This window comes from Variovorax sp. GW821-FHT10D07, from assembly GCF_059415325.1.
Window position 1 is genome coordinate 226455 of record NZ_JBWKMZ010000008.1, and the last position, 110996, is coordinate 337450.

Sequence of the window (110996 nt, forward strand, 5' to 3'; positions counted from 1 at the left end):
TGCCCGCGCGCAACGGCTACCCCACGCAGGCGATCCGCTTCATCTCGCCGTTCCCGCCCGGCGGCGGCAACGACGCCACCGCGCGCCTGGTGACCACGCGCCTGGCCGAGATCACGGGCCAGCCGGCCGTGGTCGACAACCGCGGCGGCGCGGGCGGCAACATCGGCGCCAAGGCGGTGGCCGACGCCAAGGCCGACGGCTACACCGTGCTGACCTCGCAGGTCTCGATCATGGCGGTGAACCCCGCGCTGTACGCGGCGCCGGGCTTCGATCCGGTCAAGAACTTCGTGCCGATCACGCAGATCAACGCGGCGCCGCTCGCGCTGGTGGTGGAGGCGACCTCGCCGCTCAAGTCCTTCGCCGACCTGGCCGCGAAGGCCAAGGTCAGCCCCGGCAAGCTCACCTATGCCACGCCGGGCAACGGCACGCTCTCGCACCTGGTCGGCGTGGTGCTGCAGAAGGACAACGGCGTCGACATGACGCACGTGCCCTACAAGGGCGCCGGCCCCGCGCTCACCGACCTGCTCGGCGGCCAGGTCGACGTGCTCGTGACCTCCACCGCCTCGGTGGCGGGCATGGTGCAAAGCGGCAAGTTGCGCGTGCTGGCCGTGACCAGCCCGCGCCGCATCGGCGTGTTCGCGAAGGCGCCCACGCTCGAGGAGCTCGGCTATGCCAACGCGCGCTTCGAGGACTGGTACGGCTTCTTCGCGCCGGCCGGCACGCCGCCCGAGCGCGTGGCCTATCTCAACGAGGCGATCGTGCGCACCCTGCACCTGCCCGAGGTCAACAAACAGGTGACCGACGGCGGCAGCGAGGTGGTCGCGAACACGCCCGAGGCTTTCGCGGCGCAGCTCAGGCAGGACATCGAGCGCTGGTCGCGCATCGTGAAGCTGTCGGGCGCGCGCGCCGACTAGCATCGGCGACGCCACAACGAGACAAGACGCCCATGCCCGCCTCGCCCACCGATCCTTCCGGCCTGTCCCTCGAGACCCGCATCGCCCACCTGGGCAAGCACCCGGCCCATGCGGGCGGCGCGCCGGTCAACCCGCCGCTGGTGCGCGCGAGCACGGTGGTGTTCGACAGCGTGGCCGCGATGCGCGACGCCCGCGCGCGGCGCGGCGAGGAGCGCGTCTTCAGCTACGGCGCGCGCGGCACGCCCACCACCTTCGCGCTCGAGGATGCGGTCAGCGAACTCGAGGGCGGCTACCGCACGCGGCTCTTTCCCACCGGCCTCGCGGCCATCGGCATGGTGCTGCTGTCCTACCTCAAGCCCGGCGACCACGTGCTGATGTCCGACAGCGTCTACGAACCGGCGCGCCACCTGGTGCATTCCTTCCTCGATCCCTACGGCATCCGCTGCAGCTTCTTCGCGGCCGACGGCAGCGGCATCGAGCAGCTGTTCGAGCCCGCCACGCGGCTGGTCTACGCCGAGTGCCCGGGCTCGCTGGTCTACGAGATGTGCGACCTGCCGAAGCTGGCCGCGCTCGCGCATGCGCGCGGCGCGCTGCTGGCGGCCGACAACACCTGGGGCTCGGGCCTGCAGTACCGCCCGCTCGCGCTCGGCGCCGACATCTCGCTGATGGCCGCCACCAAGTACCTCTCGGGCCACTCCGACGTGATGATGGGCACGGTGGCCACCACGCGCGAGGCCTGGCGCGCGCTCAACGAACGCTGCGACGCCTTCGGCATGACGGTGAGCCCCGACGATGCCTGGCTGGTGCTGCGCGGCATCCGCACGCTGTCGGCGCGGCTGCGCCTGCACGAGCAGCATGCGCTCGAGGTCGCGCGCTGGCTGCAGGCCCGGCCCGAGGTCGCGACCGTGTTCTGCCCCGCGCTGCCCACGCACCCGGGCCACGATCTCTGGCGGCGCGACTGCAGCGGCACCAACGGGCTGCTGTCCTTCGAGCTGCGGCCGGAGATCGCGCCGGCCGCGGTCGAGCGGCTGGTCGACGCGCTCTCGCTGTTCGGGCGCGGCTCGTCCTGGGGCGGCTACGAGAGCCTGGTGGCCTGGGCCAACATGCGCGCGGCACGCAGCGTGAGCGACTGGAGCGCGCGCGGCGCGGTGGTGCGGCTGCACGTCGGGCTCGAGGCGCCGGCCGACCTGGTGGCCGATCTCGGGCGCGGCTTCGCGGCGCTGCACGCCGCCTGAGCCGCGTTCAGGCCGGCAGCGGCGCGGCCTGCGCGCGCCGGGCCGCGCGCCGCAACCGGCCACGCACCACGGCCGCGAGGCCGGCCGCCGCGAACACGCCCGCGGCGCCCACCCAGGGCAGCGAGCGCACCTTGTCGGCCGCCACCACCAGCGAGCCGATCCATGCGCCCAGCGCGATGCCGAAGTACATCGCCGAGGCATTGAGCGACAGCACCACCGACACCGCCTGCGGCGCTTGCTGCACCAAGGTGACCTGCTGCACCGGCGGGAACGACCAGCCCACCACGCCCCAGGCCATGATCAGCCCGAACACCAGGTAGACCGCGACCTGCGGCGACGCCGAATGCGCGACCCAGGCCAGGCCGGCCTGCACCAGGCCCAGCGCGGCCAGCGCCAGGCCGCCCACGCGCAGCGCGCCGAAGCGGTCGGCCATGTGGCCGCCGAGCAGGTTGCCGATGGCGCCGCAGACGCCGAACGAGAGCAGCGCCAGCGCCACGCCGTCGTCCGACAGCCCGGCCACCAGCCGCAGCAGCGGCGACAGGTAGGTGTAGACACCGAAGATGCCCGCGAAGCAGACCAGCGTGACGCCCAGCGTCATCAGCACGTCGGGTTGCGCGGCGATGCGCAGCCGCTCGCGCAGGCTGGGCACGGGCCAGGGCACGGTGAGCGGGCGCAGCCGGGTCAGGCCGAGCAGCGACACCAGCGACAGCAGGCCGATCATCCAGAAGGTGGCGCGCCAGCCGAAGCTGTTGCCGACCCAGGTGCCCAGCGGCACGCCGAGCACGGTCGCGGCCGTCATGCCCATGTAGAGCAGCGCCAGCGCCCGGCCGCGCCGCGACGGCTCGGACGAGGCGGCCGCGTACGAACCCGCCGCCGCCATGAACAGCCCCGCGAACAGCGCCAGCAGCACGCGCGCGATCAGCAGCGCCGTGAAGCCCGGCGCGAGCGCGGCGATCACGTTGGCAAGCGTGAAGCCGCCCATCGCCAGCCGCAGCTGCCGGCCGAACGGCCAGCTCGCCGTCAAGGTGGCCGTGACCGGCGCCGCGATCGCATAGGTGAAGGCGAAGGCCATCACCAGGTGGCCCGCCTGCGCGATGGTCACGTGCAGGTCGCGCGACACCGCGGGCAGGATGCCCGCGATCACGAAGCCCTCGGTGCCGATGGCGAACGCGCCCGCCATCAGCCAGATCAGTTTTGTCAGCATCCGTTACTTTCCGGTTGGTTCAACGACTGTTGAACAAGGGCCGCGAGCGTACTGCGAAGCCGGCCTTTGTTCAATAACCGTTGAACTTCGAGGCCCTTGGGGTCCTTCGGCTTAACGCCAAGGTGTCGCTGGGTTACCCTGCTGCGCCATGTCGACCCTCGAGCTCCCGCACCCGGCCACCGAAGACATCGACCTGTCGGCCGTCTACGACGCCCTGCGCGATGCCACGCGCCGCCGCATCCTGCTGCTGCTGGACGAGCACACCGAGCTCAACTGCTCGAGCTTCCTGGGGCTGGGATCGAAGTCGCGGCTGTCCTATCACCTCGCGCGGCTGCGCGAATCGGGCCTGACGCAGACCCGCGCCGAGGGCACCGCGCGCTACATGCGGCTGCGGCGCGACGACCTCGCGCGGCGCTTCCCGGGCCTGCTCGACGCCATGATCACGGCCGCCCGCCAGGAGCGGCAGGACGCCCCGGCACCGCCGCCGGCACCCGCGCCAAACACCGCCGGTCGCCGGGGCGTGAAAAAAGCCCCCGCACCGGGCAACAATTAGTGACCTTTTCTTAAGGCCAAAGGTTACATTCAGGCTCCAGCGCAGCGCATACCTGCCATGAACCGGATCGGCTTCTTCCAACGCACCACTTTCCCGCCGGGAAGCGCGCACTCGCGCCCGGCGAGCTTCATTCCCTGGCTGATCGCGGTCCAGCTCTTCGTGCTCGTGCCGATGCTGGTCTTCAGCGTCTACGTCACCACGCGCATGGGCGATCAGGCCGAAGCCCGCGAGCGCCAGCTGCTGCTCGACAAGGCCAACAGCACCGCCGCCGCGATGGCGCGCGAAGCCGACCGCCTGCGCGCCGATGTCCACCAGCTCGCCACCCTGCCCGGCGCGGGCCAGCGCTTCGAGGTGCTGGCCTCGGGCGAGACCTCGGTCGCGCTCCATGCCCTCTACCGCCAGTACAACCCGAACGCGCTGGCCGATGCCGCGATCGCGCGCGCCAGCCTGCGGCCCGAGGGCTTCGGCGTGGTGCTGCGCGAACAGATCTGGCCCGAGGGCTGGGTCGCCTCGCTGGTCGACGCCAGCGGCAAGGTGGTCGCGCGCTCGCGCGACGAGGACCGCTACCTCGGCCATCACGCCACGCCGCAGCTGCGGCAGAAGATCGCCGGCGCCGACCGCAGCGTCAGCAGCACGCTCACGCTCGACGGCCTGAAGGTGCTCTCCACCATCGCGCCGGTGCCCGGCACCGCCTGGTGGGTCGCGGTCGGCGTGCCCGAGGACACCCTGAACCGCAGCGCCCGCAACCCGCTGGCCTCGCTGCTCGGCATGGGCAGTTGCCTGATCGTGCTGGGCCTGGCCGCCTCGGCGCTGATCGCGCGCCGGCTCAACCGCGAATTCCGGCCCGCGTTCCTCAACGTGCCCGACGTGGTCGTTCCCAGCGCCACCGCGCGCGCGCTCACCGTGCCCGGCCCCGCGGCCGAGGCCATGCCCAAGCCCGGCGTGGCCGCCGAGGTGGCGCCCGCGCCCGAGGACATGGCACGCGACGACGCCACCGGCCTGCCGCTGCCCGAGGTCTTCCTCGCGCAGGTGCGGCAGGCGCGCAGCGTGGCCGAGAACAGCCCCGGCTTCCTCTGGTGCGCGATCAGCGTCGAGCTCGGCGGCCTCGCCGCGGCACGCGACCGCCTCGGCGAGGAAGCGGCCGAACGGCTGCTGCAGGCCTTCGTCGGCCGCATGCGCCGCTCGGTGCGGCCCGGCGACGCCTGCGGGCGCGTGGACGCCGACACCTTCGTCATCGTGCTGACCGGCCCGCGCGACGGGCTGGCACAGGCGGCCGAACGCGTCGGCTCCTCGCTGGTGCGCGGCGCGCGGGCGCTCGGCCACGGGCTGGACTGCAAGGTCGGCTTCGCCATCGGCGATCCGGCGCGGCCGGTCACGGCGGTGCTCGAACAGGCCGCCCATGCGCGGCAGGAAGCGCGCATCGACGGCGCCAGCGCCACGCGCTGGTTCAACGTCATCGCCTGAGCCTCCCGGCCTCCTACGCCGGCTCGCGGCCGCCTTCCGGACGGCCTGCCGCCGCCTCGTGCGATCATGCCCCGCCGCGCACGGCGGCTTTTGATCCAGGAGGTATCCGGTTTTGGTTTCGACAGGCAGGAACTGGCGCAGGCACGCCGCGCCGCTCGTGGCACTGACGATGGCGCTGGCCATCGCGGGCTGCTCCACCCCATCCCCGGGCAACGCGCCCGTCGAGAAGAGCGATGCACGCGGTCCCGGCAACTACGTGGTGCAGCCGGGCGACACCCTGTACCGCATCGCCTCGAAGACCGGCCGCCGGATGCAGGACATCTCGCGCTGGAACGGCATCGACGACCCCGACAAGCTCGAAGTCGGCCAGGTGCTGCGCATCGTGCCGCCGGGCGGCGCGTCGGAACCGCCGCCGCGCACCGCGGGCGGCGAGCGCGAACCCTCGAAGCGGCCCGTGCCGCCGGCCCCGCGCGAATCGGGCCCGCCGCCCTCGCGCGTCGGCACCGGCGACTGGGCCTGGCCCGCGCAGGGCCAGGTGATCGCCGGCTTCAACGGCGGCAGCAACAAGGGCGTCGACATCGCCGGCAAGCTCGGCGAGCCGGTGGTCGCCGCGACCAAGGGCGTGGTCACGGTCAGCGAAACCCTGCGCGGCTACGGCAACGTGCTGATGATCGACCACGGCAGCTCGCGCATGACGGTCTACACCCACCTGCGCACCGCGCTCGTGAAGAAGGGCCAGACCGTGCAGAAGGGCCAGCAGATCGCCGAGATGGGCAATACCGACGCGGACCGGGTCAAGCTGCATTTCGAGGTCCGCGTGGGCGGACGCGCGGTCGATCCGCGGTCCTTCCTGGCCGACGGGCGATAACCCCCGGCTGACGGCGGGTCCCGCGATCCCCACCGGAATTGGGTGGACTTTGCGAATTGGGATTTCCGATCGCGCACCGAACACGACGATCTGAATATTCCCGGCGGCGTTCTTTGTGCCCGCCCAATTGCGGACTCGAAGATCCGCGGCGAATGCCGCGCCGCACAATGCCGGGCCACTCGCGGCTGCGATGAAGTCGAATGCATTCATCGATCGGGGAAGCTATTGATGTGCAGTCCGCACCCGGCCACGACTGCCGCCGACCGGATTCCCAATGCGCCGGTCGATGCGTTGGCAAACTCCCCAATTCCCAAAATGGAATCCGAATTCCGGTTGCCAATCAGATAAAGTCGGCGGGCCGGATCCGAAAGCCGGCACGGATTGGCGATCGGCCAACGGATGCTTTTTTTGCAGACCACCTGTCGGCAACCTGTCCTGATTTCGATCTTGCGACAATTGCTGACAACGAAAAATGCGTTCGCGGCCTAATCTCGCCTGCTCTCCTCTCTCTTCACTCCAATACAAAGCATCTCCATGGCCAAGACATTCCAACAGGTCCAGAAGCAAATCGAACAACTCCAGAAAGAAGCGGATCAGCTTCGCAAGAAGGAAGCGGACGGCGTTCTCGAACGCATCCGCGAAGCCATCGAGGTGTATGGCTTCACGGCCGCCGAACTGGGTTTCGGTCGCTCGCCGGGCCGCCCGGCCGCCGCGGCGAAGCCCGCCGCGCGCAAGGGCCGCAAGGGTCGCAAGGCCACCGCGGGCAATGCGCCCAAGTTCCGGGACGACCAGGGCAATGTGTGGAGTGGCCGTGGTCCGCGTCCCGGCTGGTTCAAGGCCGCGCTCGAAGCGGGCAAGTCGCCCGACGAACTGCTCGCGAAATAAAGCGACGATCTTCGGGAAGCCCTGCTACCACCAGCGCGCCATCCCGAAGCCCGCTTCGGCGTTTTCGAATTGCACATGCGGCCCTTGCGGCCGCATGTCTTTTTTGGGAGCCATCCGAATTGCGCAGCGACACGGGCGGGCATCGATCGAGGGTCTGTCTTCTTGTCGGCACCGCGCCGGATACGAACCGGCGCTGGCCTCAATTGACCATCGCCCGAAGAGTCCCCGCGTCATCGGGAATTGCAAGATCGCTATGCCCCGGCGCGCGGCGTTGCCGACGGCAACTCGCCGAACAGTGCCTTGTAGCGCTGCGAGAAATGGCTCAATTGATGAAAGCCCTGCGCCTCGGCCGCCTGCGACACGCTCAGTTGCGCGGGCAATGTGGCCAGCAGGCGACCGCGCACCGCATTGAGCCGCAGGCTGCGCAGGTAATGCACCGGCGTCGTGTCGGCCATCTCCCGGAAGCCGTTCTGCAAGCTGCGCCGGCTGGTGCGCAGGCGCCGGCACAGCGCCTCGATGTCGGGCGGCGCGGCACCGCTGGCGGCCACGATGCGATGGCACTCCGAGACGATGAAGCTGGCCGAGCTGCCGGCCACGCCCGGTGGCGCGCCGGCCGCGCCCTCGAGCACGGCATGCAAGGCCTCGAAGGCGATGCGCGCGGCGGCTTCCTCGCCCGCGGCATCGCCGCCCTGCACCAGCCCCAGCAAGGCGTGCCGCAAGCACGCCACGGTTTCGGCCGGCGCGCGCAGCACCGGCTGCGACAGCAGGCGCAGCGCCTGCGGCGGCAACGGCCGCGCATCGAGCAGGCGGCGGAACTGCTCGGCCTCGAAGGTCACGGCCAGCAGTTCCATGCCGCGCGGGCGCTGCAAGGTGAAGTCGTCGCCCGCGCGCAGCAGGAACAGGCTGTGGTCCTCGAGCGCGCGGCCCTGCACGCGCGGAATGCCCGCGCCCTGACCGTTGCCGACCGCGAAGCACAGCCGCCCCGCGGGCAGGCAGCCCTGCTGCACCACGCGCTCGCTCATCCACTTGCGGAACACGTGCACCCCGCCCGAGACCGCCTCGGCCAGCGTGCTGCGCATCACGCCCTGCGACAGCTGCAGGTAGCGCTGCTGCCATTCGGGCGCGGAGGCGCCATGCAGATGGAAGTCGTCGAACAGGTCGAGGGTGAGGGCCATGCGTGGGCAAGGGGGCGGTGGGTTGCCAGCGTACGCCGGCCCGCGCATTTTGCCGATTTGGGTTAACGAGCGTTCGGCCTCCCGCCGCACACTGCCGGCCTCCCTGGAGTCCGACCATGGCTACAACGCTTGCATCGCACGGCCGCAAGGCCTTCACCACGGCGCTGGTCGCCTGCGCGGCAGCGCTTGCCGGCTGCGGCACGGCGCCGAACGCCCTTCCCTCTTTTCCCTCCTTTCCCTCTTCTTCTTCCAACCAGAGCAGACCCATGACCGAGGAACAGACCAAGCAAGCCATTCAAGGCGACTGGATCAGCATCGCGCCCGAAGTCCGGCCCAGTGCCGCGAAGAATGCCGACGGCACGCTCAAGCCCTTCTACCTGAAGCGTGCCTTCAAGGCCTTGCCCGGCGACCGCTTCGAGCTCGCCATCGTCAATTCGGCCGACCCGAATGGCGCGGTGCCGCTCGCACGCATCCTCATCAAGGGCCACATGCTGTGGCGCGGCGCGCACCCGATCGCGGCCGGCGCGCAGAAGGTGGACTTCGTGGCCGACGAGGCCTACGAGGTCACGCCGCTGATCCAGGGCTTCGCCGACCTGCTGAACCAGGTGGCCAGCCAGGGCTATGCGAAGTGGGAACTCAACGGCACGCAGAGCGTGTTCGGCAAGAGCTTCGCGCCCTTCGGCCTGGCCGCGGGCCGCCATTTCATGGAATACGACCTCGTCTACCTGCGCGGCGACATGCTGTTCTGGGGCGCGCGCCACATCGATGGCCGCGGCTTCGACACCGAGCAGAACCGGCCGACCAACCTGCAGATCCCGCTGGTGCGCCCCTGATCAGCGCGCGAGCGTGGCCTCGATGAAGGCCACGGCGCGCGCCAGCCCCTGCTCCGCGCGCATGCGTTCGCCGAGTTCGCGCGCCCGCGAGCGCACCGCCTCGTCGTCGGTCCACGCGATGCCGCGCGCCAGGTCCCGGGCCGTGAGCCGCGTGCCGGCCACCGCCGCGGGCGCCACGCCGGCGCGCGCGAGCTGGTGGGCCCAGAAGAACTGGTCGCCCGCGAACGGCACCACCACCGAGGGCACGCCCGCGCGCGCCGCCGAATGCGTGGTGCCCGAGCCGCCGTGGTGCACCACCGCCGCCATGCGCGCGAACAGCCAGTCGTGCGGCACGTCGCCCACCGCGTGGAAGTTGGCCGGCAGCCCCTGCACCGCCATGCCGCTCCAGCCCGGGTTGAACACCGTGCGCCGGCCTGCCATCGCCTCGATCAGGGTCGCGCGCATGCGCACCGCATCGAAGCCCGTCATGCTGCCGAAGCCCAGGTAGACCGGCGCTTCACCCGCGTCGAGAAAGGCCTGCAGCGCCGCGGGCACCTGCCACGCGCTGGCGGGCGGCATCCATTGCCCGAAGGCCACCGCGTTGCCGGGCCAGTCGGCCGGGCGCGGCAGCAGGCTCGGCGAGAAGCCGTAGAGCATCGGGTGCCCGTCCCACATCTTCCCGCGTGCCGGCAGGCCGCAGACCTCGGCGCGCGCCGCGTTGATCGCCGGGCGGAAGGCGCGCCACAGCATCGCGTTGACGAAGCGATGGCTGGTGCGGTGCAGCCAGCGCGGCACCTTCGCGGGCGGCAAGAAGGGCGTGGCGAAATCGCGCGTGGGCGTGAGCGGGAACATCCCCGCGCCGATCACCGGCACGCGCAGCGCATCGCCCGCCGAGAGCCCGACGAAGGCCGCGAGGCCCGCGGACACGATGGCGTCGCAGCCGCGCGCCGCCTCGACGGTCTGCCGCAGCCAGGTTGCGGCATTGGCATTGGCGATGGCCGCGAGCGCCTTCGCGGCCGCGCCCGGGTTGTGGCTCTGCGCGACCACGTTGGCGATCGCGCCGCTCGCGCCCAGCGCGCCCTGGATGTCGCCGGCCAGCACCTGCGAGCGCACGCCCAGGCGCTGCGCGGTGCCGAGCGTGGAGGCATCGGCCAGCAGCAAGGTCGAATGGCCGGCCGCGTCGAGCGCATGGCACAGCGCGGCGAGCGGACGCGCATCGCCCTCGGTGCCGTAGGTGACGACCGCGATCTTCATGCGCGCTTCCTCCTCGCGGGCCTGCCGGCGGCGCGCGTGCCGTCGACGAAGACCGCGACGATCGCCGCGAACTCCTCGCCCAGCACCAGGCCCGGCACGGTGAGCCAGCGCATCAGCGCGCCGAAGTACAGGTGGTGCAGCAGTTGCGCGAGATGCTCGGGCGCCAGGTCGGCGCGCAGGCTGCCCTCCTGCTGCGCCTCGCGGATCAGCAGCTCGAACAGCCCGATCAGGTCGCGCGGCCGGTCCTCGGGATCGCCGCCGCCGTCGATCTCGGACTCGATGTTGAGGAAGCGAAAGCGGAAGTAGTCGAGCAGGTAGGCGCGATGGCGCTGCGACCATGCGGCCGAGGCCTCGAGCAGGCGCGCGAGCCGCGCCTCGAAGCCGCCGGGCGCACCGACCAGCGCGGCGAGCCGCGCGGTATCGGCCGCGAGCGCCATGTGGACCCAGTGCGCGAGCACCGCCTCCTTGGTCGCGAAGTGGTTGTAGAGCGTGCCCTTGGCCACGTCGGACTGCAGCGCGATCTGCTCCATCGTGGTGGCGTCGTAGCCCTGGGTCTCGAACAGCCGCATGGCGGTGGTTGCCACGTGGTCGAGCGTCTGGACGCGCCGCCGCTCGCGGCGGCCGGGAGGTTCGGGGAGTTTGGGCGATGGCAAGGCTGACACCTTGATATTGAACGTCGTCCAAGTTTATACGACGTCTAAAAATTCTCCGATGCCGAACGGTCCGCGGACAGACCGGAGCGACCTGTCCTCCACGTACCGGCCGAGGAGCACACGAACTTTTTTACTTGTTTTCGGGGATTGAGCGGCCATGGGCTTGCACGCAGAGTACGCACGCTGTTTCGCAACCGTCTTTTTTTCACGACTCGATTCTGGGAGTTCGCATGTCCGGCCGTCTCACTGTTTCTTCTTTCTCCCGCCCGCCGCGGCGGCCGCGCTCGCACGGCATCGCGCTGTCGGCACTGAGCGCGGCCCTGCTGCTGCTGGCGGCCGCGCCATCGGCCGTGCTCGCGCAAGGCGTGCAACTGGGCAGCGGCGGCAATGGCGGTGCCGGTAGCAACGGCGCGGGCGGTGCGGGCGGCGCGCCGGGCGCGGCCGGCGGCAACGGCTACCTGAGCAACAACCTTGGCCAAGGCGGCGCGCCGGGCCAGGGCGCGGGTGGGGCCTGGCTGTCCGCGGGCGGCGGCGGCGGGAGCACCGCGGCGAACGGCGCCGTAGCCATCGGCATCGGCGCCAACGGCGCCAACGCGCCGAACATCGACTCCGCCGGTGCCGGCGGCGGCGGCGCGCTCGCCAGCGTCGGTGGCGCCACGGCCATCGGCGGCGGCGGTGGCGGCGGCAGCGGCTTCTTCACGGGTGGTGTCGGCGGCAACGGCGCCAGTGCCACGGCCACCGGTGCCACGGCCATCGGCAGCGGCGGCAGCGGTGTCAGCGACGACCTTCGCGGCGGCAACGGCGGCAATGGCGCCCAGGCCAGCGGCATCGCCAGCACGGCCATCGGCAGCGGCGCTTCGGGCACGGGACCCAGCCAGTCGGGTGCCAGCGGCGCCGTGGCCAGCGGCAACTACACGACGGCCATCGGCGGCTCGAACGCCGGCATGAACAGCGCACGCGCGACGGCCGACAACGCCACCGCGCTGGGCAACGGCGCACTGGCTTCGGGCAAGAACTCGGTGGCGCTGGGCCAGGGCTCGGTCGCGAGCGGCGACAACACGGTCTCGGTCGGCGGCAACGGCACCACGCGCGTGATCACCAATGTCGGCGCCGGCAACATCGCCGCCGGCAGCACGGACGCCGTGACCGGCGGCCAGGTCTACGGACTGGGCCAGAGCCTGAGCACCGCGGTGCTCGACACCTCGAGCCTGTCGACCGCCGTGGCGAACCTGTCGACCGGGGTCGGCACGCTGTCGACATCGACGTCCACCAGCATCGGCTCGCTGTCCACCGGCGTGGGCGCGCTGTCCACCAGCGTCGATGCGCTGTCGACGTCGACGTCCACCAGCATCGGCTCGCTCTCCACGAGCGTCGGCACACTGTCGACCTCGACCGCCACCAGCATCGGTTCGCTCTCCACGAGCGTCGGCGCACTGTCGATCTCGACCGCCACCAGCATCGGCTCTCTTTCCACGAGCGTCGGCGCGCTGTCGGCATCGACCTCCACCAGCATCGGTTCGCTCTCCACCGGCGTCTCGACACTGAACACCGGCCTGAACAACCTCTCGACCGGCGTGGCGACGCTGTCGACGTCCACCGCCAACTCGGTCGCCAGCCTGTCGACCTCGACCGCGCAGGCGCAGAGCACGGCCAACGCGGCCGGTGTCGCTGCCGCCTCGGCCCAGGGCACGGCCAACACCGCGCTCGGCGCGGCCAATGCGGCGCAGGCCAGCGCGAACAAGGCGCAGGGCACCGCCGACAACGCACTCGGCCTGGCGCAGAACTCGGTGCAGTACGACGCGGGCGGCGGCAGCGTCTCGCTCAATGCCAACGGCGGCGCCGGCACCCTCATCGGCAACGTGCGCGCGGGCCAGGCCGCCACCGACGCCGCCAACGTGGGCCAGGTGCAGCAGGCCCAGCAAGGCGCGATCAGCAGCGCGAACAACTTCACCAGCCAGCAGGTCATGGCACTGCAGACACTGATGAACCAAGCGTTTTCGAACGGGCTGTGCAGCTTCTCGGGCGGCAACGTCACCTGCGGCACGGGCGCGAGCGCCAGCGGCCAGGGCGCCACCGCTTTCGGCCCGAACGCGCAGGCCAACGGCAACGACACCGTGGCGGTCGGCAACGGCGCGCAGGCCAGCCATGCGGGCTCGGTCGCCATCGGCGCGGGCGCGCGCGCGCTGGCCGATCCGACCACCGCGGTCGGCAACAACGCCCAGGCCCTCGGCAACGATTCGGTCGCGCTCGGCGCCAACACGCTCGCCACCGGCCGCAATGCCGTGGCACTGGGCCAGGGGTCGGTCGCCACGCGCGACAACAGCGTGTCGGTGGGCAACCAGGCCACCGGGCTCGCACGCACCATCACCAACGTCGCGCCGGGCGTGCTGCCCGGCGATGCCGTCAACCTCGGCCAAATGCAGCAGGCCGTCGCCACCGCGACCAACGAAGTCCGCAGCTTCGCCGCGCAGGGCATCGCATCGGCACTGGCCATGCCCGGCATCCCCATGCTCGCGCCCGGACAGCGCTGGGTGGGCGCCGCGGTCGGCAACTACGCGGGGGCCTCCGCGCTGGGCATGGCCTTCGGCTACCAGGTCAGCGAGCGCCTGAACCTGGGGCTGGGCGTGTCGACCGGAACCAGCGGCAGCGCCAACCACGTGGCCACGCGGGTGCAGGTCGGCTACGCCTGGTAGCGAGGCCGGGGCGCGTCCTAGAATGCGGACCGGCGTCTTCCACGCCTCCCGTCCGCGGAAAGGGCTGCGCCCAGGTTTCATCTCCCATCGCATGCCCATGCGACTCCCGGCCAGACAGCGGACACGGCCGACACTGGAGTTCGTATGTCCAACACCCCTCGCGACACCCATCGCGCCTCGGCCCGCAGCGGCCACATCAACCTCGAGCAGCAGCGCAAGCGCGCCAAGGAACTGCTCGCACGGCTCGCCGATGGCAGCGCCGCTGCGCCACCGTCCCTTCCTTCGCGTCGGAGCGCTTCGGCACCACGGCTGGCCGACGCCCAATGGCTGATCGCGCGCGAGCTCGGCTTCGCGAGCTGGCCCCGGCTCAAGGCCCATGTCGACGCGGTCGACTTCGCCGCGGCCCATCCGGGCTTCGTGGCCGACGACGAGGCCGGCACCCGGCACTGGCGCTGCGGCAACGACATCGCCCACACCCTGCGGCTCGCCGGTTTCCGCGGCGCCTTCCACATGTTCGCGGACCCGCTGTGCATGGGCCCGGTGCCCGAGCAGCCCGAAGCCGCCTTCATCGAGACGCGCAGCGCCTTCGTCGCCCGGACCTTCGGCCTGCCGCCCGACGATGCACGCGGCCGCATGCGCGGCGAATACGAAGCGCTCGCGCGCCTGCCCGATGCAAGCCGCGCCGTGCTCTGGTGCGAGGCCGATGCCTACGACCAGCTGTTCCTGATCGCCGTGCTCGCGCGGCTCGAGCGCCTGCCCGCGAAGCTCGAGCTGATCGAGATCGATCGCGTGCCCGGCGTCGACCGCTTCATCGGCATCGGCCAGCTCGCACCCGCCGTGCTGGCCTGGCTGTGGCCGCGCCGCAGGCCCATCGATGCGCCTGCGCTCGAACTCGCGCGCAACGCATGGCGTGCCTACCGCGCGCCCTCGCCCGACGCCTGGGCCGACATCGCGCACGGCGAGACGCCCGCCCTGCCCTTCCTCGCGCCCGCGTTGCGGCGGCAATTGCAGGAGCTGCCCTCGCTACGCGACGGCCTCTCGCTGACCGAGCGCCTGGTGCTCCAGACCATCGACGAGCACGACCGGCTCGCGTTCGGCCAGGTCTACGCCGAACTCAATGAGCACCGCGAGCCGCTGCCCTTTCTCGGCGACCTGATGTTCCATGCGCTCGTGCGTCCCTTGATCGACGCGGCCGATCCGCTGATCGTGGAATCCGATGCACAGCGCGACTGGCCCCAGCGCCCGCTCGAACTCACGACACTGGGCCGGCGCGTGCTCGCGGGCGAGAGGTACTGGATCGACCATGCGAGCCACGAACGCTGGATCGGCGGCGTGCGCATCGAGCCCTGCAAAGCGCACTGGGCGATCGACGATGCACTGCGCCCCGTGTGGCGCGGCGAGCCTCGCTGAGTCCGCAGCGCGCGGGTGCTTTGCTACCCTGCGCGCTTCATCTCATCCCACCGCTCCATGACCACGATCTCCGTCCGCCAGGCCGTGATGGCCGACCTCGATGCACTGGCCGCGCTGTTCGACCAGTACCGCCAGTTCCAGGGCCAGCCCGGCGACCTGCCCGCCGCACGCGCCTTCCTGCGCGAGCGCCTCGACCATAGCGAATCGGTGCTCTTCCTCTGCCACGACGGCGCCGTGCCCGTGGGCTTCGCGCAGCTCTACCCGATCTTCTCGTCGGTCTCGCTCACGCGTGTGTTCATCCTCAACGACCTGTTCGTCGCCGCGGCCGGGCGCCGCCAGGGCGTCGCCTCGCGCCTGCTCGCGGCTGTCGAGTCGTATGCGTGGTCACTGGGTGCCGCGCGGATCTCGCTGAACGTCGCGCGCGAAAACGTGTCGGCGCAGCAGCTCTATGAAGGGCAGGGCTGGGAGCAGGACAGCAAGTACTTCATGTACCACCGCTTTCCTGCTGCTTCGTAGTGCCGCGCGAGGGCGGCGATAGGCAGGCCCTGTCCATTTGCGAGGCCCGGTGCCCTCACCCTAACCCTCTCCCAGAGGGAGAGGGGACAAGACAAACACAAGGCCGAGCGAAGCGATGGCCCGAGCCACCCCCTCTGGCTGCGCCGAGGAGCGCAGCGTTTCGCGGATAAGGGCTCGCAGCTGTTTGAGCGAAGCGAGTTCTGCGAGACCCCGCGAAACGCGAGCACCGCAGGTTGCCCGTAGCGAAGCGGAGGGTCGCAGACAGTGGGGTCGCCTTCTTTTGCTTACTTTTCTTGGCGAGACAAGAAAAGTGAGTCGCCCGCCGGGGCGAGACCCGGCCTGCAATCTCAACCCCCCTTCAACCCATCCACCATCAACGGCAACAAGACTTCCGAAGCCCCTCTCAGCACGACACGCGCCCTGTCGTCCAGATGCGCAATAGGCTCCATGTTCAACGTGATCAACGCAGCCCCATGCGCCATCGCAGCCACCGGCAAATCCGCCGCCGGATAAACCACAGCCGTACTCCCAACCAGCACGAACAGATCGCAGTCCACCGAAGCCTCCTGCGCATCCATCAACACCCCCGGATTCAACATCTCCCCAAACATCACCACATCCGGCCGCGCATGCCCCCCACACCGCAGACAGCGATGAAAGGGCCAGGGCCCATGCCGATTCCCGCACCGATCGCACCGCCACCGCCGCAAATTCCCATGCAGCTCCAGCACGTCCATGCATCCCGCCTGCGTCAGCAGCCCATCGACGTTCTGCGTGATCAGCCGCGTAGCCGGCCGCAACCGCTGCAGCGCAGCCAGCGCCCGATGCCCCGGATTCGGCGCCGCCTCCTCGATCACGGCCAGACGCTGCGCCCAGAACTTCGTGAAACCCGCGGGATCGCGCGCCAGGTCCTCCGCATGCGAGAACTGGATCGCGTTCTGCTGCATCCACAGCCCATCGGCGTCCCGGTAGGTCGGGATGCCCGAGGCGCGGGACAGCCCCGCGCCGGAAAAAACGACGACGCGCCGGCTTGCGTTCAGCAGGCCGATCGCCGTCTCCAACTCTTCTTGCATGAATGAAAAAACGCTTCCTTCGGAAGCGTGGTGATCGTCAGCGGACCATTCTCGCCCAGCTCAACAGCAGCGCCCCTTGCCCGCGCCGTAGCGCGCCTCGAGCCGCTCGCGGAAGAAGGCCTCGTAGCTCATCGGCGGCCGGTCGGGATGCGTGGCCGCCATGTGGCTCAGGTAGACGTCGTAGTCGGGCAGCCCGACCATCAGCCGCAGCGACTGCCGGATCGAGCGCGCGATGTAGCGCCCGGTGTCCGCGAGGCCGCGGCCTTCCGTGGTGGCGAGCGCTTCATCGATGGGCATCGTGCGTTCCCTTGCGGTTCGCGCACTCAGTGCGCACCGCGCGCCGCGACCGCGCCGCCCATCGGCTCGAACGGCGTCTCGTGCGCGGTCGGCCGGTTGGCCGCGCGCGCCGCGAGGCAGGCCTTGATGCTGTAGACCAGCACGCTGAGCACCACGAACATGAACAGCGCGCACAGCGCGGCATCGAGCCGGTCGTTGAAGACGATGCGCTCCATCGCCGCCGTGGTCTTGGCCGGGGCCACCAGCACGCCGTTGGCCAGGCCTTCGCTGTACTTCGCCGCATGCGAGAGGAAGCCGATCTTCGGATCGCTCGAGAAGATCTTCTGCCAGCCCGCGGTCAGCGTGCAGGCCAAAAGCCACACGGCCGGCGCCGCCGCCACCCAGGCATAGCGCTCGCGCTTCATGCGGAACAGCACCACCACGCCGAGCAGCAGCGCCACCGCGGCCAGCATCTGGTTCGAGATGCCGAACAACGGCCACAGCGTGTTGATGCCGCCCAGCGGATCGACCACGCCCTGGTAGAGGAAGTAGCCCCAGGCCGCCACGCACAGCGCGGTCGCGACCAGGTTGGCCGGCAGCGAGTCGGTGCGCTTGAGCGCGGGCACGAAGCTGCCCAGCAGGTCCTGCAGCATGAAGCGGCCCGCGCGCGTGCCGGCATCGACCGCCGTCAGGATGAAGAGCGCCTCGAACAGGATCGCGAAGTGGTACCAGAAGGCCATCATGGCCTGGCCGCCGATCACCTGGTGCAGGATGTGCGCCATGCCGACCGCGAGCGTGGGTGCGCCGCCGGCGCGGCCCAGGATGGTGGTCTCGCCCACGTCCTTGGCGGTCTGCAGCAGCATCTCGGGCGTGACCACGAAGCCCCAGCCCGAAATGGTCTGCGCCGCCTGCTGCACCGTGGTGCCGATCAGGGCACCGGGGCTGTTCATCGCGAAGTAGATGCCGGGCTCGATGCACGAGGCCGCCACCAGCGCCATCACGGCGACGAAGGACTCGGCCAGCATGCCGCCGTAGCCGATGAAGCGCGCATGGCGCTCGTTGTCGAGCATCTTGGGCGTGGTGCCCGAGGAGATCAGCGCATGGAAGCCCGACACCGCGCCGCAGGCGATGGTGATGAACAGGAACGGGAACAGGTTGCCCGACCACACCGGGCCGTTGCCCTGCGCGAACTGCGTCACCGCGGGCATCTGCAGCGTGGGCGCCACGACCACGATGCCGATCGCCAGCGCGATGATGGTGCCGATCTTCAGGAAGGTCGACAGGTAGTCGCGCGGCGCGAGCAGCAGCCACACCGGCAGGCTCGCGGCGACGAAGCCGTAGCCCACGAGCATCCAGGTCAGCGCCTTGCCGTCGAAGGTGAAGGCCGGGCCCCAGACCGGGTCCTGGCTCACCCACTGGCCGCCGAAGATCGCGAGCATCAGCAGCACGAAGCCGATGATCGACACCTCGCCGATGCGGCCCGGGCGGATGTAGCGCAGGTAGAGGCCCATGAAGACCGCGACCGGAATCGTCGCGGCCACCGTGAAGGTGCCCCACGGCGATTCGGCCAGCGCCTTCACCACGATCAGCGCCAGCACCGCGAGGATGATGATCATGATCATGAAGGTGCCGAACAGCGCGATCATGCCGGGCACCACGCCCATCTCCTGCTTGACCAGGTCGCCGAGCGAACGGCCGTCGCGACGCGTGGAGATGAACAGCACGATGAAGTCCTGCACCGCGCCCGCGAACACCACGCCCGCGAGCACCCACAGCAGTCCGGGCAGGTAGCCCATCTGCGCCGCCAGCACCGGGCCCACCAGCGGACCCGCGCCCGCGATGGCCGCGAAGTGGTGGCCGAACAGCACGTTCTTGTCGGTCGGCACGTAGTCCAGGCCGTCGTTGTGGCGGTGCGCCGGCGTCTTGCGGTTGCCGTCCAGGCCCAGCACCTTGTCGGCGATGAACAGGCTGTAGTAGCGGTAGGCGATCAGGTAGGTGCAGATCGCGGCGGCGACCACCCAGATCGCGTTGATCGTTTCCCCACGGCTCAGGGCCACGGTGCCCAGCGCGAAGGCGCCGAACACCGCGATGACGAGCCACACCAGGTGGCGGCGGATGCTCTGCATGCTTTGTCTCCTCGGATTTGTCGAACCCCGGGAGTCTTGCCGGATGCGCGCGCCCTGCCATCCGTCGCACCGCGCGGGCGGAGCGCGTGGCTTTGCGTAATGGAAAACCCGAGGGCCGCGCGATCGGGGGCGTTTACGGCTTCTTGATGCACCCCGCCGCGCATTCGACGCCGTTTTTATGCGCGGCTTTCCATACTCGGTGCATTTCCGATGCCAGCACTGCGAGCACGCGCATGAACACGAACAACGCCCTGTGGCGCCGCGCCGCGGCCTGGGCCGGCCAGGTGCGGGCCCGGCCCGACATGACGCTGCTGTGGACCTGCTGCGGCACGCCCGCGCTGGGCACGCAGGCGCTGCTCGGGCACGCCGGCAGGCACGAACTGCGGCTCGCGTCGTGCAGCCATTGCGGCGCGCAGTGGCTCCATCTCATGCAGGCGAACGACTGGCTGCCCCTGACCCGCGACGATGCCGCGGCCCTGCGCGCGACCCACGGCACGGCCCGTGCCGCGCTGCTCGCGCGCTGGGCCGAGGACGACGAACAGGCCGACTGGCGCCGGCGCAAGCAGCGCGCGAGACGCGAGGCCGAGGAGTGAGCGCGCGGCTCAGCCGGGCCGCCGCACCTGCACCGGCTGGCGCGACCAGTAGATGCCGTCGAGCCGGTCGAGCCTGACCTCGCCGCCGGTCGAGGGCGCATGCACGAAGCGGTTCGCACCCACGTAGATGCCCGCATGCGTCGGCGTGCCCGCGCCGAAGATCACGAGGTCGCCGGTGCGCATCTCGGAGGCCGGCACGCCCTGCCCGAACGAGGCCATGCGCGCCACCGTGCGCGGCGTCGACTGCCCCACGCTCTCGCGGTAGACGTAGCCGATCAGGCCGCTGCAATCGAAGCCGCCATCGGGCGTGTTGCCGCCGTAGCGGTACGGCGTGCCGACCAGCCCCAGCGCATGGATCGCGATGCTGTTCGACTGCTCGTCGCTCAGCGGCGAGCTGCGCACCGTGGGGATCGACGGCGAGGGCGGCGGCGTGGGCCGGCTCGCGCAGCCCGCGGCCAGGATCGCCACCACGCAGGCCCCGGCGGCAAGGAACCGATGCAGTTGCGTCGGGATGCGGTGGCCGGGGTCGTGCGCGCGTGCGTCGTGCATGTCGATGGACGGGTCTTGTGAACGTGCGCGCACTCTAGCGCGAATGCCCGCGCGCCAAAAGCAAACCCTCCGCGTTCCACGCGCATCGGATGCGCGGGCCCGCGGAGGGCTGGGGTGCAACGCGCGTGAACCGCGCGCCGCGAAGCACGGGATCAGGCCTGCTGCGCCACGCCGTTCACCACGTCCTTCAGCGCCTTGCCGGCGGTGAACTTGGGGGCCTTGCTGGCCTTGATCGTCAGGGGCTGGCCGGTCGACGGGTTGCGGCCCGTGCGCTCGGGACGGCTGGTCACCGCGAAGGTGCCGAAGCCGATCAGTTGCACCGTGTCGCCGCCGGCGAGCGCGCGCGAGAGGTTGTCGAGCGCCGCGTCGAGGGCGCGGGCGGCGTCGGCCTTGCTCAGGCTGGTGTCGTTGGCAATGGCGGCAATGAGGTCGGTCTTGTTCAAAACGAGTGATTCCTTGTGGATGGATGACAGTTCGGTGACGCCCCCGCGCAGCGAAGCGGCGGGAACGCACCGGCTCGAATTTAACGGGCGCTACGCCGGCCTTCGGCCGGCACGCACGCGAAAGCGAGGCAGCGTGAACGATGCACGGGTTCGGAGCGATCCGTCGCCGCGCGGCGAGGCTGCGGTTCTACCTCATGCGGAGGCAGGTTGTGCGCTCGGCGCGAGGCCGGCGCTCATTCGTTTACGTCCGTTTCGTTCGGAAACTCCGAAGTTCGCGCCAACTGCGTGCAGACGGGAACTTTTGCGGCGCATTCAGCGCCGCTCGAACTCCCTCGCATGCTCCACCGCATACTTGATCAGCTCGGCCTGCCCCTCGATCCCGAGCCGCCGCTTGATGCTCTGGCGGTGCGCCTCGACCGTGCGCACGCTCAGGCCGAGGTCGCGCGCGATCTGCTTGCTCGATTCGCCGCGGCCCAGCGCCGCGAGGATCTCGCTCTCGCGCGGCGTGAGCAGCGGGCGCGGGGTCTGGTTGCGGAACAGCTTCTTCGACACGGCCGGGCTCAGGAAGGTACCGCCCGCGGACACGGCCTCGATGGCCGCGACGATCTCCGACGCGGGCGCGTCCTTCAGCACGTAGCCGTGCGCGCCGGCCTGCAGCGCGCGCTGCACGTACTCGGGGTTGTCGTACATGCTGAGCATCACGACGTGCGGAGCCGGCTCGCGCTCGAGCAGCAGCGCGGCCAGCTCGATGCCGTTCATGTCCTTCATGCCGATGTCGACCAGCAGCAGGTCAGGCCGCACGCTGTCCATCTGCGCGAGCGCCTCGGCCGCGCTGCCGGCCTCGCCCGCGATCTCCAGGCCGGGCAGCGCGCCGAGCCGCGCGCGCAGGCCGTCGCGCACCAGCGGATGGTCGTCCACCAGGAAGATGCGGATCGGAGCCGGAGTGCGGGCCTTGGCGGTCGTCATCGTCGGGGCATTCGTTGGGGTGGATGAAGGAAGGGGTTGCGCGGACCGATCAGCCCGAGGCGCCGCCCACGGCCCGCGCGCCCGCCGCGGGCACGATCGCCACGATGCGCGTGCGCCCGCTGCCCGAGCGCACCACGAGCTGCCCGTCGATCGAGGCCACGCGCTCGCGCATGTTGCGCAGGCCGATGCCGCGCCGCGGGTCGAGCTGCACGGCATCGACGTCGAAGCCGATGCCGTCGTCGCCGACCTCGAGCCGCACCTCGCGCTCGCCGAAAGCCAGCGCGATGTGCACCTCGTGCGCGAGCGCATGCTTGCGCACGTTGGTCAGCGCCTCCTGCGTGGTGCGGAACAGCGCGGTCTTCACCTCCTGCGACAGCTCGAAGGGCTCGCCCTCGACCATCAGCGAGGCGGCGGTCGAGCCCTGGCCCTCCTCGCCGAATTCGTCGACCAGCCGCTCGAGCGCGGCCGGCAGGCCCAGCGTGTCGAGCAGCGCGGGGCGCAGCCGGTGCGAGATGCGGCGCACCTCGGTCAGCGAATCGTTGAGCCGCTGCAGCGCCTTGCCCAGCGCGGGCGGCGCGGGATGCTGCGCGCGGTCGAGCGCATCGACGGCCGACTCGATCAGCAGCTTGGCCGACACCAGGGTCTGGCTGGTGCCGTCGTGCAGCTCGCGCGCGAGATGGCCGCGCTCCTCCTCCTGCGACTGCACCACGCGGCGTGCGAGCAGGCGCAGCTTGGCCTCGGCCACGCGGTGCTCGCTGAGGTTGAGCAGCAGGCCGCCGGCGCTGACCACGCCCAGGCACAGCGCGGCGATGCCGGCGATCCACAGCAGGGTGGTCGTGACGTTGGCGCTGATCTGGCGGTCGAGCGACTGCACGGTGGCTTCCATGTCGTCGAGGTACAGGCCGGTGCCGACCATCCAGTTCCAGCGCGGCAGCGCGACCACGTAGCCGAGCTTGGGCGCGCGCTGCGTGCTCGAGGGCTTGCGCCATTCGTACTCGACGTAGCCGCCGCCCTCCTGCGCGCGCGCGATCAGGTCCTGGATCGTGAAGCGGCCGCTCGAATCCTTGAGCCCCCAGAGGTCCTGGCCCACGAGGTCGGGCTGGCGCGAGTGCATCAGCGAGCGGCCCTGCAGGTCGTAGACGAAGAAGTAGCCGTCGTCCCCGTAGTCGAGTGCGGCCAGCCGGCGCAGCGCCTCGGCGCGCGTGGCCTCGTCGTCCTGGCCGGCGTCGTACAGCGGCTTGACGATGCTGATCGCGAGGTCGACGTAGCTGCGCAGTTCGTTGCGCCGCTGGGTCATGTAGCTCTGCTCGATCAGCGCGCGCTCGCGCTGCGCGAGGTCGTGCTCCTGGTGCCGCACGGCGAGCGCGACCAGCACCAGCGCCACCAGCAGCGGTGCGACGGCCAGGGCCACGATCTTGGTGCGCAGGTTCATCTCGGGCGCGAAGACTACCACCGCCCCCGCCGGCGGCCCCGGCTCAGGCCTGGCCGGCGATCCGGGCGTTGCGCTCGAGCGCCCACAGCAGGTCCTCGGCCTCGCCGGCCAGCGCGCAGTCGTGGATCTGCCGCAGGCCGATGTGGAGCTGGTAGCAGCGCAGCCGCTCGGCCGTACCCGGGTCGGCCGGCAGGGCCTGCTCGAAGTGGCGTGCCTGCTGCTCCATGCAGGCGAGCCAGGGGCGCCAGAAGAAGATGTTGGCCACGTCGTAGAGCGGATCGCCGAACAGCGCCTCCGACCAGTCGATGACGCCGGTGATCTCGCGGCCGTCGGTCAGCACGTTGTTCGAGCCGAAGTCGCCGTGCACCAGCCGGCGGACCTCGGGGCAGGACGGCGCGAGGCCGCGCACGATCGCCAGTTGCCGCTCGACGCGCCACAGGGCCTGCGCATCGAGCCGCGCCGCGCTCCAGTCGCGCTCGGCGACCGCATCGAGGAAAGCGCGCCAGCTCGCATGCTCGCCGGTGCCGTTGGCGTCGAAGCGGCCGAAGCCGGTGGTGCCCGCGAGGTCGCTGGCGGCCAGGTGCTCGAGCGTGCGCGCCAGCGGCTCGGCCAGCAGCGACAGCATGTCGATCGGCAGCTCCTGCAGCGTGCTGCCCGGCAGGCGCCGCGACACGCAATAGAAGGGCTTGCCGAAGAAGGGCCCCTCGAAGCTCTGGTCGAACGACAGGTCCTCGATGCGCCCGATGGCCGTGACCGCGGGCACCGGCAGCCCCGGCCGCGCGAAGCGGCGCGCCGCGAAGTCGTCCTTGTCGAAGCCCTCGCGCGAACGGTGGATGCGCACCACGTGCTCGGCCTGGGCCGCGCTGCCCAGGCCCTCGGCGCGAAAGGCGAAGGCCTGCGATTCCTCGCCCTCGGCCAGCGGCACGAAGCCATGGACCGGGCCCAGCGCGTGCTCGAGCGCGGCGACGATGGAAGGCGCTGGCACGCGGGTCTTGGTCATGGCACGCGCCCGCCGCGCATCGGGGTCAGTGCGGCGAGGTCGGCCGGCCCGAGGCCACCCAGGCATCGAGCCCGCCGGTCAGCGGCAGCGCGCGCCGCGCACCGCGCGCCAGCAGCACGCGGGCGGCCTGCGCGGCCGACACCTCGTTGGGGCAGTTGCAGTACAGCACCACGTCGCGCCCGGCCGCGGCCGACAGGTCGAGGCCGCGCTGCTGCAGCGCCTTGAGCGTGTACGACAGCGCACCCGGGATGCGGCGCGGATCGACCTGCTGGCCGGCCGCGCCGCGCACGTCGATCACCAGCGGCGGCTCGTCGCCCGCGAGCATCTCGTGCAGTTCGTCGACCGAGATGCGCGGCATGCCGGTCAGCCGCATGAAGGCGCGGCGGCGCCACCAGCGCACCACCAGGAACACGACCAGCAACGCGCCCAGGGCCATGGTGGCGATGCCGCCGGCCTGCGCCATCACCGCGAGCACGTCCTGGATCTGGTTGCGGAAGCCCCAGCCCAGGCCGAGGAACAGGCCGGTCCAGATCAGCGCGGCGCCGATGTCGAAGCCGATGAAGCGCGGCACCGACATGCCGAGCGCGCCCGCCATCGGCGGCGCCACCACCGACACGCCCGGCACGAACTTGGCGGCCACCAGCGACAGGCCGCCCCAGTCGCCGATCAGCGATTCGCCGCGGCGCACGCAGGAGTCGGGCGCCAGCGAGATCCGGCACAAGAGGCGCATGAAGCGATAGCCGAAGCGCCGCCCGGCATAGAACCAGGCGCCGTCGCCCAGCAGGTTGGCCGCCACCGCCGCGAGCACCACGCCGGCCAGCGAGATGTCGCCGGCCGCGAGCAGCGCGCCGGTGACCACCAGCACCGCGGCCGCCGGCACCGGCAGGCCCAGGCGGGCGGCGAAGCTGGCGGCGAACACCACCAGGATCGCGTTCTGCACCAGCAGCGACATCAGCTGTGCCATGGCAACGGCTCCGTGATGGCGAAAGAGGGTGCGAACGTGGTCATGGGCGGCATGGATTCTGCGGCATGGCGCAAGGGCCTGTCGCCGGGAGGCCATTGGCCATGCGGGTTGCGGCGCGTTTCGGGGGTCATGGCCGGCCCCCGCGCGACGGGTTCAGGCCGCCGGCCGGGCGACGCTGAATTCGAAGGTATTCACGCCGTCCGCGCTGGCCGCGGCGACCTGCCCGCCGTGCATGCTGGCCACGGCCCGCACGATCGCCAGCCCGAGCCCGTGGCCATGGTGCTCGCCGCCGTCGTTGCGCGCGGCATCGACGCGGTAGAAGCGGTCGAACAGGTGCTGCAAGTGCGCCTCGGCGATCGGCGCGCCCGGGTTCGAGACGCCGATCCAGGTCGCCGCGGGCGTCTCGCGCAGCCGCACCGCGATGCGCGCGCCCGGCGGCGAATGCTCGATCGCGTTCTGCAGCAGGTTCGACATGGCGCGGCGGAACAGCGCGGTCTCGAGCTGGGCCTCGGCCAGCACGTCGCCCTCGATCTCGACCTGCGCGCCGCTCTCCTCGAGCACGAACTCGAAGAACTCGATGGTCTTGCGCACCTCCTGCGCCACCGGCGTCAGCACCAGCCCGGTGGCGACCTCGCCGCGGTCGGCGCGGGCGAGGAACAGCATGTCATTGACGATCGAGCGCAGCCGCTCCAGGTCCTCGAGGTTGGCCTGCAGCACCTCCTCGAACTGCGGCGCGCTGCGCTGGCGCGAGAGTGCGACCTGGGTGCTGCCGATCAGGTTGGCCAGCGGCGTGCGCAGCTCGTGCGCCACGTCGGCATTGAAGGCCTCGAGCTGGCCATAGGCTTCCTCGAGCCGCGCGAGCGCGCCGTTGAAGGCCTCGGCCAGCCCCGACAGCTCGACCGGCAGCGCGCCCGAGCGCAGCCGCTGCGAGCGCATCTTGGGCCGCAGCGCCTGCGCCTCGCGCGAGAGCTGGTCGAGCGGGCGCAGGCCGACGCGCGCGATCCAGTAGCCGGCGGCCGCCACCACCAGCACCGCGCCCAGGCCCAGCGACACCAGCGCCGTGAGGAAGGTGCGGCGCGTGCGCGCATAGGGCTCGGTGTTCTTGCCGACGATCAGCCGCACGGCCGGGCGCTGCTCGAACGGCGGGATGTGGGCCGACAGCGTGCGGTAGGGCTTCTCCTCGCCGGGCAGCAGCAGGCTGCGGCCGGTCTCGCGCGTGAGGGCGTCGATCTCGGCCATGCCCTTGCCGTACTGGAAGCGCGGATCGTCGCTGAGCACCCAGAAGCGGGTGCTGCCGTCCTCGGGCGTCAGCGCATCCATGCGCGCCTGCACGCGCGACCAGCGCTCGGGCGTGCCGATGGCCTGGATCCAGAACTGCAGGCTCTTGACCGTGGTGTCGAGCTCCTCGTACTGGTGGCGCTCGAGCTCGCGCAGCAGCACGCCCTGCAGCGCCGCGCCGATCAGCGCGAAGGTGGCGAGCGCCGCCGCCGCGAACATCAGCACCAGCCGCGCGGCGATCGAGCGCTTCATGGCGTGGCGCCGTCCTCGCGCAGCTCCATCACGTAGCCCATGCCGCGGATGGTGTGCAGCAGCTTGGGCGAGAAAGGCACGTCGATCTTGTCGCGCAGCCGCTTGATCGCGACCTCGACCACGTTGGTGTTGCTGTCGAAGTTCATGTCCCACACCAGCTCGGCGATGGCGGTCTTCGAGAGGATCTCGCCCTGGCGCCGCGCCAGCACCGCGAGCAGCGCGAACTCCTTGGCCGTGAGGTCGATGCGGGTGGCACCGCGGAAGGCCTTGCGCGCGAGCAGGTCGATCTGCAGGTCGGCGATGCGCAGCTGCATCGGCTCCTGCTTGCGGCCGCGCCGGTTCAGCGCCTGCAGCCGCGCCAGCAGCTCGAGGAACGAGAAGGGCTTGACCAGGTAGTCGTCGGCGCCCTCGTGCAGCCCCTTGACGCGGTCCTCCACGCGGTCGCGCGCGGTCAGCATGATCACCGGCGTCTGCTTCACGGCGCGCAGCCCGCGCAGCACCGAGAAGCCGTCCTGGCCCGGCAGCATCACGTCGAGCACGATCACGTCGTAGTCGTGCGTGAGCGCCAGGTGCTGGCCGTCGATGCCGTTGTGCGCCATGTCGACCGCGCAGCCCTGCTCCGTCAGCCCCTTCGAGAGGTAGTCGGCGGTTCTCAACTCGTCTTCGACGATCAGGATCTTCATGGCGTGGCGTGCTGCGGTGCGAAGCGGTGCGTTGTCTCCGGTGCTCAATGCGCCTCGGCCGCCGCCGGGGCCTGGCCGCCCTTGCGGATCCGGCGCGCTTCCTTGCGGCGCAGGTACCAGTAGTGGGCGCGGTCCAGGTAGAGATAGACCACCGGCGTGGTGAACAGCGTGAGCGCCTGCGAGAGTACCAGCCCGCCGACCATCGCGTAGCCCAGCGGCCGGCGCAGCTCGGAGCCCGAGCCGTGGCCCAGCATCAGCGGCAGGCCCGAGAGCAGCGCGCACATGGTGGTCATCATGATCGGGCGGAAGCGCAGCAGGCAGGCCTGGTAGATCGCTTCGTGCGGCTTCATGCCCTGCTCGCGCTCGGCCTTGAGCGCGAAGTCGATCATCATGATCCCGTTCTTCTTGACGATGCCGATCAGCAGGATGATGCCGATCAGCGCGATCACGCTGAGGTCGTAGCCGCCCGCCATCAGGATCAGCAGCGCCCCCACGCCGGCCGAGGGCAGGGTCGAGAGGATCGTCAGCGGATGGATGTAGCTCTCGTAGAGCAGGCCCAGCACGATGTAGACCGCCACCAGCGCCGCCGCGATCAGGTAGGGCTGCGAGGCCAGCGAATCCTGGAAGGCCTGGGCCGTGCCCTGGAAGGCGCCGGTCAGCGACTGCGGCATGCCCATCTCGGACTGCGCGGCCTTGATCGCGTCGACCGCCTGGCCCAGCGAGGCGCCGGGCGCGAGGTTGAACGAGATCGTCACGGCCGGGAACTGGCCCTGGTGGCTGATCGAGAGGTAGGCGGTCTTGCTGGTGTCGACCTTCACGAAGGTCGACAGCGGCACCTGCTGGCCGGTGATCGGCGAGCTCAGGTAGAGCTTGCTGAACAGCGCCGGGTCCTGCTGCAGCGCGGGCGTCACTTCCAGCACCACGTGGTAGCTGTTGAGCTGCGTGAAGTACTGCGCCACCTGGCGCTGGCCGATGGCGTCGTACAGGGTGGCGTCGATCGCGGCCGGCGAGATGCCGAAGCTCGAGGCGCGGTCGCGGTCGATGGTCAGCACGGCCGAGGCGGCGGCGTTCTGCTGGTCAGTCGCGAGGTCGGTCACCTCGGGCACCTGGCGCAGCTTGGCCAACAGGCGCGGCGCCCAGGTGTTGAGCTCGTCGAGGTTCGAGTCTGTCAGCGTGTACTGGTACTGGGTGCGCGAGGAGCGCCCGCCCACGCGGATGTCCTGCCCGGCCTGCAGGAACAGGTTCACACCCTGCACCTTCGCGAGCTGCGGGCGCAGCCGCGCGATGATCTCGTCGGCGTTGGCGGTGCGGCCCTCGTCCTTCGGTTTGAGGCTGATGAAGAAGTTGCCGGTGTTGTAGGTCGACGAGCTGCCGTTCATGCCGAAGCCGGTCACGTCGGGGTCCTTGCGCACCACGTCGGCCAGCTCGAGCATGCGCGCATTCATCGAGGCGAAGGAGGCATCCTGCGCCGACTCGGCGAAGCCCGAGATGAAGCCCGTGTCCTGCTGCGGGAAGAAGCCCTTCGGGATCACCACGAACAGCGCGCCCGTGGCCACCACGGTGGCGATGAACACCATCAAGGTGATGAACTGGTGGTCGAGCACCACGTGCAGCCCGCGCTTGTAGCCATTGAGCATGGCATCGAAGCCGCGCTCGAACAGCAGGTACAGCCGCCCATGGCGCCGCGCATGCTCGTTCTTGAGGAAGCGCGAGCACAGCATCGGCGTGAGCGTGAGCGAGATCACCACGCTCACCACGATGGTCAGCGTGACGGTGACCGCGAACTCGCGGAACAGCCGCCCGACGATGCCGCCCATCAGCAGCAGCGGGATGAACACCGCGATCAGCGAGACCGAGATCGACACGATGGTGAAGCCGATCTCGCCCGCGCCCTTGTACGCGGCCTCCAGCGGCGCCATGCCCTCCTCGACGTAGCGGTAGATGTTCTCTAGCATCACGATCGCGTCGTCGACCACGAAGCCGACCGCGATGGTCAGCGCCATCAGCGAGAGGTTGTCGAGGCTGTAGCCCAGCAGGTACATCACGGCCACCGTGCCCAGCAGCGCCAGCGGCACCGTCACGCTGGGGATCAGCGTGGCCGGCACGTTGCGCAGGAACACGAAGATCACGGCCACCACCAACGCGATGGTCAACAGCAGCGTGAACTCCACGTCCTTGACCGAGGCGCGGATGGTCTGGGTGCGGTCGATGATGGCGTTGACGTCCACCGTCGGCGGGATCGAGGCCTTGAGCCGCGGCAGCGCGGCATTGATGCGGTCCACCGTCTCGATCACGTTGGCGCCCGGCTGCTTGGTGATGGCCAGCACGATCGAGCGGCCGTTCTGCACCGTGCTGCCCTCGGGCGCGGCGGCGCCGGCATAGGCCCAGCCCGCGATCTTCGCGTTCTCGGGGCCGTCGACCGCCACGCCGAGGTCGCGCACGCGGATCGGCGCGCCGTTGCGGTAGGCCAGCACCACGTCGCTCCAGGGCTGGGCCTTGAGCAGCTGGTCGTTGGTGTAGACGGTGAAGCTCTGGTTCGGCCCGTCGATCGTGCCCTTGGGCGCGTTCACGGTGGCCGAGGACAGCACGGTGCGCACGTCCTCCAGGCTCAGGCCCAGCGCCGCGAGCTTGGCCGGGTCGACCTGGATGCGCACGGCCGGCTTCTGCGCGCCGCCGATGTTGACCAGGCCCACGCCCGAGATCTGCGAGATCTGCTGCGCGAGGATGTTGTCGGCGTAGTCGTTGACCTCGGTCAGCGGCAGCGTCTTCGACTGCACCGACAGGATCAGGATCGGCGAGTCGGCCGGGTTCACCTTGCGGAAGGTCGGCGGGCTCGGCAGGTTGGCCGGCAGCTGGCCGGTGGAGGCGTTGATGGCGGCCTGCACGTCGAGCGCGGCGGCATCGATGTTGCGGTCGAGGTCGAACTGCAGCGTGATCTGGGTGCTGCCCAGGCCGCTGGTCGAGGTCATCTGCGACAGGCCCGCGATCAGCGAGAACTGGCGCTCCAGCGGCTGCGCCACGTTCGAGGCCATGGTCTCGGGACTGGCGCCCGGCAGGTTGGCCGAGACCTGGATGGTCGGGAAGTCGACCTGCGGCAGCGGCGCCACCGGCAGCAGCGGGAACACCGCGGCGCCGACCAGCAGGATGGCCAGCGCGAGCAGCGTGGTGCCGATCGGGCGCTTGATGAAGGCGGCGGAAATGCTCAATTGCGCACCCCGCTCGCGTTGTTGCCGCCGGCCGCGGCGGCCGGGGGCGCGGCCTTGGCCGCGGTCTTGTTCTCGGCCACCGTGGCGCCGGGCCGCAGCTTGTACTGGCCGTCGACCACCACGCGCTGGCCGGCGGCCACGCCCTGGTCGAGCACGGCCGTGCCGTCGGCGATCTGCACCACGTGCACCGGCACCGAGTTGGCCTTGTTCTCGGCATCGACGGCCCAGACGTAGGTACCGTCCTGGCTGCGCTGCACCGCCGCGGCCGGCACGGTCAGCGCGCCCGCGCGGCGGTCGAGCTGCAGCCGCACGTTGACGTACTGGCCGGGCCACAGCGTGTGCTGCGGGTTGGCGAAGCTGCCCTTGAGCTGCACCGTGCCGCTGGTGGTGTCGATCTGGTTGTTGAGCAGGATCAGCTTGCCGGTGCCCAGCAGCTGGGTGCCGGCGCGGTCGTAGGCCACCACCGAGAGCGGCGCCGCGCCCTTGGGCTGCAGCCGGTTGATGTCCTGCACCGCGTCCTCGGGCAGCGTGAACTGCACCGCGATCGGGTCGATCTGGTTGATGACCACCAGCCCGCCGGTGTCGGCCGCATGCACGATGTTGCCCGGGTCGACCAGCCGCGCGCCCACGCGGCCGTCGATCGGCGCGTCGATGCGCGTGAAGCTCAGCTGCACCTGCGCGAACTGCACCTGCGCGGCATCGGTCTTGACGGTGGCCTCGAGCTGGCTGACCAGCGCCTTCTGGGTGTCGAGCTGCTGCTTGGTGGCCGCGTCCTGCGCGATCAGCGTGGTGTAGCGCGCGAGGTCGGCGCGCGCGTTCTCGAGCTGCGCCTGGTCGCGCGCCTGGGTGGCACGGGCCTGCGCGAGCTGGGCCTGCAAGGTGCGCGGATCGAGCTGCGCGAGCATCTGGCCAGCCTTCACGTCCTGGCCCTCGACGAAGCCGATCTTGTCGAGCTGGCCGTCGATGCGCGCCTTGACGGTGACGGTGGCCATCGAGGCCACGGTGCCGATGCCGCCGCGGTAGACCTGCACGTCCTGCGCCTGCACCGGCGCGGTGGTCACCAGCACCGGCGGCGCCTTGGCCTCGGGCGTGGCGGCCGAGGCCTTGTGGCCCAGGGTCCAGGCGCCGCCGCCGAGCACGGCGACGAGGGCGGCGATGGCGAACCAGGCGACGCTGCGTCGCGCGTGGGGACGGGCGGCGGCGTCGCCGGCGGGGGAAGGTGCGGGATTCGTCATGGCATCAGGTTCCGGAAGTCGTTGCAGCGGCGGCGGTGGTGGCGGCATCGGCGGCGTCGGCATGCCAGCCGCCGCCGGTGGCCGCGATCAGCGCCACGCTGGCGGCGAGCTGGCGCGCGAGCAGTTGCGCGGCCGTGCGCTGGTTGGTCAGCGAGAGCTGCTGCGCGGTCACCACGCTCAGGTAGGTGGCGGTGCCGGCGCGGTACTGGGCCAGCGCGAGGCGCTCGGCCGTCTGCGAGGCCTGCACGGCCTGCGCCTGCAGCTGCGATTCGTGGTCGAGCACGCGCAGGGTGGCGAGGTTGTCCTCGACCTGCTGGAAGCCGCCGAGCACGGTCTGCTTGTAGAGCGCGACCGAGGCGTCGTAGGCGGCCACGGCCTGCTCGCTGTGGGCCTTGCGCAGGCCGCCGTCGAACACGGTCTGCGCGAGCACCGCGCCCAGCGACCAGACGCGGCTCGGCGTATCGAACAGCGAAGCCAGCTTGCCGGCGCTGAAGCCGCCGCTCGCGCTCAGCACGATCTGCGGGAAGTACGCGGCCTTGGCCACGCCGATTTGCGCATTGGCGGCCTGCACGCGGCGCTCGGCCGCGGCGATGTCGGGACGGCGCTCGAGCAGTTCCGAAGGCAGGCCCGCGGGCGCGAGCGGCAGCTGGACGCCGAGCGTGCCGGCGTTGGCGAGCGCGGGGTTCTCGCTGGCCGGCAGCGCGGCCAGCGTGAAGCGCGCCGGCGCCTGGCCGGTCAGCACCGCGATCGCATGCTCGAGCTGGGCGCGCTGCGCCTCGAGGTCCACGCCCTGCGCCTGCGCGGTACGTAGCTGGCTCTCGGCCAGCGCCACGTCGGAGCGCAGCACGGTGCCGGCCGCGTACTGGTGCTGCGTGAGCTCGAGCGCGCGCGCATAGGCGGCGGTGGTGTTGGCGTAGAGCGCGCGCTGCAGGTCGATGGCGCGCAGCTGCAGGTAGTCCTGCGCCAGCGTGGTCTGGATGCTCAGGCGCGCGCCCGCGAGGTCGTCGGCGCTGGCCTGCGTGCTGGCGTCGCCGGCCTCGACCGAGCGGCGCACCGCGCCCCAGACATCGGGCTCCCAGCTCGCGGCGAGGCCCAGGGTGTCGGTGGTGCGGCGCTCGATGCTGCCGGTGCTGTTGGTCTGCGCGCGGTTGGCGCCGGCGTTCAGGCCGAGGGTGGGATAGAAGCCGGCGCGCGCGGCCGAGGCCAGTGCGCGCGCCTCGCGGTACTGGGCCTCGGCCTGGCGGATGTTCTGGTTGGCGGCATTGGCCTGCACCAGCAGCCCGTTCAGCGTGGCGTCGCCGTAGGCCTCCCACCAGGGGTGCGAGGGATCGATGGCCTGCGGCGTGGCGGTCTTCCACGCACCGTCTTCCTTGTAGGCCGCGGGCACCTCCATCGAGGGCCGCACGTAGTCGGGGCCGACCGCGCAGCCCGCGATCAGCAGCGCGGCCAGCGCGGCCGCGGCGGGCGCGCGCAGGGCGCGGCGCGGAAGGTCGGGGAAGGAGGATGCAGCGGAGCGAGCCATGGTGCGGCCACTCTAGGCCGCGCCTTCCAACCGCTCGCTGTCGACTTCCTGACAAAGCTGTCAGTTGGCACGCGCTAAGAAATCTTTACCGCCGCCGCGTCGGCTCGCGCACCGGCCGCGGCATTGAAGAAGCCGAAGCCTTCAACGACGCATTCTTCAGGAGCAACCCATGAAATTCGCAGCGATCGCCGCGGCCCTCGCCGCGGCGGCCAGTCTCAGTGCCTGCGTGGTGGCACCGGTGGGGCCGGTGCGCGGCGCGGCCGTGTATGCCGCGCCGATCGAACCGCCGGTGGGCGTGGCGATCATCGGACCGACCTATGTCTCGCCCGGCCCCGGCTGGGGCTGGCGCTACCACCCGCACTACGGCTGGGGCTGGTACAACCCGCACGCGGGCTGGCACCGCGGCTGGCGCTGAGGCGCAAGGCGCCTCGGGCCGCGTTCAGCGCGGCGCGTCGCCCTTGCGGTACTCGGCCGTCAGCTCGTCGAGCTTCTGCTTGAGCGCCGGGTCGAGCTTGTACTCGGCCGCCGCGAGCGTCGCGTCGAGCTGCTCGGGCCGGCTCGCGCCGAGCAGCGGCGCGGTGATCAGCGGGTTCGCCATCACCCAGGCCACGGCCAGCGTCGCGAGCGGCACGCCCGCCTCGTCGGCCAGCGCATGCAGCTGCGTCACGGTGTTGAAGCTGCGCTCGTTCCAGTAGCGGTCCTGGTACATGTTGCCGGCCGTGCCGAGCGTGAAGCGGGTGTTCGCCTCGGGGCTGGCGCCGGGCTTGTACTTGCCGGTGAGCAGGCCGCCGGCCAGCGGGTTGTAGGGGATCACGCCCAGGCCTTCCTCGCTCGCGAGCGGCAGCAGCTCGCGCTCGATCTCGCGGAACAGCAGGCTGTAGCGCGGCTGCACCGAGACGAAGCGCGTGAGCCGCAGCAGGTCGGCCTTGCCGAGCGCGCGCGCGAGCCGGTAGGCCAGGAAGTTCGACACGCCCACATAACGCGCGCGGCCCGACTTCACGATGGTGTCGAGCGCCTCGATGCTTTCCTCGAGCGGCGTCTCGCGGTCGTCCATGTGCAGCTGGTAGAGATCGACATGGTCGGTCTTCAGCCGCTTGAGCGAGAGGTCGATGGCATCGAGCAGGTGCTTGCGCGAGGCGCCCTGGTCCCAGGGATTGGGGCCGACCTTGTTGACCGCCTTGGTCGCGACCACGAAGCGCCGGCGGCCCGCGGGCCCTTGCTTCTCGAGCCAGTTGCCGATGATCTCCTCGGTACGGCCCGTGGTCTCGACCGTGCCGCCCAGCGGGTAGACGTCGGCGGTGTCGAGGAAGTTGATGCCGCCCTCGGCGGCCTTGTCGAGGATGCGGTGCGACACGGCCTCGTCGGTCTGCAGGCCGAAGGTCATGGTGCCGAGCGCGAGCCGGGAGACGGTCAGGCCGGTGCGGCCCAGGCGGGTGGTGGGAATGCTCATGGTGTGGATGGTTCCTGTGAAACGGCCGAACCGCGCAGTCGCGCGTGGCTGCACGACCATCATAGGCAGGCCGCCCGAGGCCTGCACGTCAGGGTGCAATCACCGTGACGCGCGCCGTCATGTAGGGATGCACCGAGCAGGCGTAGTCGTAGACACCGGGCTTGTCGAAGGTCTGCGTGAAGTCCTGGCCCGGCAGCATCAGGTCCATGCCCGCGGGGCCGCCCTTCCTGAACACCACGCCATGGGGCGCGCCGTCGTCGTTCTTCCAGCGCACGGGCTGGCCCACCTTCACGGTGATCTGCGCCGGCTCGAAGGCGAAGTTGCGGATCGCCACGTGCGCCGAACCGCCCGCATGCCCGGCCGGCGCGGCGCGCTGCACCGCCACCTTGCGCGGCGCATTGCCGACCGCCACGGTGTGCGACGGACCACCGGCCAGGTCGATCACGCTCACGTCGTTCGAGCCCTCGTTGCTGACCCACAGCTTCGCGCCGTCGGCCGAGATATCGAGCCAGTGCGGCTGCTTGCCCACCGCGATGCTGCGGCCCGGCGTGCGCGTCGCGGGGTCGAACAGCATCACCTCGCCCGGCCCTTGCACCACGACCACGCCGCTCGCCATGCCCGCGAAATGCTGCGCGATGTGGGGCGACACGCCGGTGGGGATCGGCGCCAACCACTGGTTGGTGGCCGCATCCAGCACCTGCACCGCGGGCACGCCCGCCAGCGTCAGGTAGAGCGCCTTGCCGTCGGGGCCGAACTCGAGGTCGCGCGGCGGCTTGTCGAGCGCGATCTCCGAGACCGCCTTGCGCGTCGCCAGGTCGAGCACCACGAGCGCGAAATGGCCCGGCGCCTGCGAGGCCACGTAGGCCTGCCGGCCATCGGGGCGTACGGCGATGGTGTGCGGCTTGGGCACGGCCACGCTCGCGCCCACGGCATGGGTCGCGGTATCGATGAAGGCCACGCGGTCGTCGCCGTTGACGGCCACCAGCACCCAGCGGCCATCGGCGGTGGTGGCCAGGCCCTGCGGGCCCTGGCCGACCTCGATGGTGTGCGTCACGCGGTCGGTCGCGGCGTCGATCTCGCTCACCGCCGAGGCGCTGGAGCCGCTGACGAACACGCGCTGGCCGTTCGGGGAGATCACGATGCCGTCGGGCCCCGCCGCCACCGGCACGGTGGCGAGCACGCGCTCGCTGCCGGTGTCGATCACGCTGAGCGTGCTGTCCTTGAAGTTGCCGACGTAGGCCTTGGGGCCGGCGGCCAGCGCCGGGAAGGCCAGGGCGCCCGAGGCCGCGAGAACGGCGAGCAGGCGTGCGAATCCTGGAAAGGCGGTCATGGGGAAAGACTCCTGAAAGAAGAGAGGAAGAGAATCGGCACAGGGCATGACGCGCGGTGCCCTTCGTCTATTCCCCCAAATTCCCCCGAAATTTTTTTGGGCAAGGTGGGAATAAAACGCGCGCCCGCCGCGTCATGCCCCCAAAGCACGTCCCTTGACCGACCGCACCCGCCAGTTCGAAGCCGCCGCCCTGCCGCATCTCGATGCGGCCTGGAATCTCGCGCGCTGGCTGCTGCGCGACGACCGCCTGGCCGAGGACGCGGTGCAGGAGGCCTACCTGCGGGCCTTCCGTTTCTTCGACGGGCTGCGCGGCGAGAACGCGCGGCCCTGGCTGCTGGGCATCGTGCGCAACGCCTGCTACGACTGGATGCGGCAGAACCGGCAGCTGGCCGACCAGGTGGAGTTCGACGAGCTGCGCGACAGCGAGTCGGCCGGCGCGACGGCACCGGAGGCCGGCGATCCCGCGCGGCTGTGGGAGCGGCGCGTGCAGGGCGAGCGCGTCAATGCCGCGATCGACGCCCTGCCCGCGGTCTACCGCGAAGCGATCGTGCTGCGCGAACTGGAGGAGCTGCGCTATGAAGACATCGCACGCATCGCCGGCGTGCCGCTGGGCACCGTGATGTCGCGGCTGTCGCGCGCGCGGGCCCTGCTGCGCGAAAGCCTGCGCGACGAGCGCCCGGGCCCGGCGCAGGAAAGGACACGGCATGCCAATTCCTGACGACGAGCTGGGAGCGCTGATGCGACAACACGCCACGCGCCATGCGCCGCCCGCCGGCCTGGCCGAGCGCATCGCGCTGTCGGTGCGCGCCGAGGCCGGCGCACCCGCAACGCCGGCGCCGCGCCGTCACGGCTGGTGGCAGGGCCTGCTCGGGTTCGGAACCGGCGCGGCCGCGGCCTGGGGCCTGGCGCTGGTGCTGCTGGCTTCGCCGGCGCCCCTGGAGCTGCTGGGCGCGCAGGTCACGGCCAACCACGTGCGCTCGCTGATGGCCTCGCACCTGGCCGACGTGGCCTCCACCGACCAGCACACGGTCAAGCCCTGGTTCGCCGGCAAGCTCGACTTCTCGCCGCCCGTGGTGGACCTCGCCGCCGAGGGCTTCGCGCTGACGGGCGGGCGGCTCGACTACCTCGACGGCCGCACGGTGGCGGCGCTGGTCTATCGCTCGGGTCCGCACGTCATCAATGTCTTCGTCTGGCCCGCGGCCGATGCGAAGCCGCAGGCTCCGGCCTTCTCGACACGCCAGGGCTACCAGCTCGCGCACTGGACCCAGGGCGGCATGCAGGCCTGGGCCGTGTCGGACCTCAACGCGGCCGAGCTGCGCCATTTCGCGGCGCTGCTGCACGCGAGGACGGCGGTGCGCCCTTAGCGGCTGAAGACGGGATCGGGCCGATCCCGTCTTCGTTGCGGCACACCGCGCGCGGTCGTGGTCGGCGCGCGGGACTGCGTTTAAGCTCGGCGGCGATCCACGCGTTTCTCGAATGAGCCCCTCCTCCCAAGCCATCACGCATCCCACCGCCGGGTTCCGGACCTTGCTGCGCATCGTTGGCCGCGTCGCGGCCTCGCTGGTGCTGCTGCTGTCGACGGGCTGGGCCTGCCTCGCGCTCTGGTACCAGTTGCCCGTGGGCGAGACGGGCAAGGTCCTCGCCGCCGTGCTGTGGAGCGGCTTCGGCCTCGCGGCCCTGGTGCTGCTGTGGCGCGGCCGGGCCGCGCGCGCCCTGCTGTCCTACGCGGTCGGCTTCGCGCTGCTGCTGGGCTGGTGGAACACCATCGTGCCGCTGCAGCAGCGCGACTGGGCCGACGACGTCGCGCGCCAGCTGGTGGCGCGCGTCGACGGCAACGTGGTCACGCTCGAGAACGTGCGCAACTTCGACTGGCGCAGCGACACCGACTACACGCCGCGCTGGGAAACGCGCCGCTACGACCTCGAGCGCCTGCGCTCGGTCGATGTCTCGGTCTCGTACTGGAGGGGCCCGGCGATCGCGCACACGCTGGTGTCCTTCGGCTTCGACGACGGCCGCTACCTCACCTTCTCGATCGAGATCCGCAAGGAGCGCGGCGAGAGCTTCTCGTCGATCGGCGGCTTCTTCCGGCGCTTCGAGCTGAGCCTGGTCGCGGCCGAGGAGCGCGACGTGCTGCGCGTGCGCACCAACGTGCGCGGCGAGGACGTCCACATGTACCGCGTGCGGCTGCCACAGGCCGAGATGCGCTCGCTGTTCCTGGCCTACCTCGACCAGAGTGCCGCGCTGCTGCGCACGCCGAGCTTCTACAACACGCTCACGGCCAACTGCACCACCATCGTCTACGACCTCGCCAGGCGCATCGTGCCGGGCCTGCCGATGGACTGGCGGCTGCTGGCCTCGGGCTACCTGCCCGACTACCTGTACGACGTGGGCGGGCTGACGCCGGGCTACAGCCTCGAGGCGCTGCGCACGGCCGGGCGCATCACGCAGCGCGCGATCGCGAGCGATGCCGTGCCGGGCGTCGATTTCTCGCGCGCGATCCGGCAGGGGCTGCCGGGCGCCGAGGCCCCGTGACGATGCGCGCGCGTCTTCCCGGCCTGGCGACCTTGCTGTGCGCCGCCGCGCTGCTCGCGGGCTGCGCGGGCGTGAAGGTGGGCTCGATCTCACCCGCCGAATACCTCGCGCAGCGCCGCGGCGACGTGCTCACCACCGGCAGGCTCAGCACCTCGGCCGAGGAGGTGCTGCGCGTGATCGGCTCCGATGCCGAGCTGTGCGGCAAGGACGGCCCGGCCTGCCGCAATGCGTTGGCCGACTCGCCGGGGCTGAGCGACGAGCAGCGGCTGTCGGCGCTGTCGGAGGTGTGGCTGCAAGTGGCGATCGCGGCCGAGAAGAGCGGCAGCGCGACGCCGCCGGGCTCGCGCGCCGACACCGCCGCCATCGAGGCCTGGCTCGAGAGCGCGCGCCATGCCTATGCCTACCTGTTCTTCACCGCGCGCAAGCCGCGCGACCGTGCCTTCGAGGACCGGCAGACGCAGGTGCGCGACTACTACAACTACGCGGTGCAGCAGGCCATCACGGGCCTGTACCGCGGCGTGCGGCGCAACGCAGCGGCACAGCCGCAGGTGCCGCGCGTGGGCGACTGGCGCATCGAGGCCGACGTGTCGGGCCTGCGCCTGCCCGCCGACGCGCCGCTGCCCGACGAGCTGATCCCCGCCGCCTCGCTGACCTTCTCGGGCCTGCGCAACACCTACCGGCGCGACGGCTTCGGCGCCGAGCTGGTGGCGGCCGACAGCCAGCGCACCGACGAGAAGGCGCCCGCGCTCGATCTCGCCGACCCGCGTCCGCCCTACCGCGAGATGCCCTTCCCCGCCGTCACCGCGCTGCTGCTGTTCGACGGCGGCAACCTCGCCGAGGTGCTGGCCACGCGCACGCTGCGCATCGCGGCCTACGACCCCTACCGCACCGCCAACGTGCAGCTGGCCGGGCAGGAGGTGCCGCTGGCCGCCAACTTCACCTCGGGCTACGGCCTGTGGCTGGCCCGCTCCGACTTCGCGCTGCAGGCGTTGCGCAGCCTGTTCGGCGGCCGCGACGGACTCACGCAGCCGCGCATCTACCTGATGCAGCCCTACGATCCCGAGCGCCGCACGATCATCATGCTGCACGGCCTCGCGAGCAGCCCCGAGGCCTGGATCAACGTGGCCAACGAGGTGCTCGGCGACGAGACCCTGCGCCGCCGCTACCAGATCTGGCAGGTCTACTACCCGACCAATGCGCCGCTGCCGCTCAACAACTTCGCGATCCGCGAGGCCGTGACGCAGACGCTGCAGCACTTCGACCCCACGGGCCAGGCCCCGGCCTCGAAGGACATCACGCTGATCGGCCACAGCATGGGCGGCGTGCTGTCGCGGCTGATGGTGTCGTCGTCGGAGGACAAGCTCTGGGACGCGCTGCTGGCCAGCTACCCGATGCAGGGCGCGCAGCAGCGGCGCATCGAGGAGAAGCTCGCGCCCTACCTGCGCTTCGAGCCGCTGCCGCAGGTCAGCGACGCGATCTTCATCGCCTCGCCGCACCGCGGCACCGACTTCGCCAACAACCGCATCTCGCGCTGGGTCGCCAACCTCATCACGCTGCCGGTGGCGATGCTGGGGCAGTTGAGCGACATCTCGCGCGAGCTGATCCGCATCGCGCCGGGCCGGCAGGACGCGGGGCCGCTGCGCATTCCCAACAGCATCGACAACCTCAGCGACCGCGATCCCTTCGTGCGGCTCTCCTCGGGCCTGCCGATGAATCCGCGCGTGCGCTTCCACTCGATCATCGGCAACGACACGCCGGGCCTGGCGCAGGCGCTGTCGAGCGACGGCATCGTGCCCTATGCCAGCGCGCACCTCGACGGCGCGGCCTCGGAGCTGGTGATCCCGTCGGCGCACAGCGTGCAGGAGAACCCGCTCGCGATCCTCGAGATCCGGCGCATCCTGCGCGAGCAGCTGAAGCCCCGGTAGGCGGAAACCTTCAGCTCGCCGAGCCTTCGCAGGCCGCCACGCGCGGCCGCCGCGCATCGGCGCGCGCGCTCGCCACGGCCCAGCAGAAGACGCCCATGCCCGCGAGCGCGAGCAGCGCGCCGACCCAGCCGGTCGAGGTCCAGCCCAGGCCCGCGGCGATCGCCACGCCGCCGAGCCAGGCACCGAGCGCATTGGCCATGTTGAAGGCCGAGTGGTTGAGCGCGGCCGCCAGGGTCTGCGCATCGCCGGCCACGTCCATCAGCCGGATCTGCAGCGCCGGGCCGATGGCCACGGTGGTGCCGATCAGGAACACGTTGAAGCCCGCGGTGTAGATGTTGTGCGCCGAGAAGGTGAACAGCGCCAGCACCAGCGCCGCATAGGCCATCAGGCCGCCGATGGTGCGCATCAGCGACTTGTCGGCCAGCCGCGCGCCGACCAGGTTGCCGACCACCATGCCGAGCCCGAACAGCGCGAGCACCAGCGGCACGCCGCCCAGCGGCATGCCGGCCACCTCGATCAGCGTGGGCTTGATGTAGCTGAACACCGAGAACATGCCGCCGAAGCCGATGGCGCCGATGCCCAGCGTGAACCAGACCTGCTTGCGTTTGAGCGCGCCGAGTTCGCGCCAGGGGCTGGCGCCCGCGGGCGCGGCGAGGTCGGGGATGTCGCGGCGCAGCAGCACCACGGCGATGAGCGCGATCACGCCCACGAACACGAAGGCCGCGCGCCAGCCGAACAGCTGGCCGAGCCAGGCCGCGATCGGCACGCCGACCAGCGTGGCGCCCGTGAGCCCCAGCATCACCAGCCCCACGGCGCGCGCGCGGCGCCCGGGCGGTGCGAGCGTGGCGGCCACCAGCGCGGCCACGCCGAAGTAGGTGCCGTGCGGCAGCCCGGTCGCGAAGCGCAGCAGGTTCAGCGAGGTGTAGCCGGGCGCCATGGCGCTCGCGAAATTGCCGGCCGCGAACACGGCCATCAGCGCGATCAGCAATGCGCGGCGGCGCCAGCCGGCCGCGAGCACCGCGAGCACGGGCGCGCCGATGACCACGCCCAGCGCATAGGCGCTGATCACGTGGCCGGCCTGCGGGATGCTGACGGCGATGTCGTTCGCGACCTCGGGCAACAGGCCCATGATCACGAACTCGCCGGTGCCGATGGCGAAGCCGCCGACACCGAGCGCGAGCACGGCGCGCAGGAAGCTGGCCGATGAGACGGGCGGAATGGCGGGGGTGTCCGCGCCTTCGAGGGCGGATGGTGGGGCGTTCAAGGCCGGAGCTCCTGGGGGGATGCCCGGCGAGCGCGGGCAAAGCCCGATTTTAGGGTAAACCCTTAACACGCGCTGATGAGGGTTTGCGCCCCGCCCGATACCTTTTTGCCCTCGCCGTTCAGCGGCGCAGGAAGCGCGGCTCGCGGCGTTCGGCCATGGCCTGCACGCCCTCCTTGAAGTCCTCGCTCGCGAACTGCACGCACTGCAATTCGCGCTCGTGCCGGTTCGCCGCGGCCACCGCCTCGGCCAGGCCGCGCCGCAAGGTCGCGCGCGTCGATTCCACCGCGAGCGGAGCCGACAGCGCGATCTCGGCCGCGAGCGCCAGCGCGCTGGTGCGCACTTCATCGGCCCGCACCAGCTGGTCGACCAGCCCGATACGCAGCGCCTCCTCGCCGCCGATGCGGCGCCCCGTGTAGAACAGTAGCGCGGCCTGCTGCGCACCGACCAGCCGCGGCAAGGTCAGGCTCAGGCCGAAGCCCGGATGGAAACCGAGGCGGTTGAAGTTGGCGCTGAAGCGCGCCTCGGCGCAGCCCACGCGGAAGTCGGCCGCCAGCGCGAGGCCGAGCCCGGCGCCGATGGCCGGGCCATGCACCGCGGCCACCAGCGGCTTGGCGTTGCCGAACAGGCGCATGGCCTGCTCGTAGAGCGGCGCGGGGTCGCGCGCATCGTCCTTGCCGCTGAAGTCGGCGCCCGCGCTGAAGGCCCGGCCTTCGGCCGCGAGCACGACGGCACGGCAATCGGGATCGGCATCGAGCTGCGCGAGCCGGTCGGCCAGTTCGCGCAGCAGCGCCACATCGAGGTAGTTGAACGGCGCGCGCCGCAGCTCGAGCAGCACCACGTGTTCATGGCCCGAGTCCACCGAAGCGACCGCGCTCATTGCACTTCCAGCTTCGCGATGTCGACGTAGCCCTTCCACTTCTCGCGCTCCTGGCGCTCGAAGCTCGCGAGCTCGGCCAGGCTGATCTTCGCGGGCGCGAAGGCGAAACCCTCGAGCCGCGCGCGGATCGGGTCGGTGGTCACGGCCTCGTTGATCCACTGGTTGAGCTGCTGCTGCAGCGCCGCCGGCGTGGCGGCCGGCACCGCGATGCCGAGGAAGCCGCCGCGAATGCTGAAGCCCGGATAGCTCTCGGCGATCAGCGGCAGCTCGGGGTAGCGCTTGAGCCGCGCGTCGCTGTGCACCACGAGCGCGCGCAACTGGCCCGAGGCCACGAAGGCATCGCCGGCCACGGTGTCGGTGAACACCACCTGGATCTGGCCCGCGATCAGCTCCGACATCGCCTGGCTCACCTGCTTGTACGGAATCGCCGCGAGCTCGATGCCGGCCTCGTGCGCGAACAGCGCCGCCGTGACCTTGGAGGTGGCATTGAAGTGGCCGTAGTTGATCGTGCCCGGCGCCTTCTTCGCGGCGGCGACGAAGTCCTGCAGCGTCCTGTAGGGCGCGTCGGGCCGCACCAGCATGTAGGTGGAGCCGGGCCCGAAGGAGCCGACCAGCCGGAAGTCGCGCCCGGGGTCGTAGGGCAGCTTGCGGAACAGGCTGGGGTTGGCCAGGTGCGTGGAGGTGGTGGCCAGCAGCAGCACCGAGCCGTCGGCCGGCGCATTGCGCACCGCCTCCACGCCGATGATGCCGTTGCCGCCGGGGCGGTTGTCGACCACCACCGCGCGGCCGGTCTTGCGCGTGAGGAACTCGGCCAGCATGCGCGCCGAGATGTCGCCCGAGCCGCCGGGGCCGAAGGGCACGACGATCTGGATCGGCTTGTTGTTGTCCGCCGCCATCGCGGCCGCGAACGGCAAGGCCGCGAGCGCGGCGAGGCACTGTCTTCTCTGCATGTCGTCTCCTGTTGTTGGTGTCGTTGGAAGTTCGCGCTCAGCCGGGAGCCTTCGCGCCGAGCGCCTCGTTGTGCTCGCCCACGCCGGGCGCGCGATGCCGCACCCGCGGCCGCTCGCCGTCGAAGGACAGCGGCAGCCCGACGATGCGCAGGTCCTCGCCGGGAATGGCCTGCAGGATGCCGATGGCCTCGGTCTGCGGCTGCGCGAGCACCTGCGCGAAGTCCTGGATCGGCGCGCAGGGAATGCCCAGGGCCTCGAGCGCCTCGAGCCACTGCTGCGTCGAGCGCGTGCGGAACACCGCCTCGAGCGCGGGGATCAGCAGTGCCTTGTGCTGCACGCGCAGCGCATTGCTCGCGAAGCGCTCGTCGCGCGTCCATTCCTCGTGGCCGGCCGCGCGCGCGAGCTTGGCGAACAGCCGGTCGTTGGCCGCGGCCACCACGATCTCGCCGTCCCCGGTGGGCAGCGCCTGGAACACCACCACGTTGGGATTGCCGCTGCGGTGCCGCTCGGGCTGCTTCCCGGTCGCATGGAAGCCGGCCATCATCACCTGCAACCAGCCCAGCGCGGTCTCGAACAGCGAGGTGTCGACCACGCAGCCCTGCCCGGTCGAAGCGCGGCGCAGCAATGCCGCGATGCAGCCCAGCGCGGCCCAGACGCCGGTGCCGAGGTCGAGCACCTGCATGCCCACGCGCGCCGGCGGCCCGCTCTCGGCGCCGTTGATGCTGAAGATGCCCGCGAAGGCCTGCACCATCGGCTCGTAGCCCGGCGCGAGGCGCATCGGCCCCTTGTGGCCGAAGGCCCAGAGCGAGCAGTACACCAGCCGCGGGTTGAGCGCGCGCAGCGCCTCGGGACCGAGGCCCAGTTCCTCGAGCGAACCGGGCCGCATGTTCTGCACGAACACGTCGGCCTCGGCCGCGCGCTCGCGCAGCCATTGCGCCTGCGCCGGATCCTTGAGGTCGAGCGCGATGCTCTTCTTGCCATGGTTCATGGCCTGGAAGGTGGTCGCGGTGCCGCGCCAGAACGGCGGGCCCCAGCCGCGCGCGTCGTCGCCCGTGCCGGGCCGCTCGATCTTCACCACCTCGGCGCCGAGCGAGGACAGGATCTCGCCCGCGTAGGGCCCGGCGATGTTCTGCCCGAGCTCGATGACCTTGATGCCGGCCAGCGGCAGCGCGGTGCTGCTGTTCGTGTCGTCCGTCATGGTTCAGCGTCCCGTGAAATGGGGCGCGCGCTTCTCGACGAAGTGCCGCACGCCCTCGCGGAAATCCTCGGTGTCGCGGCAGGCCGCGATCTCGCGGTCGGCCACGCGCGTGGCCTGCCCGAGGGTCTGGTAGCGGGCCTCGACCAGCTGCCGCTTGATGATGCGCACCGCGCGCGGCGAACTCAGCTCGGCGATCTCGGTGGCGCGCGCGAGCACCGCATCGAGAAAGCCCTCGGCCGGCAGCAGGCAGGCCAGCCCCATGCGATCGGCCTCCTCGGCCTGCAAGGTGCGGCCGGTCAGCAGCAGGTCGGCCGCATGCATCGGGCCGATCAGCCGCGGCAGCAGCCAGGCCGTGCCGTGCTCGGCCACCAGGCCGCGGCGCGCATAGGGCAGCGTGAGCTTCGCGCCGGCCGCCACGTAGCGCAGGTCGGCATGCAGCGCGATGCACAGGCCCACGCCCGCGGCCGCGCCATTGATCGCGGCGATCAGTGGCTTGGCGAGCGCGCCGAGGTAGCCGTAGCGCTGCGCCGCGTCGTCGTCGGAGTCGGCCTGCGGCACGGGCGGCCGGCCCGGGTCGGACAGCACCGCCATGTCCATGCCGGCGCAGAAGGCGCGGCCGGCGCCGCCGAGCACGATGGCGCGCACTGCGTCGTCGGCTTCGGCATGCGCGACGGCCGCGCGCAGCTCGGCCTCGAGCGTGGGTGTCCAGGCATTGAGCCGGTCGGGCCGGTCGAAGGTGATCGAGGCCACGCGGCCGATCGCCGCGTACCTCAGTTGCGTGTAATCCAAGCGTGTCTCCGGGTCCGTTGCGCCCTGCGATGGGCATGCGGCCAGTATTCCGGCGGGCTCCGGCGGCGACAACCTTAGAATTTCGGAGAACGAAATCATGGCCACGCCCCGCCCCTCCACCGCCGGCTCGACGCGCGCCCGCACGCAGGCCACCGGCACCTTCGTGCGCAGCACGCCCGGCAGCCATTCGCTCGAACGCGGCCTCGCGCTGCTGCGCGCCTTCCGGCATGGCGTGGACGTGCTGACCAACGCCGAGCTGGCCGACCGCACGCAGCTGCCGCGGCCCACGGTCAGCCGGCTCTCGCGTTCCCTGGTGGATGCGGGTTTTCTCGCCTACGACCTCGAGCAGCGCGGCTACCGCCTCACGGCCGCCTGCCTGAGCCTCGCGCTGTCCTTCCGCAGTTCGGAGGCCACGCTGGCGCGCGCGCTGCCGCTGATGCGCGCGCTGGCCGAGGGCCGGCGCGTCAACGTCGGCCTGGCGGTGGCCGACCAGCTCGAGATGGTCTACCTGGAGTCGGTGCGCCTGAGCCGGCTCGGGATCTTCCGGCGCATCCTGCCGGGCTCGCGGCTCCCGATCGCGAGCACCTCGCTGGGCTGCGCCTTCCTCGCCGGCATGCAGGCCGCGGAGCGCAAGGCCCTGCTGGGCCGGCTGCGGCAGGCGCACGGCGCCGAATGGCGCGTGCTGCAGCCGCGGGTGGAGGCCGCGCTCGAGGCCGTGCGCGAGCGCGGCTTCTGCCATGCGAGCTGGGCCGCGGGCATGACCGCGGTGGCGCTGCCGTTGCGCTCACCCGCGGGCAGCCTCTATGCGATGAACGTGAGCTTCCCCACCGCGGAGGAAGTGTCGACGGACGCCATCGAGGCGCACGCGCAACTGCTGCTGCGTCTCGCGGCCGACCTGCGCCGCGACTGGGCGCGCTGAGGCGTCAGATCGCGACCAACTGGCGCACGCCCTGCGCCTCCATGTCCTTGCCGAGGCCGCGCGCGATCACCTCGCCGCGCTCCATCACGAGGTAGTCGTCGGCCAGCTCCTGCGCGAAGTCGTAGTACTGCTCGCACAGCACGATCGCCATGTCGCCGCGGTCGGCCAGCATGCGGATCACGCGGCCGATGTCCTTGATGATGCTCGGCTGGATGCCCTCGGTGGGCTCGTCGAGGATCAGCAGCTTCGGCTTGGGCGCGAGCGCGCGCGCGATCGCGAGCTGCTGCTGCTGGCCGCCCGAGAGGTCGCCGCCGCGGCGGCCGATCATCTGCTTGAGCACCGGGAACAGCTCGAACAGCTCGGCCGGGATCGGCGTGCCGCCGCGCTTGTAGGCCAGGCCCATGCGCAGGTTCTCCTCGACCGTGAGGCGCGCGAAGATCTCGCGCCCCTGCGGCACGAAGCCGATGCCCGCGCGCGCGCGGTCGTAGGGCGTGGCCTTGTGGATCGGCCGGCCCTCGAGCTCGATGCTGCCGCTCTTGATCGGCACCAGGCCCATCAGCGACTTCAGCAGCGTGGTCTTGCCCACGCCGTTGCGGCCCAGCAGCACCGTGACCTTGCCCAGCGTGGCCTCGAAGCTCACGTCGCGCAGGATGTGCGAGCCGCCGTAGTACTGATGGATGTTCTTGACTGTCAGCATGGCGTGGTTTCCTCAGCGGCCCAGGTAGACCTCGATCACGCGCTCGTCGGCCTGCACCTCGTCGAGCGAGCCCTGCGCGAGCACCGAGCCGTCGCACAGCACGGTCACGATCTCGGAGATGGTGCGGATGAAGCTCATGTCGTGCTCCACCACCATCAGCGAATGCTTGCCCTTGAGCGTGAGGAACAGCTCGGCCGTGCGCGCCGTCTCCTCGTCGGTCATGCCGGCCACGGGTTCGTCGAGCAGCAGGAGCTTCGGGTCCTGCATAAGCAGCATGCCGATCTCGAGCCACTGCTTCTGGCCGTGGCTCAGGTTGCCCGCCATGCGCGACACGCTGGCCGCGAGGTGGATGGTCTCGAGCACCTCGGCGAGCCTGTCGCTCTGCGCCGAGTCGAGCCTGAACAGCATCGAGGCGCGCACGCCCTTGTCGGTCTTGAGCGCGAGCTCGAGGTTCTCGAACACCGTGAGGTGCTCGAACACGGTCGGCTTCTGGAACTTGCGGCCGATGCCGAGCTGCGCGATCTCGGCCTCCTTGTGGCGCAGCAGGTCGATGGTGCTGCCGAAGAACACCGTGCCCTCGTCGGGCCGGGTCTTGCCGGTGATGATGTCCATCATCGTGGTCTTGCCCGCGCCATTGGGGCCGATGATGCAGCGCAGCTCGCCCGGCGCGATGTCGAGCGACAGCTTGTTGATCGCCTTGAAGCCGTCGAAGCTCACGCTCACGTCTTCCAGGTAGAGGATGCGGCCGTGGGTCACGTCGACCTCGCCGGGCGTCGCGATGCGGCTGAAGCCCGCCGTGCGGCCGCCCGATTCGGTGGCGCCGGTGTCGTGCGGCTGGCCCTTGGCGCGCGAGGCGCGCTCGGCGCCGGCTTCCATCAGGTCGGGCGTCATGCGCGGGCTCCCTTCGGTTCCGCATGCAGCGGCGCGGCGATCGCTTCCGGCTCCATGCCCTGTTCCGTCGCCAGCGAACGCTGGGCCTCGGCACGCGCCGGCGATGCCGCAGCGGGCGCCGCCTTCTCGCGCGACAGCCACTGGCGCACCAGCCCCACGATGCCGTTCGGCAGGAACAGCGTGACCGCGATGAACAGCGCGCCGAGGAAGTACAGCCAGTACTCGGGATAGGCCACCGTGAGCCAGCTCTTCGCGCCGTTGACGATGAAGGCGCCGATGATCGGCCCGATCAAGCTCGCGCGCCCGCCCACCGCGGCCCAGATCGCGATCTCGATCGAGTTGGCCGCGCTCATCTCGCTCGGGTTGATGATGCCGACCTGCGGCACGTAGAGCGCGCCGGCCACGCCGCACATCACGGCCGAGATGACCCAGATGCTGAGCTTGTAGGGCAGCGGGTTGTAGCCCGAGAACATCACGCGCGACTCGGCGTCGCGGATGGCCTGCAGCACGCGGCCGAACTTGCTCGCGATCAGCCACTTGGCGAACAGGAAGAAGGCCAGCAGGGTGGCGCCGGTGAGCGCGAAGATGGTCATGCGCATCTCCTGCGTGGCGATCGGGATGCCGAGGATGCGCTTGAAGTCGGTGAAGCCGTTGTTGCCGCCGAAGCCGGTCTCGTTGCGGAAGAACAGCAGCATGGCCGCGAAGGTCAGGGCCTGCGTGATGATCGAGAAGTACACGCCCTTGATGCGCGAGCGGAAGGCGAAGAAGCCGAACACGAAGGCGATCAGGCCCGGCACCGCGACGATCAGCACCAAGGTGGCAATGAAGCTGTCGCTGAAGGTCCAGTGCCAGGGCAGCGTCTTCCAGTCGAGGAACACCATGAAGTCCGGCAGGTCGCTCTTGTAGTTGCCGTCGCGGCCGATCTGGCGCATGAGGTACATGCCCATCATGTAGCCGCCGAGCGCGAAGAACAGGCCGTGGCCCAGCGAGAGGATGCCGGTGTAGCCCCAGATCAGGTCCATGGCCAGCGCGCAGATCGCGTAGCACATGATCTTGCCGACCAGCGCCACCGCGTAGTCGCTCATGTGCAGCGGGCTGTCCACCGGCACCCACATGTTGAGCACGGGCGCCACCGCGCACACCACGATCAGCGCGACGAAGAAGGCCGTCCAGCCCTTGCCGCTCAGCAGCGGCCCCTTGGTTGGAAGTACGACCTTGCTCATGCCTCTGCGCTCCGGCCCTTCATCGCGAAGATGCCCTGCGGCCGCTTCTGGATGAAGATGATGATGAAGACAAGCACCGCGATCTTCGCGAGCACCGCGCCCGCCCAGCCTTCGATGAACTTGTTGAGGATGCCCAGGCCGAGCGCCGCGTAGACGGTGCCCGCGAGCTGGCCGACGCCGCCCATCACGACCACCATGAAGCTGTCGACGATGTAGCTCTGGCCCAGGTCGGGGCCGACGTTGCCGATCTGGCTCAGCGCGCAACCCGCGAGGCCGGCGATGCCCGAGCCGAGCGCGAAGGCGTAGGTGTCGATGCGCGCGGTGTTCACGCCCATGCAAGAGGCGATCGGGCGGTTCTGCGTGACGCCGCGCACGAACAGGCCCAGCCGCGTGCGGCCGATCAGCCAGCCCATGGCCAGCAGCACCAGCACCGCGAAGACGATGATGCACAGGCGGTTCCACGGCAGCGTGACGTTCGACAGCAGCGACAGGCCGCCGCTCATCCAGGCCGGGTTCTCCACGCCCACGTTCTGCGCGCCGAACAGCGAGCGCACCAGCTGCTGCAGCATCAGGCTGATGCCCCAGGTGGCCAGCAGGGTCTCGAGCGGGCGGCCGTAGAGGAAGCGGATCACGCCGCGCTCGAGCACCGCGCCCACCAGCGCCGAGGCCAGGAACGAGACCGGGATCGCCGCCACCAGGTACCAGCCGAAGGCGGCCTCGGGCAGGTACTTCTGGAAGATGCCCTGCATCACGTAGGTGGCGTAGGCGCCGATCATCATCAGCTCGCCGTGCGCCATGTTGATGACGCCCATCAGGCCGTAGGTGATGGCCAGGCCCAGCGCGGCCAGCAGCAGCACCGAGCCCAGGCTGACGCCGCTGAACACGGCATTGAGGCGGTCGCCCCAGACCAGCGAGCCGTCGATGCTGGCGATCGAGGCCACGATCGCGGCCTTCACGTCGGCCTCGGTCTCGTCGGCCAGGCGCTGGTTGAGCAGCAGCTTGGTGTCGGGGCTGCGGCTCTCGCCGAGCTCGCGCGCGGCCACGAGGCGCTTGGCCTTGTCGGCGCTGCCGAGCATGCTGGCGGCGCGCACCAGTTCGAGCTGCGCCTTGATCTTCGGGTGGGTCTCGGCGGCCAGCGCCTTCTCGACCAGCGGCAGCCGCGATTCGTCGGGCTCCTTGAACAGCGCCTGCGCGGCCTCGGCGCGCACTGCGTCGTCCTTGCTGGTGAGCTTGAGCGCGGCCTGCGCGGCATCGAGCGCGCCGCGCATCAGGTTGTTGTTGACCACGTCCTCGGCCGTGTCGGGCACCTTGAGCTCGGCACCGGTCACGGGGTCGTAGCCCTTGTCGTCCTTCATCACGAAGACCTTGTCTTCGGTGTACTTGACCGCGTCGTCCGACATCGCCTGGATGAAGGCGGCGGTCTTCTCGTCGGCGCTGGTGACGGCCTTGTTGAGCGCGGCGATGCGGGCTTCGGAATCGCCGGCGGCGATGGCCCGGGCTTCGTCGGCGGTCAGCGCCTGGGCGGCCGTTGCCATGAACAGCATGGCGGCGAATGCGCAGTGGAGGGTTCGTCGAAGCATCTTGAAGCGGAAGTAGGAAAGGCCCTCCCCCGGGCGGGGGAGGGAGGAACGCACTTACATCGACTTGCCGGCCGGGTAGTCGGGCTTCTTGTCGTTGCCTTCGATGTACGGGCTCCACGGCTTGGCCTTGACCGGGCCCGGCGTCTTCCACACCACGTTGAACTGGCCGTCGGCCTTGATCTCGCCGATGAACACGCTCTTGTGCAGGTGGTGGTTCTTCTCGTCCATCTTCGAGACGATGCCCGAGGGCGCGGTGAAGGTCTGGCCGGCCATGGCGGCGATCACCTTGTCGGTGTCGGTCGACTTGGCCTTCTCGACCGCCTGCTTCCACATGTGGATGCCGATCCAGGTGGCTTCCATCGGGTCGTTGGTCAGCGGCTTGTCCTTGTGGCCGGCGATGTTCTTGGCCTTGGCGTAGTCGCTCCACTGCTTGATGAAGGCCGTGTTGGTCGGGTTCTTGATCGACATGAAGTAGTTCCACGCGGCCAGGTGGCCGACCAGCGGCTTGGTGTCCACGCCGCGCAGTTCTTCCTCGCCGACCGAGAAGGCCACCACCGGCACATCCTTGGCCTTCAGGCCGGCGTTGCCGAGTTCCTTGTAGAAGGGCACGTTGGAGTCGCCGTTGATGGTCGACACCACGGCCGTCTTGCCGCCGGCCGAGAACTTCTTGATGTCGGCGACGATGGTCTGGTAGTCGCTGTGGCCGAAGGGGGTGTACTTCTCGTCGATGTCGGTGTCCTTCACGCCCTTGCTCTTGAGGTAGGCGCGCAGGATCTTGTTGGTGGTGCGCGGGTAGACGTAGTCGGTGCCCAGCAGCACCCAGCGCTTGGCGGCGCCGCCTTCCTTGCTCATCAGGTAGTCGACAGCGGGAATCGCCTGCTGGTTGGGCGCGGCGCCCGTGTAGAACACGTTCTTCGAGAGCTCTTCGCCTTCGTACTGCACCGGGTAGAACAGCAGGCCGTTCATTTCCTCGACCACCGGCAGCACCGACTTGCGCGACACCGAGGTCCAGCAGCCGAAGATCACCGAGACCTTGTCCTGGCCGAGCAGCTGCTTGGTCTTCTCGGCGAACAGCGGCCAGTTCGAGGCCGGGTCGACCACCACGGGCTCGAGCTTCTTGCCGAGCACGCCGCCCTTGGCGTTGATGTCGTCGATGGCCATCAGCACCGTGTCCTTCAACACGGTTTCCGAGATGGCCATCGTGCCCGACAGCGAGTGCAGCACGCCGACCTTGATGGTGTCGGCGGCGAATGCCGGCACAGCGGAGATGCTGGCCAGCGCGACGGCGGCGGTGAGCGCCTTGAGAGTGAAACGACGTTGCATGTGGACTCCTGCTCCGGTGGGTTGAACCTGTTCGCCGGCGCGGTGCCGAGCGATGGGAGGGAGTCTGCGGAATGCACCAGGAAGGAGAAATACGCCGGGTGGCGTACACGGAGGTACTCAGGCGCGTCAACGGCGCGCGGCGTCGATGGCGCTACGGCGCCGGGTACTTGCGGGCGTTCGCGACCATCTTGCTGCGCGCGGCCTCGATGGGATCGATGCCGAGCTGGTCGGCCAACTGCAGCAGGTAGAGCAGCACGTCGGCGATCTCGGTGCCGACCTCGGCGCGCTTGTCGGCCGACAGCTCGCGGCTCTGGGCCTCGGTGAGCCACTGGAAATGCTCGAGCAGCTCGGCGGCCTCGACCGAGAGCGCCGCGGCGAGGTTCTTGGGGGAGTGGAAGGGTTCCCAGTGGCGCTCGCGGGCGAAGTCGCGCAGGGCCTGGGTGAGGGTCTGGAGGTCGGAATCCATGGTGGCTTTCTTGAGGGGCGGTCAGTGTGACATGCGCCCCTTGCCCGCCATTTACCCAATTTGGGCAGGCTCGTGCCCAGATTGGGCAGGTTCGTCAGCGGCTCGCCGAAGGCCGGCGGACGCCCCGCCGATGCAACACCGCCACCAGCAACGCCGACCCCATCAGATAGACCAGCGCCACCCCGAGCCCCGCCGCATAGGCCGCCGCATCGCCCCGCTCGCCGAGCCGCCCGTAGAACAGGATCCCGATCAGCGCCACGCCCAGCGCATTGCCCGCCTGCTGCACCATCGACAGCACGCCCGAGGCCACGCCCGCATGCTGCGGCGGCAGGCCGGCGAGCACGCTCGAGACCAGGGGCGCCATCACCAGGCCCAGACCCGCGCCCTGCACCAGCAGCAACGGCACCATCCACGCGAGCAGGTGGGCATGGCCCGCGAAGGCCGCGACGTTGAGGTACTGCAGCGCATGGCCGACCGCGAGCAGCAGCGCGCCGAGCGCGATCGGCGGCTTGCCGCCGAAGCGGCGCGCGATGCGGGCACCGCCCATCGAGGTGGCGAAGAAGCCGAGCGCCAGCGCGGTGAAGACCAGACCCGAGCGCAGCGCGCCGAGCGCGAGGCCCTGCTGCAGGTACAGCGCGAGCACGAAGTACAGCGAGGCATTGCCGACATAGAAGGCCAGCGTGGTCAGCAGGCCGTTGACGAAGCGCGCATCGGCCATCAGCACCGGCGCCACCAGCGGCGCACCGCCGCGCGCGGCGAGCCGGCGCTGCTGGAAGGCGAACAGCAGCGCGAGCGGCAGCGCGGCCGCGAGGCACAGCCAGCTCCACAGCGGCCAGCCCTGCTGCCGGCCCTCGACCAGCGGCAGCACCACCGCCACCGACGCCGCGGCCACCAGCAGCATGCCGGCGGGATCGAGCCGGCTCTGGTGGCCCCCATTGGCCAGCGGCGGAATGACGCGCGGCGCCAGCAGCAGCGCGAGCAGGCCGATCGGCAGGTTGATGAGGAAGCAGCTGCGCCAGCCGAGGCCCCAGAGGTCGGCCTGGATCAGCAGCCCGCCCACGAGCTGGCCCAGCGTGGCGCCAAGGCCCAGCGTGAGGCCATAGGCGGCGAAGGCGCGGGCACGGTCCTCGCCGGTGTGGACCAGCCCGATCATCGCCAGCACCTGCGGCTGCAGCAGCGCACCGGCCAGGCCTTGCAGCACGCGGGCCGCCACCAGCAGCTCGGCATTGGGCGCCAGGCCGCAGGCCGCCGAGGCCAGCGTGAACAGCAGCAGGCCCGCCATGAACATGCGGCGGCGCCCGAAGAGGTCGCCGAGCCGGCCGCCGGTGATCAGGCCCGCGGCGGTGGCGAGACCGTAGCCCGCCACCACCAGTTGCAAGGTGGCGGTGCTCGCGAGCAGTTCGCGCTGCATCGAGGGCAGCGCGACATTGACGATGAAGAAGTCCAGCACCACCAGGAAGGTGCCGCTGAGCATGACCCACAGGGCTAGCCGGCCGGGCCTGGCCGCGTCCGCGCTCTGGCCGGCCGTGGAGGAAGGCGATGCCGCCGGAACGGCGATGTTGGACTGCGTCATGGTGGGCTCGAGTCTTGGAGGGAGGGCGCGCTGCGGCAATGACCCCGGAGGTCAAGCGATCAGACGCCGGGGGTCGGCAGGATGAACTGGTAGTCGACGGCGATGCGGCCGTCCTCGGCCAGCCGCAGGAACTCGAGCCCGAGCGCCGCCACGGGACCGCCCGCGGCGGGGACCATCTGCCAATGGAACATCACGGTGTCGTGCAGCCCTTGCGCATCGCCGGTGGCGATGAAGCGGAAGCCGCCATCGCGCACGTTCTTCTCGTGCGAGCCGGTGACGCGCCGCGCCAGCGCCTCGTAACCCTTGGCCTGCAGCGTGCGCACGTAGTGCTCGCCCTGGGGCACCCACAGTGCGGCAATGGCGTCGCGGCGGGCGTCGGCGTCGGTCAGGTTCCAGAGGGCGACGTAGCGGTCGGCCAGTTCGGCGAAGCGGGTCTTGACATGCATGGTGTGTGCTCCTGTACGGTGAGAGTGAAGCGGCAGTTTCCGCCGCACTCGATGGACAGTGAATGCCTGCAAAGCCGACAATCTTGTCCATTCGTCCACCGCCACCGGAGCCTTCATGGACCCTCTCGACGACGTTTTCGCGGCCATGCGCGTGCGCAGCGCCCTGTATGCCCGGCTCGAGGCCGGTGCGCCCTGGGGCGTGAGCCTGGCCGGCGGCGAGAGCGCGCGTTTCGGCCTCGTGGTGCGCGGCGGTTGCCTGCTCGAGGTCGAGGGGGCGGACCACCCCGTCGCGCTCGCCGCGGGCGATTGCTACGTGCTGGCCCACGGCACGCCCTATGTGCTGCGCGACCATCCGACCACGCCCACGGTGAGCTGCGCCTCGGTCGTGCGCGACCGCATCGGCGGCGTCGTCGAGCTGGGCGGCACGGGCACCGCGGCCTCGGTGATCTGCGGCTGGTTCCACTTCGACCAGCGCGCCGCGCGCCCGCTGCTCGACCTGCTGCCGGTGCTGCTGCACGTGAAGATGGAGCAGGCGCGGGCCCTCGCGCTGCAGGGCACGCTGCAGCTGCTGGCCATGGAGACCGGCGAGCCCGGCCTGGGCTCCGGCCTGCTCGTGAGCCGGCTGGCCGACATCGTGTTCGTGCAGGCGGTGCGCGCGCACGTCGCGGCCGCGGGCGATGCGCAGACCGGCTGGCTGGCCGCGCTGGCCGATGCGCGCATCGGTCCCGCGCTGCGCGCGATGCACAAGGACATGGCACGCGCCTGGACGGTGGAATCGCTGGCCTCGGCCGCGAGCCTGTCGCGCTCGGCTTTCGCGCAGCGCTTCCGCGAGCGCGTGGGGCAGGCACCGCTGGAATACCTCACGCAGTGGCGCATGTTCAAGGCCGGCAACATGCTGGGCCAGGGCAACGCCGCGCTGGGCACCATCGCCGGCGCGGTGGGCTACGAATCGGAAGCCGCCTTCAGCAAGGCCTTCAAGCGCGAGAAGGGCATGGCGCCCGGTGCATGGCGCGCCGCGGCGCGCGAGAACGCCACGGCGTGAAAGAGCGCCTCAGGCCTGCCTGGCCGCGTGCCTGAACTGCGTCATGGCAAAGGCCCAGGCCATCCGCGTGGCATCGGGCCCGGCCGCATCGCTGAACATCAGCTTCGACGCGCCACCGCTCCACGCATGCCCCAGCCCCGCGATCTCGCACAGCGAGACCACCGTGCGGCCCTTGCGCTTGAAGTCGGTCACACGCATCGGGCGGCGCTTGCCGCGCTGCACGTCGCGCGCCACGCCGGGCCGCGCGCCCATGGCCGTGGCCCACACGGCGGCGCTGTTGACGGCATTGCTGGGCACGACCACGGCATCGGCATCGCCGTGCAGCACGAGCATCGGCGGCAGGGTCGCGAGGACGGCCGCGGCGCCCATCGCCTTGCCGACGGCGGTGACGGGCATCGGCGGCACGTTCTGGCCGCGCATCGCGCCGAGCGCGGTGGCCGACGACTTCGCCGCACCGGGCGCCACGCCCGAATGCATGACCACGGCGCGAAAGCGCTGCGGATAGCGCGTGGCCAGCAGCGCCGCCATGCTGGCGCCGGCCGAGAGGCCGGCCAGCGCGACGCGCTCGCGGTCCGCCGGGTAGAGCATGCAGGCCTGGTCGACCGCGGCCATCAGCGTCGCGGCCTCGGCATCGGCCTTGCCGGAGCGGCGCTCATACCAGTTCCAGCAGCCCTGGGGATGCGCGAGCCGGTCCTGCTCGGGGTAGAGCACCAGGAAGCGCTGGCGCGCCGCCAGGGCGTTCATGCGCGTGCTGGCCGCGAAGTCGCGCCCGGTCTGGCCGCAGCCGTGCAGCATGACCATAAGCGGCAGCTTCTCGCCAGGCTGCAGATGCAGGTCGGCGGGACGGAACAGGTGATAGCGCCGCGCGCCACCGGGACCGATCGCCATGCCGCTGAGCCAGTCGCCCTTGCCGGGCGGCGGCTTGAGCCGCTTGGCCGTCGCGCGCTGCACCTGGCCCGCCACGCGCTGGCTGTTGCGCAGCGCGAGCTTCGTGAGCGCCTTCAGGTTGCGCTCGTAGGCGCGGGCGAAGACGGAAGCGGTGGAGCGGCGGGCCATGGCGCAGTGTGACGCATGGCGCCGCGACGGGACAGCGATCGCCCGCTGCCCCTGGAAGGTCAGTAGACCTCGGGGACGATCATGCTCGCGGGGACGGGCTGGCGCAGGTAGTCCGCGTGGCGCACGCGGGCCGGCAGCTCCACCGGCGCATGGGGCACCATCTCGTAGGGCAGCTGGCCCAGCAGGTGGCTGATGCAGTTCAGGCGCGCCTTCTTCTTGTCGACCGCCTGCACCACCCACCACGGCGCCTCGGGGATGTGGGTGCGTTCCAGCATCGTTTCCTTGGCCTTGGTGTATTCCTCCCAGCGGCGACGGCTCTCGAGGTCCATCGGGCTGAGCTTCCACTGCTTGAGCGGATCGTGGATGCGGCCGAGGAAGCGCATGTGCTGCTCGTCGTCGGTGATGGAGAACCAGTACTTGATGAGCTTGATGCCCGAGCGCACGAGCATCTTCTCGAACTCGGGCACGGTGCGGAAGAACTCCTCGTACTCGTCGTCCGAGCAGAAGCCCATCACGCGCTCGACGCCGGCGCGGTTGTACCAGCTGCGGTCGAACAGCACCATCTCACCGGCCGCCGGCAGGTGGGCCGCGTAGCGCTGGAAGTACCACTGGGTGCGTTCGCGGTCGTTCGGCGCCGGCAGCGCGGCCACGCGGGCCACGCGCGGATTCAGCCGCTGGGTGATGCGCTTGATGACACCGCCCTTGCCGGCCGCGTCCCGGCCCTCGAACAGGATCACGACCTTCTGCTTGCTGTGCTGGACCCAGTCCTGCAGCTTCACCAGTTCGCCCTGCAGGCGGAACAGTTCCTTGAAATAGGCCTGGCGGGCCGCCTTGTCGGAAGCGCTGTTGGTGCTGGCCGGCTCGCCGTCGAGGCCGTCGATGTTGCGGTCCTCGATCTCCAGCTCGAGCTCCTCGTCGTAGCTGTCGATGAGGTCTCGGGCGATGCGCTGCATCAGTTCTTCGTGGTCGGGAAGGGCGCTCGTCGGCATGGTGAAAGGGCAAGAGTGGCGGGATCGGGGAAAACCATGCTGCATGGACCAGATGACGCCGGCGTGACGGTTTTGCAGCCGATTCCCGTAGGCCGACACGCCGTTGTCACACGGCGCGAACACCATTTCTCCCCACTACAACACTCCAGAACGCTCCCATGAACACGCTCGCCGCCCCGAATACGGACATGCCGGCCGCGCCGGCAGGGTCCGCAGCCCACCGCCCGAAGCTCGACGCCCGGCCCGGTCCGGTCGCCCTGATCACCTTCGTCGGCCTGCTCGCCGTCGGCCTGCTCTACACGGCCTGGAGCCTGGTGAGCGACGTCTCCGACTCCGGCGCACCCATGACCACCTGGGTGCCCTACATCCTGCTGGGCGTGGCGCTGCTGATCGCGCTGGGCTTCGAATTCGTCAACGGCTTCCACGACACCGCCAACGCGGTGGCGACCGTGATCTACACCCACTCGCTGCCGCCGAACTTCGCGGTCGTGTGGTCGGGCTTCTTCAATTTCCTCGGCGTGCTGGTCTCCAGCGGCGCGGTGGCCTTCGGCATCATCGCGCTGCTGCCGGTGGAGCTGATCCTGCAGGTGGGCTCGGGCGCGGGCTTCGCGATGGTGTTCGCGCTGCTGATCGCCGCCATCATCTGGAACCTCGGCACCTGGTGGCTGGGGCTGCCAGCCTCCTCCTCGCACACGCTGATCGGCTCGATCATCGGCGTGGGCGTGGCCAACGCGCTGATGCACGGGCGCGACGGCACCAGCGGCGTGGACTGGGCGCAGGCCACCAAGGTCGGCTATTCGCTCTTGCTGTCGCCGCTGGTGGGCTTCGGCTGCGCCGCGCTGCTGCTGCTGGCGCTGCGCGCCTTCGTCAAGAACCGCGCCCTCTATGAAGAACCCAAGGGCAGCGAGCCGCCGCCGTGGTGGATCCGCGGCCTGCTGATCCTGACCTGCACCGGCGTCTCGTTCGCGCACGGTTCCAACGACGGCCAGAAGGGCATGGGCCTGATCATGCTGATCCTGGTGGGCACGGTGCCGATGGCCTATGCGCTCAACCGCGCCATGCCGGCCGACCAGACGGTGAAGTTCGTGGCCGTGGCCGAGGTGGCGCAGGGCGCGATGCAGCGCAGCCTGCCGACCTCGCTGCCCGCGCTGCAGCCGGCGGCCGCGCGCGATTCGCTCGCGACCTACGTGCGCACCCGCGAGTTCAACGACACGGTGGTGCCCGCGCTGGCCTCGGTCACCGGCAGCATCGCGCAGCAGGTCAAGCAGCACGGCTCGCTGGCCCGCCTGCCGGCCGACGCGGTGGCCAACGTGCGCAACGACATGTACCTGACCTCCGAGGCGATCCGCCACCTGGACAAGAGCGGTGCCGCGCGCTTCGACGCCGACACCAAGGCCCGCGTCGGCGCGCTGCGCCAGGAACTGGACGACGCCACCCGCTTCATCCCGCTGTGGGTGAAGGTGGCGGTGGCGATCGCGCTCGGCCTGGGCACCATGATCGGCTGGAAGCGCATCGTGGTGACCGTGGGCGAGAAGATCGGCAAGACCCACCTGAGCTATGCCCAGGGCGCCTCGGCCGAGGTGGTGGCGATGGTGACCATCGGCGCGGCCGACATGTACGGCCTGCCGGTCTCGACCACGCACGTGCTGTCCTCGGGCGTGGCGGGCACCATGACCGCGAGCGGCTCGGGGCTGCAGATGTCCACGCTGCGCAACCTCGCGCTGGCCTGGGTGCTGACCCTGCCGGCGGCGATGCTGCTGTCGGGCGGGCTGTACTGGTTCTTCACGCACCTGTTCTGAAGCATCGCGCACCTTGCCGGCACTCCATGACCTGGCCGCCAATTCGTATGGCGGCGACGAAGCCGGGCTGATCTGCGGCTACCTGTTCGACCCCGGTGCGTCGGGCCCCGACGCCTCGCGCGAGATCGATTCGAACCAGGCCGCCGCCTGGCTCGACGCCCTGCCGCCCGACGAGGAGCTGGCCGCCGCGCCTGCCGAAGGCGCCTACGCGGGCCCCTATGCGTGGCTGCACTTCAACCTGAGCCATGCCCAGGCCGAGCGCTGGCTGCAGCGCCATGCGCGGCTGTCGGACACCTTCTACGAGACGCTGCACGACGGCCTGCCCTCCACGCGCATCGAGCGCGCCGACGATGCGCTGATCGCGGTCATCAACGACGTGCATTTCGATTTCAGCTTCGAGCCCTCGGACATCTCGACGCTGTGGATCGCGGTCGGCGCGCGGCTGGTCGTGACCGCGCGCAGCAAGCCGCTGCGCTCGGTCGACGCGCTGCGCACCGCGGTCAAGGCCGGCGACGCGCCGCGCTCGAGCACCGAGCTGCTCGAGCACCTGCTGCGCGCGCAGGCCGACGTGCTGGTGAAGATCGTGCGCGGCGTGACCGGCCGCGTCGACCGCATCGAGGACGAACTGCTGGCCGGCCGGCTCGACAACAAGCGCGCCCGCCTGGGCCTGATGCGCCGGCTGCTGGTGCGGCTGCAGCGGCTGCTGGCGCCCGAGCCGGCGGCGCTGTTCCGGCTGCTGCAGCGCCCGCCGGGCTGGATGGCCGAGGACGACACGCAGGAGCTGCGCGGCGCGACCGAGGAGTTCTCGGTGGTGCTGCGCGACATGCAGGCGCTGCAGGAGCGCATCAAGCTGCTGCAGGAAGAGATCGCCGCCAACGTCAACGAGGACAACAACCGCAGCCTGTTCGTGCTGACGGTGGTCACGGTGCTGGCGCTGCCGATCAACATCCTGGCCGGCCTGTTCGGCATGAACGTCGGCGGCATCCCGCTGGCCGAGCACAAGCACGGCTTCTGGATCGTCGTCGCGATCGTCGCCACCTTCACCGCGGTGGCCGCCTGGGCCGCTTTCAGGAAGAAGCGCTGAGCCGCTCCACCGCTGCGGTTAATGCTATTTATCTAGTAGCAAATACGAGCACCCATGCGACCGTGTCGACAGGCCGGAGCGCCTAGAATCGACCGGTGTCCTCCATTCTCAATGCCGACCTGCACTGCCACTCCGTGGTGTCCGACGGCACACTGACGCCCGAAGAACTCGCCGTGCGCGCCGCCAGCAATGGCGTCGACCTGTGGGCGCTGACCGACCACGACGAGATCGGCGGCCAGCACCGCGCCGCCGCCGCCGCGCGCGAGAACGGCATGCGCTACCTCACCGGCACCGAGATCTCAGTCACCTTCGCGGGCGAGACCGTGCACATCGTCGGCCTGGGCTTCGACCCCGACGACGCCGCCATGACCCAGGGCCTGTACGACACCCGCGGCGGCCGCGGCAAGCGCGCGCAGGAAATGTCCGAGGGGCTGGCCAAGGTCGGCATCCAGGGCGCCTACGAAGGCGCGCTGCGGTTCGTCGGCAATCCCGAGCTGATCTCGCGCACCCACTTCGCGCGCTTCCTGGTCGAGCAGGGCCACTGCCGCGACACGCCCGAGGTGTTCCGCAAGTACCTCACCGAGGGCAAGCCCGGCTACGTGCCGCACCGCTGGGCCACGCTGAAGGACGCGGTGCACTGGATCACCTCGGCCAAGGGCCTGGCCGTGATCGCGCACCCGGGCCGCTACAAGTTCAGCGCCAACGAGGAGTACGCGCTGTTCCTCGAGTTCAAGGCGCATGGCGGCCAGGCGATCGAGGTCGTCACCGGCAGCCACACCCCGGCCGAGTACGTCGAGTACGCCGACAAGGCGCTCGAGTTCGGTTTCGCCGCCTCGCGCGGCAGCGATTTCCACAGCCCCGACGAGAGCCACTGCGACCTCGGCAAGCTGCCGCCGCTGCACGCTTCGCTCACGCCGGTATGGGAACTGCTCGCTCACCGAATACAAGCGTGAGCCAGCTGTCCGGGACCGCGACCGAGAGCGCCGCCACCCAGGCGCTGGCCCAGGCCCGCGCCGCGGCCCAGGCCGCCTCCAGCCGCGAATCCGAACGCATCCTGGCCGGCATCGGCCTCGTGGTGCTGGCCGTGGCCTGCTTCGCCACGCTCGACACCGCCACCAAGATCTCGACCGCGAGCGTGCCGATCCTGATGGGCGTGTGGTTCCGCTATGCCTTCCAGGCCGTGGCCACCACCGCCGTGCTGCTGCCGCTGCGCGGCACCGCGCTGCTGCGCACCGCCCATCCGCGCTACCAGGCGTTGCGCGGGGCGCTGCTGCTGGGCTCGAGCCTGTTCGCCTTCATGAGCCTGCGCTACATGCCGCTGGCCGAGTTCACCTCGATCGTGCTGATCGCGCCGCTGGTGATCACGCTGCTGGCGGCCACCACGCTCAAGGAGCATGTCTCGCCGCTGCGCTGGACGCTGGTGGCGGGCGGCTTCGCGGGCACGCTGGTCATCCTGCGGCCCGGCGGCGGTGCCTTCAGCTGGGCCATCCTGCTGCCGATCGGCCTGGTGATGACCAACGCCTGGTTCCAGGTGCTCACGAGCAAGCTCGCGCAGACCGAGAACCCGCTGACCATGCACTTCTACACCGGCTGGGTCGGCACCCTGCTGGCCTCGCTGGCCGTGCCCTTCGCCTGGACCGCGCTGCCCTCGTGGCACTGGTGGGCGCTGCTGTGCCTCATGGGCCTGATGGGCACGGTGGGACACTTCATGCTGATCCTCGCCTACCAGCGCGCGCCGGCCTCCACCCTCACGCCCTACCTCTATGCGCAGATCGCGTTCGCGATGCTCGGTGGCTGGCTGATGTTCTCCCACGTGCCCGATGTCGTGTCGCTGGTCGGCATGGCGATGATCGCGGTCTGCGGCGCGGCCGGTGCCTGGCTCACCGTGCGCGAGCGCCGCGTGCCGATCGAACCGGCGGAATCCTGATCAGGAGCGTTTTTCATGGCCCAGTACTTCGAAGTCCACCCCGAGAACCCCCAGCAGCGGCTGCTCAAGCAGGCCGCGGCGCTGCTGCAGCGCGGCGAGATCGTGGCGGTGCCCACCGACTCCAGCTACGCGCTGGCCTGCCACCTCGACGACAAGGATGCGGTCGATCAGTTGCGCCGCATCCGCCAGGTCGACGACAAGCACCACCTGACCTTGATCTGCCGCGACCTCAGCGAGCTCGCGAACTACGCGCGCGTCGACAACAAGCAGTACCGCCTGCTGAAGGCCGCCACGCCCGGCCCCTATACCTTCCTGCTCGAGGCCACCAAGGAGGTGCCGCGGCGCGTGAGCCATCCGCAGCGCAAGACCATCGGCCTGCGCGTGCCCGACCACAAGGTGCTGCTCGAGCTGCTGGCGCTGCATGGCGCGCCGCTTTTGGCCACCACGCTGATCGCGCCCGGCGAGACCGAGGCGCTCAACGACGCCGAGGTCATCCGCGAGCGCTTCGAGAAGCAGATCGCGGGCGTGATCGACGCCGGCGCCTGCCCCTCCCAGCCGACCACCGTGGTCGACCTCACGCCCATGGGCAGCGGCGACGATCCGGTGGTGGTGCGGCAGGGGCGCGGGGCGCTCTCGGTGCTGGGCCTGTGATGCGACCCTCGTTCTTCTCTTGTTCCGTCTGACACAATCTCGCAGTGGATATCTCCAATCTGATACAGACGGTCCTGATCTATGCGCTGCCCGTGATCTTCGCGATCACAGTGCACGAAGCCGCTCACGGCTACGTGGCGCGCTACCTCGGCGACAACACGGCGGCGGTCATGGGCCGCGTCACGCTCAATCCGATGAAGCACATCGACCCCATCGGGACCATCCTGATGCCGCTGATGCTCTACTTCGCGACCTCGGGCGCCTTCCTGTTCGGCTATGCCAAGCCGGTGCCGGTCAATTTCGGCCGGCTGCGCCATCCCAAGCGCGACATGGTCTGGGTGGCCCTGGCCGGTCCGGCCTCGAACTTCATCCAGGCGATCCTCTGGGCCGTGGTCTGGGCGGTGCTCATCGGCGTGGGCGTTCAGGAGCCCTTCTTCGTCAAGATGGCGCAGGGCGGCGTGCTGGTCAACCTCGTGATGTGGGCCTTCAACCTCTTCCCGCTGCCACCGCTCGACGGCGGCCGCGTGCTGGCCGGGCTGCTGCCCAACGGGCCGGCGCAGAATTTCCTCGCTCGCATCGAGCCCTACGGTTTCTTCATCGTGATGGGCCTGGTGCTCGCAGGCATCGTCAGCAAGTTCTGGCTGATGCCGCTGATGAGCGTGGGCTACGAGGTGCTCGATCTGCTGATCGGGCCGCTGCAGGCCCTGTTGCGTTGATGTTGCGTTAGTTTCCAGTTCCGACCATGGCTTCGTCCTCCCCTTCCCCGCTGCGCGTCCTCACCGGCATCACGCCCTCCGGCACGCCCCATCTCGGCAACTACGTCGGCTCGATCCGCCATTCGGTGCGCCAGAGCGTCGCACCCGGCGTCGAGAGCTACTTCTTCCTGGCCGACTACCACGCCCTCATCAAGGTGCAGGAGCCCGCGAAGATCCAGCGCTCCACGCTGGAGATCGCCGCCAGCTGGCTGGCCTGCGGGCTCGACCCCGAGCGCGTCACCTTCTACCGCCAGTCCGACATCGGCGAGATCCCCGAACTCACCTGGTTCCTGACCTGCGTCACGGGCAAGGGCATCCTCAACCGCGCCCATGCCTACAAGGCCCAGGTCGACAAGAACACGGCCAAGGGCGAGGACGTCGATGCCGACGTCACGGCAGGCCTGTTCATGTACCCGGTGCTGATGGGCGCGGACATCCTGATGTTCAACGCCCACAAGGTGCCCGTGGGCCGCGACCAGGTGCAGCACATCGAGATGGCGCGCGACATGGCGCAGCGCTTCAACCACCTCTACGGCGATCACTTCACGCTGCCGGACGCCGAGATCGACGAGGCCGTCGCCACCCTGCCCGGCCTCGACGGCCGCAAGATGAGCAAGAGCTACAACAACACGATCCCGTTGTTCACGCCGCGCGCCCAGCTGCAGAAGCAGATCGCCAGCATCGTGACCGACTCGCGCGCGCCCGGCGAGCCCAAGGAGACCGAGGGCTCGGCGCTGTTCCAGATCTACCAGGCCTTCGCGAGCGCCGACGAGACGGAAGCGCTGCGCAAGTCCTACGCCGAGGGCATCGCCTGGGGCGACGCCAAGCAGGTGCTGTTCGAACGCATCGACCGCGAGGTGGCGCCGCTGCGCGAGCGCTACGAGGCGCTGATGGCCGACCCGGCGCAGATCGAGCGCACGCTGCTCGTCGGTGCCGACAAGGCGCGCGCGCTGTCGCGCCCGTTCATGACGCGGCTGCGTCACGCGGTCGGCCTGCGCAACCTGGCCGACACCGGCGACAGCGCCAAGGCGCGCAAGGGCGGCAAGGGGGCCGGCAAGACCGGCTTCAAGCAGTACCGCGAACGCGACGGGATGTTCTATTTCAAGCTGCTCGATGCGAGCGGCGAAACCCTGCTGCAGAGCCGAGCATTCGCCTCGCCGCAGGAGGCCGGCCGTACCATCGCGGCGCTGCAGGAGCAGCGCGGCGCGGCCTTGACGACTTATGCGGATCGGCTCGAGCCGATCGCCACGGATGAAGGATTGCGCGCCGCGAGCGAGGCGCTGGAGGCACTGTCGGAGGCCACCGCCACCACCAAGGGCGGATGATCCGGCAACCGCCATCGGCCCATCCGCCGGTGGACGTGAAGAGAGAAGACGGTGCGATCACAAAGGAAGAAAACATGAGCATATATGTCATCGACGACCACCCCCTGATGCGCGACGCGATCGTGATGGTCCTGCGGCGCCTTCGTCCGGCCGAGAACATCGTCGAGCTCGAACGGCTCGACAAGCTCGCGAGTTCCGTCGCGCAGCGCGGAGCGCCCACGCTCTTCTGTCTCGACCTGAAGCTGCCCGACACCAACGGCGTTTCGGGCGTGATCGCGGTCAAGCAGGTCTATCCCAACGTGCCGATCGCCGTCTATTCGGCGGCGCCCTCGGCCGACATGGAAGACGCCTGCATCGAAGCCGGTGCCGACACCTACATCGAGAAGTCGGCCAGCTCGGCCGAGCTGGCGGCGGCCCTGCGCGGCCTGCTGATGGCCGGTTCGGAAGAAACCGACGAGCCGCCGCTGGCCAGCAACAGCAAGCTCTCAAAGCGCCAGACCCAGCTGATCGCCATGCTCGACAAGGGCATGAGCAACCGCGACATCGCCACCGACCTCGAGATCAGCGAGCACACGGTGAAGGTGCACCTGTGGCGCCTGTTCCGCCGCCTCGGCGTGAAGAGCCGCACGCAGGCGCTGCATTACGCGCGCACGAACGGGTTGCTGTCGGGCTGAGGCCGGGCCGCAGCGTCGTGAAGGGGCCGCGCCGTGTGCGCGGCTTTTTCTTTTGAGGGCGCCGCAAGGGCGGCACCCCCAGCTACTCAGGGGGTCTTGCGCGAATAGGCGACCTGCTGGGTCACCTCGAGCGATTGAACCACCTGCGTCGCGCCGGGCGCCTGCACCTGGTAGGCACTCGCGGCGAGATCGAACTCCACGTCGTCCGAGAAATCCGCAGTGAACCGCTTCGAATAGATGTCGAAGTTCGCGACGAGCGTGCCACGGTCATAGGCCGCCATGCGGACCCGCACCGTCATCTCCACCGCGGCTTCCCAGCCCGGCGGCGCATTCTGCGCAAGGACCGCACCGGCGATCCTGTAGCGGCCCTTCCCGAACGCACCCCGGATCCCCTCGAGCGTGAATCCCAGCGACTCGCCGACGCTCTTTCCGAGCGGCGTTCGTGCAATCCTGACGACGTCTGGCGATATGTCGTAGCTCATGCCGACCGGCATGGCCGGCGTGTCTGCCGGATAGGCCCCCAAGCTGGGCGTCCCGATGGAGGTGTGAACGAAGGAAGGCAGCCTGTCGGGCGCGATGCCGGAAATGGTGCCAAGCCCCCTCGCCGCGCCCTGCTCCATGCCGGGAAGCAGCACGGAGCAGTATCTGATGGCATCGCCCCCGGCGGGCCAGAAGTCCTGCGCACGCCCTTCCTGGCGACGGAATTCGCAGAACGCGTACTGGCCCCGCCGATCGGAGTCGGGCGTCGGTGTGGTCTCGATCAACGCGAACTTGTAGATCGGACCGGTCGTGGCCGGAACGGCCGGTGTGACGGTGATGTACGCCGGCTCGCTGTCCTTCACGCCATCGTTCACCACCAGCCGCACGACATAGTCGCCTTGCTCGTCGAGCAGCAGCGACGGCTTCGCGCCATTCGCATCGGCCAGCACCGCCTGGCTGCCCAGCGGCTTGGACTGCAGCATCCAGGCATAGCTCAGCGACCGCCCCGCCGAAGCCTTGCTGCCGCTGCCATCGAGCGTGGCGACCAGCCCCAGCGTGCCCGCCGAAGCCTTCGCAGCCGCGGCGACCGGCGGCGCGTTGTCGGTGGGCGTGGGGGTTTCGGGTTCCGAGGGGCCGGACGGACCGGAAGGCCCGCCCGTCGCGGGCGGAGCAACCGGCGGCAGGAAAGCGAAGCCGGCGGAACCACCGCCGCCACCGCCACCGCCACCGCATGCGCACAGCATCGCGACCATGGCCGCTCCCACGGCGTATCTGAACTTGTGGATCATCTCTGCGGGCCCTCCCGTGCCCTGTCTTGAAAGAACGGAGCCGGCCTGCTGGATGCGGCTCTGCGGTTCCGTTTCGAGATGGCGGGGAAGATAACAGCAGCGGGCACCTCGGCCCTGCGCCAAATCCCTAGGTCGGCCCGACGACGCGGAGGCTCTCAGCCCACCGCCGCGCTCACGCGCGCCTGTGCCACCGCCTCGTCCGCATCGTGCAGCGCCACGCGGAACACGCTGCCGCTGCCCAGGCGCGAGCGCACGCTGACCGGGTGGCCCAGCACGTGCGACAGGCGCGCGACGATCGCCAGGCCGAGGCCGAAGCCGTCGGAGGTGCCGGCATGGTCGGCCACCTTGTAGAACTCGAGGAACACGTCGCGCAGGTGCTCGGGCGCGATGCCGATGCCGGTGTCCCAGACCTCCACGCGCATGCCCTCGCGGGTGCGGCGCGAGGCCAGCAGCACGCCGCCCTCGGGCGTGTACTTGATCGCATTGGCCAGCAGGTTGCCGATCATGCGGCGCACCCGGATCGGGTCGGTGAGGAAGCTGCCCTCGGTCACGTGGACGCGGAAGTCGAGGCCCTTGCTCTCGGCCACGGGGCGGTACTGCAGCTCGAGGTCCTGCAGCAGCTCGGCGATGTCCACGCGCTCGATGTGCAGCCGCACCTGGCCCGAGTCGATGCGCGCGAGGTCGAACATGGAATCGAACAGCGCATTGACCGCATGGGTGGCGCGCACGATCTTCGGCGCCAGCTCGAGCACCAGCTCGGGCTCGTTGCGCAGCCAGTCGGCGTACAGCGACAGCGCCAGCACCGGCTGGCGCATGTCGTGCGCGGCGCTCGCGAGAAAGCGGTTCTTCATCGCCACGGCCGCCACCGCCGCCTGCCGCTGCTGGGTCAGCGACTTGATCAGGATGTGGTTGTGGAACAGCAGCTCCAGGCTGTTGCGCGCGGTTTCGTGGATGTGGTGGCCGGCGCGCAGCAGCAGGTACCAGTGCAGCGTGGGCAGGATCGGCAGCAGGAAGCCGTACTGGAACTGCGGATGCTCGAGGTTGATGACCACCAGCCGCACCAGCACCGAGCCGAGCACGGTGGCGAACAGCGTGTTGACGAAGCGCTTGAGCAGCGGCGGATGCAGCGCCAGCCCGTTGAGCGGCGAGGTCGCGACGCCCGCGATCACCAGCCAGCTGATGAACTGGTTGACCTGCGGCACGCGCTCGAAGAACAGCAGCACCGACAGCCCCCAGACGAAGGCGCTGGCGGTCCAGACGAAGGCATAGCGGTCGGCGTACTGCTGCTGCGCCAGCGCGCTGCGCCCGACGTAGCGCACCGCGTACACGCGCGCGGCCCAGGCCCGGCAGGCCATCGAGATCAGGCCGGCGGTGAGCCAGGTCAGGACCTCCCAGCGCGGCAGCGCCGACCAGTTGAGCGCCGCCATGCCGACCATCAAGGTGCCCGACACGAGGTAGGAACCGCGCGCCGAGCGCATCAGGCTGCGGATCAGCTCGCCGCGCACCCAGGCCTCGGCCTCGTCGGCGGAGGCCGGCACGGGCGTGAGGCTGGTGATCGAGGCGGCGGTCGCCATCAGGCGGCGCCTTTTCTTCGGTAGCGGGCCAAAACCATGGATGAAGGTGCGGGTGGAGCCGGCGGCCGGAACGGCGTTCCGGCCAGTCCGGCGATCTTACCGGTCTGTAGGCCGGTGTTTCACGCCGTAACAACCAGCCAGGATAGCGCGGCCCTTGAGGCACGATAGGCGTCCCCCTCGCTTCCCGGGCCTGCCGCCATGCTTTCCCACGTATTCCTCGGCGTGAGCGACTTCGAGCGCGCCTTCGGCTTCCATGCCGCCCTCATGGCCGAGCTCGGCCATGTGCTGCGCTTTCGCGACGACAGCCGCCCCTGGGCCGGCTGGCAGCGCCCCGACGCGCCGCGCCCGCTGTTCCTGATCGGCGCGCCCTTCGACGGCCAGGAGCCGGCGGTGGGCAACGGCCAGATGGTCGCGCTGCTGGCGGCCGACCGCGCCACGGTCGACCGCGTCCATGCCGTGGCGCTGGCCCACGGCGGGCGCTGCGAGGGCCCGCCCGGGCTGCGCCCGCACTACCACGCCAACTACTACGGCGCCTACTTCCGCGATCCCGACGGCAACAAGCTCTGCGTCTGCTGCCATGACCCGGTGTAACTAGAAGGCCCGCTCCTGCACCGTCGCATGCGGGTGCAGCGGATGCGTCAGCGTGTCCGCGATCAGCCGCAGCGCGTCGTCGCACTCCTCGCGCGACATCGGGCCGCCGAGGCAGATGCGCACCGCGTCGGGCGGATCGCCGTCGGTCGAGAAGGCCGCGCTCGCGACCACGCCCACGTTGCGCGTGCGCAGGAAGGAGGCGAACTCGACCGGGCTCCAGCCCGGCGTGAGCGGCAGCCAGGCATGGAAGCCCTCGGGATGGGCCTGCAGCCCGTGGCCGCCGAGATGGCGCGTGGCCAGCAGCTGGCGCGCGGCCGATTCGGCGCGCACCGCCTGCAGCATGGCGTCGGCCGTGCCGTCCTCGACCCACATCGTGGTCAGCGCATTGGTGACCGGCGAGGCCATCACCGTGGTGGCGCGCAGGGCACCCGCGAGCCGCAGCGACTGGCGCGCGGTCGGCGCGCAGACATAGGCGCTGCGCAGCCCCGCGCCGAAGCACTTGGAGAAGCCGGTGACGTAGTAGGTCAGCGCGGGCGCCAGCGTGGCGAGCGTGGGCGGCATCTGGCGCGGCAGCATGCCGTAGGCGTCGTCCTCGATGATCGGCACCGCGTAGCGCAGCGCCACGTCGGCCAGCGCCTCGCGCCGCGCGCGGCTCACGGTGCCGGTGGTGGGATTGAGCAGGGTCGGGTTGCAGTACAGCGCCTTGGGCTTCAGGGTCTTGCAGGCGTGCTCGAAGGCATCGGCGATCGGGCCGTCGTCGTCGAGCTGCAGCGCATGCAGCTGCACGCCGAGCTGGGCCGCGATGGCCTTGATGCCCGGATAGGTCAGCGACTCCACGCACACCAGTTCGCCGGGCCGCGCGAGCTGCGAGATCAGCGCGGTCAGCACGCCGTGGATGCCGGGGCACACGAGGATGCGGTCGACGCCGGCCTCGGGCACGTGCGGGCGCAGCCACTGCATCGCGGCCTCGCGGTCGTGCACGGTGCCGCCGAAGTCCTGGTAGCGCAGCAGGTCGTAGAGGTCCGCCTGCGCGAAGGCCTGCGCGGCGCCCTCGTGCATGCGCGCCACCAGGTGCTCGTCGCGCGGCTCGGGCGGCATGTTCATCGTCATCTCGGCGCCGCTGCCGCCGCGCAGCCGCAGGCTCGGGCTGCCGGTGCGGATGAAGGTGCCGGTGCCCGCGCGCGAATCGATCAGCCCGCGCTTGCGCGCCTCGGCATAGCCGCGCGCCACGGTCGTGTAGTTGAGCTGCAGGTCCGCGGCCAGCTCGCGCAGCGTGGGCAGCCGGTCGCGCGCGCCGAGCCGTCCGGTGCGGATGTCGTCGGCGATCAGGTCGGCCAGCAGCAGGTAGGCCGGCTTGGCGCTGGCGCGCAGCTGCTTGCGCCAGTGCAGCGTGATGGGGGCGATCGGGGCGGTGTCGGTAGCGGCCACTTGATTGCATCCATTGATTGCATCGGGGGACCGATCAACCCGCAGGAAACGTGCCCGTCCCCTGGGGGTTCCCAGGGCCGGCGATGCCTCGAACGGGTGCGATCAACCCCATTGATCGGGTGCATTGATCGCACGCCAAACGCTTCGCCACGGTGCGGCCCGGCCCGCCGCGAACGCCGCGCGACGCGTCCGCGGCACCCGCGCGGAAATTTTTTCGCGCCCGCATGCGGCACCGCTGCGCCTTGATCGCAACTTGATTGCATCGCGGGCCCCGCGCCTTGGCACATGGCATGCGAAGAAGAAGGCGCGCAGACGCTGCTGCGTTCCTCTCCTTCATCCCTTTCACCGGAGTACCCCATGCCCACCGTGACCCGTCCCCGCAACGAAAAAGGCGAGTTCCTCGTCGACTACGAAGAGAAGGTGTTCGAAGACGTGAAGGCCGAGCCCGGCGAGAAGGCGCTCGTGACCTTCCACACCGTGGCCTTCGAAGGCTCGATCGGCTTCGTCAACCTGCTGCAGGCCACGCGCCTCAAGCGCAAGGGCTTCGAGACCTCGATCCTGCTCTACGGCCCCGGCGTCACGCTGGGCGTGCAGCGCGGCTTCCCGACCCTGGGCGACGAGGCCTTCCCGGGCCACCAGAACTTCAACAAGCAGATCGCCACCTTCATCGCCGAGGGCGGCAAGGTCTACGCCTGCCGCTTCGCGCTGCAGGCGCTCTACGGCCACGGCGAGGGCGCGCTGATCGAGGGCATCAAGCCGATCAACCCGCTCGACGTGCTCGACCTGATCCTGCTGCACCGCAAGCAGAACGCCTTCATCCTAGACACCTGGACGCTGTAAGCGATGGCCACCGCACCCCGCATCGTCCGCGCCGCGGCGATCCAGATCGCGCCGGACTTCGACCGTCCCGACGGCACGCTCGATCGGGTGTGCAGCGCGATCGACGAAGCCGCTTCAAAGGGCGCGCAGCTCGCGGTCTTCCCCGAGACCTTCGTGCCCTACTACCCCTACTTCAGCTTCGTGCTGCCGCCGGTGCTGCAGGGCGCGCCGCACCTGCGGCTGGCCGAGCGCGCGGTGGTGGTGCCCGGCCCGGTCACGCAGGCCGTGGCCGAGCGGGCGCGCGCCCGCGGCGTGGTGGTGGTGCTCGGCGTGAACGAGCGCGACCACGGCAGCCTCTACAACACGCAGCTGGTGTTCGACGCCGACGGCACGCTCGCGCTCAAGCGCCGCAAGATCACGCCGACCTACCACGAGCGCATGGTCTGGGGCCAGGGCGACGGCGCCGGGCTCAAGGTGGTCGACACCGCCCTCGGCCGCGTCGGCGCGCTGGCCTGCTGGGAGCACTACAACCCGCTGGCGCGCTACAGCCTGATGGCGCAGCACGAGGAGATCCACTGCGCGCAGTTTCCGGGCTCGCTGGTGGGCCCGATCTTCGCCGAGCAGATGGAGGTGACGATCCGCCACCACGCGCTCGAGTCGGGCTGCTTCGTGGTCAACGCCACCGGCTGGCTCAGCGACGAGCAGATCCGCAGCGTCACGCCCGACCCCAACCTGCAGAAGGCGCTGCGCGGCGGCTGCCACACGGCCATCGTCTCGCCCGAGGGCCGGCATCTCGCGCCGCCGCTCACCGAGGGCGAGGGCATGGTGATCGCCGACCTCGACATGGCGCTGATCGCCAAGCGCAAGCGAATGATGGATTCGGTGGGCCACTACGCGCGCCCCGAGCTGCTCTCGCTCGCCATCGACGACCGGCCCGCGGCCACCACCGTGCCGATGCACACCCTTTCTTCCCACCCACGGAGCCCTGACCATGACGACGACCGCCGCCCTCGCACCGAATCCCGCACCGAATTCCGCGCCGGTGGACAGCCGCCAGCTGATGACGGAGCTCCAGTCCTTCGGGTTGCGGCTGGTTGATCCCGGCGCGGGGGCCGCCAGCCGCCGCGGCGGCGCCGGCCCCTCGGACCACAAGGCCGTGCTGGTCGACGGCCACACGATCATGGTGCCGGTGCACACCGCGAGCGCCTGGCATTCGCCGTTCACGGCCGAGGCGCCGAACGCGCAGGGCGTGAGCCGCGTGATGCGCGGCAGCATCCCGATCGCGAACATCGCCTTTCCGCGCCAGCCGCGCTTCTATGCGATGCAGACCTTCGACGGCGTGCCCTATTCGCACATCGCCACCTTGCACGGCAGCGACGTGCTCGCCACCACCGTGCTGCAGACCTGCATCCGCTACGAGAGCCGGCGCAAGAGCTGCAAGTTCTGCGCGATCGGCCAGTCGCTCGCGGCCGGCCGCACCATCGCGCACAAGACGCCGCAGCAGCTCGCCGAGGTGGCACGCGCGGCCGTGCTGCTCGACGGCGTGAAGCACATGGTGCTGACCACCGGCACGCCCAACGCCACCGACCGCGGCGCGGCGGTGCTCTGCGAGAGCGCCTTCGCGATCAAGGCCGCGGTCGACATTCCGATCCAGGGCCAGTGCGAGCCGCCCGACGACGACCGCTGGTTCCAGCGCATGAAGGCCGCAGGCATCGACACGCTGGGCATGCACCTGGAGGTGGTCACGCCCGAGGTGCGCGAACGCATCATGCCGGGCAAGGCCAGCGTGCCGGTGTCGCGCTACATGAGCGCCTTCGAGGCCGCGGTGGCGGTGTTCGGCCGCGGCCAGGTCAGCACCTACATCCTCGCGGGCCTCGGCGATTCGCGCGAGGCCATCCTCTCGATCTGCGACGAGCTGCTCGCGCGCGGCGTCTACCCCTTCGTCGTGCCCTTCGTGCCGATCAGCGGCACGCCGCTCGAGGACCATCCCGCCCCCACGCCCGAGTTCATGAAGTCGCTGCTCGAGCCGCTGGGCCGGCGCGTCGCGGCGGCCGGGCTGCGCTCGGCCGACATCAAGGCCGGCTGCGGCAAGTGCGGCGCCTGCTCTTCGCTGTCCGTCTACGAGGCCTGAGATGAAGACCGCCGAAGCCTGGAGCGAGCTGCCGCTGGCCTACGCGCCGGTCGAATACCTCGTGCGCGAGGCCTCCCAGCAATGGGAGCGCGACGAGGCGATGGCGCTGCGCCGCGCCGTGTTCTGCATCGAGCAGGGCATCTTCGCGCGCGACGACCGCGACGCGATCGACGACCATGCACTGCTGCTGGTGGCGATGTCGTGCAACGCCGGCATGCCCGAGCAGGTGGTGGGCACGGTGCGCATCCATCGCGGCGCCGCGGGGACCGGCAGCGGGAGCGAATGGTGGGGCTCGCGGCTCGCGGTGCACCCGGCCTTCCGCAGCCAGGGCCACCTGGGCGCGACGCTGATCCGGCTCGCGGTGTCGCGCGCCCATGCGCTGGGCTGCACGCTGTTCCTCGCGCAGGTGCAGCTGCAGAACGAGCCGCTGTTCCGCAAGCTCGGCTGGACCACGCTCGGCGAATGCGAGGTGCAGGGCCGCCCGCATGCGCGCATGCGCGCCGACCTCGGCTTCTATCCGCCCTGCCACGATCCGGTCAGCGGCTTCGTCACGCGCGCGAAGGTGCCGCGATGAGCCGCGCCGCCGAGATCGCCGAAGCGCTGCGCGCCACGCGCGGCTTCGCCCACAAGCGCGATATCAGCGAGGTGGTGGCCGCGCTGGGCCGCTCGCTGCCCGGCGGCCACGCGGCGCTCGCGCAGGCCGTGCCCGTGGGCGACGACTGCGCCGCCATTCCCGACGGCCGCGGCGGCTACCTGCTGTTCGCGATCGAGGGGCTGGTCGAGGACTTCATCGTGCGCATGCCCTGGTTCGCGGGCTACTGCGGCGTGATGGTCAACGTGAGCGACATCTACGCGATGGGCGGGCGCCCGACCGCGGTGGTCGACGCGCTGTGGAGCAGCGGCATGAACCCGGCCGACCAGGTGCTCGGCGGCATGGCCGAGGCCGCGGCGCGCTACGGCGTACCGATCGTCGGCGGCCACAGCAACAACCGCAGCGAGCGGCCGCAGCTCGCGGTCGCGATCCTCGGCCATGCGCGCCGGCTGATCACGAGCTTCGATGCGCGGCCCGGCGACCTGCTGGTGATGGCGGCCGACCTGCGCGGCGCCTACGAGGAGCCCTTCCCCTACTGGAACGCCTCGACGCGCGCGCCGGCCGCGCGGCTGCGCGCCGACCTCGAGCTGCTGCCCGCGCTCGCCGAGGCCGGCCTGTGCCGCGCCGGCAAGGACATCAGCATGGCCGGCGCGGTCGGCACCGCGATGATGCTGCTCGAATGCTCGGGCGTGGGCGCCTCGATCGAGCTCGATGCGCTGCCGAAGCCCGAGGGCGTGCCGCTGCTGCGCTGGCTGTCGTCGTTCCCGAGCTACGGCTTCGTGCTCAGCGTCGCGCCCGCGCAGCTCGCGCGCGTGCTCGCGCGCTTCGCGGCGCGCGACATCGCCTGCGGCGTGATCGGCACCGTGGACCCCAGTCGCACCGTGCGCCTGCGCGCCGATGGCGAGGAGGCCCTGCTGTGGGACTTCGGCCGCGATGCCTTCATCCAGCCGCCGGTGCCGGCCGGCCTGCGCGAGGAGGCCCGCCATGGCTGACGACGACCTCGAGCGCCCGCTGCGCATCGGGCTGCTGACGCATTCGGTCAACCCGCGCGGCGGCGTGGTCCACACGCTGGAACTCGCGCGTGCGCTGCACGAGGCCGGCCATGCCGTCACCGTGTTCGCGCCGGCCGCGCCGGGCCAGCGCTTCTTCCGCGAACCGCCCTGCCGCGCCGAGCTCGTGCCGGTGCACGGCACGCCGGCCGACACGGTGGCGATGGTGCGCACGCGCATCGCGGCCTTCGTCGACCACCTGGGCGCGCTGCTCGAGCACGAGCGCTTCGACGTGCTCCACACCCACGACTCGATCGGCGGCAACGCGCTGGCGCGGCTGCAGGACATGGGCCGCATCGAGGGCTTCGTGCGCACGGTCCATCACCTCGACGACTTCGCCGATGCGCAGCTCGCGCACTGGCAGCACCAGGCCTTCGTCCGCGCGCGGCAGGTGTTCTGCGTGAGCCGGCTCTGGTGCGGGCATCTCGCTCGGCACCACCGGATCGCGGCGCAGGAGGTGGCGAACGGCATCGACACCGCGCGCTTCTCGCCGCGCATGCAGGCCGGCGACGCGGCGCTCGCGCGGCGGCTCGGTCTGCGCACCGGCGCGCCGCTGGTGCTGGCCGTCGGCGGCGTCGAGGAGCGCAAGAACACGCTGCGCCTGCTCGAGGCCTTCGCGCTGCTGCGGCAGCGCCCGGGCCAGGCCGATGCGCAATTGGTGATCGCGGGCGGCGCGAGCCTGCTCGACCACAGCGCCACCATGCAGGCCTTCGCCAGCGCGCTCGCACGCCTCGGGCTGGCCGAAGGCCCGGACCGCGCCGTGCGGCTCACCGGGCCGCTGGCCGACGAGGACATGCCCGCGCTCTACCGGCTCGCCGACGTGGTCGCGATGCCCTCGCTGCGCGAAGGCTTCGGCCTGGTGGTGCTCGAAGGCCTGGCGAGCGGGCGGCCCGTGGTGGCCTCGCGCATCGCGCCCTTCACCGACTACCTCGCGCCCGAGGACGTGAGCTGGGCCGACCCGCTCGATGCCGGCTCGATCGCGCAGGCCTTGGCCGAGGCGCTCGCGCGGCGCGACGACGCGCGCATCGCGCGATCGGCGGCCCGGCTCGCGCGGCACTTCAGCTGGGCCGAGAGCGCGCAGCGGCACGTCGCCCTCTACCGCGAAGGCCTGCGCCGCCCCCACGCCATCGAAACGAGGACCGCCCTATGCCCGTGATGCATTTCCAGGTGCGCTGGCCCGATGCCAGCGAATCGCGCTGCTACTCGCCTTCGCTGGTGGTGCGCGACTTCCTCGCACCCGGCGAACGCTATGCGCTCGACGATTTCCTGCGGCGCACGCGCGAGGCGCTCGGCATCGCCTCCGAACGCGTGCGCGCGAAGTACGGCTTCGCCTGTTCGCAGGCGATGGACCAGCTCGCCGAGATCGAGCGCATCGCCGCGCGCTTCGAGCCCGCCGCCGAAGTCACCGTGCTGGCCTTCGACTGACCTCCCCCTTGCGCCCCCATCGAGAAAGAGAGACCCCATGTCCCACCCCACCCATCCCGAGCATCCCTATGGCGGCCGCAGCCACTACAGCGTGGCGATCGTCGGCGGCGGCCAGGCCGGCCTGTCGCTGAGCCACTGCCTGCAGCAGCGCGGCATCGACCACCTCGTGATCGAGAAGCGCAGCCTGGTCCACAGCTGGCGCACGCAGCGCTGGGATTCGTTCTGCCTGGTCACGCCCAACTGGCAATGCCAACTGCCGGGCTGGCCCTACCAGGGCGACGATCCGCACGGCTTCATGGTCAAGGACCAGATCAACGACTGGCTCGCGGGCTTCGTGGCGCAGGTGAAGCCGCCCGCGCTCGAGGGCGTGACGGTGCAGCGCGTGGTGCACGTGCCGCAAAGCGGCGAGCGCGGACGCTACGAGGTGCAGACCGACGCCGGCCTCTACACCGCCGACCAGGTGGTGGTGGCCTCGGGCGGCTACCACAAGCCGATCGTGCCGCGGCTGGCCGAGAAGCTGCCGGCCTCGGTGGCGCAATACCACTCGGCGCAGTACCGCAACCCCGCGCAACTGCCCGAGGGCGCGGTGCTGGTGGTGGGCTGCGGCCAGTCGGGCGCGCAGATCGCCGAGGACCTGCACCTGGCCGGCCGCAAGGTCTACCTGGCCACGGGCGACGCACCGCGCTGCGCGCGCTTCTACCGCGGCCGCGAGGTGGTCGACTGGCTGGCCGACATGCAGTACTACGACATGCCGGTCACCGCCCATCCGCTGCGCGAGGGCGTGCGCGACAACACCAACCACTACGTGACCGGCCGCGACGGCGGGCGCGACATCGACCTGCGGCGCTTCGCGCGCGAGGGCATGGAGCTGTTCGGCCTGCTGACCGACCTGGACCAGGGCGTGCTGCAGTTCCAGCCCAACCTGCGCGAGCACCTCGACCATGCCGACCGCATCTACAACGGCATCAACGCCTCGATCGACAAGTTCATCGCCGCCAACGGCATCGAGGCGCCGCCGCCCTCGGTCTACGCACCCGTGTGGGAGCCGGCCGAGGAACGCACCCGGCTCGATCTCGCGGCCGCGGGCATCACCAGCGTGCTGTGGTGCATCGGCTTCTCGCCCGACTTCGCCTGGGTCGACGCACCGGTGTTCAACGGCCGCGGCCACCCGGTGCACCAGCGCGGCGTCACGCGCGAGCCGGGGCTGTACTTCCTCGGGCTGCCGTGGCTGCACACCTGGGGTTCGGGGCGTTTCTCGGGCGTGGCGCGCGACGCGGAGTTCCTTGCCGAAGCGATCGCCGCGCGGCGCGCCGAACCGCGCGCGGAACCCGAGGTCGCGCCGCCCCGGCTGCAGGCCGCCTGAGCGCACGGGCTTCAGCCCATCGCGTAGCGCACGATCAGGAAGGCGCCCGAGCACAGCACCGCGAGCGCGACCACGCGCAGGAACTGCTCGCGCGACAGCCGCAGCGTGATGCGCCGGCCCAGCGCGGTGCCCAGCAGCATCGCGGGCAGCAGCAGCACGGCCAGCGCGAGGATCGAGACCTCGGCATACACGCCCGCTGCCAGGAACAGCAGCGCGCGCGTGAGCGTGCTGAGGCCGATCAGCGTGGACTGGGTGACGCGCACGCGTTCCTTTTCGTCGATGCGGCCCGCGAGATAGATCGCGTAGATGAAGCCGCCGCTGCCGAACATGGCCGAGAAGATGCCGCCGACGAAGCCGAAGGGCACGGCCGCGCGCGCCGAGAGCCGCGCGACCGGCCGCCAGCCGCTGAGCGCATACAGCGCATAGGCGACCGCGAAGATGCCCAGCGCCAGCAGCATCGCCTGCGGCCGCCCGAGCAGCAGCAGCGCGGCCCCCACGAGACTGCCGAACGCCATCAGCGGCACCAGCCGGCGCAGCTCGGCGCGGTCGGCCGCGCCGGCATCGCGGCTCACGTTGACCACGGCCGCGACGAAATCGAGCAGCGCCAGCAGCGGCACGACCGTGGCCACCGGCACGAACTGCGCGAGCACCGGCCCGGCGACCAGCGCGGCGCCGAAGCCGGCGATGCCGAAGATCACGTAGGCCGCGACGATGCCGGCGCAGATGGCCAGCAGCTGCGGCGGCGTGAAGGGCAGCAGGTGCTGCAGGGACGACGAAAAGGTCATGGGCGTTCGCTTCGTGGCGGCGAACGCGAATCTAGGCGCTCGCGGCGCGCCGCGCCAATGCCGAATGCGGCGCGCGGCGATCTCGAAATCAGATCGATGGCGCGAACGCGGCCTGTAGCGACTCGCGCAGCGCGAGCGCATGCCGCGGCCCGCCCTCGCGCCACAGCACCAGCACGCCGCTGCGGCAGCCCTCGCCGTCGAGCGGCAGCGCGCGCACGCCCGCGGGCGCCAGCGCGGCCATCGAGGCCGGCACGAGCGCGAGGCCGAAGCCGGCCTGCACCAGCGCGAGCTGCGACCACTTGCGCGAGCGCACCTGCGCGCCCACGGGCTCGAAGCCCTCGGCGCGGCACAGTTCTGCCACCGCATGGCTGAGCCCGCCACGCTCGCGGTGCGGCAGCGCGACGAAGGGCTCGGCGCGCAGCTCGGCGAGCCGCAGCCGCGCGCGCCCGGCCAGCGCATGCGCGGCGGGCAGCAGCACCACCAGCGGCTCGTCGAACAGCGGCGCATGGCCCACGCCCGGATGGCGGCGCAGCACCGGCGCGCGCGCGAGTCCGATGTCGGCGCGGCCCTCGGCGATGTCGAGCGCCTGGTGCTCGGACGAGGCCTGTGCGACCTCGATCGCCACGCCCGGACAGCGCAGCGCATGCGAACGCAGCGCGCCGAGCAGCGCGGGCGACAGCGGCACCGAGCTCGAATGCAGCAGCTGCACCGTGCCCTCGATGCCGCGCTGCGCCTGGCGCGCGCCCAGCGCGGCGGCATCGAGCGCGCGCAGGATCTGGCGCGCGTCGGCATACAGCGAGCGGCCGGCCGGCGTCATCTCGAGCTGGCGCGTGCCGCGCTCGAGCAGCGGCACCTGCAGCTGCGTTTCCATCTCCTTGACCTGCCGGCTCAGCGCCGACTGCGCGATGTAGAGCCGTTCCGCCGCGAGGCTGAAGCTGCCGGCATCGACGATGTCGACGAAGTAGCGCAACTGCTTGTGGGTGAGCATGAAGTCCTCCGCTGGCGTCGCCGTGCCTCAGGCCACCACGCCCGCGAGCGAATCGGCCACGTCGATCGCGCGCGGCAGCGCGGCGCGCACCGCCTCGATGAAGTGCCGCAGCTTGGCCGACTGGAAGCGCGTCTGCGGATAGACCAGGTACACCGGCAGCGGCGGCGCCTGCCATTGCGGCACCAGCCGCAGCAGCCGGCCGCGCGCGATGTCGTCGTTGAGCAGCCAGGCCGAGCCCATGCAGGCGCCGAGCCCCAGCACGGCCGCGTTGCGCAGCGCGTAGAGGCCGTCGGTGCTCAGGCGCGGGCGGATCGGCACGCGGCATTCCTCGCCGGTGGTCACGTGCGAGAGCCGCAGCTCGGTGCGGTAGAAGGTGCGCAGCGCCAGCCAGGGCAGCGCCGCGAGCTCGGAGGCATGCGCGATCGGCGGCCGGCCTTCCATCAGCGCCGGCGCGGCGGCCACGATGCGCGGGATCTCCGACAGCTTGAGCGCCACCACCGAGGGGTCGTCGATCTCGCCGACCTGGATCGCGCAGTCGATGTTCTCGGTGATGAAGTCGGGGCGCCGGTCGTGCAGCAGCCATTCGACGTCCACGCGCGGATGCTCGCGCAGGTAGCGGTACAGCGGATGCATCAGCAGGTCCTGCCCGAGCGCATGCGGCGCGATCACGCGCAGCGTGCCCTCGGCCGCGCGGCCGGCGCCGCGCAGCTCGTCCTCGAAGGCGGCCCAGTCGGCCAGCAACTCCTTCGCGCGCTCGAAGCAGCGCTCGCCGTCCTCGGTGAGCTTCATGCCATGGGTGGAGCGCCGCAGCAGGCGCAGGCCGAGCGAACGCTCGAGCGCCTGCAGCCGCCGGCTCACGGTGGGCTGACTCATGCCGAGCTGGGCCGCGGCCGCCGACAGGCTGCCGGCCTCGACGATGCGCACGAAGGTCTGCATGAGCTCGACACGATCGGCCGGGGCGCTGGCGGCGGGAACGGCGGGCGTTGCGGGGGCGGAATTCGTTGCCATGGCGCGATTTTGCGCCTTGTATGCATCAGGCGTATATACGTTGTTCGCTGCCGAGGACTACCGTTCGAGCGCTCAGCCCTGCAAACTCCGCGCACTTTCCGCCGAATCCCAAGGGTAAATACCATGTCTTCCATTCAAGCAGCGCATGCGGGTGCCGAACCGCTGGCACCGGCCGCGCCGGCCCTGCCTGCCTCGCTGGTGCTGCTGCTCGCCAGCGGCGCCGGCTTCGCGGTGGCCGCGCTCTATTACAGCCAGCCGATGCTGGGCGTGCTCGCGGCCGACATCGGCGCGCCGACGCGCACGGTCGGCTTCGTGCCCACGCTGACCCAGCTCGGCTATGCGCTGGGCATCCTGTTCCTGGCGCCGCTGGGCGACCGCTACGACCGGCGCCGCATCATCCTCGCGAAGGCGGCCGTGCTGTGCGTGGCATTGCTGCTCGCGGGCGCCTCGCCCTCGGTCGGCATGCTGCTGGCCGCGAGCCTGGCGATCGGGCTGGCCGCCACCATGGCGCAGGACATCGTGCCCGCCGCCGCCACGCTGGCGCCCGAGGCCAGCCGCGGCAAGACCGTGGGCACGGTGATGACCGGGCTGCTGTTCGGCATCCTGCTGTCGCGCGTGGTCAGCGGCTTCGTGGCCGAGCACTTCGGCTGGCGCACGATGTTCGTGGCCGCCGCCGCCAGCATCGCGCTGATCGGCGCGGCCGCCTGGCGCGGGCTGCCGCGCTTCAAGGCCACCACGCACCTGGCCTACGGCGCGCTGCTGCGCTCGCTCGCCACGCTGTGGAAGCGCCATGGCGCGCTGCGCCGCGCGGCTTGGGCGCAGGGCCTGATCTCGATCGGCTTCAGCGCCTTCTGGTCCACGCTGGCCGTGATGCTGCACGGCGAGCCCTTCCACCTCGGCAGCACCGCGGCCGGCGCCTTCGGCCTGGCCGGCGCGGCCGGTGCGCTGGCCGCGCCGCTCGCGGGCCGGCTGGCCGACCGCCGCGGCCCGGAACTGGTGACGCGGCTGGGCGCCGCGCTGGTGGTGGTCTCGTTCGCGGTAATGGCGCTCGCGCCGCTGATGGCGCCGGGCGCGCAACTCGCGGTGATCGTGGTGGCGGTGGTCGGCTTCGACCTCGGCGTGCAGGCCACGCTGATTGCGCACCAGACCATCGTCTACGGCATCGAGCCCGGCGCACGCAGCCGGCTCAACGCGGTGCTGTTCACGGCCATGTTCATCGGCATGGCGATCGGCTCCGCGGTGGGTGCGCTGGCACTCGCGCAATGGGGCTGGGCCGCGGTGACGGCGCTGGCGATCGTCTCCTCGGCCGCGGCGCTGGCCGTGCGGCTGTGGCCGATGTCGGGCCGCGCCTGACCGCGGGCCGCGGCGCTCAGGCCGGTGCCGGCGCCGCCGCCGGCATCGAGAACCCTTTGCGCAGCAGCGCCGCCGCGAGCCGGGCACAGACCACGCGGTCCGGCGCGCCGAGCACCACGGCCAGCAGGCGCCGGCCCTCGTGCGCCGCGGTGGCGATCTGGTGCGCGCCCGTCGCGGGCGAGAAGGCCGCGGCCAGGCCGTCGACACCGCGCACCGTGCCCAGCAGCAGGTTGACGTTGGGCAGCGCCTGTTCCCAGGGATCGAGCCGGGTCTTGCCCGCGATGGCCGCGAGCGCCGGATGCTCGTGCATCAGCCGCGCGGCCAGCCGCAGCACGTCGCCGGCATTGCTGCGCGCGCTCTCGTCCTGGCCCGCGGGGCAGGCGAAGCGGGTGTCGCGCAGGCCCCAGGCCGCGGCCTGCCGGTTCATGGCCTCGACGAAGGCCTCGGTGGTGCCGCTGTGCCAGGCGGCGAGCGCGAAGGCCGCGCTGTCGGACGAGGCGATCAGCACGGCTTCGAGCAGGCGCTGCACCGACAGCCGCACCATGGCCTCGGCGCCGACCGCGACCGGCGTGCGCTCGGCGCGGCGGTCACGCCGTTCGGCGACCAGCTTGCGCTCCACCAGCATCGCGGTCGCGAGCTTGGCGAGGCCGGCCGGCGGATAGCTGCCGGCCGCGGGCTCGTGGCCCAGCAGCCGGTCGGCCGCGAGGTCGTAGAGCGCCCAGCTCGCGGCCGGCGGCAGGGCCGGCGCGACCTGGTCGCGCGGTGCCTCGGCGGGCGCGGACGACAGCACCCGCGCGGCTTTCCAGTCGAGCCCCGCGGCCTGTTCGAGGTCCGGCGGCAACTGGTCCGCTGCAACGATGCGGTACGGCGGGGCGGGGGGAAAGGGCTTCAATCGGCGGAGTCCGGCGTGGGGTCGGCGGCGTGGTGCGTGCCGCCGGCATTGTCCGTTGCCGACGCGCGCCGCGTCAGACGGCCAGGGCCTGCTCCACGTCCTGCGTCTTGCGGCGCGCGAGCGCGAGGTTCGACTTCGACTTGTCGAGCACCAGGTAGACGAACAGGCCCTCGTGCTTCTGCAGCGGGCGGATGATGTGGTACTGGCGGCCGAGCGTGATCAGGATGTCCTCGATCGTGTCGTTCAGGCCGAGCGCGCGCATGGTCTTGTTCTTGGCGCGCACCACCTCGGTATTGCCCGCAGCCGCCACTTCGAGGTCCACGCCCGAGCCGACCTGACCCAGGATCATGCCGCTGCCGGAATCGACCAGCGCCGCGCACAGCGCGCCGTCGATCGTCATCAGTTCGTCCATGGATTGCTTGATATTTGCCATCGGTGTCTTTCGTAGTCCATCGCCCTGAGGATCGGCCGCCACCCGGGCGAGTGATGAGCGGCGGCCGGTTGGTAACAGTGAAGAGAAGGCCCGCGCCCTCAGGCGCGCTGCAGCGCCAGCGTCGCCTGCTTGGCGAAGTACAGGACCTGGCCGATGACCGCGTCCTTGCCCGCGACCACGCTCACGATCAGGTCGGCCTCGTCGTGGCGCGCCTGCAGCATCAGGATGTGGCCCAGCGCGGACTCGATCGCGACGTTCTCGCACTGGCCCAGGCCGCTCTCCTCGCCGGCCACCGCGCCGAGCGCGGCCAGCGAGCTCGCGATGGCCGACAGGCGCGCGACCTGCGCGGTGTTCTCCACGCGCGCGGCCAGTTCGAGGCCGTCCTCGGTCGAGATCACGACGGCCTTCACGCCCTTGATCTCGCGCATGAGCGTGTCGACGGCGGACTCGGCGGCGTCCTTGAGGCGGGGTGGGATGTTCATGTCGGAAGAGAAAGGAAAGAAAGAGGCGGCGCTCAGGCTTCGAGCTGGATCAGGAGCAGTTCGAGCAGTTGCACCACCTGCTGCGGATCGGTCACGTTGGCCGGCAGCACCGGGCACAGCACGCCCTTGTCCTGCATGCGCTGGGCATAGGCGTCGAGGCCGGGTTCGGGATGGGTCTCGGTGCGGCCCACCGCGACCACGCAGGCGGTCTGCTCGATGAGTTCGGCGAAGCCGTCGAGGTAGACCTCGAGATCGGCCAGCGGATCGGGCCGGCTGTTGTCGACCAGGATCACGAGGCCGAGCGCGCCGCGCGCGAGGATGCGCCACATGAAGTCGAAGCGCATCTGCCCGGGCGTGCCGTACAGGCGCAGCTTCTCGCCGTTGTCGAGCGTGAGCTCGCCGTAGTCCAGGCCGACGGTGGTGGTGGCCTTGGCGACCGAGGTGTCGCTGTTGCGCACCTCGGTGCTGACCGGCGGAATCTCGCTCACCGCGGCGATGGCGGTGGTCTTGCCGGCGCCCATGGTGCCGGTGAAAAGGATCTTGTGCTCCACGCTCAGTCGGAATCGGTTGGGGTCATGCGGGGCGGATCGCGGCGCATCAGGCGCGCGATCCCGAGGACAGCAGCCCGAGGCGGCTGCGGATGCGCGCGAGCAGGCCGGGCTGCACGCCTTCGCGCGCCGGGGGCGGCGCCTCGCTGCCGGGATGCACCTGCGAATCGGGCCAGATCGATTCGGGCGCGCGCGAGGGGGCGCTGCCATGGCCCGCCACGAAGCCGGCGCGCTCGAGCGCGGCGATGAAGTCGGCGCACTCCTGCGCGCTGGCGTTCGAGCGCTGCTGCAGCGCCGCCAGCGTGGACGGGCGGCTCGCGAGCAGGGTCGCGAGCTTCATGCGCACGGGCGAGTCGAGCAGCGCGACCGAAGGCCAGCGCAGCAGCCGGTATTCCTCGCCGCGCGCGCCGCGTTCGGCCGATGCCGCGAGACCCAGTTCGCGCGCATGGACCACCATCGCGCCGAGTCGGTTGAGCATGGCCTCGAGCGCATCGGCATGCAGCGGCAGCCGCAGGAAGGGGCCGCGCGGCGGCGGCGTGTCGCCGACCGTCAGCAGCGGGACGGGCGGCAGCGGCGAATCGGCCGCCTCGGCCGACAGCACCGCGGCCCGGTCGCCCACCACGCGCAGGTCGGCGCCCTCGACCTGCCAGGCCCAGTGCTGGTGGGTGCGGTGGTCGAGCAGCCGCACCAACGACTTGAAAAGCAGTTCGTCACGGGCCGGCAGCCCTTCGATGCTGAAGCTCAGCAGCGGCCGGCGGTCGCGGGGCGAGGCGCTGAAACCGGTCATGGGCGGTCCGCGGAGGACCGGCGGTCGGCCGGCAGGCAATGCACCAAACTGGGGCTTTTTGGCGATCCGAATGGCAATTCAAGCGCTTCCATCGATGAAACATCCCCGGAAAGCCTCGCGGCCCGCCATTGATTGAATGCCTAAGTGTTAAATAGTGTTTCTCGCCAAAAATATAACACTCGTTGCAATTAAACACACTAGATTACAAAACCCGACTAAGTCCTACGGGAATCGGTGGGAGTGGGAACGGGGGCCCAGGCCGCGGGCAGGCAGCGCTCAGGAACGCAGGCTGGTCCAGAGAAAGGCCACGGTCGCCAGCGCCATGACCGCGGTCGCGGCCCAGACCAGCACCCTCCAGGGCAGCGGCAGCACCAGCTCGCCCATGAGGCGGCGGCCGCCGGCGGCCCACATGACGCCGACCATGATCGGCACCGACATCAGCGAATTGATCACCGCCGCCCACACCAGCGCTTTCATCGGATCGACGCCGCACAGGCTGATGCCGATGCCGCAGACCATGGCGGCCGCGAGGATGCCGTAGAAGGCTGGTGCCGCGCCGACCGGCTGCTCGAGCCCGCGGCGCACGCGCAGGAATTCGGCGCAGGCATAGGCGGCCGAACCGCCGAGCACCGGCAGCGCCAGCAGGCCCGTGCCGATGATCCCCAGCGCGAACAGCGCGAAGGCCGCGCTGCCCGCCACCGGGCGCAAGGCCTCGGCCGCCTGCGCGGTCGAGCTCACGTCGGTCTGGCCGTGGGCATGCAGGGTGGCGGCCGAGGCCACGATCATCGAGAAGGCGATCGCGTTGGAGAAGCCCATGCCGACCCAGGTGTCGAGCCGCAGCCGGCGCAGTTGCGCGCGGGCCTGCGCGGGGTGGGTCCGGAGCGCATGGTCCTCGGGAATGCGTTCGATCTCCTCCACCTCCTGCGCCGCCTGCCAGAAGAACAGGTAGGGGCTGATCGTGGTGCCGAGGATCGCCACCACCATCTTGATGCTCTCGGCATCCCAGTGCATGCGCGGCACCAGCGCGCCCACGAGCGCGGCCTTCCAGTCGACGTGCGCCACCAGCGCCACGCCCACGTAGGCCAGCAGCGAAAGCGTGAGCCACTTGAGCACGCGCACGTAGCGGTGGTACGGCAGCCAGGCCTGCAGCGCCAGCGACAGCAGGCCGAAGCCCAGCGCATAGAGCGCCTCGGGTCCGCCCAGGCCCAGCCGCGCGACCTCGGCCATGGCGCCGATGTCGGCCGCGAGGTTCACGACATTGGCGACCAGCAGCAGCACGACCGCGAAGAACACCACCGGGCGCGGCCACAAGGCGGCGAAGGCCGAGGTGAGCCCACGCCCCGTGGTGCGGCCGATGCGCGCGCTCGCGAGCTGGATGCCCACCATCAGCGGATAGGTCAGCAGCAGGGTCCAGCCCATGCCATAGCCGAACTGCGCGCCGGCCTGGGTGTAGGTGGCGATGCCGCTGGGGTCGTCGTCGGCGGCGCCCGTGATGAGACCGGGGCCGAGGCGGTTCAGGAAGCCGCGCTTGGCGGGAGGCTCAGCGCCTGCGCTGGCGCCGGCGCGGTCTTCGTCCTGCTCGTTCGGTCTCGGCATGCTCGCCTCGTCGGTGACCTCGGGACACCGAAAGTAGGGCGCGCCCCCCGGGCCCCCTGTAGGACGCTGCTGCAACCTGGATGCACTTGGCAGGCGAGCGTGGCCGTGCGGGCGTCCTACGCCTTCTTCTTCCGCGCCGGCCGCAGCGAGATCCCTGGCGGCAGCGCGAAGCGGTCGCGCGCGCCCTCCTCCAGCCGTGCCGGCAGGCCCAGCGCCTGCGCCAGATGCGCCGCGTCGTAGGGCGCATGCACCTTGATGTCGTTGTCGAAGTAGCAGAACACCTCGCGCGCGCCCCGCGGTGCCGCCACCTTCGAAGCGCGCTTCGCGTCGCGCACCTGCCGCCCCTGGCGCCAGGCCGCGATGCGCCGGGCCCAGTGCGCGAGCGCCGGTTCGCCGTAGCCGCTCGCATAGAGCGTCTTGTCGCCATGCAGCCGCAGGTAGACGAAGTCGGCCGTGAGGTCCTCGAGCAGCGGCCAGCGGCCCGCCGTGTCGGCCACCACGAGCGCGATGCCGTGGCGGCGCAGTTGCGCGATGAAGGCCGGGTCGACGAAGCTCGAGTCGCGCACCTCGACCGCATGTCGCAGGCGCCGCCGCCCGCCGCCGTGCAGCCAGGTGCGGCCCGCCACGTTGTCGTCGTGCTCGCGCGCCAGCTTCAGCGCGGCCGCGGTGGTGGCCGGCAGCAGCGAGAAGAAGGCCTCGAAACGCTCGAGCTCCCAGGTCATGCGCGGCGGGAACTGCCACAGGATCGGCCCGAGCTTGTCGCCCAGCGCGAGCACCCCCGAGGCGAAGAAATTCGCGAGCGGCACCCGCACGTCGTTCAGGCGCCGCAGGTGGGTGATGTAGCGCGGCCCCTTGACCGCGAACACGAAGCCCGCGGGCGTCTCGTCGCGCCAGGCCTCGTACGACGAAGGCCGCTGCAGCGAATAGAAGGAGCCGTTGATCTCGATGGTCGGCAGCACGCGCGAGGCGAAGGCGAGTTCCTGCCGCTGCGCGAGCCCGGCGGGATAGAACTTGCCGCGCCATGGGGCATAGCGCCAGCCGGAGATGCCGATGTGGACCGCCGGGTCCGCGGATGCCTTTGTCATGGGGCCATCCTGCGATGGCGCGTCGGGCGGAACGTAGGAAGACGGCAGGCGCCGGTTGTCGGCGCCGGCGCAATCCTGTGCGCCGTCCCGCGGAATTCGTGACGACCTCAGGCTCGAGGAACCGCTGCAAGCCAGCGGGTGCCGAAGCGACCTCTACCAACGCCGAAAGACCGTCGAAGCCAGTATCGTTCGCGAAACTTAAGCCGGGCTGAAGGTCCGGGCGATCGCTCAGGAAGCCGGCTGCAAACGCACCGCTGTGGCGATGGCCTTGTCGAGCAGTTCGAGGCCGAGGTCGATCTCGCTGTCGCTGATCGTGAGCGGCGGCGCGATGCGGAACACACCGCCCATCGAGGGCAGCTTCACGATGTTCATGCTCAGGCCCAGCTTCATGCATTCGCGCGTGACGGCCTCGCCGAGTTCGAAGGCCGGCTCGCGCGTTTCGCGGCTCTTGACCACTTCGAGGCCGAGCAGCAGGCCGCGCCCGCGCACGTCGCCGATGCATTCGTGGCGCGACTGCAGCCGCCGCAGCCCCTGCTGCAGCCGTTCGCCCGCGACGCGCGCGCGCTCGACCAGCCCGTCGCGCTCGACCACCTCGAGCACCTTCAGGCCGACCGCCGCGGGCAGCGGATCGGAGACGTGCGTGGTGTAGAACAGGAAGCCGCGCGCATGGGCCTCGTCCTCGATCGCGGCCGTGGTCACCATCGCGGCCAGCGGCAGGCCCGCGCCCAGGGTCTTCGACAGGGTCAGGATGTCGGGCGCCACGCCGTCGCGGTCGCACGCGAACATCAGGCCGGTGCGGCCCACGCCGGTCTGCGCCTCGTCGACGATCAGCAGCATGCCGCGCTCCTCGCACTTCTTCTTGAGCGCCGCCATGTAGCCCGGCGGCAGCTCGAGGATGCCGCCGCTGCTGAGGATGGGCTCGGCGATGAAGGCCGCGAGCGCGCCGGTCGACTGGCGGTCGATCTGCTCGAAGCCGTCGTCGAGTTCGCGGCGCCAGTCGAGTTCGCCCTCCTTCGTCGCGAAGCGCGGCCGGTAGGCATTGGGCGCCGGGATCGCGAACGAGCCGACCGCCGCCGGACCGTAGCCCTTGCGGCCCGCGCTGTAGGTCGCGGCCGCCGCGCTGCCGGTCATGCCGTGCCACGACTGCGTGAAGGCCACCACCTCGTGGCCACCGGTCACCAGCCTGGCCATGCGCAGCGCCGCTTCGTTCGATTCGGCGCCGGTGCTCAGCAGCAGGCAGCGTTCGAGCGCACCGGGCGCATGGCGCGCGATCTCCGCGGCCAATGCCACCACCGGGCGCGACAGCATGCCGCTGAACAGGTGGTCGAGCGTGCGCACATGCTCCGACACCACCGAGACGATCTCGGGATGCGCATGCCCGAGCAGCGCGCTCATCTGGCCCGAGGTGAAGTCGAGGATGGCGCGACCGTCGGCGTCGTAGACGAAACAGCCTTGCGCGCGCTCGATGATCAGCGGCTCGAAGCTGCCGCCGTAGCGCACGAGATGGCGCTGTGCCTGTTGCCAGAACTGGGGGTCGTCGTTCCTGCTCATGGGGTGCTTCCCGATCAAAATGCCCACGTTACGCGGCGCCCCGCGCGCATGGAAGCGAATTGTTTTGAGATCAGCTATCAAGGGAACTCATGCCGTGAGCCAATCGCTGGACATCGACCTGCTGCGCAGCTTCGTCGCCATCGCCGAGACCGGCGTGCTGGGCCAGGCCGCCCTGCGCGTGGGCCGCACGCAATCGGCACTGAGCATGCAGATGCAGAAGCTCGAGGGCATCGTCGAGCAGCCGCTGCTGCACCGCACCGGCCGTGGCGTGACGCTCACCGCGACCGGCGAACGCCTGCTGGTGCGCGCCAACGAACTGCTGCGGCGGCACGACGAGGCACTGGCCGAGCTGCGCGGACAGCAGCTGTCGGGCGTGCTGCGCTTCAGCTGCCCCGACGACTACGCGGTCGTGTTTCTGCCCTACCTGCTGCAGGGCTTCGCGAGCCTGCATCCGGGCGTGCAGCTCGAGGTGATGTGCGCGCCCACGCCGCGGCTGCACGAGCTCCTGGCGCGGCACGCGGTCGATCTCGCGCTGGTGTCGGTGGCCGCCGATGCCGCGGGCGCCGACCTGATCCGCCACGAACCGCTGGTGTGGGTCGCGCAGCGCGGCAGCGCCGCCGTCGCCCTCGACCCGCTGCCGCTCGCGCTCGGCGCGCCCGATGCGCTCGACCACCTGCTGCCGCGGCGTGCGCTCGAGGCCGCGGGCCGCGCCTACCGGCTCGCCTATGCGAGCAGCAGCCTGTCGGGCCTGGTGGGCATGGCGCGTTCGGGCCAAGCCGTCACCGTGCTCACGCGCACGGCCGTGCCCGAGGACCTGCAGATCCTCGACGCGAGCGACGGCTTTCCCGAGCTGCCGAGCGTGGGCGTCACGCTGGCCCTGGCGCGCGAGGCACCGACCGCCCTGACCGCGGCTTTCGCGGCGCATGTGAGGAAGTTTCTGCCCGCGGCTTGAAAAGTCTCTCCATCGATCTCGACCAAAATGGTTGAAATCCAACCGAATTGGTTGAATAATCCGGTGCTCCGCCTTCAAGGAACACCGCATTGACCTTCCTCCACGCCACCCTGTCGATCCTCAAGCAGCACGGGAGAGCGCTCGCCGTGCTCGGTCTGGTGGTCGGCGGGCTGGTCGGGTTCGGCATGTCCTTCGCGGCCTTCATGCCCGAGTTGCGCGTGTCGGTGAGCATGGGCTACGGCGTCTTCGCGCCGAAGCTCAGCGGACTGATCGGCGGCCTCTGAGGGCCGGCCCGGCGCGAAAGACTAGGCGCGCTTGCGTGCCGGGCGCTGCGGCTTGCCGCCGTGGCCGAGCGCGTCCATGGCCGCTTCGATGATGGGCGTGCGCCATTCGCGCTGCAGCCCCACGTGGGCCGCGACCATCGCCGAAGCGCCGAGGCCCGACAGCGCGCTCGTGACGCGCACGATGCGCTCCATGGTGGTGGCCTGCAGGTCGATGCCGAGCGCCTTGTAGACCATCAACGCCATCTCGGTCAAAGCGGGATCGGTGCCCTTGCCGTTGTCGGCGAGCCGGTTCGCGAGCGCCGACACGCCGGGCCATTCGTAGGTCTGATCGACCGAGGCCTCCACCACCACCCGCTCGCGCGCCGCGCCCGGCGGCAGGTGCCCGACCGCATCGAGCAGCGCCTGCGCCTGGTCGCGGCAGGTCTGCAGCGCCGCGTCGTAGATCGCCTGCTTGCTCGGGAAGTGATGCAGCAGCCCGGCCTTCGAATAGTTGACCGCATCCGCGATCTGCTGCAGCGAGGTGTGGGCGAAGCCGTGCTTGGCGAACAGGCCCGCGGCGCGGTCGATGATTTCGGCGTCGATCTGGGAGCGGGTGGGCTTGGGCATCGGCCTGCAGTCTATCGCAGGCGCTTACCGGATCGGTCGGTAATCGACTGAATCGGTAGACCTTGGTCCTCGCTCAGAGCCCTTGCCCGAGCTCCGAGACCAGGCGCGCCGACAGGTAGAGCCGGCGCGGTATGGCCGAGGCCAGCACGTACTCACCGGCATCGGCATGCTGGTTGCCGCCGGGCAGGCCCAGGTTCTCGAGTACCGGCTTGCCCGAGAGCGCGGCCCAGCCCGCGTCCGAGCCGCCGCCCGAGCGCACGTCCACGATCATCAGCTTGGCGCCGACCTCGGCATAGATCGCGCTCGCCCTGTTCATCACGGCGCGGCCCGCTTCCGTGGCGTTGTAGGGCGGGATCAGGCGCGTCACCTTGAGGTCGATGGCCGCCCCTTCGAGGCGCTTCTTCTGCGCGCGCTCGTTGAGTCCGGCCTCCAGCAGCGGAAGATCCTCGTTGCGGCCATAGCGTATGTCGCCGGTCACCACCGTGAGATCGGGAATGATGTTGGCGGCGCTGCCGCCCTTGATCATGGTCCAGTTGAACAGGCGCTCCTGCTTGGGGTCCTGCAGGTCCTGGGTTCGCAGGATCAGGTCCGCGGCCTCGGTCATCGAGTTCACCGCCGTCGGGGACGCGGCCCCCGCATGCGAGGCCTTGCCCTGAACCCGGGCCTCCACCACGGCCACGCCCGATTTGCCGGTGGGAAAGAATTCCACGCCCTCATAGAGAAAGCCGGTTTCGTACGACAGCACGATGTCGCTCTGCGCCGCGAGCTTCTGGATCAGTTCGTTCGACCCCAGCGAGCCCTTTTCCTCGTCGGTGTTGAACATCACGGTGATGGTGCCGAACTGCTGGAAGCTCTGCGCCTTCAACAATGCCAGCGTGTGCAGGATGGTCGCGATGCCGCCCTTCGCATCGGCAATGCCGGCGCCGAGAACCTGGTCGCCATCGATGCGGAATGGCGCCTTGGCCAGCGAGCCGCGCACATAGACCGTGTCCATGTGCGCCATCATCAGGATGTGGCGGCCGCCGCTACCCTTGAATTGACCGACGATGATGTCGCCGACCACGCCGCTGGTGGCGGGTGTCCTCGTGACCTCGGCGCCGAGTGCCTTGAGGCGCCCTTCGAGGTAATTGCCCATTTCGGGAATCCCGATGGCGTCATTGGTGCCGCTTTCGATATTGACCAATTCCTCCAGGGTCTTGAGCACCGCGGGCTGCTCGTCCTTGGTTTTTTGGTCCAATGTGCTGCTGTAAAAGAACGCGTTGGCGTTGCCGTCCGAACAGCCGCTGGTGACAATGCTCAACAGCAATGTCAAATGAAGAACAGTCGACCGGAATGTCATCTATCTCCCCTTGATCAGAAAAAAGATTTGGAGTCGCTTCAATAGCGGGGGCGATGCTATGAATGCGGCGAATCCGGGTCAATATTTTTTCGATTTCGGAGAAATTATTCTTTACGCTATTTGTTCAATCGACTCCAAAGAATAATTCAACAACTCTGCAATTGGCATGCGCATTCGGAGTCCGGGCATGCCGATTCCCGCGCTCACAGTCGGGCGCCGAGCATTGCCGAAGAAATGGCGATCGCGACGATGGTTGCCGCCGCCAGCGCGATCCAGGCCCAGCGCCCTGCCCTCGCATCGCTCACGCCATGCCCCAGCAGAACGACGCGCAGGCCGCAGGCCAGATGCCCGAGCAGCATGAACACCGCGATTGCGTAGTGGGGAATCAGCCGCACGCTCCATGCATCGCCCGTGAGTCCGGCCGGTGCGCTCACGGCCCAGGCCCAATTGGTGTCGACACCGAAATGACGGGCCAGCACGAACACCGAGTTGACATGCGAGGCAATGAAGAAAGTCAGATAGATGCCCGAAGCCAGTTGCAGCACATCGAAGAGATTCGCCTTCTTGCGTGTCTTCGGCAACCACAGCGCCAGTCCCGACAGCAGTTGGAAAGCCATCGCGAGCAGCAACGCGGGTTCGATCCAGGCATGGCGATAGAGCTTGCGCAGCTGGAGCATCAGCGACTGGTGCGCCTGGTCGCCCAGCCAGGCGACGAGATGGTTGAACAGATGAGGCGCGAGGAAGACGACGATCAGCGCGGCCGCCGAGATGCCGTGGGTGACTCGCAATGCCTCGAGTGCGCGCGTGGCCTGCATGCCCGCCGAGGCACCGGCTTCATCGACGGCGTCCACGTCGGACCGCCGCGTGAGTTGCAGCATCGCGACCCATGCCGCCGCGGCCGTCCACAGGCCGGTCCAGACCGCCGCGTCCGCGCCATCGATCTTCATCAGGTACAGCAGCACCCCCATGAAGGTGAACAGCGGCGGTGCCGCCACCGTGACGCGCGGTCAGCGATCGCGCCGTCGGATGCGGCGCGTGTCCCAGCCGCCACGCGAAAGCGAATCCCAATGCGGTGACCGCAAAAGCCGATGCCATGGCGAGCACGGCCAGCACGGGACTGCCGTCCTGTGCATTGAAGCGTTGGTAGAACGCCGCGAGCAGATGCGGATACGCGAGCACCGCGGCAAATGGCGGCAGCCATGACCAGGCGAGATCCGAGCTGGAGGAGAAAAGAACTGGACGATGAAGGGCGAGCGCCATGGCGGGGGAGATCCGTCTGAAACGGCCATCGTAGGAGGCACTCCCGCGCAAATTGGCATGCGCCGATGCAATCCGATATCCAGCTTTGATCACCAATGCCCGGCCACCACGCGTCGATTGTGCGAACGCGCACCGACATCGGCGCTCCTACCTCCCATGATTCGCCGGCGCGCCTGCCGGCAAGGCCGCGCGATGCTTTTTGCCTTCGCCGCTCCACCCGACCCATCGACCATGAAGAATCCCGCCCCCATCCCCTCGATGCCCGATGCACTGGCTTCCGGCTTGGCCGCCAGCTACACCGGCGTGCTGTCGTTCATGGCGGTCGCCGAGGAGCTGAGTTTCATGAAGGCGGGCCACCGCCTGGGCCTCGGCCGCTCGGCCGTGAGCCGCAACGTGCAGCGGCTCGAGACCCAGATGAAGACGCGGCTGCTGCAGCGCTCGACCCGCAATGTCGCCCTCACGCCCGAGGGCGAGATGTTCTACGAGCTCAGCCGCCCGGGGGTCGAGCAGATCATGCAGGCGATGCAGCAGGTGCACGAACTGCAGGACGGGCCCGCGCGCGGACAGTTGCGCGTGTGTTCGACGATCGGCTTCGGCCGCAGGATCGTCGGCCCGCTGCTGGCCGACTTCTACAGGCTGCATCCCGGCATCGACGTCGAGCTCATCCTCGACGACCGGATCACCGATTTCACCGCCGACCGCATCGACGTCAGCTTCCGCAACGGCCGCCTCGCGGACAGCAGCATCATCGCGCGCCAGCTCGCGCCCATGGAGATGATGGTGTGCGCGTCGCCCGCGTACGCGGCGCGCCATGGCCTGCCCGAGACGCTCGAGGACATCGAGCGCCATGCGTGCATCCAGTTCCGTCTCGGGTCGGGCGGGCTGTACGAATGGGAGTTCATGGAGCCACCCGCGGGCAACGAGCGCGGCGGTCGCCGGGTGCGCAAGCTCATGCCGAAGGGCAGCCGGATCTACAGCGATCCGGAGCTGGTGGTGGGCGCTTTGCGGGACGGCCTGGGCATCGCCCAGGTCGCGGGCTACCAGGTCGCCGAGGATCTGCGCGCCGGCCGGCTGGTCCGTTGCCTCGACGCCTATGCGCCCCAGGGGCGGGCGCACTACCTCTGCTATCCCAGCCGCGAACACATGCCGATGCGGATCCGGGCCTTTGTGGAGTTCTACGTGCGGCGGGTTTCGGGGATGCGGGCAGAGCTCGGGTTGCCGCCTGCCTAGGCGAGACCGCAGGGTCGAGCGGGAGGCACCAATGAGAAAGGGTCAGTAGCCTGGTGGCCACTGACCCTTTGAATCATTGGAGGAGAGGGAGGGAGGCAAATATCTAATATTCATGCGGCCTAGAGCCTGATTTTGACGAAGATGCCTACAAAAATGCCTACACAAAAATCCGTCTGACTGGCGCTGAATAGCAACACTTTTCGCCAGTCCGCCCCCCACTTCTTCGCAACCGACAAGGACATGCACTCCTATCTATCTAGCTTGGATGTGATACGTATGAGTCAATTCGGAAAGGGTTAGCAAAGGAAGTCTTTCCACGGCATGATTACAAAGCTCTTCAATAATCAAACTGAGGGAAGTTGATTTTTCAAGATGCCTAAGCCACAGATCAGGATAATAGCGCGCGAAATTTCCGCAAATGTGCAATGCGACGTACAAATATCCAAATTCATTCAATAATTGACTGGAACAACCAAAGAATACACCTCCGGAATCAAGACATATAGACTTTGGCAAGCTCAGGGTAACTTTAGAATTTCTTTCGACCGTCGCCACAAATCCTGAGGGTTGAATTTCTCGGAATTCTATTCCATTCACCAACTCAGGCGCACAACGGCAAGCCTCTCCAAATTTCTCCAATAAGTCTGTATTTTGAGGATGGAGAATAATTTCCAAGTATTTCTTTTCATCGTCAAATGGATCAAATGCCTTAACAAACCCTCTAACCAATGAAAGACTCAGCCCATTTGAGTGAAGCGCATCCGCAAGATAAGGCAATTGCTGAATACAATCAAGTAGATTTATGCCTTTTTTGGGAACTGGTGGCAGTGGTGTATTGGTCGCCGACATCACACCAACGAATCGCGAAGTATTTCCGTGATCAGAATAGGTTATATGATCGCCGCCTATTGGATACTCGCGTGCAGACCGCAGCCAGACTTCAAAAGTTCCCATCGGCTTTCCATCGCCACTCACTTGTGCTTTCGCGTTTAGTTTTGATGCTGCCTCTGCAAGTCCATCGGAAATTTTGGGGACGCCGGACAGCTTGAGAGCTAGACCGTGCGCTGGATGTAGTTCTCTTAATTTCTCCAACCGACTGTCCCCAGTTTGCTTGGTCAGAATTTCCGCCAAGGCAAGAGACATGGTCGCGTAATAGAGCAGTACGGGGCGAGTTGCCAAGCTCACTACGTTCGCAGCCAAAAAATACTCTTTGGCCTGAGCTAAACATTGTTTAATTTGCTCTGCTTGAGCTCTCGCATTTTGGGATTGCCTTCTGTCGATTTTATGATCGAAGACTAATTTTTCCGTACAAAACTCCACGTTTTGAAATTGCGCCAATCTCGACCATGCGTATTTTCCAAGATCACGAGCTTGGACCTTTTTTACGTTTTCCATCATCATAAAATCCCCTCCTCGGCGCTTACTTGATTACAAGTGCTCAATATATTCGCGTCCCTAGCCGCGCATTAAGCAGCCATGCGATGCTCGTAGTATGGGCGCTCTTTGTCCTCAAGTAGTTCTTCGAGCTGGTCTTTTAATCTTCCTTGGGGGGTGAGCCATGCTTCGACGTTTTCGTGTCTGAGTTGCACTATGCAACGGTCATGGCCGGCATCCGCAACCTCCGGCGGAGGCTCACCGGTGATCGCCGCGAAAGACCACAACTCGGATTCGTCTGAACCCGCCGGTGGCGTCCAATGCGAGTACAGGCACGCGATGAGCATGTCCTGCGTCGGCCGCGGCCGAAACTCAAGGACCACGTTCTCAGACTCCTCGCCCGACCGCAGCTCTCGGTGCTCCATGTCGTGCCGCTTCACGTTCTCGTAGAAGCCGTTGACGATCATGAGCCCATGAGCCCATGAGCCCGCCCAAATTGGCCCTTCCAGAAGCCATCGAGGCTATTGCGCCGCGCGTTGTAAGTGCCCGGGTACTTCGTATCGTAGAAGGCCGGCTTTCCCGCCGGCCGGCACTGGTAGCGCATCGGTTTGATGAGCCATTCGCCATCCTCGATGACCCGCACCGAGGCATACCACCCGGGGAAGATGCGCCCGTCCCGCGGCGTCAGTTCGGTGCGCTTCAGGTCCTCGAGCTTCGCCAGGGCCGCAGCGATTTTTTAGGAAGCCACGCGCTGGTCGTGAAGCGCTGTCTTCGTCTCCTTCTCCTGCAGCTTTCTTTCGGCCTTCACGAGGCGCGCGCGCTATTCGAAAAGCGTTCGCTCGTACCCCATCGCCTGCTCGGCGTCGTACTCGTCGATCAACGCCTTGATTGCCCGCAGGCGTCAGAATCGACCAAGGCCTTGGATCCTGCTCGGTTTCCGATTGCGAGCAGGCAAAAAAATAGCCCCTTGCGGGGCCATTCTTGGAGGAGAGGGAGGGATTCGAACCCTCGGTACTATCGCTAGTACGCCTGATTTCGAGTCAGGTACATTCGACCACTCTGCCACCTCTCCGGTCGCTCTGTCGAGCCTGCGATTATAGCCAGGAAAATCGACACAACCATCCCGTGCAGCGATTTCCCTGTCGTTTTTTCGTCAGCCGCGCAGCACCTCGGTGCCGCCCAGGTAGGGCCGCAGCGCCTTCGGCACGTTGATCGAGCCATCCTCATTCTGGTGGTTCTCGAGCACCGCGACCAGGGTACGGCCGACCGCCAGGCCCGAGCCGTTGAGGGTGTGCACCAGCTCGTTCTTGCCCTGGGCGTTCTTGAAGCGCGCCTGCAGGCGCCGCGCCTGGAAGGCCTCGCAGTTCGAGACCGAGCTGATCTCGCGGTAGGTGTCCTGCGCCGGCAGCCAGACCTCGAGGTCGTAGGTCTTGGTCGAGCCGAAGCCCATGTCGCCGGTGCACAGCAGCACGACGCGGTACGGCAGCTCGAGCGCCTGCAGCACCACCTCGGCATGGCCGGTCATCTGCTCGAGCGCCTCGTAGCTCTTCTCGGGATGCACGACCTGCACCATCTCGACCTTGTCGAACTGGTGCTGGCGGATCATGCCGCGGGTGTCGCGGCCCGCGCTGCCGGCTTCCGAGCGGAAGCACGGGGTGTGGGCCGTGAGGCGGATCGGCAGCTGCGCCTCGGGCACGACCTCGTCGCGCACGAAGTTCGTGAGCGGCACCTCGGCGGTCGGGATCAGGTAGAGCGCCGACAGGTCGGGCGCGGGCTCGCCGTCCTGGCCGCCCTTCTTCGCGGCGAACAGGTCGCCCTCGAACTTGGGCAGCTGGCCGGTGCCGCTCAGGGTGGCGGCATTGACGATGTAGGGCACGTAGCACTCGGTGTAGCCGTGCTGCTGCGTCTGGATGTCGAGCATGAATTGGGCAAGCGCGCGATGCAGCCGCGCGATCGGGCCCTTCATGACGGTGAAGCGCGAACCCGAGAGCTTGGCGCCCATCTCGAAATCGAGGCCGAGCGGCGCGCCCAGGTCGACGTGGTCCCTGGGCGCGAAGCCCAGCGGCGTGGCCGAGGCGCCGGCGCCGCCCTGCGGGCTCCAGCGGCGCTGCTCGACGTTGCCGGTCTCGTCCTCGCCCAGCGGCACGCTGGCGTGCGGCAGGTTGGGCACGGCGAGCAGCAGCGCCTGCAGCTCGGGCTGGATCTCGTCGAGGCGCTTCGATTGCGATTCCTGCTCGCCCTTGAGCGCGTTGACCTCGGCCATCAGCGCGTCGACCGACTCGCCCTTGGCCTTGAGCGGGCCGATCTGCTTGTTCAGCGTGTTGCGGCGCGCCTGGATTTCCTCGGTGCGGGTCTGCAGCGTCTTGCGCTCGGCCTCGAGCGCGGTGAAGGCCGAGACGTCGAGGTAGGGCTGGTTCTTCTTGCGTTTTTCGAGGCCGGCCACGGCGGCGGCCAGGTCTTTGCGGAGCAGGGTGATGTCGAGCATCGCCCGATTTTAGGTGGGCGCGCCCGCACCCCGCCCCGCGCGGGGCTCGTTCAGCCGACGGTGGCCGGATCGACGTTCGCGCCGCAGACGATCAGGCAGACCTTCTCGCCCGCGCGCGGCACGTAGGCGCCGGTCTGCAGCGCGGCCAGCGGCAGCGCGGCGGCCGGTTCGACGGCCAGCTTCATTTCCTTCCACAGCCACTGCTGCGCGGCGCGGATCGCCTCGTCGGACAGCAGCAGCGCATCGGCGATGTGGCGCTGCGCGATGTCCCAGGCGATGGCGCCGATGCGGCGCGCGCCCAGCGAATCGGCCGCGATGCCGCCGACCTCGACGTCGACAGGCGCGCCGGCCTCGCGGGCACGGAACAGCGTGGGCGCACCCTCGGGCTCGAGCGCGATCACGCGCGCGCGCTGCTCGAACCAGCCGGCGAGGCCGCCGATCAGGCCGCCGCCGCCCACGCTCACGAGCACGGCATCGGGCAGGCCGCCCTGGGATTCGATCTCGCGGCCCAGGGTGCCGGCGCCGGCCACCACTTCGGGCTGGTCGTAGGCATGGGTCAGCAGGGCGCCGGTTTCGGCCTGGCGCGCCAGGCAGGCGGCCAGTGCATCGGGATAGAGCTGGCCGACCACCACCACCTCGGCGCCCAGCGCGCGCAGGCGCGCGCGCTTGGCCTCGGGCGAGACGCCGGGCAGGTAGACCTCGCAGCGCACGCCGAGCGCGCGCGCCGCGGCGGCGGTGGCGATGCCGGCATTGCCGCCCGAGGCGACGATCACGCCGCTCTCGGGAATGGCGTTGGCCAGCAGCCGGTTCATCATGCCGCGCGCCTTGAAGCTGCCGCTGACCTGCAGGTGCTCGAGCTTCAGCCAGACCTCGGCCCCGGGCGCCGCGACGCCGAGCGCCGCCGCGGGCAGCTTCCACAGCGGGGTCTGGCGCAGGAAGTGGCCCGAGCGTTCGTTCAGGCGTTGCCAGGCGCTATCGATTTCAGAGCGCCATTCGGTGATTGCAGCAGCGGTCAAGAGATGTGTCCAGGAGGAGGAATGTCGGCCAGCTTGAGGCCCTTGGGCAGCGGGAACTTGATGGTTTCCTCGATGCCGTCCATCTTGCGCACCGAGACCGCACCGAACGCGCGCACGCGCTCGATCACCTCGCGCACCAGCACCTCGGGCGCCGAGGCGCCGGCGGTCAGGCCGATGCGGGTCTTGCCCTCGAACCATTCGGGCTGGAGCTCGTCGGCCGAATCGACCATGTAGCTCTCGGTGCCCAGGCGCTGGGCCAATTCGCGCAGGCGGTTGCTGTTGGAGCTGGTGGGGCTGCCGACCACGATCACGAGATCGACCTGCGGGCTCATGATCTTCACCGCGTCCTGGCGGTTCTGGGTGGCGTAGCAGATGTCCTGCTGCTTGGGCTCGCGCACGGCCGGAAAGCGCGCGCGCACCGCGGCGGCGATCTCGGCCGCGTCGTCCACGCTCAGCGTGGTCTGCGTGACCACCGCGAGCTTCTCGGTCTGGCCCGGCGCGACGCGCGCCACGTCTTCCACGTCTTCCACCAGGTGGATGCCGCTCGAGAGCTGGCCCATCGTGCCCTCGACCTCGGGATGCCCCTTGTGGCCGATCATGATGAACTCGTAGCCTTCCTTGGCGAGCTTGGCGACCTCGACGTGCACCTTGGTCACCAGCGGGCAGGTGGCGTCGAAGATCTCGAAGCCGCGGTCGCGCGCCTCCTGCTCCACCGCCTTGCTCACGCCGTGCGCGCTGAACACCAGCGTGGCGCCGGGCGGCACGTCCGACAGCTCCTCGATGAAGATCGCGCCCTTGGACTTGAGCTCGTTGACCACGTAGGTGTTGTGCACGATCTCGTGGCGCACGTAGATCGGCGCGCCGAACTTGGCGATGGCGCGCTCGACGATCTCGATCGCGCGGTCCACGCCGGCGCAGAAGCCGCGCGGCTCGGCGAGGATGACTTCCTCGATGCCTTCGTTCATCGTGCCTCCCCGGCCGCGGTGCCGCGCGCCATCACAACACCCCGATCAGTTGCACTTCGAAGGTCACGGGCTGGCCTGCGAGCGGATGGTTGAAATCGAAGCGCACGCCGGTCTCGTTGGACTCGATCACCGCGCCGGCATAGCTGCCGGTGCCGTCGGGCGTGGGGAACTGCACCACGTCGCCCACGGCGTACTGCTCGTCGGGGTCGCCGATCTGCGCCAGCAGCTTCTTCGCGACCCACTGCTGCATCTCGGGATTGCGCTCGCCGAAGGCCTCGCCGGCCGGCAGCTCGAAGGTGGCGTGGGCGCCCTCCTCGAGGCCCAGCAGGCGCTGCTCGACCGCCGGCGACAGCTCGCCGGTACCCAGCGACAGCGTGGCGGGCTTGTCGGCGAAGGTGTTGATGATGTCGCCCGCGGGCCCGGACAGCCGGTAGTGCAGGGTCAGGAAGGAGCCGGGGGTGACGACGTGGGGCGTTTGGGACATGGAGGCAGCAATGGTTGACAAAGACAAGACGGGTGTCCCGATAAACTGGGCTGCATTTTAAGGACGGGCGCTTCCACCCGCCCCGTTCAAGGTTTAGCAGGCTCTCCATGGCTTTCAAGGATCTCCCCGAACATGCCCGCCCGCGCGAGAAGCTCATCGCGCGCGGCGCCGCCGCGCTGGCCGACACCGAGCTGCTCGCGCTGCTGCTGCGCACCGGCGTGGCCGGCAAGAACGTGCTGCAGCTCGCGCAGGAGCTGCACGAGCGCTTCGGCGGCCTCGCGGGCCTGCTGCAGGCCAGCCCCGAGCAGTTGCGCGGCGTGCGCGGCATGGGCGGCGCCACCAAGCGCGCCGAACTGATCGCGGTGCTCGAGCTCGCGCGCCGCGCCATGGCCGAGCAGCTCTCGCAGCGCACCGTGCTCGACGCGCCCGAGGCCGTGCGGCAGTACGTGCAGATGCACATCGGCACGCGTCCGCACGAGGTGTTCGCGGTGCTGTTCCTCGACGCGCAGCACCGGCTGATCGTGCTCGAGGAGCTGTTCCGCGGCACGCTGACCCAGACCAGCGTCTATCCGCGCGAGGTCGTGCTGCGCGCGCTGCACCACCATGCGGCCGCCGTGGTGCTGGCCCACAACCATCCGAGCGGCAGCATCGAGCCCTCGCGCGCCGACGAAGCGCTCACGCAGACGCTGCGCGCCGCGCTCTCGCTGGTCGACGTGCGCGTGCTCGACCACGTGATCGTGGGCGTGGGCCGCAGCTTCTCGATGGCCGAACAGGGGTTGCTCTGATGGCCGCCGCACGTCCGCCCTCCCCCGGCTCTGCGCCGGTGCCCAAGAGCCTGAAGAACCTGGCCGACCTCAAGCAGGTGCAGCGCCAGCTCGCCGAAACCCGAGAGCGCGAAGCGGCCGAGGCCGCCGCCCGTGCCGTGGCCGAGCGCAAGCGCGCGGCCGAAAAGGACCTGTTCGCGCGCGCCGTCGGCGCCACCGAGCCGCTGCGCCAGAAGACGCGCACCGTGCCGCTCGCGCCCGAGCCGCCGGCGCCGATCCCGGTGCAGCACCAGCTCGACGAGCAGCGCGTGCTGCGCGAATCGCTGTCCGACGAGTTCGACGTCACCACGCTGCTCGACGTCGACGACGCCATGAGCTTCCGCCGGCCCGGCATCGGCACCGACGTGACCGCGCGGCTGCGCAAGGGCGACTGGACGATCCAGGCCCAGGTCGACCTGCACGGCCTGCGCAGCGACGAGGCGCGCGAGGCGCTCGGCGGCTTCATCCGCAACGCGCACAAGCAGGGCCTGCGCTGCGTGCGCGTGGTGCACGGCAAGGGCCTGGGCTCGCCGGGCAAGCAGCCGGTGCTCAAGACCAAGACGCAGCGCTGGCTGATCCAGAAGAACGAGGTGCTGGCCTTCGTGCAGGCCAAGCCGGCCGAAGGCGGGGCCGGGGCGCTGGTGGTGCTGCTGGCGCCCGTCAAGCGCTGAGCGGCTCCCTCCGGCAGGAGGGAGCCACCTCCCTCACTTGCTCAGATCGAGCTTGTAGACCGAGCGCCCCTTCCCGCTCCCATCGTCCGCCGTCAGCAACGAGACGTTGTCCAGCCCCGCCGCCGTCGCCGACGCGAGCTGGCCCTGCCCCGAGGTGAACACCACGTTGCCGGCCGTCGTGGCCTTGGTGAAGCGCCAGCTGCGCGCCGCGCCGTTGGCCGCGCGCGTGATGGTCTTCTTCGCCTTCACGTAGGCGATCAGCACGTCGCGGTTGGCATCGGGCGAGGCGTAGATCGTCGCGCGGCCGTCGAGCGCGGGGATGAAGCTCGCGCCGCTGGTGGCGCGGTAGTTGTTGGTGGCGATCACGAACTCCTTGGCCGGATCGATGGCCGCGCCCAGGTACGTGAGGTTCCGGATGCGGCTGCCGACCTCCTGCGTCACGTCGATCTCGTACTGCACGTCGGGCGTGGTGAACATGTCGAAGTTGTAGCCCGGGAAGGTGCTGATCAGCTGCTGGTCGGCCGTGGCCGTGGTGCTGATCTTGTTGAAGCGCTTGGCCGCGGCCTCGAGCCAGGCCTTGATCTCGGCGCCCGTGACCTTCACCGCGTACACGGTGTTCGGGTACAGGTAGAGGTCGGCCGCGTTGAAGATCGCGAGGTTGCCCACGGCCACGTCGGTGTAGTCGCGGCCGCCTTCGTAGCCCGACTTGAAGGGCGCGCTGACCGACAGCACCGGCAGGCTCGCGTACTGCGGCAGGTTGGCCTGGATGTAGCTCTTCACGTAGTCGGCCTGGGCCTGGTTCACGATCTGGATCGCGCCCGGATCGCCGACGTCGGCGAAGTAGGTGTTCATGCGGAAGTCGGTGCTGCCGATCGGCGTCTTCACGTAGTCGATCGCGGCCTGGTGCTGGGTCTCGATCAGCGGCGCGATGGCCGGGTCGGCATCGACGTAGACCGCCTTGCCCGCGTCGTCCTTGCCGGTCTGCGTGGAGCGCGCCTCGACCGCGGTCTTGCTCTTGTCGATCACCCAGGCCTTGCCGTCCCACGACAGCTCGAGCTTGATCACGCCCAGCGCCTTGCCCCACGAGCTCGGCATCACGGCCGGCACGCCGTTCACGGTGCCGGCGGCGTTGTCCACGCCCGGCTGCTTGAAGCCGGGGTTGGCGCCGCGGTCGGGAAACACGCCGTGCTGGTGGCCCATCAGCAGCGCGTCGATGCCCGGCACCTTCGACAGGTGCAGGCCCGGGTTCTCCATGGTCGGCGTGTAGGCCGCGGCGTCGAGGCCGCCGTGCTGCAGCGCGACCACGATGTCGGCGCCCTTGGCGCGCAGCTCGGGGATGTAGCGCGTGGCGGCCTCCACCGCGCCCTCGGTGCGCAGCTTGCCCTCGAGATAGCGCTTGTCCCAGTTCATGATGCCCGGCGTGGTGAAGCCGATCACGCCGACCTTCAGCGGCACCGTCACGCGCGAGCCGTCGGGCGCGGTGGCGGTGAAGCTCTTGTTGACGATGGTGTAGGGCGCGAGCAGCGGCTTGCCGCTCTTCACGCTCTGCACGTTGGCCAGCACCAGCGGAAAGTTCGGGCCGGCGCACTTCTTCGTGCCGTCCACGCCCTCGACATCGAGGCCGCCGCCGATCGCCTGGTTGAGGAAATCGAGGCCGTAGTTGAATTCGTGGTTGCCCAGCGTGCCGGCGTCGAAGCCGGCGGCGTTCATCGCCTTGTACATCGACAGCGGCTGGGTGCAGGGGATGCGGCTCACCAGCGCCTCGTAGTCGGCCAGCGCGGTGCCCTGGATGGTGTCGCCGTTGTCGAACAGCAGCGTGTTCGCGAACTCCTTGCGCGCGGCCGCGATCAGGGTGGCGGTGCGCTCGTAGCCATAGGACTTGTCCTCGGCGAGCTTGAAGTAGTCGTAGCTGCGCACGTTGAAGTGCAGGTCGGTGGTCTCGAGCAGCGCGACGGTGGCGCGCGTGCCGGCCGCGATCGGCGCGGGGGCGGGCGCCGGGGACGGCGCCGGTGCGGGCGGCGGCACCGGCAGGAACACGCCGCCGCCGCCATCGCCGCCGCCGCATGCGCTCAGCATGGCGGTGGCGATCAGTGCGGCACAGGCGGTCATGGACGCGGTGCGTGGAAAGCGGGTGTTTGCAAGTGGCTTCATCGAAAGGTCTCCCTCCTGTTCAAGGAAGATCAGTCTCTGGAGCCGAAGTGACAGTCCGGTGAATGAATCCTGAAATGCAGCGGCGTTGCGACAAGCCGTGACCGGATGTTTACGCGAGGTGATTCTTAAGTGGTACCGAGGCGTCCGCGATCGCCGCGGGGTCGGGGCTGCGGCCCGCGTCGAGCAGCTTGCGGCTCATCATGTGATCGACCGGCGCGTTCACCGATTCCACGCACGCGAGCTGCCCGTCGACGTAGTGGAACAGCGAGAAGGCGTCGGGCTTCGGTCCCGCGCGGCGCACCGCGACATGGCCCGCCGTGCCCTCGGCCGGCACCAGGCCCACCATCTGCAGCCGCATGCCGCCCTGGTCGGACCAGAACCATGGCACCACGTCGTGCGCGCGCGCCGTGCCCAGCAGGGTCGCGACCGCGGTGCGCGCCTGGTCGTTGGCGTTCTGCACCGACTCCAGCCGCAGCGCGCGGCCCGCGCGCCGGTCGGGGAAGCGCGTGCAGTCGCCGACCGCGAGCACGCCGGCCGCGCTGGTGCGCATGTGCTCGTCGACCACGATGCCGTCGGCGCACTCGATGCCCGCGGCCTGCGCGAGTGCCGTCTCTGGCACCGCGCCGATGCCCAGCAGCAGCAGGTCGACCGGCTGCTGCGCGCCGTTCACGCGCAACGACACCAGCCGATCGCCCTCGACCTCGAAGCCGTCGGCGGTCGCGCCCAGCACGATGTCGATGCCGGCGGCGCGGTGCGTGGCCAGCACGTGGTCCGAGAGCTCGGGCGAGACCGCGCGGCCCAGCAGGCGCGGCGCGCTCTCGATCACCTGCACCTCCTTGCCGAGCGCCTTGGCGGTGGCCGCGACCTCGAGACCGATGAAGCCGCCGCCGAGCACCGTGACGCGCTGCGCCTCGGCCAGCCGCGCGCGCAGCCGATGCGCCTCGTCGGCCGCGCGCAGGCTCGCGACATTGACCAGATCGTGCGAGAGCGCGGCGATCCGGCGCGCGCGCGTGCCGGTGGCCAGCACCAGCGCTTCCCACGGCAGGACCGCGCCCGAGCGCAAGGTCACGTTGCGCGTCTCGCGGTCGATGGCCATGGCCGCATCGCCCAGGTGCAGCGTGATGCCGGCCTCGCGGTACCAGTCGGCCGCCTTGTGCGGCTGCGTGGCTTCGTCGGCGCTCTTGAGGAAGGCCTTCGACAGCGGCGGACGGTGGTACGGCTCGCAGGCCTCCTCGCAGACCAGGTGCACGCGCGCGCCCTGCCCCGCTTCGGCGAGGCCGGCGCACAACTGGGCCGCCGCGTGGCCGCCGCCGATGATGACGATGGAATTCATGAAGTGAGTCTTTCGAAGGTCGTTGTGCTCAGCCGGCGCGGTTGCGCATCCAGTCGGCGGTCTTGAAGAAGGAGTCGCGCAGCCGCGCGCGCAGGTCCTCGGGCACCTCGGTCTCGCCCATGGCCTGGTCCATGCAGGCCAGCCACTGGTCGCGTTCCTTGATGCCGATGCTGTGGCCGCCGATGCTCTGCGGCAGGTGGCGCGCGCGCAGCATCGGATGGCCGAAGCGGTCGGTGTAGTAAGCGGGGCCGCCGAGCCAGCCGCAGAGGAACCAGAACAGCCGCTGGCGCGCGTTGTCGAGGTCGCTGCCGTGCACCGCGCGCAGTTGCGCATAGCCGGGCTCGAGGTCCATCAGGTCGTAGAAGCGCTCGACCAGCGCGCGCACTTTTTCCTCGCCGCCGATCCATTCGAAGGGCGTGTCGAAGGGCGGCTTGTCCTGGATCTGCATCGCTCAGCCCACCTGCACGAGGCCGGGGATCGGCACGTCGGGGTTGGCATCGGCCGCGTAGTCCACGCCCTCGATGCCGAAGCCGAACAGACGCAGGAACTCGGCCTTGTAGCCCGCGAAGTCGGTCAGCGCCTGCAGGTTCTCGCTCGTGACCTGCGGCCACAGTTCGAGCACGCGCGCCTGCACCGCGGGCGCGAGTTCCTTGCGGTCGGCGCGCAGCCGGCCTTCCTCGTCGAGCGGCGGCGCGCTACCGTAGAGGCCCTCGCGGAACAGGCCGTCGACCTGCTCGATGCAGCCCTCGTGCGTGCCCTCCTCCTTCATCACCTTGAACAGCAGCGAGAGGTACAGCGGCATCATCGGGATCGCCGAGCTGGCCTGCGTGACCACCGCCTTGAGCACCGCCACGCGCGCATCGCCGCCGCCATGGGCCGCGAGCCTCGCGCGGATCGCGGGCACGGTGCGGTCGAGGTCCTTCTTGGCCGCGCCGATCGAGCCGTTCCAGTAGATGTCCTGCGTGATCTTCTCGCCGAGGTAGGTGAAGGCCGTGGTCTTCGCGCCCTCGGCCAGCACGCCGGCCTCGTGCAGCGCGTCGATCCACAGCTGCCAGTCCTCGCCGCCCATCACGGCCACCGTGTTGTCGATCTCCTCCTGCGTGGCGGGCTCGAGCACGGTCTCCTTGACGGTGCCGCTGTCGGTGTCGATGCCGCGCAGGCTCACCGCCTGGCCGATGGGCTTGAGGGTGGAGTTGAAGACCTGGCCGGTCTTCGGATGGGTGCGCCGCGGCGCCGCGAGGCTGTAGACCACGAGGTCGACCTGGCCCAGGTCCTGGCGGATGGTCTCGATCACCTGCTGCTTGACCGCATCGGAGAAGCCGTCGCCGTTGATGCTCTTCGCATAGCGGCCCTCGGCCGTGGCGAGGCGCTCGAAGGCGGCCGTGTTGTACCAGCCGGGCGTGCCGGTCTTGGTGGCGCTGCCGGCGCGCTCGAAGAACACGCCCAGCGTGTCGGCGCTGCCGCCGAAGGCCGCGACGATGCGCGCCGCCAGGCCATAGCCGGTGGAGGCACCGATCACCAGCACCCGCTTCGGCGCGCCCGCGACCGGGCCCTGGGCCCGCACGTGCTCGATCTGTTGCCGGACATTGGCCTCGCAGCCGACGGGATGGGTCGTGACGCAGATGAAGCCACGCACGCGCGGTTGGATGATCATGGGGAGGAAGGCAGTCTGGGAAAGGAAAAGGACGGGTGGCGCGCGAGGCGCCGGGCACCGGTCTTCTGGCCGGCGCGCGGGCGCGAATTTACCGCACGTTCATTCCCATGCGGCCATGTACATATATGGATTGACCATTTAATGAACCGAAGTTTTGTTGATAAGGTGCCGCCCTTGCATTCACAGAAGGAGAAGAAACACATGCGCCTGAACATCCTCGCCGCGGCCCTCGCCGCCTCCGCCCTGCTCGCGGGCACCGTGGCCCACGCCGACCAGCTGGCCGACATCAAGAAGAAGGGCGAACTCGTGGTCGGCGTGCTCGGCACCGACGAGCCCGCCACCTTCATCGACCCCAAGACGCGCCAGATCGTGGGCTACGAGGTCGACCTCGCCAACGCCATCGCCAAGAAGATCGGCGTGAAGACCACGCTCAAGCAGATCGCCGTGGCCGCGCGCATTCCCGAGCTGCAGCAGGGCCACGTCGACCTGGTCGCGGCCGGCCTCACGCACAACAAGGAACGCGAGGCGCAGATCGACTTCTCGCTGACCACCTTCGTGACCGGCCAGAAGGCGATCGTGAAGAAGGACAGCGGCATCGCCGAGGTATCGCAACTCGGCGGCAAGAAGGTGCTGACCATCCGCGGCGGCACCCAGGAACCCAACATCCGCAAGGCCGTGCCCACGGCCGAGGTCGTGACCTTCGACACCAGCCAGCAGGCCTTCCAGGCGCTGCAGCAGGGCAAGGGCGTGGGCTACGTCGACGACGAGGCCGCGCTGCTGCGCAGCTACGCCAAGCTCGGCCCGCAGAAGGCCCAGTACGTGGTGCTCAAGCAGAACCTCAGCACCGAGGCGCTGGCCATCGGCATCAAGAAGGGCGAGAGCGGCCTCAAGGCGGTGGTGGACGACACGCTGCGCGAGCTCGAGAAGTCGGGCGAGGCCGAGAAGATCTTCGTGAAGTGGTACGGCCCGAACACCGCCTCGGGCTTCCAGACGCGCGACTTCAAGCTCGAGAGCGACAAGATCGACTGATCGCGCGTTTCTCCTTCCCCCGCTGGGGGAAGGCCGGGATGGGGCACGCAGCCTTCGCACCGACCGCCCGGTGCCCCCACCCCAACCCTCCCCCGGCGGGGGAGGGAGCCAATCTCCCACGCGGCGGTGATACTGTCGCCCCCCATGCCCCTGTTCGACTATTCCTTGCTGCTGACCGGCAAGTACCACGACATGCTCGTCGCGGGCTTGTGGCTGTCGCTGCAGCTGCTCGCGGCCTCGCTGGTGTGCGCGCTGCCGATCGCGCTCGTGGTGGCCATGCTGCGGCTCGCGCCGCTGGCACCGCTGCGCTGGCTCGGCTTCGCCTACGTGGAGTCGATCCGCAACATCCCGCTGCTGGCCCACATGCTGTTCTGGTACTTCGGCGCGCCCGAGCTGCTGCCCGAAGGCTTCAAGCAATGGCTCTACGCGGGCCACATCGAGGCCTACAGCGCGATCGTCGCGCTGTCGCTCTACACGGCCGCCTTCATGGCCGAGGACATGCGCAGCGGCATCCGCTCGATCCCCGCAGTGCAGTTCGAGGCCGGCCGCGCGCTGGGCTTCGGCTGGCTCGCGACGATGCGCCGCGTGGTGCTGCCGCAGGCGCTGCGCGTGACCGTGCCGCCGCTGATCTCGCAGACCCTGAGCCTGTGGAAGAACACCTCGATCGCCACCGTGATCGGCGTGGCCGAACTCATGTACCAGGCCGGCCAGGTCGAGAGCGCGACCTTCCGCAGCTTCGAGTCCTTCGCCTTCGCGAGCGCGGCCTACCTCACGGTCTCGCTCGCCATCACGGCGCTCGCGACCTGGTACCACCACCGCTTCCCGGTGAGGACGCTGTGATGCGCACGGAGGCTTCGCGATGATCGAGCTGATCCAGGACTACTGGCTCTACTTCCTGATCGGCCAGTACCCCAACGGCCCGCTCGGCGGGCTGGTGCTGACCCTGCTGCTGGCCTCGTGCGGGCTGGTGCTCGCGCTGCCGCTGGGCATCGTGCTCGGCCTGGCGCGCGTGAGCCCGTGGCGCTGGCTGCGCTGGCCGGTCAGCGGCTTCGTGTTCGTGGTGCGCGGGCTGCCGCTGTTGATGGTGATCTTCTGGGCCTATTTCTTCCTGCCCAGCGTCACCGGCGTGAAGACCGACCAGTTCGCCACCATGCTGATCGCGCTGGTGGTGTTCGACGCCGCCTACCTGGCCGAGATCGTGCGCGCCGGCATCCAGGGCCTGCCGCGCGGCCAGATGGAGACCGCGCGCGCGCTCGGCCTGAGCTGGAGCCGCGCGATGCGGCTGGTGGTGCTGCCGCAGGCGCTGCGCAGCATGCTGCCCTCGCTGGTGAACCAGTTCGTCTCGACCATCAAGGAGACCTCGCTGGGCTACATCATCGGCCTGGCCGAGGTCTCGTTCATCGCCACCCAGATCAACACCCAGGTGTTCACCAAGCCGGCCCAGGTCTTCGGCATCCTCGGGCTGACCTATTTCATCCTCTGCTTCGGCCTCTCGCGCTTCGCCTACTGGCTCGAGCGCCGCCTCGCGCGGCGCGGCCTGCCGGTGGTCGCGGTCACCGAGGGCCGGGCCGCCGCCCGCAAGGCTTCCGCATGATCGAACTCCAGAACGTCAACAAGTGGTACGGCAGCTACCACGCGCTCGT

Annotated in this window: 107 protein-coding genes and 1 tRNA gene (2 of these 108 cut by a window edge); 45 read left to right on the forward strand and 63 right to left on the reverse strand. The window is 70.0% G+C overall.

Going from position 1 to position 110996, the window contains the following annotated elements:
• Together AC07PU_RS23365 and metC are read left to right on the forward strand one after the other, a co-directional pair.
• Nucleotides 1-914, forward strand: partial view of a Bug family tripartite tricarboxylate transporter substrate binding protein gene (locus AC07PU_RS23365; RefSeq protein ID WP_495321129.1) — the 3' portion only. The gene continues 76 nt to the left of window position 1, outside the view; 914 of the gene's 990 nt are visible here — the last part of the coding sequence; the start codon falls outside the window, past its left edge; it ends in the stop codon at nt 912-914.
• Nucleotides 915-946: 32 nt separating this feature from the next.
• Nucleotides 947-2149, forward strand: a complete 1203-nt coding sequence (metC, locus tag AC07PU_RS23370) for a cystathionine beta-lyase (protein WP_495320905.1) — start codon at nt 947-949, stop codon at nt 2147-2149.
• A 7-nt stretch (nt 2150-2156) separates the two neighbouring features.
• Here metC and AC07PU_RS23375 read toward each other — a convergent pair whose 3' ends face one another.
• Nucleotides 2157-3353, reverse strand: coding sequence for an MFS transporter (locus tag AC07PU_RS23375; protein WP_495320907.1), 1197 nt, complete (start codon nt 3351-3353; stop codon nt 2157-2159).
• Nucleotides 3354-3501: 148 nt separating this feature from the next.
• On the opposite strand from AC07PU_RS23375, the gene AC07PU_RS23380 reads away from it, so the two are divergent.
• The 4 genes from AC07PU_RS23380 to AC07PU_RS23395 all read left to right on the forward strand — a co-directional run bounded on the left by AC07PU_RS23380 (nt 3502) and on the right by AC07PU_RS23395 (nt 7123).
• The gene (locus tag AC07PU_RS23380) at nt 3502-3906 is read left to right on the forward strand and encodes an ArsR/SmtB family transcription factor (RefSeq protein WP_495320909.1); all 405 of its coding nucleotides are present in this window, start codon (nt 3502-3504) and stop codon (nt 3904-3906) included.
• A 57-nt stretch (nt 3907-3963) separates the two neighbouring features.
• Nucleotides 3964-5370 carry a sensor domain-containing diguanylate cyclase gene (locus tag AC07PU_RS23385; protein ID WP_495320911.1) on the forward strand — a complete coding sequence of 469 codons (1407 nt, stop codon included), beginning with the start codon at nt 3964-3966 and terminating at the stop codon, nt 5368-5370.
• Between the two features lie 157 nt (nt 5371-5527).
• The gene (locus AC07PU_RS23390; RefSeq protein WP_495320913.1) at nt 5528-6238 is read left to right on the forward strand and encodes a peptidoglycan DD-metalloendopeptidase family protein; all 711 of its coding nucleotides are present in this window, start codon (nt 5528-5530) and stop codon (nt 6236-6238) included.
• Between the two features lie 534 nt (nt 6239-6772).
• Nucleotides 6773-7123 carry an H-NS histone family protein gene (locus AC07PU_RS23395; RefSeq protein ID WP_431510155.1) on the forward strand — a complete coding sequence of 117 codons (351 nt, stop codon included), beginning with the start codon at nt 6773-6775 and terminating at the stop codon, nt 7121-7123.
• A 251-nt stretch (nt 7124-7374) separates the two neighbouring features.
• On the opposite strand, the gene AC07PU_RS23400 is transcribed toward AC07PU_RS23395, so the two are convergent.
• A complete protein-coding gene (locus AC07PU_RS23400; protein WP_495320915.1) occupies nt 7375-8298 on the reverse strand; it encodes a helix-turn-helix domain-containing protein in 924 nt (307 codons plus the stop codon).
• Between the two features lie 116 nt (nt 8299-8414).
• Between AC07PU_RS23400 and AC07PU_RS23405 the strand changes: the two genes are divergently transcribed.
• Entirely contained in the window at nt 8415-9131 is a 717-nt protein-coding gene (locus tag AC07PU_RS23405; RefSeq protein WP_495320917.1) for a hypothetical protein, read from the forward strand.
• Here AC07PU_RS23405 and AC07PU_RS23410 read toward each other — a convergent pair whose 3' ends face one another.
• Together AC07PU_RS23410 and AC07PU_RS23415 are read right to left on the reverse strand one after the other, a co-directional pair.
• Nucleotides 9132-10364, reverse strand: coding sequence for a glycosyltransferase (locus AC07PU_RS23410; RefSeq protein ID WP_495320919.1), 1233 nt, complete (start codon nt 10362-10364; stop codon nt 9132-9134).
• The gene (locus AC07PU_RS23415) at nt 10361-10948 is read right to left on the reverse strand and encodes a TetR/AcrR family transcriptional regulator (RefSeq protein ID WP_495320921.1); all 588 of its coding nucleotides are present in this window, start codon (nt 10946-10948) and stop codon (nt 10361-10363) included. The genes AC07PU_RS23410 and AC07PU_RS23415 overlap by 4 nt, the downstream gene beginning before the upstream one ends.
• Before the next feature lie 299 nt (nt 10949-11247).
• Between AC07PU_RS23415 and AC07PU_RS23420 the strand changes: the two genes are divergently transcribed.
• From AC07PU_RS23420 to AC07PU_RS23430, 3 genes are all read left to right on the forward strand, one after another.
• On the forward strand, nt 11248-13710 hold the full coding sequence (locus AC07PU_RS23420) for a YadA family autotransporter adhesin (protein WP_495320923.1): 2463 nt from the start codon (nt 11248-11250) through the stop codon (nt 13708-13710).
• Nucleotides 13711-13854: 144 nt separating this feature from the next.
• On the forward strand, nt 13855-15120 hold the full coding sequence (locus AC07PU_RS23425) for a DUF1835 domain-containing protein (RefSeq protein WP_495320925.1): 1266 nt from the start codon (nt 13855-13857) through the stop codon (nt 15118-15120).
• A gap of 57 nt (nt 15121-15177) precedes the next feature.
• Nucleotides 15178-15636: a GNAT family N-acetyltransferase gene (locus tag AC07PU_RS23430; RefSeq protein ID WP_495320927.1), complete on the forward strand. Its 459-nt coding sequence runs from the start codon at nt 15178-15180 to the stop codon at nt 15634-15636.
• A gap of 347 nt (nt 15637-15983) precedes the next feature.
• Here the strand turns inward: AC07PU_RS23430 and AC07PU_RS23435 are convergent, their stop codons facing one another.
• The 3 genes from AC07PU_RS23435 to AC07PU_RS23445 are packed head-to-tail and all read right to left on the reverse strand — an operon-like array spanning nt 15984 to nt 19111.
• Nucleotides 15984-16709, reverse strand: a complete 726-nt coding sequence (locus tag AC07PU_RS23435) for an SIR2 family NAD-dependent protein deacylase (RefSeq protein ID WP_495320929.1) — start codon at nt 16707-16709, stop codon at nt 15984-15986.
• A 60-nt stretch (nt 16710-16769) separates the two neighbouring features.
• Entirely contained in the window at nt 16770-17006 is a 237-nt protein-coding gene (locus AC07PU_RS23440; protein WP_093340672.1) for a YbdD/YjiX family protein, read from the reverse strand.
• A 26-nt stretch (nt 17007-17032) separates the two neighbouring features.
• Complete coding sequence (locus AC07PU_RS23445; RefSeq protein WP_495320932.1) at nt 17033-19111, reverse strand: carbon starvation CstA family protein; 2079 nt, start codon at nt 19109-19111, stop codon at nt 17033-17035.
• Nucleotides 19112-19344: 233 nt separating this feature from the next.
• On the opposite strand from AC07PU_RS23445, the gene AC07PU_RS23450 reads away from it, so the two are divergent.
• Nucleotides 19345-19704, forward strand: a complete 360-nt coding sequence (locus AC07PU_RS23450; RefSeq protein ID WP_495320934.1) for a hypothetical protein — start codon at nt 19345-19347, stop codon at nt 19702-19704.
• A 9-nt stretch (nt 19705-19713) separates the two neighbouring features.
• Here AC07PU_RS23450 and AC07PU_RS23455 read toward each other — a convergent pair whose 3' ends face one another.
• The 11 genes from AC07PU_RS23455 to AC07PU_RS23505 all read right to left on the reverse strand — a co-directional run bounded on the left by AC07PU_RS23455 (nt 19714) and on the right by AC07PU_RS23505 (nt 33234).
• Nucleotides 19714-20253 (reverse strand): C40 family peptidase, encoded by a 540-nt coding sequence (locus AC07PU_RS23455; RefSeq protein WP_495320935.1) that lies wholly within the window; start codon nt 20251-20253, stop codon nt 19714-19716.
• Between the two features lie 152 nt (nt 20254-20405).
• A complete protein-coding gene (locus tag AC07PU_RS23460; RefSeq protein WP_093340680.1) occupies nt 20406-20696 on the reverse strand; it encodes an HU family DNA-binding protein in 291 nt (96 codons plus the stop codon).
• 312 nt (nt 20697-21008) lie between these two features.
• Entirely contained in the window at nt 21009-21662 is a 654-nt protein-coding gene (locus AC07PU_RS23465; RefSeq protein ID WP_093340682.1) for a response regulator, read from the reverse strand.
• A 49-nt stretch (nt 21663-21711) separates the two neighbouring features.
• On the reverse strand, nt 21712-23094 hold the full coding sequence (locus tag AC07PU_RS23470) for a cache domain-containing protein (RefSeq protein ID WP_495320938.1): 1383 nt from the start codon (nt 23092-23094) through the stop codon (nt 21712-21714).
• 43 nt (nt 23095-23137) lie between these two features.
• Nucleotides 23138-24094 carry a phosphotransferase family protein gene (locus AC07PU_RS23475; protein WP_495320940.1) on the reverse strand — a complete coding sequence of 319 codons (957 nt, stop codon included), beginning with the start codon at nt 24092-24094 and terminating at the stop codon, nt 23138-23140.
• Between the two features lie 25 nt (nt 24095-24119).
• On the reverse strand, nt 24120-25058 hold the full coding sequence (locus AC07PU_RS23480; RefSeq protein ID WP_093340688.1) for a DedA family protein/thiosulfate sulfurtransferase GlpE: 939 nt from the start codon (nt 25056-25058) through the stop codon (nt 24120-24122).
• Between the two features lie 153 nt (nt 25059-25211).
• The gene (locus AC07PU_RS23485) at nt 25212-26588 is read right to left on the reverse strand and encodes a heavy metal sensor histidine kinase (RefSeq protein ID WP_208508966.1); all 1377 of its coding nucleotides are present in this window, start codon (nt 26586-26588) and stop codon (nt 25212-25214) included.
• On the reverse strand, nt 26585-27271 hold the full coding sequence (locus AC07PU_RS23490) for a heavy metal response regulator transcription factor (protein ID WP_057597212.1): 687 nt from the start codon (nt 27269-27271) through the stop codon (nt 26585-26587). The genes AC07PU_RS23485 and AC07PU_RS23490 overlap by 4 nt, the downstream gene beginning before the upstream one ends.
• Before the next feature lie 44 nt (nt 27272-27315).
• The gene (locus AC07PU_RS23495; protein WP_495320943.1) at nt 27316-30477 is read right to left on the reverse strand and encodes an efflux RND transporter permease subunit; all 3162 of its coding nucleotides are present in this window, start codon (nt 30475-30477) and stop codon (nt 27316-27318) included.
• Nucleotides 30474-31712: an efflux RND transporter periplasmic adaptor subunit gene (locus AC07PU_RS23500; protein ID WP_495320945.1), complete on the reverse strand. Its 1239-nt coding sequence runs from the start codon at nt 31710-31712 to the stop codon at nt 30474-30476. The genes AC07PU_RS23495 and AC07PU_RS23500 overlap by 4 nt, the downstream gene beginning before the upstream one ends.
• 4 nt (nt 31713-31716) lie before the next feature.
• Nucleotides 31717-33234 (reverse strand): efflux transporter outer membrane subunit, encoded by a 1518-nt coding sequence (locus tag AC07PU_RS23505; RefSeq protein WP_495320947.1) that lies wholly within the window; start codon nt 33232-33234, stop codon nt 31717-31719.
• Between the two features lie 169 nt (nt 33235-33403).
• Between AC07PU_RS23505 and AC07PU_RS23510 the strand changes: the two genes are divergently transcribed.
• The gene (locus AC07PU_RS23510; RefSeq protein ID WP_495320949.1) at nt 33404-33649 is read left to right on the forward strand and encodes a hypothetical protein; all 246 of its coding nucleotides are present in this window, start codon (nt 33404-33406) and stop codon (nt 33647-33649) included.
• Between the two features lie 24 nt (nt 33650-33673).
• On the opposite strand, the gene AC07PU_RS23515 is transcribed toward AC07PU_RS23510, so the two are convergent.
• A complete protein-coding gene (locus tag AC07PU_RS23515; protein ID WP_093340700.1) occupies nt 33674-34684 on the reverse strand; it encodes an aldo/keto reductase in 1011 nt (336 codons plus the stop codon).
• Between the two features lie 88 nt (nt 34685-34772).
• Nucleotides 34773-36014, reverse strand: a complete 1242-nt coding sequence (locus AC07PU_RS23520) for a YVTN family beta-propeller repeat protein (protein ID WP_495320951.1) — start codon at nt 36012-36014, stop codon at nt 34773-34775.
• A 154-nt stretch (nt 36015-36168) separates the two neighbouring features.
• Between AC07PU_RS23520 and AC07PU_RS23525 the strand changes: the two genes are divergently transcribed.
• The 4 genes from AC07PU_RS23525 to AC07PU_RS23540 all read left to right on the forward strand — a co-directional run bounded on the left by AC07PU_RS23525 (nt 36169) and on the right by AC07PU_RS23540 (nt 40471).
• Nucleotides 36169-36732 carry a sigma-70 family RNA polymerase sigma factor gene (locus AC07PU_RS23525; RefSeq protein ID WP_208507814.1) on the forward strand — a complete coding sequence of 188 codons (564 nt, stop codon included), beginning with the start codon at nt 36169-36171 and terminating at the stop codon, nt 36730-36732.
• On the forward strand, nt 36719-37378 hold the full coding sequence (locus AC07PU_RS23530; protein WP_296787113.1) for an anti-sigma factor family protein: 660 nt from the start codon (nt 36719-36721) through the stop codon (nt 37376-37378). The genes AC07PU_RS23525 and AC07PU_RS23530 overlap by 14 nt, the downstream gene beginning before the upstream one ends.
• 112 nt (nt 37379-37490) lie before the next feature.
• Nucleotides 37491-38546, forward strand: coding sequence for an Lnb N-terminal periplasmic domain-containing protein (locus AC07PU_RS23535; protein ID WP_495320954.1), 1056 nt, complete (start codon nt 37491-37493; stop codon nt 38544-38546).
• A 2-nt stretch (nt 38547-38548) separates the two neighbouring features.
• Nucleotides 38549-40471: an esterase/lipase family protein gene (locus AC07PU_RS23540; protein ID WP_495320955.1), complete on the forward strand. Its 1923-nt coding sequence runs from the start codon at nt 38549-38551 to the stop codon at nt 40469-40471.
• Between the two features lie 10 nt (nt 40472-40481).
• Here AC07PU_RS23540 and AC07PU_RS23545 read toward each other — a convergent pair whose 3' ends face one another.
• The 5 genes from AC07PU_RS23545 to AC07PU_RS23565 all read right to left on the reverse strand — a co-directional run bounded on the left by AC07PU_RS23545 (nt 40482) and on the right by AC07PU_RS23565 (nt 45549).
• A complete protein-coding gene (locus AC07PU_RS23545) occupies nt 40482-41735 on the reverse strand; it encodes an MFS transporter (RefSeq protein WP_495320957.1) in 1254 nt (417 codons plus the stop codon).
• A 118-nt stretch (nt 41736-41853) separates the two neighbouring features.
• A complete protein-coding gene (locus AC07PU_RS23550) occupies nt 41854-42612 on the reverse strand; it encodes an enoyl-CoA hydratase/isomerase family protein (RefSeq protein ID WP_495320959.1) in 759 nt (252 codons plus the stop codon).
• Nucleotides 42609-43562, reverse strand: coding sequence for a Bug family tripartite tricarboxylate transporter substrate binding protein (locus AC07PU_RS23555; RefSeq protein WP_495320961.1), 954 nt, complete (start codon nt 43560-43562; stop codon nt 42609-42611). Before AC07PU_RS23555 ends, AC07PU_RS23550 begins: the two co-directional genes overlap by 4 nt.
• A gap of 37 nt (nt 43563-43599) precedes the next feature.
• Nucleotides 43600-44760, reverse strand: coding sequence for a CaiB/BaiF CoA transferase family protein (locus tag AC07PU_RS23560; protein WP_495320963.1), 1161 nt, complete (start codon nt 44758-44760; stop codon nt 43600-43602).
• A gap of 3 nt (nt 44761-44763) precedes the next feature.
• On the reverse strand, nt 44764-45549 hold the full coding sequence (locus tag AC07PU_RS23565) for an enoyl-CoA hydratase-related protein (RefSeq protein ID WP_495320965.1): 786 nt from the start codon (nt 45547-45549) through the stop codon (nt 44764-44766).
• Between the two features lie 97 nt (nt 45550-45646).
• On the opposite strand from AC07PU_RS23565, the gene AC07PU_RS23570 reads away from it, so the two are divergent.
• A complete protein-coding gene (locus AC07PU_RS23570) occupies nt 45647-46468 on the forward strand; it encodes an IclR family transcriptional regulator (protein ID WP_495320967.1) in 822 nt (273 codons plus the stop codon).
• Between the two features lie 4 nt (nt 46469-46472).
• On the opposite strand, the gene urtE is transcribed toward AC07PU_RS23570, so the two are convergent.
• The 8 genes from urtE to AC07PU_RS23610 all read right to left on the reverse strand — a co-directional run bounded on the left by urtE (nt 46473) and on the right by AC07PU_RS23610 (nt 54667).
• The gene (urtE, locus tag AC07PU_RS23575; protein ID WP_057594408.1) at nt 46473-47165 is read right to left on the reverse strand and encodes an urea ABC transporter ATP-binding subunit UrtE; all 693 of its coding nucleotides are present in this window, start codon (nt 47163-47165) and stop codon (nt 46473-46475) included.
• Nucleotides 47166-47177: 12 nt separating this feature from the next.
• Complete coding sequence (gene urtD / locus AC07PU_RS23580) at nt 47178-48056, reverse strand: urea ABC transporter ATP-binding protein UrtD (protein ID WP_296787128.1); 879 nt, start codon at nt 48054-48056, stop codon at nt 47178-47180.
• Nucleotides 48053-49279, reverse strand: a complete 1227-nt coding sequence (gene urtC, locus AC07PU_RS23585; protein WP_495320970.1) for an urea ABC transporter permease subunit UrtC — start codon at nt 49277-49279, stop codon at nt 48053-48055. The genes urtD and urtC overlap by 4 nt, the downstream gene beginning before the upstream one ends.
• The gene (gene urtB / locus AC07PU_RS23590; protein ID WP_398501683.1) at nt 49276-50823 is read right to left on the reverse strand and encodes an urea ABC transporter permease subunit UrtB; all 1548 of its coding nucleotides are present in this window, start codon (nt 50821-50823) and stop codon (nt 49276-49278) included. The genes urtC and urtB overlap by 4 nt, the downstream gene beginning before the upstream one ends.
• Before the next feature lie 90 nt (nt 50824-50913).
• Entirely contained in the window at nt 50914-52182 is a 1269-nt protein-coding gene (gene urtA / locus AC07PU_RS23595; RefSeq protein ID WP_057594412.1) for an urea ABC transporter substrate-binding protein, read from the reverse strand.
• Nucleotides 52183-52333: 151 nt separating this feature from the next.
• Nucleotides 52334-52648 (reverse strand): nucleotide pyrophosphohydrolase, encoded by a 315-nt coding sequence (locus AC07PU_RS23600; RefSeq protein WP_296787134.1) that lies wholly within the window; start codon nt 52646-52648, stop codon nt 52334-52336.
• Nucleotides 52649-52742: 94 nt separating this feature from the next.
• Entirely contained in the window at nt 52743-54221 is a 1479-nt protein-coding gene (locus tag AC07PU_RS23605) for an MFS transporter (protein ID WP_495320974.1), read from the reverse strand.
• Between the two features lie 59 nt (nt 54222-54280).
• Nucleotides 54281-54667, reverse strand: coding sequence for a nuclear transport factor 2 family protein (locus tag AC07PU_RS23610; RefSeq protein WP_495320976.1), 387 nt, complete (start codon nt 54665-54667; stop codon nt 54281-54283).
• 115 nt (nt 54668-54782) lie between these two features.
• Here AC07PU_RS23610 and AC07PU_RS23615 point away from each other — a divergent pair, with 115 nt between their 5' ends.
• Nucleotides 54783-55709, forward strand: coding sequence for an AraC family transcriptional regulator (locus tag AC07PU_RS23615; protein WP_296787141.1), 927 nt, complete (start codon nt 54783-54785; stop codon nt 55707-55709).
• Between the two features lie 9 nt (nt 55710-55718).
• On the opposite strand, the gene AC07PU_RS23620 is transcribed toward AC07PU_RS23615, so the two are convergent.
• Both AC07PU_RS23620 and ppk2 read right to left on the reverse strand, forming a co-directional pair.
• Nucleotides 55719-56765, reverse strand: coding sequence for an extracellular catalytic domain type 1 short-chain-length polyhydroxyalkanoate depolymerase (locus AC07PU_RS23620; RefSeq protein WP_495320978.1), 1047 nt, complete (start codon nt 56763-56765; stop codon nt 55719-55721).
• A 59-nt stretch (nt 56766-56824) separates the two neighbouring features.
• Entirely contained in the window at nt 56825-57754 is a 930-nt protein-coding gene (gene ppk2, locus AC07PU_RS23625; protein ID WP_093340740.1) for a polyphosphate kinase 2, read from the reverse strand.
• Nucleotides 57755-57912: 158 nt separating this feature from the next.
• On the opposite strand from ppk2, the gene AC07PU_RS23630 reads away from it, so the two are divergent.
• From AC07PU_RS23630 to AC07PU_RS23665, 8 genes are all read left to right on the forward strand, one after another.
• Complete coding sequence (locus AC07PU_RS23630) at nt 57913-59553, forward strand: inorganic phosphate transporter (protein WP_093340742.1); 1641 nt, start codon at nt 57913-57915, stop codon at nt 59551-59553.
• Nucleotides 59554-59566: 13 nt separating this feature from the next.
• Nucleotides 59567-60637, forward strand: coding sequence for a transporter (locus tag AC07PU_RS23635; RefSeq protein ID WP_490877314.1), 1071 nt, complete (start codon nt 59567-59569; stop codon nt 60635-60637).
• Nucleotides 60638-60732: 95 nt separating this feature from the next.
• The gene (locus tag AC07PU_RS23640; RefSeq protein WP_093340746.1) at nt 60733-61590 is read left to right on the forward strand and encodes a 3',5'-nucleoside bisphosphate phosphatase; all 858 of its coding nucleotides are present in this window, start codon (nt 60733-60735) and stop codon (nt 61588-61590) included.
• Nucleotides 61557-62564 (forward strand): DMT family transporter, encoded by a 1008-nt coding sequence (locus AC07PU_RS23645; RefSeq protein ID WP_093340748.1) that lies wholly within the window; start codon nt 61557-61559, stop codon nt 62562-62564. The genes AC07PU_RS23640 and AC07PU_RS23645 overlap by 34 nt, the downstream gene beginning before the upstream one ends.
• A 15-nt stretch (nt 62565-62579) precedes the next feature.
• Nucleotides 62580-63215 carry an L-threonylcarbamoyladenylate synthase gene (locus tag AC07PU_RS23650; RefSeq protein ID WP_296787153.1) on the forward strand — a complete coding sequence of 212 codons (636 nt, stop codon included), beginning with the start codon at nt 62580-62582 and terminating at the stop codon, nt 63213-63215.
• Between the two features lie 44 nt (nt 63216-63259).
• Nucleotides 63260-63931: a site-2 protease family protein gene (locus AC07PU_RS23655; protein WP_093340752.1), complete on the forward strand. Its 672-nt coding sequence runs from the start codon at nt 63260-63262 to the stop codon at nt 63929-63931.
• Between the two features lie 26 nt (nt 63932-63957).
• Complete coding sequence (locus AC07PU_RS23660) at nt 63958-65295, forward strand: tryptophan--tRNA ligase (protein WP_495320983.1); 1338 nt, start codon at nt 63958-63960, stop codon at nt 65293-65295.
• A gap of 74 nt (nt 65296-65369) precedes the next feature.
• On the forward strand, nt 65370-65969 hold the full coding sequence (locus AC07PU_RS23665; RefSeq protein WP_057594424.1) for a response regulator transcription factor: 600 nt from the start codon (nt 65370-65372) through the stop codon (nt 65967-65969).
• A gap of 86 nt (nt 65970-66055) precedes the next feature.
• Here AC07PU_RS23665 and AC07PU_RS23670 read toward each other — a convergent pair whose 3' ends face one another.
• Together AC07PU_RS23670 and shkS are read right to left on the reverse strand one after the other, a co-directional pair.
• Nucleotides 66056-67201, reverse strand: coding sequence for a PKD domain-containing protein (locus tag AC07PU_RS23670; protein WP_495320985.1), 1146 nt, complete (start codon nt 67199-67201; stop codon nt 66056-66058).
• A gap of 191 nt (nt 67202-67392) precedes the next feature.
• On the reverse strand, nt 67393-68811 hold the full coding sequence (gene shkS, locus AC07PU_RS23675; protein WP_057594426.1) for a surface-behavior sensor histidine kinase ShkS: 1419 nt from the start codon (nt 68809-68811) through the stop codon (nt 67393-67395).
• 198 nt (nt 68812-69009) lie between these two features.
• Between shkS and AC07PU_RS23680 the strand changes: the two genes are divergently transcribed.
• On the forward strand, nt 69010-69402 hold the full coding sequence (locus tag AC07PU_RS23680; RefSeq protein ID WP_495320988.1) for a VOC family protein: 393 nt from the start codon (nt 69010-69012) through the stop codon (nt 69400-69402).
• Here the strand turns inward: AC07PU_RS23680 and AC07PU_RS23685 are convergent, their stop codons facing one another.
• Nucleotides 69403-70806 (reverse strand): aminotransferase-like domain-containing protein, encoded by a 1404-nt coding sequence (locus AC07PU_RS23685; RefSeq protein ID WP_495321131.1) that lies wholly within the window; start codon nt 70804-70806, stop codon nt 69403-69405. It abuts the gene before it with no gap.
• A gap of 381 nt (nt 70807-71187) precedes the next feature.
• Here AC07PU_RS23685 and AC07PU_RS23690 point away from each other — a divergent pair, with 381 nt between their 5' ends.
• Genes AC07PU_RS23690 through AC07PU_RS23725 form a run of 8 tightly spaced genes read left to right on the forward strand, consistent with a single transcriptional unit; the run spans nt 71188 to nt 78209 of the window.
• A complete protein-coding gene (locus AC07PU_RS23690; protein ID WP_057594427.1) occupies nt 71188-71670 on the forward strand; it encodes an MSMEG_0572/Sll0783 family nitrogen starvation response protein in 483 nt (160 codons plus the stop codon).
• A 3-nt stretch (nt 71671-71673) separates the two neighbouring features.
• Complete coding sequence (locus AC07PU_RS23695) at nt 71674-72747, forward strand: Nit6803 family nitrilase (RefSeq protein ID WP_495320990.1); 1074 nt, start codon at nt 71674-71676, stop codon at nt 72745-72747.
• Nucleotides 72710-73780, forward strand: a complete 1071-nt coding sequence (locus tag AC07PU_RS23700; RefSeq protein ID WP_296787189.1) for an MSMEG_0568 family radical SAM protein — start codon at nt 72710-72712, stop codon at nt 73778-73780. The genes AC07PU_RS23695 and AC07PU_RS23700 overlap by 38 nt, the downstream gene beginning before the upstream one ends.
• A gap of 1 nt (nt 73781) precedes the next feature.
• Nucleotides 73782-74354, forward strand: coding sequence for an MSMEG_0567/Sll0786 family nitrogen starvation N-acetyltransferase (locus tag AC07PU_RS23705; protein ID WP_495320992.1), 573 nt, complete (start codon nt 73782-73784; stop codon nt 74352-74354).
• On the forward strand, nt 74351-75364 hold the full coding sequence (locus AC07PU_RS23710) for a sll0787 family AIR synthase-like protein (protein ID WP_495320994.1): 1014 nt from the start codon (nt 74351-74353) through the stop codon (nt 75362-75364). Before AC07PU_RS23705 ends, AC07PU_RS23710 begins: the two co-directional genes overlap by 4 nt.
• Entirely contained in the window at nt 75357-76577 is a 1221-nt protein-coding gene (locus AC07PU_RS23715) for an MSMEG_0565 family glycosyltransferase (RefSeq protein ID WP_495320996.1), read from the forward strand. Before AC07PU_RS23710 ends, AC07PU_RS23715 begins: the two co-directional genes overlap by 8 nt.
• On the forward strand, nt 76568-76846 hold the full coding sequence (locus AC07PU_RS23720; protein ID WP_057594432.1) for an MSMEG_0570 family nitrogen starvation response protein: 279 nt from the start codon (nt 76568-76570) through the stop codon (nt 76844-76846). Before AC07PU_RS23715 ends, AC07PU_RS23720 begins: the two co-directional genes overlap by 10 nt.
• Before the next feature lie 37 nt (nt 76847-76883).
• Entirely contained in the window at nt 76884-78209 is a 1326-nt protein-coding gene (locus AC07PU_RS23725; protein WP_495320998.1) for an MSMEG_0569 family flavin-dependent oxidoreductase, read from the forward strand.
• Nucleotides 78210-78220: 11 nt separating this feature from the next.
• On the opposite strand, the gene AC07PU_RS23730 is transcribed toward AC07PU_RS23725, so the two are convergent.
• From AC07PU_RS23730 to AC07PU_RS23740, 3 genes are all read right to left on the reverse strand, one after another.
• The gene (locus AC07PU_RS23730) at nt 78221-78994 is read right to left on the reverse strand and encodes a sulfite exporter TauE/SafE family protein (protein WP_495321000.1); all 774 of its coding nucleotides are present in this window, start codon (nt 78992-78994) and stop codon (nt 78221-78223) included.
• Nucleotides 78995-79082: 88 nt separating this feature from the next.
• Nucleotides 79083-79982: a LysR family transcriptional regulator gene (locus AC07PU_RS23735; protein WP_495321002.1), complete on the reverse strand. Its 900-nt coding sequence runs from the start codon at nt 79980-79982 to the stop codon at nt 79083-79085.
• 27 nt (nt 79983-80009) lie between these two features.
• Nucleotides 80010-80990, reverse strand: a complete 981-nt coding sequence (locus tag AC07PU_RS23740) for a LysR family transcriptional regulator (protein WP_495321004.1) — start codon at nt 80988-80990, stop codon at nt 80010-80012.
• Nucleotides 80991-81113: 123 nt separating this feature from the next.
• Between AC07PU_RS23740 and AC07PU_RS23745 the strand changes: the two genes are divergently transcribed.
• Complete coding sequence (locus AC07PU_RS23745; protein ID WP_398498517.1) at nt 81114-82343, forward strand: MFS transporter; 1230 nt, start codon at nt 81114-81116, stop codon at nt 82341-82343.
• A 16-nt stretch (nt 82344-82359) separates the two neighbouring features.
• On the opposite strand, the gene AC07PU_RS23750 is transcribed toward AC07PU_RS23745, so the two are convergent.
• From AC07PU_RS23750 to AC07PU_RS23785, 8 genes are all read right to left on the reverse strand, one after another.
• The gene (locus AC07PU_RS23750; RefSeq protein ID WP_495321006.1) at nt 82360-83235 is read right to left on the reverse strand and encodes a D-alanyl-D-alanine carboxypeptidase family protein; all 876 of its coding nucleotides are present in this window, start codon (nt 83233-83235) and stop codon (nt 82360-82362) included.
• Nucleotides 83236-83308: 73 nt separating this feature from the next.
• Nucleotides 83309-83668, reverse strand: coding sequence for a hypothetical protein (locus tag AC07PU_RS23755; RefSeq protein WP_057595890.1), 360 nt, complete (start codon nt 83666-83668; stop codon nt 83309-83311).
• Nucleotides 83669-83766: 98 nt separating this feature from the next.
• The gene (locus AC07PU_RS23760; RefSeq protein ID WP_093340783.1) at nt 83767-84150 is read right to left on the reverse strand and encodes a roadblock/LC7 domain-containing protein; all 384 of its coding nucleotides are present in this window, start codon (nt 84148-84150) and stop codon (nt 83767-83769) included.
• A 32-nt stretch (nt 84151-84182) separates the two neighbouring features.
• The gene (locus tag AC07PU_RS23765) at nt 84183-84701 is read right to left on the reverse strand and encodes a GTP-binding protein (protein ID WP_093340785.1); all 519 of its coding nucleotides are present in this window, start codon (nt 84699-84701) and stop codon (nt 84183-84185) included.
• Between the two features lie 46 nt (nt 84702-84747).
• The gene (locus AC07PU_RS23770; protein WP_495321009.1) at nt 84748-85485 is read right to left on the reverse strand and encodes a hypothetical protein; all 738 of its coding nucleotides are present in this window, start codon (nt 85483-85485) and stop codon (nt 84748-84750) included.
• Nucleotides 85486-85761: 276 nt separating this feature from the next.
• Complete coding sequence (locus tag AC07PU_RS23775; protein WP_495321011.1) at nt 85762-87081, reverse strand: Nramp family divalent metal transporter; 1320 nt, start codon at nt 87079-87081, stop codon at nt 85762-85764.
• Nucleotides 87082-87197: 116 nt separating this feature from the next.
• Complete coding sequence (locus AC07PU_RS23780) at nt 87198-88166, reverse strand: DUF72 domain-containing protein (protein WP_495321013.1); 969 nt, start codon at nt 88164-88166, stop codon at nt 87198-87200.
• A 228-nt stretch (nt 88167-88394) separates the two neighbouring features.
• Nucleotides 88395-89717 carry an aspartate aminotransferase family protein gene (locus AC07PU_RS23785; protein WP_495321015.1) on the reverse strand — a complete coding sequence of 441 codons (1323 nt, stop codon included), beginning with the start codon at nt 89715-89717 and terminating at the stop codon, nt 88395-88397.
• Nucleotides 89718-89811: 94 nt separating this feature from the next.
• Here AC07PU_RS23785 and AC07PU_RS23790 point away from each other — a divergent pair, with 94 nt between their 5' ends.
• A complete protein-coding gene (locus tag AC07PU_RS23790) occupies nt 89812-90669 on the forward strand; it encodes a LysR family transcriptional regulator (RefSeq protein ID WP_495321016.1) in 858 nt (285 codons plus the stop codon).
• 89 nt (nt 90670-90758) lie between these two features.
• On the forward strand, nt 90759-90953 hold the full coding sequence (locus tag AC07PU_RS23795) for a hypothetical protein (RefSeq protein WP_093340795.1): 195 nt from the start codon (nt 90759-90761) through the stop codon (nt 90951-90953).
• 21 nt (nt 90954-90974) lie between these two features.
• On the opposite strand, the gene AC07PU_RS23800 is transcribed toward AC07PU_RS23795, so the two are convergent.
• From AC07PU_RS23800 to AC07PU_RS23810, 3 genes are all read right to left on the reverse strand, one after another.
• Complete coding sequence (locus AC07PU_RS23800) at nt 90975-91559, reverse strand: TetR/AcrR family transcriptional regulator (protein ID WP_398498509.1); 585 nt, start codon at nt 91557-91559, stop codon at nt 90975-90977.
• Nucleotides 91560-91632: 73 nt separating this feature from the next.
• A complete protein-coding gene (locus AC07PU_RS23805) occupies nt 91633-92898 on the reverse strand; it encodes a glutamate carboxypeptidase (protein WP_495321019.1) in 1266 nt (421 codons plus the stop codon).
• Between the two features lie 203 nt (nt 92899-93101).
• The gene (locus tag AC07PU_RS23810) at nt 93102-93893 is read right to left on the reverse strand and encodes a hypothetical protein (protein WP_495321021.1); all 792 of its coding nucleotides are present in this window, start codon (nt 93891-93893) and stop codon (nt 93102-93104) included.
• A 496-nt stretch (nt 93894-94389) separates the two neighbouring features.
• On the opposite strand from AC07PU_RS23810, the gene AC07PU_RS23815 reads away from it, so the two are divergent.
• On the forward strand, nt 94390-95388 hold the full coding sequence (locus AC07PU_RS23815; protein ID WP_495321023.1) for a LysR family transcriptional regulator: 999 nt from the start codon (nt 94390-94392) through the stop codon (nt 95386-95388).
• 252 nt (nt 95389-95640) lie between these two features.
• Here AC07PU_RS23815 and AC07PU_RS23820 read toward each other — a convergent pair whose 3' ends face one another.
• The 7 genes from AC07PU_RS23820 to AC07PU_RS23850 all read right to left on the reverse strand — a co-directional run bounded on the left by AC07PU_RS23820 (nt 95641) and on the right by AC07PU_RS23850 (nt 101712).
• Complete coding sequence (locus AC07PU_RS23820) at nt 95641-96789, reverse strand: YaaC family protein (protein ID WP_495321025.1); 1149 nt, start codon at nt 96787-96789, stop codon at nt 95641-95643.
• A 65-nt stretch (nt 96790-96854) separates the two neighbouring features.
• Nucleotides 96855-97229, reverse strand: coding sequence for an SOS response-associated peptidase family protein (locus AC07PU_RS23825; protein WP_495321027.1), 375 nt, complete (start codon nt 97227-97229; stop codon nt 96855-96857).
• A gap of 515 nt (nt 97230-97744) precedes the next feature.
• Nucleotides 97745-97834 (reverse strand) — tRNA-Ser (locus tag AC07PU_RS23830).
• 81 nt (nt 97835-97915) lie between these two features.
• Nucleotides 97916-99247 (reverse strand): serine--tRNA ligase, encoded by a 1332-nt coding sequence (serS, locus tag AC07PU_RS23835; RefSeq protein ID WP_093340804.1) that lies wholly within the window; start codon nt 99245-99247, stop codon nt 97916-97918.
• Nucleotides 99248-99297: 50 nt separating this feature from the next.
• Nucleotides 99298-100248, reverse strand: a complete 951-nt coding sequence (locus AC07PU_RS23840) for a threonine/serine dehydratase (RefSeq protein WP_495321134.1) — start codon at nt 100246-100248, stop codon at nt 99298-99300.
• A gap of 11 nt (nt 100249-100259) precedes the next feature.
• Nucleotides 100260-101228, reverse strand: coding sequence for a 4-hydroxy-3-methylbut-2-enyl diphosphate reductase (ispH, locus tag AC07PU_RS23845; RefSeq protein ID WP_093340807.1), 969 nt, complete (start codon nt 101226-101228; stop codon nt 100260-100262).
• Nucleotides 101229-101259: 31 nt separating this feature from the next.
• On the reverse strand, nt 101260-101712 hold the full coding sequence (locus AC07PU_RS23850; protein WP_093340809.1) for an FKBP-type peptidyl-prolyl cis-trans isomerase: 453 nt from the start codon (nt 101710-101712) through the stop codon (nt 101260-101262).
• 107 nt (nt 101713-101819) lie between these two features.
• On the opposite strand from AC07PU_RS23850, the gene radC reads away from it, so the two are divergent.
• Nucleotides 101820-102497 carry a RadC family protein gene (gene radC / locus AC07PU_RS23855; protein ID WP_208510969.1) on the forward strand — a complete coding sequence of 226 codons (678 nt, stop codon included), beginning with the start codon at nt 101820-101822 and terminating at the stop codon, nt 102495-102497.
• Nucleotides 102497-103186, forward strand: coding sequence for a Smr/MutS family protein (locus AC07PU_RS23860; RefSeq protein WP_495321031.1), 690 nt, complete (start codon nt 102497-102499; stop codon nt 103184-103186). Before radC ends, AC07PU_RS23860 begins: the two co-directional genes overlap by 1 nt.
• Before the next feature lie 33 nt (nt 103187-103219).
• On the opposite strand, the gene AC07PU_RS23865 is transcribed toward AC07PU_RS23860, so the two are convergent.
• The 4 genes from AC07PU_RS23865 to fabV all read right to left on the reverse strand — a co-directional run bounded on the left by AC07PU_RS23865 (nt 103220) and on the right by fabV (nt 108324).
• Nucleotides 103220-105337, reverse strand: a complete 2118-nt coding sequence (locus tag AC07PU_RS23865; RefSeq protein WP_495321033.1) for a bifunctional 2',3'-cyclic-nucleotide 2'-phosphodiesterase/3'-nucleotidase — start codon at nt 105335-105337, stop codon at nt 103220-103222.
• A gap of 109 nt (nt 105338-105446) precedes the next feature.
• A complete protein-coding gene (locus AC07PU_RS23870; RefSeq protein ID WP_495321035.1) occupies nt 105447-106670 on the reverse strand; it encodes an NAD(P)/FAD-dependent oxidoreductase in 1224 nt (407 codons plus the stop codon).
• A gap of 28 nt (nt 106671-106698) precedes the next feature.
• Nucleotides 106699-107118 carry a group II truncated hemoglobin gene (locus AC07PU_RS23875; RefSeq protein ID WP_203202549.1) on the reverse strand — a complete coding sequence of 140 codons (420 nt, stop codon included), beginning with the start codon at nt 107116-107118 and terminating at the stop codon, nt 106699-106701.
• Nucleotides 107119-107121: 3 nt separating this feature from the next.
• Nucleotides 107122-108324, reverse strand: a complete 1203-nt coding sequence (gene fabV, locus AC07PU_RS23880) for an enoyl-ACP reductase FabV (RefSeq protein ID WP_495321037.1) — start codon at nt 108322-108324, stop codon at nt 107122-107124.
• 201 nt (nt 108325-108525) lie between these two features.
• On the opposite strand from fabV, the gene AC07PU_RS23885 reads away from it, so the two are divergent.
• The 4 genes from AC07PU_RS23885 to AC07PU_RS23900 form a co-directional block, all read left to right on the forward strand.
• Entirely contained in the window at nt 108526-109353 is an 828-nt protein-coding gene (locus tag AC07PU_RS23885) for an ABC transporter substrate-binding protein (RefSeq protein WP_093340823.1), read from the forward strand.
• 144 nt (nt 109354-109497) lie between these two features.
• On the forward strand, nt 109498-110193 hold the full coding sequence (locus AC07PU_RS23890; protein WP_495321039.1) for an amino acid ABC transporter permease: 696 nt from the start codon (nt 109498-109500) through the stop codon (nt 110191-110193).
• A gap of 19 nt (nt 110194-110212) precedes the next feature.
• Entirely contained in the window at nt 110213-110947 is a 735-nt protein-coding gene (locus AC07PU_RS23895; protein ID WP_093340827.1) for an amino acid ABC transporter permease, read from the forward strand.
• Nucleotides 110944-110996, forward strand: the start of a protein-coding gene (locus AC07PU_RS23900; RefSeq protein ID WP_057592989.1) for an amino acid ABC transporter ATP-binding protein. It continues 691 nt past the right edge of the window; only the first 53 of its 744 coding nucleotides appear in the window; its start codon is at nt 110944-110946; the stop codon falls past the right edge of the window. The genes AC07PU_RS23895 and AC07PU_RS23900 overlap by 4 nt, the downstream gene beginning before the upstream one ends.

Excerpts from the sequence above, each read along its gene's own strand:
- AC07PU_RS23395 (WP_431510155.1), top strand. The coding sequence starts at position 6,773 with ATGGCCAAGACATTCCAACAGGTCCAGAAGCAAATCGAACAACTCCAG.
- AC07PU_RS23670 (WP_495320985.1), bottom strand. The coding sequence starts at position 67,201 with ATGGTCGCGATGCTGTGCGCATGCGGTGGCGGTGGCGGTGGCGGCGGT.
- AC07PU_RS23665 (WP_057594424.1), top strand. The coding sequence starts at position 65,370 with ATGAGCATATATGTCATCGACGACCACCCCCTGATGCGCGACGCGATC.
- urtD (WP_296787128.1), bottom strand. The coding sequence starts at position 48,056 with ATGACGCCCGACCTGATGGAAGCCGGCGCCGAGCGCGCCTCGCGCGCC.
- metC (WP_495320905.1), top strand. The coding sequence starts at position 947 with ATGCCCGCCTCGCCCACCGATCCTTCCGGCCTGTCCCTCGAGACCCGC.
- AC07PU_RS23730 (WP_495321000.1), bottom strand. The coding sequence starts at position 78,994 with ATGACCTTTTCGTCGTCCCTGCAGCACCTGCTGCCCTTCACGCCGCCG.
- AC07PU_RS23515 (WP_093340700.1), bottom strand. The coding sequence starts at position 34,684 with ATGAGCATTCCCACCACCCGCCTGGGCCGCACCGGCCTGACCGTCTCC.
- AC07PU_RS23780 (WP_495321013.1), bottom strand. The coding sequence starts at position 88,166 with ATGACAAAGGCATCCGCGGACCCGGCGGTCCACATCGGCATCTCCGGC.
- AC07PU_RS23775 (WP_495321011.1), bottom strand. The coding sequence starts at position 87,081 with ATGCCGAGACCGAACGAGCAGGACGAAGACCGCGCCGGCGCCAGCGCA.
- AC07PU_RS23870 (WP_495321035.1), bottom strand. The coding sequence starts at position 106,670 with ATGAATTCCATCGTCATCATCGGCGGCGGCCACGCGGCGGCCCAGTTG.
- AC07PU_RS23760 (WP_093340783.1), bottom strand. The coding sequence starts at position 84,150 with ATGAACATCCCACCCCGCCTCAAGGACGCCGCCGAGTCCGCCGTCGAC.
- urtB (WP_398501683.1), bottom strand. The coding sequence starts at position 50,823 with ATGCTGTTCATGGCAACGGCCGCCCAGGCGCTGACCGCCGACGAAGCC.
- AC07PU_RS23530 (WP_296787113.1), top strand. The coding sequence starts at position 36,719 with ATGCCAATTCCTGACGACGAGCTGGGAGCGCTGATGCGACAACACGCC.
- AC07PU_RS23385 (WP_495320911.1), top strand. The coding sequence starts at position 3,964 with ATGAACCGGATCGGCTTCTTCCAACGCACCACTTTCCCGCCGGGAAGC.
- AC07PU_RS23560 (WP_495320963.1), bottom strand. The coding sequence starts at position 44,760 with ATGACGGACGACACGAACAGCAGCACCGCGCTGCCGCTGGCCGGCATC.
- AC07PU_RS23465 (WP_093340682.1), bottom strand. The coding sequence starts at position 21,662 with ATGACGACCGCCAAGGCCCGCACTCCGGCTCCGATCCGCATCTTCCTG.
- AC07PU_RS23455 (WP_495320935.1), bottom strand. The coding sequence starts at position 20,253 with ATGCACGACGCACGCGCGCACGACCCCGGCCACCGCATCCCGACGCAA.
- AC07PU_RS23650 (WP_296787153.1), top strand. The coding sequence starts at position 62,580 with ATGGCCCAGTACTTCGAAGTCCACCCCGAGAACCCCCAGCAGCGGCTG.
- AC07PU_RS23705 (WP_495320992.1), top strand. The coding sequence starts at position 73,782 with ATGAAGACCGCCGAAGCCTGGAGCGAGCTGCCGCTGGCCTACGCGCCG.
- AC07PU_RS23850 (WP_093340809.1), bottom strand. The coding sequence starts at position 101,712 with ATGTCCCAAACGCCCCACGTCGTCACCCCCGGCTCCTTCCTGACCCTG.
- AC07PU_RS23410 (WP_495320919.1), bottom strand. The coding sequence starts at position 10,364 with ATGAAGATCGCGGTCGTCACCTACGGCACCGAGGGCGATGCGCGTCCG.
- AC07PU_RS23735 (WP_495321002.1), bottom strand. The coding sequence starts at position 79,982 with ATGCTCACCCACAAGCAGTTGCGCTACTTCGTCGACATCGTCGATGCC.
- serS (WP_093340804.1), bottom strand. The coding sequence starts at position 99,247 with ATGCTCGACATCACCCTGCTCCGCAAAGACCTGGCCGCCGCCGTGGCC.
- AC07PU_RS23865 (WP_495321033.1), bottom strand. The coding sequence starts at position 105,337 with ATGAAGCCACTTGCAAACACCCGCTTTCCACGCACCGCGTCCATGACC.
- AC07PU_RS23440 (WP_093340672.1), bottom strand. The coding sequence starts at position 17,006 with ATGCCCATCGATGAAGCGCTCGCCACCACGGAAGGCCGCGGCCTCGCG.
- AC07PU_RS23520 (WP_495320951.1), bottom strand. The coding sequence starts at position 36,014 with ATGACCGCCTTTCCAGGATTCGCACGCCTGCTCGCCGTTCTCGCGGCC.
- AC07PU_RS23445 (WP_495320932.1), bottom strand. The coding sequence starts at position 19,111 with ATGCAGAGCATCCGCCGCCACCTGGTGTGGCTCGTCATCGCGGTGTTC.
- AC07PU_RS23620 (WP_495320978.1), bottom strand. The coding sequence starts at position 56,765 with ATGGCCCGCCGCTCCACCGCTTCCGTCTTCGCCCGCGCCTACGAGCGC.
- AC07PU_RS23745 (WP_398498517.1), top strand. The coding sequence starts at position 81,114 with ATGTCTTCCATTCAAGCAGCGCATGCGGGTGCCGAACCGCTGGCACCG.
- AC07PU_RS23785 (WP_495321015.1), bottom strand. The coding sequence starts at position 89,717 with ATGAGCAGGAACGACGACCCCCAGTTCTGGCAACAGGCACAGCGCCAT.
- AC07PU_RS23430 (WP_495320927.1), top strand. The coding sequence starts at position 15,178 with ATGACCACGATCTCCGTCCGCCAGGCCGTGATGGCCGACCTCGATGCA.
- AC07PU_RS23485 (WP_208508966.1), bottom strand. The coding sequence starts at position 26,588 with ATGAAGCGCTCGATCGCCGCGCGGCTGGTGCTGATGTTCGCGGCGGCG.
- AC07PU_RS23815 (WP_495321023.1), top strand. The coding sequence starts at position 94,390 with ATGAAGAATCCCGCCCCCATCCCCTCGATGCCCGATGCACTGGCTTCC.
- AC07PU_RS23660 (WP_495320983.1), top strand. The coding sequence starts at position 63,958 with ATGGCTTCGTCCTCCCCTTCCCCGCTGCGCGTCCTCACCGGCATCACG.
- AC07PU_RS23420 (WP_495320923.1), top strand. The coding sequence starts at position 11,248 with ATGTCCGGCCGTCTCACTGTTTCTTCTTTCTCCCGCCCGCCGCGGCGG.
- AC07PU_RS23825 (WP_495321027.1), bottom strand. The coding sequence starts at position 97,229 with ATGATCGTCAACGGCTTCTACGAGAACGTGAAGCGGCACGACATGGAG.
- AC07PU_RS23500 (WP_495320945.1), bottom strand. The coding sequence starts at position 31,712 with ATGACGAATCCCGCACCTTCCCCCGCCGGCGACGCCGCCGCCCGTCCC.
- AC07PU_RS23600 (WP_296787134.1), bottom strand. The coding sequence starts at position 52,648 with ATGGATTCCGACCTCCAGACCCTCACCCAGGCCCTGCGCGACTTCGCC.
- AC07PU_RS23875 (WP_203202549.1), bottom strand. The coding sequence starts at position 107,118 with ATGCAGATCCAGGACAAGCCGCCCTTCGACACGCCCTTCGAATGGATC.
- AC07PU_RS23535 (WP_495320954.1), top strand. The coding sequence starts at position 37,491 with ATGAGCCCCTCCTCCCAAGCCATCACGCATCCCACCGCCGGGTTCCGG.
- AC07PU_RS23400 (WP_495320915.1), bottom strand. The coding sequence starts at position 8,298 with ATGGCCCTCACCCTCGACCTGTTCGACGACTTCCATCTGCATGGCGCC.
- AC07PU_RS23615 (WP_296787141.1), top strand. The coding sequence starts at position 54,783 with ATGGACCCTCTCGACGACGTTTTCGCGGCCATGCGCGTGCGCAGCGCC.
- AC07PU_RS23895 (WP_093340827.1), top strand. The coding sequence starts at position 110,213 with ATGATCGAGCTGATCCAGGACTACTGGCTCTACTTCCTGATCGGCCAG.
- AC07PU_RS23680 (WP_495320988.1), top strand. The coding sequence starts at position 69,010 with ATGCTTTCCCACGTATTCCTCGGCGTGAGCGACTTCGAGCGCGCCTTC.
- AC07PU_RS23570 (WP_495320967.1), top strand. The coding sequence starts at position 45,647 with ATGGCCACGCCCCGCCCCTCCACCGCCGGCTCGACGCGCGCCCGCACG.
- ispH (WP_093340807.1), bottom strand. The coding sequence starts at position 101,228 with ATGAACGAAGGCATCGAGGAAGTCATCCTCGCCGAGCCGCGCGGCTTC.
- AC07PU_RS23480 (WP_093340688.1), bottom strand. The coding sequence starts at position 25,058 with ATGGCACAGCTGATGTCGCTGCTGGTGCAGAACGCGATCCTGGTGGTG.
- AC07PU_RS23470 (WP_495320938.1), bottom strand. The coding sequence starts at position 23,094 with ATGAACCTGCGCACCAAGATCGTGGCCCTGGCCGTCGCACCGCTGCTG.
- radC (WP_208510969.1), top strand. The coding sequence starts at position 101,820 with ATGGCTTTCAAGGATCTCCCCGAACATGCCCGCCCGCGCGAGAAGCTC.
- AC07PU_RS23605 (WP_495320974.1), bottom strand. The coding sequence starts at position 54,221 with ATGACGCAGTCCAACATCGCCGTTCCGGCGGCATCGCCTTCCTCCACG.
- AC07PU_RS23805 (WP_495321019.1), bottom strand. The coding sequence starts at position 92,898 with ATGACATTCCGGTCGACTGTTCTTCATTTGACATTGCTGTTGAGCATT.
- AC07PU_RS23710 (WP_495320994.1), top strand. The coding sequence starts at position 74,351 with ATGAGCCGCGCCGCCGAGATCGCCGAAGCGCTGCGCGCCACGCGCGGC.
- AC07PU_RS23720 (WP_057594432.1), top strand. The coding sequence starts at position 76,568 with ATGCCCGTGATGCATTTCCAGGTGCGCTGGCCCGATGCCAGCGAATCG.
- AC07PU_RS23540 (WP_495320955.1), top strand. The coding sequence starts at position 38,549 with ATGCGCGCGCGTCTTCCCGGCCTGGCGACCTTGCTGTGCGCCGCCGCG.
- AC07PU_RS23375 (WP_495320907.1), bottom strand. The coding sequence starts at position 3,353 with ATGCTGACAAAACTGATCTGGCTGATGGCGGGCGCGTTCGCCATCGGC.
- AC07PU_RS23645 (WP_093340748.1), top strand. The coding sequence starts at position 61,557 with ATGGGAACTGCTCGCTCACCGAATACAAGCGTGAGCCAGCTGTCCGGG.
- AC07PU_RS23630 (WP_093340742.1), top strand. The coding sequence starts at position 57,913 with ATGAACACGCTCGCCGCCCCGAATACGGACATGCCGGCCGCGCCGGCA.
- AC07PU_RS23550 (WP_495320959.1), bottom strand. The coding sequence starts at position 42,612 with ATGAGCGCGGTCGCTTCGGTGGACTCGGGCCATGAACACGTGGTGCTG.
- ppk2 (WP_093340740.1), bottom strand. The coding sequence starts at position 57,754 with ATGCCGACGAGCGCCCTTCCCGACCACGAAGAACTGATGCAGCGCATC.
- AC07PU_RS23755 (WP_057595890.1), bottom strand. The coding sequence starts at position 83,668 with ATGGCAAATATCAAGCAATCCATGGACGAACTGATGACGATCGACGGC.
- urtC (WP_495320970.1), bottom strand. The coding sequence starts at position 49,279 with ATGAGCAAGGTCGTACTTCCAACCAAGGGGCCGCTGCTGAGCGGCAAG.
- AC07PU_RS23700 (WP_296787189.1), top strand. The coding sequence starts at position 72,710 with ATGACGGAGCTCCAGTCCTTCGGGTTGCGGCTGGTTGATCCCGGCGCG.
- AC07PU_RS23890 (WP_495321039.1), top strand. The coding sequence starts at position 109,498 with ATGCCCCTGTTCGACTATTCCTTGCTGCTGACCGGCAAGTACCACGAC.
- AC07PU_RS23860 (WP_495321031.1), top strand. The coding sequence starts at position 102,497 with ATGGCCGCCGCACGTCCGCCCTCCCCCGGCTCTGCGCCGGTGCCCAAG.
- shkS (WP_057594426.1), bottom strand. The coding sequence starts at position 68,811 with ATGGCGACCGCCGCCTCGATCACCAGCCTCACGCCCGTGCCGGCCTCC.
- AC07PU_RS23695 (WP_495320990.1), top strand. The coding sequence starts at position 71,674 with ATGGCCACCGCACCCCGCATCGTCCGCGCCGCGGCGATCCAGATCGCG.
- AC07PU_RS23715 (WP_495320996.1), top strand. The coding sequence starts at position 75,357 with ATGGCTGACGACGACCTCGAGCGCCCGCTGCGCATCGGGCTGCTGACG.
- fabV (WP_495321037.1), bottom strand. The coding sequence starts at position 108,324 with ATGATCATCCAACCGCGCGTGCGTGGCTTCATCTGCGTCACGACCCAT.
- AC07PU_RS23740 (WP_495321004.1), bottom strand. The coding sequence starts at position 80,990 with ATGGCAACGAATTCCGCCCCCGCAACGCCCGCCGTTCCCGCCGCCAGC.
- urtE (WP_057594408.1), bottom strand. The coding sequence starts at position 47,165 with ATGCTGACAGTCAAGAACATCCATCAGTACTACGGCGGCTCGCACATC.
- AC07PU_RS23820 (WP_495321025.1), bottom strand. The coding sequence starts at position 96,789 with ATGATGATGGAAAACGTAAAAAAGGTCCAAGCTCGTGATCTTGGAAAA.
- AC07PU_RS23800 (WP_398498509.1), bottom strand. The coding sequence starts at position 91,559 with ATGCCCAAGCCCACCCGCTCCCAGATCGACGCCGAAATCATCGACCGC.
- AC07PU_RS23770 (WP_495321009.1), bottom strand. The coding sequence starts at position 85,485 with ATGACCGGTTTCAGCGCCTCGCCCCGCGACCGCCGGCCGCTGCTGAGC.
- urtA (WP_057594412.1), bottom strand. The coding sequence starts at position 52,182 with ATGCAACGTCGTTTCACTCTCAAGGCGCTCACCGCCGCCGTCGCGCTG.
- AC07PU_RS23405 (WP_495320917.1), top strand. The coding sequence starts at position 8,415 with ATGGCTACAACGCTTGCATCGCACGGCCGCAAGGCCTTCACCACGGCG.
- AC07PU_RS23610 (WP_495320976.1), bottom strand. The coding sequence starts at position 54,667 with ATGCATGTCAAGACCCGCTTCGCCGAACTGGCCGACCGCTACGTCGCC.
- AC07PU_RS23475 (WP_495320940.1), bottom strand. The coding sequence starts at position 24,094 with ATGACCAAGACCCGCGTGCCAGCGCCTTCCATCGTCGCCGCGCTCGAG.
- AC07PU_RS23425 (WP_495320925.1), top strand. The coding sequence starts at position 13,855 with ATGTCCAACACCCCTCGCGACACCCATCGCGCCTCGGCCCGCAGCGGC.
- AC07PU_RS23555 (WP_495320961.1), bottom strand. The coding sequence starts at position 43,562 with ATGCAGAGAAGACAGTGCCTCGCCGCGCTCGCGGCCTTGCCGTTCGCG.
- AC07PU_RS23490 (WP_057597212.1), bottom strand. The coding sequence starts at position 27,271 with ATGAAGATCCTGATCGTCGAAGACGAGTTGAGAACCGCCGACTACCTC.
- AC07PU_RS23450 (WP_495320934.1), top strand. The coding sequence starts at position 19,345 with ATGAACACGAACAACGCCCTGTGGCGCCGCGCCGCGGCCTGGGCCGGC.
- AC07PU_RS23690 (WP_057594427.1), top strand. The coding sequence starts at position 71,188 with ATGCCCACCGTGACCCGTCCCCGCAACGAAAAAGGCGAGTTCCTCGTC.
- AC07PU_RS23725 (WP_495320998.1), top strand. The coding sequence starts at position 76,884 with ATGTCCCACCCCACCCATCCCGAGCATCCCTATGGCGGCCGCAGCCAC.
- AC07PU_RS23510 (WP_495320949.1), top strand. The coding sequence starts at position 33,404 with ATGAAATTCGCAGCGATCGCCGCGGCCCTCGCCGCGGCGGCCAGTCTC.
- AC07PU_RS23435 (WP_495320929.1), bottom strand. The coding sequence starts at position 16,709 with ATGCAAGAAGAGTTGGAGACGGCGATCGGCCTGCTGAACGCAAGCCGG.
- AC07PU_RS23505 (WP_495320947.1), bottom strand. The coding sequence starts at position 33,234 with ATGGCTCGCTCCGCTGCATCCTCCTTCCCCGACCTTCCGCGCCGCGCC.
- AC07PU_RS23885 (WP_093340823.1), top strand. The coding sequence starts at position 108,526 with ATGCGCCTGAACATCCTCGCCGCGGCCCTCGCCGCCTCCGCCCTGCTC.
- AC07PU_RS23380 (WP_495320909.1), top strand. The coding sequence starts at position 3,502 with ATGTCGACCCTCGAGCTCCCGCACCCGGCCACCGAAGACATCGACCTG.